This window comes from Butyrivibrio sp. AE3003 (genome assembly GCF_000686065.1).
GTDB lineage: Bacteria > Bacillota > Clostridia > Lachnospirales > Lachnospiraceae > Butyrivibrio > Butyrivibrio hungatei_A.
The window spans coordinates 461,374-576,716 of the sequence record NZ_JMLX01000001.1 but is presented as its reverse complement, the minus strand read 5'-3'; the positions used below and the strand labels follow the sequence as shown (position 1 = coordinate 576,716).

The following is a 115,343-nucleotide window of genomic DNA, read 5'->3' as shown; positions in this document are numbered from 1 at the left end:
AACGCAGAGCCCCCAATACGCACCACTTGGCGGATTTGGAAGCATTATCTGTATATCTTCCCAATAAGCATTTATCGCAAGATATACTATGTCATCACGGCCCTTCTTTTCATCAAAGCCGGCAAAACGCACGCATATAACCTTTGAGTCCTTTGTGATATTTCCGTTGTCCGGATTCTCTGTATGAACAGACACAAAGGGCAAGCCGCATTTAGCTCTCTCAAGGTCTTTTCGTATCGCCGCATGCTTTCTCCTAAACTGAACAATATTCCTGTAAAAAGAGAAAAAGGCTTTATTCTTTTCAAGAAGATTCCAGTTAAGCCATGATATTTCATTATCCTGACAATACGCATTGTTATTGCCAAACTGCGAATTGCCAAATTCATCTCCCGCATAGATCATGGGAGTTCCTCGGCTGCACATAAGAACAGTCACAGCATTTCGCATCATCCTGAATCGCAGGTCAAGAACGCCGGGATCATCGGTATCACCTTCATATCCGCAATTCCAGCTCCTGTTATCGTTTGCGCCGTCCGTATTGTTCCAGCCGTTATCTTCATTATGCTTGTTATTATATGCATAAAGATCGTAAAGTGTAAATCCGTCATGACAATTTATAAAGTTAACAGAGGACTCATATCCCATATACGATCCGCCATACAAATCCATGGAGCCTGTAATTCTCTTAACAGCCTCCGGAGCAGCCCAAATATCGCCTTTAAGATACGATCTTATGTCATCTCTGTACTTACCGTTCCACTCTGCCCAGCGCTTCCACGAAGGAAAACTACCTACCTGGTACATTCCGCCGGCATCCCACGCTTCGGCAATAAGCTTGACATTTCCCAAGATGGGATCGTAAGCAATTCTCTGAATAAGCGGCGGTCTCTCCATAGGTGCGCCGTCCTGATCTCGTCCAAGGATACTTGCAAGATCGAATCTGAAACCGTCAACTCTGTACTCTTCCACCCAATAGCGAAGGCACGAAACAATATACTCCTGAACCATAGGATGATTACAGTTCATAGTGTTGCCGCATCCGCTAAAATTATAATACTTTCCGTCAGGTGTAAGCAGATAATAAATATTATTGTCAAAGCCTTTAAACGAGATAAAAGGCCCGTATTCATTGCCCTCCGCCGTATGGTTAAATACAACATCAAGGATAACTTCTATATGCCTCTTCTTGAGCTCTTTTATCATATATTTAAGCTCAACACCTTCCTTGTTGTGCTCGGCTTCATGCGAATAACTCGTATTGGGAGCAAAAAAAAGCCGTGGTATTGTATCCCCAATAATCAAGAAGTATCCTTCCGTTTGCAACTCGCATATCACGAGTCTCATCAAACTCAAAAATAGGCATCAGTTCAACAGCCGTGATCCCAAGTGCTTCGAGATAATCCGCTTTCTCGGTAATTCCTTCAAATGTTCCTCTACACTTTACGCCTGATGATTCATCCATCGTAAAGCCTCTTACATGCATCTCGTAGATTATCGTGTCGCACATGGGAGTTCCAAGGCTCGACACATCATCCCACGCAAAATTCTGCCTTACCACTCTCGCCCTATATGTACCTGAAGTGAGGTTTTCGCCCCATATTCTCTGTCCGGATACCGCTTTTGCAAAAGGATCGAGCAATGTATTTTCCTTGTCAAAAAGAAGCCCTTTATCAGGATCCCAAGGCCCATCCACGCTATAACAATATTCAAGGTTCTCAATGTCCAGTCCAAAAACGATCATTGAATAAACCTTTCCTATCTTGTAGCTCTCAGGGAAAGGAATCGTCACAAAAGGCTCCTTATCATTTCTGTGATACAAAAGAAGCGCAATAGATGTCGCACCGTTGGAATAAATCGTAAAATTAATCCCACCGGGAAGCATAGTTGCCCCATACAAATCAGCAATGCCGGGCCTTATTTTATAGCCGTTAACCTCATCCAAAGGAATAAACTGACGTTCAATTTCGTTTTCCTTCAGTTCAACACCCTGCCTTTTTTCGGCATCTATTAACTTTCTGCTTTTTTTATGCCGTCTGTATTCACTCATGCATTAATTTTACCATAATATTCATTAAATAAGCGTTAAAAAGAGCTATCAAACGTAAATATTTACATCTGATAGCTCTAAAATTTTTAATAATTAAACAGGATATGCTCCGTTCTTTGTATCAGCGGCAGCAACATCAACCGATGTCTGCTGTGCCATACGATACTTGAAGAAGTCTGTAGCAACCTGAGGGAAGAGTGCGTATGAAAGAACGTCCTCATCCTGCTGCTTCCACTGCTTAACGTCCTCTTCGAACTTCTTAAGTCCGGGCTCAAGCTTATCTGCAGGTCTGCATGTGATAACTTCTCTGTCGCCGATGATCTTCTTCTGAACTTCGGGATTGAAAGGCTTGATTGTCTTTCCGTACTCACCAGCAAGAAGATCCTTTGTCTGGTCTGTAGCAACCTTGTATCTCTCGCCCATAAGAACGTTCATAACAGCCTGTGTTCCAACGATCTGTGAAGAAGGTGTAACAAGCGGAGGCTCACCGAAGTCCTTACGAACCTGAGGGATTTCCTCAAGCACTGTATCGTACTTGTCGCTTGCGTTCTGCTCTTTAAGCTGGCTAACCATGTTAGAAAGCATTCCGCCGGGAACCTGATACATAAGAGTCTTAATGTTAACACCAAGAACCTTTGCATCCATAAGGCCGCTTGCAAGGCACTCCTCTCTGTAAGGTCTGAAGTGATCTGCGATCTTAGCAAGAAGTTTCTGATCAAGACCTGTCTCGAAAGGCTGTCCCTTAAATGCTTCTACCATAACCTCAGTAGCAGGCTGTGATGTACCGAGTGCGAAAGGAGAAATTGCGCAGTCGATGATATCAACACCGGCCTCAGCTGCCTTCATGTATGTCATGCTGGCAACACCTGAAGTGTAGTGTGTATGAAGATCGATAGGAAGCTTTGTAGCACTCTTAAGAGCTTTAACAAGCTTCTCAGCCTCATAAGGAAGAAGAAGTCCTGCCATATCCTTGATACAGATTGAATCTGCACCCATAGACTCAATATCCTTAGCGATATTCATCCAGTACTCTTCTGTATATGCATCACCAAGTGTGTATGCAAGAGCGATCTGAGCATGTCCGCCCTCTTTCTTACATGCCTTAACCGAAGCCTCAAGGTTTCTAAGGTCGTTAAGACAGTCGAAAATTCTGATTATATCAATACCGTTTGCGATTGACTTCTGAACGAAGTAATCAACAACGTCATCCGGATAATGCTTGTATCCGAGAATGTTCTGTCCACGAAGGAGCATCTGAAGCTTTGTATTCTTAAAGCCTGCTCTTAACTTACGAAGTCTCTCCCAGGGATCTTCCTTAAGGAATCTCATGCAAGCATCGAATGTTGCACCACCCCAGCACTCTACTGCGTTATATCCAACCTGATCCATTGTATCAATGATAGGCAACATAACCTCTGTGGGCATTCTTGTTGCGATAAGTGACTGATGAGCATCACGCAGAACAGTCTCATTGATACGAATTGGTTTCTTTTCAATATCTGCCATATCTATTTTCACCCTTTCTGTGATTTATACTCCAAATACTGCCATGAATGTACCTGCAACTACCGCTGTACCGATAACACCGGCAACGTTAGGTCCCATTGCATGCATGAGCAGGAAGTTGGAAGGATCGTATTCTGCACCAACTTTCTGTGATACACGAGCTGCCATCGGAACGGCTGATACACCGGCTGATCCGATAAGCGGATTGATCTTGCCCTTCGTAATGAAGCACAACAGCTTACCAAGAAGGCAACCTGCCGCAGTTCCGATAGCGAATGCGCAAAGACCAAGAATAACGATCTTGATTGTTGTCATATTAAGGAAAGCCTCAGCACTTGTTGTTGCACCAACAGAAGTTCCGAGAAGGATAACTACAATGTACATAAGTGCATTTGAAGCTGTCTCCTGGAGCTGACGAACAACGCCTGACTCTCTGAATATATTTCCAAGCATCAACATTCCGATAAGAGGAGCTGTTGTGGGAAGAATCATACTAACAACTACTGTAACTACTACAGGGAAAAGAATCTTCTCAAGTTTAGTAACTTCTCTAAGCTGCTGCATCTTGATTGTTCTTTCCTTCTGAGTTGTAAGAAGTTTCATGATAGGCGGCTGGATCATGGGAACCAGTGACATATATGAATATGCCGCAACCGCAATAGGTCCTAAAATTGCTGTCTGATGAAGCTTAGAAGCCAAGAAAATTGAAGTAGGGCCGTCTGCTCCACCGATGATTGAAATAGCTGCTGCAGCCTGATCGTTGAAACCAAGTGCAATAGCAATAAAGTAAGCTGCAAAAATACCGAACTGTGCAGCTGCACCCATAAGGAAACTTATAGGGTTTGCAATAAGCGGTCCGAAATCCGTCATAGCACCTACACCCATGAAAATAAGAGAAGGAAGAATTGCCCACTCATCAAGGATGTAGAAGTAATGTAACAATCCACCTGCAGACTCGCCAACAGGCTCAGCCATAATAGCAGGATAGATATTTACAAGAAGCATACCAAACGAAATCGGAACCAAAAGTAATGGCTCAAATCCCTTGGCAATTGCAAGATACAGGAAAACCAATGCTACGACAACCATGACATAGTTGCCGACAGACATTGAAGTAAATGCAGTTTGATCCCAGAGATTAGATAATGTCTTAACTATGTAATCCATTTTTTATCCTCATTTCTGTATAAAATAATACTTTCTCTGATTCATCAATTAAGAGTTGCAAGAACTGTTCCTGCCTCTACAGAATCGCCTGCTGCAACATCAATACTTGCAACTGTTCCGTCTGAAGGAGCTACCATAGGGATCTCCATCTTCATAGACTCAAGAGTGATAACTGTATCGCCCTTCTTTACAGCCTGTCCAACGCTGGCATTGATCTTAAGGATCTTTCCGGCAGCACCTGCCTCAACCTTGATTGAACCAGCACCTGCGCTTGCCTTCTTAACAGGAGCTACAGGAGCCTTAGGTGCACTTGAAGCTACAGGAGCTACTCCGCTTCCTGCGCCTTCTTCTACTGTTACATCATATACGTTTCCGTTTACGGTTATTGTATAGTTTTTCATTGTTTCTCCTTTCATCCGACACAGATTCAAGTCTCCGTGTACCCGATGTCATTATTAGAATTTTTTCCAATTATTGTTTACTTTTCTGATCGATCTTACACGGAATCCATCTGTGCTTCCGCTTCCCTCGTACGCAGCGATCGCAGCGGCGATAACGGCAACGAGCTCTGAATCTCCTGAGAGATCTTCCTGCTCAGCAATCTGGCTTATTGTGTTATCCATTGCCTTTGCTGCAATATCTTTGTCGCTTACTTTTTTCTTCTTCTCTCCGAAAAGAACAGGGAAAAGACAGATGATAAGCGAGATGAGAATAAGGATGGCAAAAGCCATTCCCATGCCGAGAAGTGTATTAAGACCGGCATTCGTAAGTTTCTCTCCAAGTGTCTTGTTTACCGTAACACCTGCATCACGAATACTGAAATCATTGTTGATATAGAGCTGCAAAAGCGCGGAATGTTTTGTTCCCTGAATTGTAGCATCTACAACAAGAACATCATCATCGTTGATGTAGTATTTTACATCGGTAACTTTTATATCATCATTGAGAGTCTCAACACTGTTAAAACCAACTTCTTCAACTGCCTTGTACCAGCTTATATATCCTGACTTAATAGCATTAAAATCATCTTCATTGACTTCCTTGATGGTAAGGTTATTCTCATCAAATTTCATTGCCAAGCCAAGATACTGCTTCTCATCGAAGTTTTCGGGTGTGATATCGTTAAGATACCATCCCTCAAAAACTTTATCCTCGATATATGTTGCATACTGCTCCAATGAATCAGGTTTAAACAGTTCTTTTGGATATCTGTAACTGTCCAAGGAGCCTTCTGCAGCTTCACCGCAAGCACTGAGTCCAAAAAGGCAGCTGAGTATCACTCCCAAAACTAAAATTTTACGTTTCATTTTGAGCGCTCCCTTCATTATACTGTACCGTGCTTCTTTGCAGGACGTTCATCCCTCTTGGTGAAAAGCATCTCAAAAGCACCGATCACATACTTTCTTGTATCGGCAGCTTCGATGATCTCATCAACATATCCTCTCGCAGCAGCACTCTTAACATTGTTCTGAAGCTCTGCATAATCAGCTGCAGCCTTTGCAACAGTATCTGCATCTTTTCCATCACAAATAATCTTTGCAGCAAGTTTTGCATCCATTGATCCGATCTGTGCACCGGGCCAGCTGATAGTGATATCTGCTCCGATTGCCTTAGAATTCATGATCACATAAGCACTTCCGAATGCCTTGCCTGTAATAAGGTTAACCTTAGGTACTGTAGCATTTGCAAGTGCATAAACAAGCTTACCAGCAGCCTTTGCAACATGCTTCTCATCACACTTTGATGAACCGAATCCTGTTGCATTTGTGATTGTAAGAACAGGAAGATCAAAAGCATCGCAGAAGTTTACGAACTCTGCAGCCTTCTCGCATGCATGAGCTGTAAGCTTATCATCGAACTTCTCAGAAGCCTTTCCGTTCTCGTCATATATAGCTGTACGGTTTCCAACAAGTCCAACAGTTGCTCCGTTGAGTCTTATGAAACCGGTAACCATCTCTTTTGCATAGTCTCTCTTTGTCTCAAAGAAAAGACCGTTGTCAGCAATCTGACCTGCAATAACAGCGGGATCCTCGATAGCACCGTCAAGGTTCTCGCATGCTCTGTTGAGATCGTCAGAGCACTCCTTGTATGCATCTGCATCCTCGTTGTTTGAAGGAAGAAGAGATACAAGTTCTCTGATTTGTGCATAAACAGTAGCTTCATCGGCAACAACATCTACATTGCCAACCTCAGAACTCTGCCACTTTGCACTGGATGTATCACATTTCTCTTTATAGTTGCCCTCAAGAGCATTAGGTGAATTAACGAAAAGCTTAGCCTTCTCAGACTCCATGAATGTGAAGTCTGTGATTGAAGGGATAAGTGCAAGTCCACCGCCACATGATCCGAAGATCGCTGTAATCTGAGGAACAACGCCCGAAGCCTCCACCTGCTTAAGATAAATCTCTCCAAATGCGTTGAGCGCATCTGTTGCCTCCTGAAGACGAAGTCCTGCTGAATCGATAAGTCCGATTACAGGAGATCCTGTCTTGATAGCCAGATCGTACAGGCGAACGATCTTCTTAGCGTGCATCTCACCTATAGAACCGCCAAGTACTGATGCATCCTGACTATAAACATACACCAGATTACCGTCTATAACACCATAGCCGGTAACAACACCGTCTGAAGGTGTTTCTTCCTGTTTCAGATTGAAATCTGTGTTTCTGGCTGTCACAAGAGCACCAATTTCAACGAAACTGTTTTCGTCGAGCAAAGAGATAATTCTTTGACTCGCTTGTGAAGAACTACTCATTTTTCTTTAACCTCCGTAAATATATTTAAGTTATGTTAATCTTTTGGAAAAAGAACGCAACTTAAGTCAGAATATAGTATAGCAAAAAAGAAAGTCAAAAAAAAGGAAAAAAGCATTTTTTCTGCCTTTTTCCGAAAACATTATATTATAAAATCAAATATCCAGCTTGACATTAACTTCCTGCTCTGCCTCAGCTTTGAATTCTTCAACCTGAACAGCACCTACTGTAGGCAGCTCCTCAAGCGACTTTACGCCGAAACTTCTAAGGAATTCTTCCGTCGTTCCAAAGAGAAGCGGTCTTCCCGGAGCATCAAGTCTTCCGAGCTCCTGAATGAGCCCGAACTCAACAAGACGATTTACCGCGTGATCGCTGTTAACACCTCTTATCTTCTCCACTTCAAGCCTTGTTATGGGCTGTTTGTAAGCGACTATTGAAAGTGTCTCCATAAGAGAATCGGTAAGAACCGCCTTTCTCGGAGTCTTTGCTATTTTTACAAGGTACTCGTACATCTCTTTTTTGGTACAGAGCTGTACAGCATTCTCAAGTTCGATAATACCGATGCCGCTGTCTTCGTTTTCATATTTGGTCTTGAGATATTCTATGCTCTCTTTGACCTCTTTTGCACTCGCTTCCATAGCTTTCGCCAAAGCACTTATCTCAACGGAATCTCCCATTGTAAAAAGGATTGCTTCTATGATCGCTGCGCCTTCTTTACTTGTCATGGTATCAACTTGCCTTTCTTGATTTGATAATGATATCTCCGAACGTCTCGTCCTGCTCTATCTCAATTTCTCCAAGCTTCATCTCTTCAAGCATAACCAGAAATGTCACGATTATCTCTGTCTTGCTGTGTTGCTTTTCAAGAAGCTGCCTAAAGCTGAATCTGTCATGTTCCCGTATGTATGCCTTTATATAAAGAGTCTTGGCATCCATATCGACCTCTTCTTTTTCGATATTTCCGAATCTGCTTCTGATAGGATCGACCTTATCCTCCTGCCTCTTAAGAAGCTCTTGGAAGATTGAATTAAGTTTGGAAAGTGTCGCATCCCCTATAAGATCGGAAAAATCGATTGGAGCCTCATACTCGCTGACTTCCTTAGGTATATTCCTGCTTCTGAACCACTGCATGTCAGCTTCCTGCTGTCTGTCTTTGAGTTCGTCAGCCATAAACTTGTACATCTTGTATTCAAGAAGTTTCTCTACAAGTTCTGCTCTCGGATCCTCTTCCTCTCCGTCCTCATTGACTTCCTTGGGAAGAAGCATCTTACACTTGATATCTATGAGTGTCGCAGCCATTACAAGGAATTCGCTTGTAACTTCCATATCATCCCTCTGCATGGCATTTATATAATCCATGTACTGCTCGGTGATCGTAACGATCGGGATATCATAGATATCTATTTTGTTTTTGTCTATAAGGTGCATGAGAAGATCGAGAGGACCTTCAAAGACCTGCAGTTTTACCTCAAGTGACATTTATTTCGCCTCATGTATTTTAATAACATCCACCTCGCAGGGATTGAACATTCTGACCTGGATCGTATGTGTTCCAAGCCCCCTGCTGAGGACCAGATGTTTTTTATCAATCTCAAAATGTCCGCCGTCATATTTAGGAAAAAGAGCTATCGTAGGCGAGATAACACCTCCAAGGAGCGGCAGTCTGACTATACCTCCGTGAACATGTCCCGCCACCGTAAGATCGGCGCCCCATTTCGCATACTCTTCAAAATACTGGGGATTGTGTGCTATAAGAATCTGGAACTCTTTCTTTGAGCTGTCGCCCAAAGTTCTCTTTAAAAATCCGGGTTCCATTTTTCTTTTTAAGATCTTGCGATAATAGTTCATATTAAGGTCAAGACCCGTTATCCTGATGTTCCCGTCCGCAATTCCCACCGACTCATTCTCTAAAAAGGTTACTCCCGCCTTCTTAAGTCTGCTCTTATATCTGTCATAGAAATTACCGTAATCCGAGGTCCAAATCTTAAGCCTGTACTCATGATTGCCATTCGCATAATAAAACGGATACTTCTTTGCAAGGCTCTTTGCCAGTTCAAATCCCGGTTCATACTTTATCGGCTTTTTATCCTTGCGCGCGTTAAAAAGGTCTCCCGCACAGAGTATAATATCCGGCTTTACGGCATCAATCGCATCGACCAGCTTTTCATTATTTTTGCCAAACGAATATCCATGAAGATCGGAAATCAGAACAAAAGTGTGATCGCCCTTTATCTTATCCGACTCAAGGTCATAAGTCCGTACAACAAAATTATGCGTGTCATGATAAATTACAACAACGCACAATATTATAAACAAAATTATTGCTGCAGCACAATAAAAAAATGTCATATATAAATACTCTCAAATCCGTTTATTTCATTTCAAAAATCACCAAGAGATATTATAGCATAAAAAAATATCCGCGAGGTGCACATCCGAAGCATAAAAAAAATCCCTGGAAACTCCAAGGATTTTTTCACATTTAAATTTAGTTATATTTGCGCTTTCTTGCTGCTTCAGACTTCTTCTTGCGTCTAACGCTAGGCTTTTCGTAGTGTTCTCTCTTACGAATTTCCTGCTGGATTCCAGCCTTCGCACAACTTCTCTTAAAGCGACGCAATGCGCTATCCAAAGTCTCGTTTTCTTTTACTACTACAGTTGACATCTTCTACTCTTACCCTCCCTTCAGTCCCTTCAAGCACATGACTGATTGGGTTATTTATTATGTTTTAAGCCCATTAAAGCTCACATAACAAAAATATTATAGCACAAAATACTTTGTCGTCAAGCACTAATTCGTAAGTAACATATTTTTCTATCGTATTTTTTATTTGATTTTCTTTTGTCCCTCTTTGTAGGTATGAATAACAAACCGCTTCTTTCCTCCCGTAAAGCCGCTACAGGTTGAAAGCGTAAGGATTGACGGCCTTTTGTCAAAGGCTATTTCTTTTTCAATCCCCCATTGATCGTTTGAAAAGATATATTCCATAAAACGGTCGTATCCCTCGTCATCCGTAACTTCACTGTACGCTTCGCTCCCCGCAGTCGTTATCTCGTAGGCAAACGCTTCGTATCTGAATATCGTATCGCCCGTATAAATATACACATACGGATTATCTTTGAGAAGATTACTGTTTTCCGGAGAATAAACTTTCTTTAAACTTCCAAACATTGAACCGTCTTTCATGTTATGACCAAATATCATATCATGCAATCCGCAAAAGTTTTCGTCACTGAGGACATCCTCAAAAAGACTTCCGGCGTAGCTTTCCTTACCTTCAATAGTCTTATGCAGATACTCGTCTATCTCCTTTTCTTTTACGACAGGATAACTGATATCGAGGCACGGAATGTATATCCACGCTGTAATATCGGGATTCCTTTCCTTTAGTTTCTCAATATCAACCTCCATGTCGGGATAGCCGTCATCAGTTTTATCAGCCGTCTCCAAAAGAGCATATTCACTTCGTATGCTGTCATATTCATTTACTGCCAAAGTCAGTTCTTTTTTATCTTTTACAACATTAACCGCCTCAATGGCGATAACTGCCACGCACAAGATAATTGCAGCTATTCTGATCTTGTTCTTCATACTACGCCCTTTACGTTTTTAACCTGAATATCAATTTATTATAAGTTCGGGATTAGCTTTTATCAACTGTCGCAAAGTCGTAGACATTCACCTTTCACAGAAAAAGAGACTACAGTTGCCCGCAGCCCCTTCTTCCGGCAGTTCAAGTATTATTTGAAGTAGCTTATTGATTCTTCAAGATCCATAGCAAGGTTCTGGAGTCTCCTTGCAGATTCATCAATTATCGAGAATGTAGCGTTAAGTTCCTGCATGGATGCATTTGTCTGCTCCGAAGATGCGGCATTCTCCTCAGAAATAGCCGAAAGATCCTGTACGATCTCGACAAGAGCAATCTTGGCATCATTCAGGTTATCGATCATCTTGGAGATGTTCTGTGTATTATCCGTAACAACCGCAACATTCTGAGACATCTCAGTCATATCATTCTGAGTGGACGCAATGTTCTCACCCTGAAGCGCAATACTTGCATTTAAGGAATCCATAACTTTTACGGAAGCCTGCGCATCCTCAAGAAGCTTTTCAACTATTGCTTTGATCTCATCAGCACTGCTCTTTGACTCATCGGCAAGCTGTCTAATCTCATCGGCAACAACCGCAAATCCCTTACCTGCTTCTCCCGCTCTTGCAGCCTCGATTGAAGCATTAAGTGAAAGAAGGTTTGTCTGGGAAGCAATTTCATTGATCGCATCTGAGAATTTGGCAATTTCGTTTGCACTGCTGTTTGTAGCGGTAATCGTCGTACCTATCTCTGTAACAGCCTCGGCAACGGCTGAATTCTGGGTTACTATTTCAACAAGAGCATCTGTAGCCTTGTCACAGCTTTGTTTCATACGGCTCGCAGCTTCATCAAGTGTAGATATATTCTCAGAAATAAGATCTATATTTGTTCCGATGGAATCCGTACTTGCAGCGGCATTTTGAACGCTTTCGGCCTGTGATACCGCGCCCTTACTAACTTCACCTATAGCATCCGTAACCTGAGAAGATGCAGAGGTTGCCTGTGAAGCAGAATCAGCCAGTTCAAGTCCGGCTTTATTCAGATCTTTTGACATGCTCTTTGTCTTAGAAATAACTTCATCAAGCTTTCTGTTAAGGAGTGATGTACTCTCGGCAATCGCACCGATCTCATTCTTGTTACCGATTATCTTTTCATCAAATTCGCCGTTAAGAGTACCGTTTGCGACTTCATCTATGAATCTTGCGATATTCTGCATCTGTGAAGATATCCTGATTGCCATATATACTCCAAAAGCAGTAACTACCAGTATAACAAAGACCGTAGTAATTATCATAGAGGAAATAATTTTGCCGGTATGTGCCTTAACATCCGAGGTTTCTCGTCCTGAAAATGCCATCGCAGCAACGCTTCCGTCGGAATTAAAAAGTGGGCAATAATATCCGTAATAAGGCATTCCTTCAATCATAAGAGAACCCGACGAATAATCACCTTTTCCATTAATTACCGCCTGTATTACTGCATCCGAAGCTTTTGTACCGATAAGCCTTTCATTTGTTCCGCTTTTATAGATTGTTGTAAGAACACGTGTATCGCCAAAAAAGATGGTATAATCGATACCCGTCTCAGAATGGATTGTATCAAGGATTCCTCCGAGCTCACCCGAAATAGATTCACCGCCTTTAAGAAGATTGCCGTCTTCAGACAGGCTCCAGTCGCCGTTATCATTAAGAGCTTTGGCTTCATCTGCCAGATGCTCTGTTGTAGCCTTAAGCTCCTCCAGGATAAGGTTGTTATATACCTTCTTGATATTCGCAGATGCCATAATCGTAAGCAATACCGCAACGGCGATTATTGTTGACACGGCTATAATAATTACATTGACAAGAAGTTTTTGTTTGTGTTGAACCTTTCCAGTATCCATGCAGTCTCTCCTTTCATAGACAACCCGATCCGAAAATATAATACACAAATCTATCTTTTTTAAATTGCTCTAAAAAAACAAATAACTTAATTATTATCCTGCCATCACCATCAATTATAACATTCAAGAAATAATTTCAAACACAATTCCGTTAATTTTAATCCATTTTATGATTATTTAATAATTTATAAATATACAATAAAAAAAGACGCCGAACTTAATCGTCATCTTTTTCATCATCAAATTCAGGATCAGTACTCCTGTTATAGTATACATTTTTCTCATTCTGAAGAGCTATGGTTCCAAGAATCGAAATCGCTATCAAAAATACCGCAACCCCTCCAATGAATCCAGCGACGGAAGACAGAGCACCTTTGTCTCTATCACGTTCCATTCCTACAGTATCGGAATTACTCATCTGGGTATTAGCCGAACTGCTAATAGCGCTCGATGCGTAACCGCTATCCCCCGAATCATTAAAAAGAGTTCGATAAATTCCTTCTGAAAAAATTTCATCCTGTGCCAATGCCGTAATACTTAATCCCTCAAACGTCATGGAAATCACAACAAATACTGCTATAACCTTCAATCCAATCAGAGAAACGGCAAATCTGCACTTCTCTTCCCACTGCATATATATACTATCTCCTCTACTCATAACGTCCTGCAAATCCTTTAGTCAACCTATTTTTTTAGCCATAAATAACTAGTAATAAAAACGTCCCCCGTCTTTTAAAAAAATCAACTCATAAACTTTACATGACTTAATTTTTATATCACATTTTCTAAAGGATTGTCAATACCCGTAGAAGCTATAATATTGCTTGTTATCACTGTGTAAAGTCGTGTTTTTGGCTTAACTGCCGCATCTTAAACGTTTTCAGAAAATTACATATTCATTAATAGAAATAGAAGTATTTTTAACTTTTATTTAATTTTCTAAAAAAAATACGAGGTAACCTTCAGTTACCTCGTAAAAATATGTTTTAAATATTCACACTAAACAGTAACGATTAATTATTTTATCTGGCCACTTAAAATCTTTTCAGCTTCCTTTAATGCATCCGGAATTCCTACAGGATTCTTACCGCCGGCCTGAGCCATATTGGGACGTCCACCGCCGCCGCCACCTACGATAGGTGCAACAGCTTTAATAAGATTACCTGCATGAGCTCCCTTAGCCATTGCGTCATCGGTAGCCATTGCAACAAGATTTACCTTGCCGTCATTCTCAGACACAAGGAGAATCACACCTCCGCCAATCTTGGTCTTCATCTGATCGCCAAGGTCACGAAGCCCGTTCATATCAACGTTCTTCACTGATACTGCAAGGAAATTAACGCCATTAATCTGCTTAACTTTATCTGTTACATCTCCGAGAGCTGCCTGAGCTTCTTTGCTCTTCAATGATTCATTTTCACTTCTGAGAGCCTTAAGTTCATCCTGAAGCTTTTTAATATGTGCCGAAACACCCTCTGAATTCGTTTTAAGAAGTTTTGCAACTTCATTAAGGGTATTTTCTGTATTTATATAATATTCTCTTGCATTTGAACCTGTAAGAGCTTCTATACGTCTTACACCTGCAGCAACACCGCTCTCTGATACGATCTTGAAAAGGCCGATTTTTCCGGTATTTGATACATGAGTACCACCGCAAAGCTCAACAGAGAAATCGCCCATTTCAACGACACGAACGACATCACCGTACTTCTCTCCAAACAATGCCATAGCGCCTGTCTTCTTGGCATCTTCCATAGACATTTCCTTGGTTGATACAGGAAGTGCCTCTGCAATCTTGGCATTAACAAGATCTTCAACCTTCTTGATCTCTTCGGCAGTCATAGCCTGATGATGACTGAAGTCAAATCTTGTCTTGTCAGGATCCTGATATGAACCGGCCTGCTCAACATGGTCTCCCAAAACAACTCTGAGAGCTTTCTGAAGAAGGTGTGTTGCAGAATGGTTTCTGCAAGTCTTAGCTCTGTTCTCGGCATCTACCAAAAGAGTAACCTTATCACCCTTCTTGATGCTTCCGGATACAACCTTACCTACATGGGCAATTCTTCCGCCGGCAACATGAATAGTCTCGGTAACTTCAATCTTAGTGCCCTTAGAGCCCTCGATAACACCGATATCGCCAACCTGTCCACCCATTGTACCGTAGAAAGGAGTCTTATCTGTAATAACAGTTACGTTGGCACCTTCCTTCGCACTGTCAACAAGCTTTGTCTCATCGGCAATAGCAACAATCTTGCCCTTTGCCTCAATATCTGTATATCCAACAAATTCAGACTGTACAGATGCATCAAGCGCATCAAATACACCCTCGTTGGTTGAAAGGTTAGCTGAGAAATTCTGATTGTCTCTGGCTTTCTGCTTCTGCTCTTCCATTGCAGATGCAAATCCCTTCTCATCAACAAGGAGTCCCTCTTCTCCTGCAAGCTCTACAGTAAGCTCTACAGGGAATCCGTAAGTATCATAAAGGAAGAATGCATTTCTTCCGTCAATCTCTTTCTTGCCTTCGCTCTTAGTCTTCTCAAGAATCTTGTTAAACTCTTTAAGACCGTTCTCAAGAGTGCTCTCAAAACGAGCAATCTCTCTTGAAAGTTCAGTAAGAACGAACTCACGATTCTTTACAAGATTCGGATAACTCTCATTGTATACCTTGTCGATATAGATTGAAGCCATCTCGATGATCTTATCCTTACCGAGATTGAGTGCTCTTGCGTGTCTTACGGCACGACGAATAAGTCTTCTGAGAATATATCCCGCACCTGTATTTGAAGGAAGAAGCTTAGCTTCATCTCCGATAAGCATAACAGATGTACGAATGTGATCTGCGAGAATTCTCATAGACTTTGTAGTCTTCTCATCCGCATTATACTTAACACCCGCATTCTTCTCGATATAACTGATAACAGGTGTAAATACGTCAACCTGATATACATCCTTGGAACCGTTAAGGAATGCAAGGATTCTCTCAAGTCCCCAGCCAGTATCAACATTCTTCTGCTTAAGAGGTGTAAGCGATCCGTCCTTATGCTTCTCATACTGCATAAATACGTCGTTACCAAGCTCTGTATATTTACCGCAGTCGCATCCGGGGCCGCAATTCGGTCCGCAATCCGGCTTATCGGCAATATAGAACATCTCACTGTCGGGACCGCAAGGACCGTATTCAAGTCCCCACCAGTTGTCCTCAGCGGGAAGATAATAAATGTTTTCCTTCTTAAAACCTGAAGCTATACGATACTTAGCACCCTCTTCATCTCTGGGAGCATTCTCATCGCCCGCAAAAACTGTTGCGGCAAGGTGATCGGCATCAAAACCAAAGACCTCCGTAAGAAGCTCATAGCTCCACTTACAACGATCTTCTTTGAAGTAATCCCCGAGACTCCAGCTTCCCATCATCTCAAAGAAAGTAACGTGGCTCTTGTCACCTACAGAATCAATATCATTAGTTCTTACGCATCCCTGAACATTGCAAAGTCTTTTTCCAAGCGGATGCTTCTTACCGAGAAGGTAAGGCATAAGAGGCTGCATTCCGGCAACATTGAACATAACACCGGTAGAACCGTCGGATACAAGAGAAACCGCACCGACATCAACATGTCCTCTGTCTATATAAAACTGCTTCCATGTCTTGCGCAGCTCGTTAGCTGTAAATTGTCTCATCTAATCACTCCTTAAAATGTAAACTTGTCAGCAAAATAAGTCTCCAGCTCATCAATAGCAACACGTTCCTGCTCCATGCTGTCTCTGAATCTTACGGTAACCTTACCGTCTGTCTCAGAATCGAAGTCATATGTGATGCAGAAAGGAGTTCCGATCTCATCCTGTCTGCGATATCTCTTACCAATGTTTCCACGGTCGTCGAATTCGCAATTATATTTCTTTGAAAGCTGAGCATAGATCTTCTCAGCGCCTTCATTAAGTTTCTTTGAAAGAGGAAGCACACCGATCTTAACAGGTGCAAGAGCGGGATGGAAATGAAGAACTGTTCTTACATCACCTTCTCCGATCTCCTCTTCATCATATGCTCCGCAAAGCATAGCAAGGAACAATCTCTCAACACCAAGTGAAGGCTCGATAACGAAAGGAAGATACTTAATTCTCTTCTCATCATCAAAATATGTCATATCCTCACCGGATACAGTCTGATGCTGTGTAAGATCGTAGTCTGTTCTGTCTGCGATTCCCCAAAGCTCGCCCCATCCGAACGGGAAGAGGAACTCGATATCAGTTGTTGCCTTTGAATAGAATGAAAGCTCTTCAGGATCGTGATCCCTTACTCTCATCTCTTCTTCCTTCATGCCAAGGCTCTTAAGGAAATCAATACAGAACTGTTTCCAATATGCAAACCAGTCAAGGTCTGTATCAGGCTCACAGAAGAACTCCATCTCCATCTGTTCGAATTCTCTTACACGGAAAATGAAGTTACCGGGTGTGATCTCATTTCTGAATGACTTACCAACCTGGCAGATACCAAAAGGAATCTTCTTACGTGATGTTCTCTGAACATTTTTGAAGTTAACAAAAATACCCTGTGCAGTCTCCGGACGAAGGTATACCGTATTCTTGGCATCCTCTGTTACGCCCTGGAAAGTCTTGAACATAAGGTTAAACTGTCTGATATCTGTAAAATTATGCTTACCACAGGAAGGACAAGGAATATTGTTCTCTTCAATATAAGCCTTCATCTGCTCCTGTGACCAACCGTCAACGCTTGACTCAAGTGTAATGCCGTTCTCTGCAGCATAGTCTTCAATGATCTTATCTGCTCTGAAACGCTCATGACACTCCTTACAATCCATAAGAGGATCGGAGAAACTTCCAATGTGTCCTGAAGCAACCCATGTCTGGGGATTCATAAGAATGGCACAGTCAACGCCTACGTTGGTAGGGCTCTCTTGAACAAACTTCTGCCACCAAGCTTTCTTAATGTTGTTCTTAAGCTCAACACCTAAAATTCCGTAATCCCATGTGTTTGCAAGTCCGCCGTAAATCTCACTGCCCGGATGTACAAAGCCTCTTCCCTTTGCAAGAGCTATAATTTTTTCCATTGTCTTTGCACTATTTTCCATTGTCTGTCTCCATTCCTGCGAATATTTTTTTATTTTGAAAGAAGTATCTCTACGAGCTGTGTACTGCAACCCGACAGATCCGCTTCCTTTTTGCTGTTAAACCTTGCACCTACAGACATGTAATCAATCTTATAAGGCGCAATAAATGTAGTCTTGTCCTCTGTAATGATAACATGCTTATTCTTATATTTCTTTAAGATATCCTTGTCAGGTGCCTTTCTTTCACTGTCTACAAGCTTGTCTGTAAGCGTGTATCCTGCTTTCTCTGCTTCTTTAACGGTTCCGTAAAAAAGAACTTTACCATTAAACTTTTTATAATCGTCCGGGCTGTCATATGTCATAACAACCTTAATCTTTGATGTCTCTTCGTCTTTCTCAACTGATTCAACAGTAATTCTCTCACCAAGGCACTCTTCGTTATATGCTTCAACCCTTGCAGAATTACCAATATCAAACTCTTCCTGACTGTAATTCTCTCCGGCAAAATCATCATAGATTACACTTGTGATGTTCCCTTTGCTGTCAATCTTAATTGACGTAATGTCCTTTTTCTCTTCTCCGCATCCTGCGAGCACAACGAAAATAGTTGCAGTCATGAAAACAACGGCTATCTTCTTCATTTTATTAAGTCGAAATGTATTAACCTGCATAGTTGTGCTGATGCCCTCCTTTTCTATAAATTAAACTGTTTTTCTAGCAAACAAATGATATTATATCCAAATAGTATTTTTTTTTTCAATACTAACGCACATTATACAGACTCTCAAGCATTTCAAGGCTTTTGAGAGGTTTGTCAATAAACCTTTTCCTGTAATCTGCGGTAATCTCCTCAAGTTCCGAAAGCACTTCTTCAGAAACATCAAATGAGTACAGTTTCTTAAGCGGACTTGTCGCTATGTAATTAACCGTATACACTGTGGAGTCCAGAAATCTCCTGTCTGTAGGAATTCCGGGAAATTCTCCTTCTATGCAAAGAGCCTTTATTTCATAGATGCATCTGACAAGACTGTTCCTGATCTTTTCATTCAAAAGAGCTCTGAGTGAAATATACAAAAGATTCAAAAGTTCTTTATCCTCATTGTTTTCTCTTGTATAAAAAGAAGCTATCTCAAGAAAAAAGGTGCCATAGCAGGCACCTTCCAGATCTTGTCTAAAACCTTCAAAGTAATTTTCTATGTCCGCTTCGACGATCGTGTAAGAATTCCTTCCGGCAAACAGTTTAAACGTTCCGAAGCAAAAAGGCTCAACGCTTCCTGCCAGCTTACTTCCGGGCTTTCTTGCATTTCTGGCAAAAGCAGTTATCTTGCCTCTGTCAGCCGTAAACACAGTTGCCACCCAGTCATAATCTCCGACGGGAGAATGCTTTATGACCATGCCTTTTACATTTACCAATTCTTCCATATGACGGTTACCATTTTCTCAGTTAATGCCTTTGACATCATATCCAAAACTCTTAAGCTGAGTCTTGTCATCTCTCCAGTCTTTTCTGACTTTGACCCACAACTGAAGATTTACTTTGATCCCCACAAGTTCCTCAATATCTCTTCTGGCGGTCGATCCGATCTTCTTAAGCATCGCTCCGCCTTTTCCGATAACTATTCCCTTGTGTGAATCTCTCTCACAGATGATCGTAGCCTCAATATCCATGAGTTCTTTGTCTTCACGTTCCCTCATTCGCTCAACCGTAACGGCGATTCCGTGAGGTACCTCATCTTTCATAAGCCTGAGCGCCTTCTCTCTGATGATTTCAGCAACAATCTGTCTTTCAGGCTGATCCGTAAGAGTATCCTCATCGTAAAAAGGTGGTCCCACGGGAAGAAACTCTTTTATCGCATTCATAACCTCATCGACATTTATTCTGCGAAGTGCCGCGGTATGAACAATCTTGGCAAAATCCATCTGACTCTTATACGCGTCTTCAAATTTTGAAAGGCTGTCTTTTTCCACCGTATCGATCTTATTTATAACGAGTATGACCGGTTTCCTGCACTTCTTAAGTTCCTCGATAATGCCCTTCTCACCGGCACCGATAAAGGTACTCGGCTCAACAAGCCACAAGACCACATCAACTTCTTCAAGAGTGCTCTTTGCAACCTTTGTCATATATTCACCAAGTTTATTCTTGGTCTCATGAATACCCGGTGTATCCAGAAAGATCATCTGACACTGTTCATCCGTAAAAACAGTCATTATCTTGTTTCTGGTAGTCTGGGGCTTACATGAAGTTATTGCGATTTTCTGCCCGATCATCTGGTTCATGAGCGTCGATTTTCCGACATTCGGACGTCCGATAAGCGCTATGTACCCGGTTTTAAAATTATTCTCCATCATTACCTTCTGTTTTCTTCTCAGTAGTTACTACTGTTTTTACCTGCTTCTTTTCTCTGTATTTCTTGACACATATCCAGATCACAGCAACGAATATCGCAAGGAAAAGCAGCTGCGGAATGTGTATCACAAACCAGATAATGAATTCCTTTATGCCATGTCCCACAGATTTAAAGCTTTCAACGAATCCTTCGCCCATTCTTGCAAATGCACCTTTTTCTTCAACAGGCGTATACTTTGCAACTTCTTCAAGACTGAGATTCACCGTGCTGTAATCGACCTGATTGTCAAAGGTACGAAGCTGGGATTCCATGTTCTCAAGCTGATATCTTACCTGCGAAAGTCTGTCCTGAACAGCGATGATATCTTCCACCGACTGAGCGGATTCAAGTATCTTAAGTAGACTTTCTTCCTCGGTCAAAAGAGCTTTCTTCTTGCTCTCAAGATCGACGTACTGAAGTGTTACATCTTCAACGTTTGTCGACTTGCTTGTGATATTATACGCATCACCCAGACTGTCCACAAAACTTCCAAGCTTATCCGCGGGAACTCTTATAACAAAATTGGCGTTTCTTTTCGAATCATTGTAGTTCTTGTCGTATGAGCTTCCGTTGTAGATGTCACTTGACTCGATATATCCGCCAAGCTCACCCACTTTCGCTTCTACCGCCTTGAGCGCCTCGTCAAAATTATCAGTTTCGGCGCCGATATTCATCGTTGTGATAAGTTTCCTCGATGTATCGACCGCAGCCTCGGGATTTTCCTGCGCTGCTTCACCGCTTGCCTCCGCGCTTTCCTCTACTTCGAAAGGCGCCGCATCGGCATTTTCATCAACAGCTGCATCTTTTGTAAAAAACTCAGTACTGCCGGAAGCTTTTGGGCTTACCGGACCGGGCGCATGCAACTTTGATGAGCCCGATGAACTTTCCGAAGAACTTCCGCATCCCACAGATGTCAAAACCAATAAAGTCACACATGCGAAAATAACAAATACTTTCTTTCCAATAAATCTTTTTCTCATATTTTTACCCATGTGTGCATAAGCACAAAATCACTTATTTACAAGCTGCTCAATATTATCAAACAGATCCTTTTCCGAATCGATCTTATCCGAACTTCCTATTACGCATAGGCACTTATCTTCCATAAATGCATCAACATACTTGCTAAGTCCCCTTATCGTCTCCTTTGTCGTTCCAAGAAGCTCATCTCTGTTGCGCTGGATATTCTCCATCTTAGCATTGCAAAGATATGCTGAAAGTCCGTAAGTTCCCTTTGCTGCCGGAGTCTTAGGCGTATCGAGATCAGAAATGGCTCCGATAATGTATTTAAGGATAACCTTCTCATCCTCATCGAAGTTTTTCAGATATTCTGATGCCTTCTCAAAAACATCGATACTGTTCTTAAGATTCGGATCTCTGTATGTTACAAACGCAGAATCACCGTTCTTTGCATAGCTGCTCATACATCCGTACGCTCCGCCGATCACTCTTATATTCTTCCAAAGATAATCATATCCCATCATAACCTTGAGAACACGAAGTGCCCCGTTGTACTTAAGCCCCTTGGATGCAAAATTTCCGGCACGGCACACGTACTGAACCTGTCCGGCCGTCTTGAACGCCTCATTTCTTTTGCATGTCTCAATCTCGAACTTAACCTTTTCATAGTCATCTGTGAAAAGAGAATCGGCAAACAGCTTACTTTCTTCGGCAATTCCCGCATACTCTTTATCCGTGCAGGTTACGTCAACCAAAAGATTTTCTGCCCTGAATATAGCTTTGCAAAGCTCTTTAAGCTTATCGGATATCTCTTTTGCCCCTTCCGGAGTTTCAATCTCTGAAAGAAGTCCCTCAAGATGCCTTAAATATCCGATTCCGCCGGTCCTGTCAGAAACAGCCGCAGCAGGCGAAACATAAGACATAGCTCTTACAGCACTTGTCTGATGTCCGGCAGCTGCAAGATCCGACTGAAGTCTTGCGTACTGCTCGCCAAAAATCTCCTTAAGTCTCTTAACATCACCAAGCATAGTCTTAGTAAGAATCTCTTTTACAAGCTCAAATGCGTAATGCAGATTCTCATGTAAAACCTTTACGCTTATTTCAAGAGTTGTCTTAAATTCAGAAACGTCGTCCGCATCCGTATATGTGCTGATTGATCCTGTGATACCGCCCGTTTTGATATTGATCTCATTAAAAAGATCACCGTAACTGTAATTCTCGGTATCCATCATTCCAATTACTTTTTTAAGCACGGAAACATATGGAATAAGCTTCGCATCTAGATTTTTTAAGTCAAAAACAAAGGTCAGATAAACAATTCCGTTAGTAAAGATATTATGGAAAAGGATATCGACTCCGTTCTCTTCTTTTTTCTCATAAATAAATTTATCAGATTCTTTCTTAAGATCTTTAAGCTCAAGAACCGGTATCTTTTCAAGATCTTCGGGTGAGTCCGGAGCATCCTGATACTCCTTAAGATCTGCCGTATACTTCACGATCTCAGAGATCTCATCCTTTGAAAGAGAAGCCTTGTAATCGGCAAGTTTCTTTTTAAGCTCCTCATCCTTTTTATCCGTAAGCCCCGGAACGGGCTCAAGCATAAGAATAGTCCTGTGAGGATTATCCAAAAGATATTTCTCGATAAGTTCCTCGAAGTATCTTCCCTGAACTTCCTTCTTAAGCTCAGCAAATGTGGCATTTGCTTCAACATTTATCCAAGGTCTGTTGTCATCATAGAGCCAGCTGTCAAAAACCTGAAGTCCGTATAACAATCCCTTAGGATATCTTCCGAAATCAGCCTCTCTGTACTTGAACTCATCATAATTAAGTCCTGCCAAAAGAGCCTTCTTATCAATTCCGTTTGTCGCCTGCTCTTTAAGCACAGATCTGATAATCTCTACAAATTCGTCCTTCTGAGATGCATCGGCATTCTTTGCGATAATGGAAAAAACAGGCTGCTGTATTCCATTGTCGTATTCGCTGTAAACGTCCTGTCCGATTCCTTTTTCTATAAGAGCCTTCTTGATCGGAGCCCCGGGTGCGGAACAAAGCGCATAATCCAAAATATCAAAAGCAATATAAAGCTTTTTATCAAGAGTAGAGCCCACACTGCAATTGTATGAGAGATAAGTGTTCTTATCGATTTTCTCTTCGGAAAGGATCGAATAAGGCTTAACTATCTCCTTAGGCTCTTTAAACGCTTCCTGTCTTTCTATCTTAGAGTCAACATCAAGACTATCAAATCTTGAAAGATAATTCTTATCGATATAATCAAGTTTCTCCGCTACATCCATATTTCCGTACAGGTAAATATAGCTGTTTGAGGGATGATAATATTTTCTGTGAAAATCAAGATAATCTTCATAAGTAAGAGACGGGATGTCATCCGGGTCACCACCCGACTCCATTCCGTATGTAATGTCGGGATAAAGAGAATTCTGTATTTCTCTTGAAAGCACATCATCCGCAGATGAAAATGCTCCCTTCATCTCATTGTAAACGACTCCGTTTATTGTAAGCTCGGAGTCGTCATTTTCCATTTCATAATGCCAGCCTTCCTGGCTGAATATTTTATCTGTCTTGTAGATATTGGGATAAAAAACCGCATCCAGATATACATCCATCAGATTCTGGAAATCAGCATCATTGCAGCTTGCAACTGGATAAACGGTCTTATCCGGGAATGTCATTGCGTTTAAAAAAGTATTAAGTGACCCTTTGGCAAGTTCCAAAAACGGGTCTTTTATAGGGTATTTCTCAGATCCACAAAGCACCGTGTGCTCAATGATATGAGCAACACCGGTGGAGTCCTTGGGCGGAGTTCTAAAGCCTATGGCAAATACCTTATTCTCTTCATCATTTGAAAGAATGGCAACTCTCGCCCCGGTCTTCTTGTGTCTCATTAAATAACTATCTGAGTTAAGATCGTCAATATGTCTCTTTTCGACGATCTCATATGCGGATAAATTTTCTATGTTCATCAATCAGCCTTCCTTAAATGTCAAAATCGTCTCCGGAACTGAAGTCAAAGTCGAAATCAGTCTTTGAGCCGGCAGCACTTACTTTAACAGTCTCTTTATTATTTCTGTTTATCGAGATTGTGCCGTTATATTCAGGCATCTTCATTCTGGGCTCGGCACTTCTGCCATCGGAAGCATCTGCCTCAGTTTCTTTCGGAAGAACCATTCCCTCGGGAACAAAGCGGATATTCTTCTTTTCTTCGCGTGCGCGAATTCTCCTTATGCGCTCTTGCTCACGACGGGCTCTTGCTTCCTCTTCTTCCTGCTCCTGACGTTTTCTTTCCTCAGCAAAGAACTTTTCTTCCTCTTCGATGATCTTTCTTTCGCGTTCTTCCTGCTCACGACGTTCTCTCTCGAGTTCCTCTTCCTCACTGAGTTCTTCTTCACGTTCAGCCTGTTCGCGCTGCTGTCTCTCGCGTTCCTCACGTTCAGCCTGTTCGCGCTGCTGTCTTTCGCGTTCTTCACGCTCTGCCTGCTCGCGCTGCTGTCTCTCACGTTCTTCACGCTCTGCCTGCTCACGCTGCTGTCTTTCGCGCTCTTCACGCTCTGCCTGCTCGCGCTGCTGTCTCTCGCGTTCCTCACGCTCTGCCTGCTCGCGCTGCTGTCTCTCACGTTCTTCACGCTCTGCCTGCTCGCGCTGCTGTCTTTCGCGTTCTTCACGCTCTGCCTGCTCGCGCTGCTGTCTCTCGCGTTCTTCACGCTCTGCCTGCTCGCGCTGCTGTCTCTCGCGTTCTTCACGCTCTGCCTGTTCACGGCGCTGTCTCTCAAGCTCAAGTCGCTCGCGTTCTTCCTGCTCACGTGCAAGTCTTTCACGTTCCTCACGTTCTGCCTGCTCACGACGCATTCTTTCGCGTTCTTCACGTTCACGCATCATTCTTTCACGCTCTTCGCGTTCACGCATGATTCTCTCGTGTTCCTCGCGCTCTGCCTGTTCGCGAAGCTGTCTTTCACGTTCTTCACGAAGTGCCTGTTCACGCTGCTGTCTCTCACGTTCTGCCTGCTCGCGAAGTGCCTGCTCACGCTCTTCTTTCTCGATCAGCCTTGCGCGTTCTTCCTGTTCGCGAAGAATCTGAGCGCGCTGCAATCTGATACGATCCTGCTGTTCACGCTGAATTCTGGCAAGTTCTTCCTGCTCTTCTCTTGCACGCATTGCTCTTGCCTGTTCTTCAAGTTCACGCTGACGTATCTCTTGTTCCTGCTGTTCACGCGGTTTCTTTCTGCGCTCTTCTATTTCACGGAATTTATTTTCACGATCTTCAGGTACACTAAGCTCAACTTCAGGTTCCATGGTTGCTTCAAAAAGAAGTCGCTCGCGTTCTGCCTGCTCACGAAGCATTCTTGCACGCTGCAATCTGATACGTGCTTCCTGTTCACGCTGAACTCTTGCCTGTTCTTCCTGATTCTCCTGTTCACGCTGACGCCTTATGCTCTCTTCCTGCTCACGCATAACTCTCTCGAGAGCTTCCTGTTCACGTTGTAATCTTTCTCTTTCTTTTCGATCACGTAATATCTTTTCACGTGTTCCCTGTTCAAGTGCCAATCTTTCCTGTTCCTCCTGCGCTTCTTGCTCTCGCTGAATACGAGCAAGCGCTGCACGTTCGTGGAGCATTCTGGCTCTTGCCTCCTGCTCACGAAGGATCCTTTCACGTACTGCTTGTTCACGCGCAAGTCTTTCCTGTTCTTCGCGCTCTGCCTGTTCACGCTGAAGCTTTTCCTGCTCCATACGCTCTTCCTGCTCACGCTGCTGTCTTTCCTGTTCCTCGCGTTCTGCCTGCTCACGCTGTAATCTTTCCTGTTCTTCCCGTTCAGCCTGCTCGCGACGCTGTCTTTCGAGTTCTTCCTGCTCACGAAGAATTCTCTCACGTTCTTCTTCCTGCTCACGTCTGATTCTGTCTTGCTCTTCCTGTTCGCGGCGCTTTCTGACAAGTTCCTCCTGTTCACGGAGAATTCTTTCACGCTCTTCGCGCTCTTCCTGCTCACGCTGAAGTCTTTCCTGCTCTTCGCGCTCTTCCTGCTCACGCTGAAGTCTTTCCTGCTCTTCACGTTCTGCCTGTTCGCGCTCAAGTCTCTCCTGCTCTTCGCGTTCTGCCTGCTCGCGCTCGAGTCTTTCCTGCTCTTCGCGTTCTGCCTGCTCGCGCTCGAGTCTTTCCTGTTCTTCGCGTTCTGCCTGCTCACGCTCAAGTCTTTCCTGTTCCTCGCGTTCTGCCTGCTCGCGCTCGAGTCTTTCCTGCTCTTCGCGTTCTGCATCTTCACGCTCAGCCTGTTCAAGATCTTCCTGCTCGGGTTCTTCATCTTCGGCAGCATCCATGTCTCGTCTGAATTTACCCTGCTTTGCTCTCTCACGAAGGATCTTTGCACGTTCTTCTATGTCACGACGCTCCAATTCACGAGCTTCTTCTTCCTGTTCACGACGTTCTTTGTCATCTTCCTGCTCGAGAAGCTCCTTTGCGCGTTCTTCAACGGCTTCATTTTCAGCAAGTTCTCTTTCACGAACTTTTTCCACATCAATCTGCTGTGTGCGCTGATCGTCCTCGCGCTCTGCCTGCTCACGCTCTCTTTCGCGCTCTTCACGTTCTTCCTGTAAGCGCATTCCTCTTTCTCTGGCAAGCTGCTCACGGCGCTCACGACGTTCTCTTGCGCGTTCTTCTCTTTCACGGCGCTTTTTCTCACGAAGCTCTTTTTCATAAGCTCCGCCTCTGTCCATGATTTCTCCCTCGCCCATAAGTTCGCCGGTCATAAATCCTTCTCTTCGGTCGGTAGCACGACGATTGCGGGCAGCAAGAGAATTGTCACCATGATTTCCAAAGCCGCTCATCTCGGAAGCCTTCTTATATGCATAGTTGTTCTCGGGATTTGATTCTTCCTCTTCTTCCTCTTCCTCGATGATATCGGTCTCCTTTTTGGGACCCTGAGAAACAAGCATGGCTACACACGCAAGAATAAAGCCATAGTAAACGGTTACTACATACTGAGAGATCATCCTGGTCTCACCAAGACTTGGCTGCATCACAAAGAGAAAGATCATTCCAAAAAGCCATGGGATTATATTGTCTGCGTCTTTACTTCTTAAGTATCCGGCAAAAACAGCTGACATTATAACAACCGTGATCAGGTACGCAAGCTTATTTTCCGAATATATGAAGAAAGGTTTAATAGCTCCCACTTCATGGAAATAATATGACATCCATTTAGAAAATACAACACCTACATGTCCGATACCGGCTTCCTGTATCATCATGATAAGGAAGGTGAACAGCGTTCCGCCAAGTACGACCAGCAGACTCTTTCCGCCATTCGCAAGACTTCCTTCCGCCATGAACAATACCGAGATAAGTAACGGGAAGACCGCAACAAAAGTTCCGGCATCGACATAACCCATAAATCCAACCGTTACTCCCGCCAGGAAGAACAGTATCATAAACGCCGGTCCCTTACATTCCACGGTATATATCTGCTTCAGATAACGAATTACAACATAAATCTCGATACCGAACATAACATAAAAGATTCTGTCCGTGTTGAGCTCTTTATCTGCAAATGTCTTAAGAAATGCGGGCATAAAAGATACATAACCAATGTAAACAATAGATGCTATCGGCCCTAAAAGAAGTTTTACCGCAGAACCTGTGAACATTATGAAAACACACGCAAGAAACGCTTCATAAACATACACGGTCTCTGACATATTTCCGGTAAATATCATAAAGAATCCAAGAAGTTTGGAATAAGTAATGGACAAAAGATCCTGTTCGTACGAAACGCTGTCGGATCCAACTATCGCATTGTCAAGTAAAGACGTATTTCCCGTAAAGATCGGTTCACCCACCGCAATAGTCCTGTATCTGTAAACAAATGCAGCAATAATGAGGCAGACAACGGCAACTTTATAAAAAATCTCAAAACCTTTTTTGTGAGTATATCTGTACAATTTGACGCTGTCGAACACCTTACCGGCCAGTAACGCGACCGCATTAGTCCAGATAATTCCCAATGTGGAAAAGATTAATGTGAATCCAAGTCTGTTTGAGGCAGGAAAAAGCCCTAAAAAATAGCCTGAACAACCAACCATCACCGCATTAAAGAGTATGAATAAAAGCCATATGCACAATGTCGGTATTTTTCGTCTCAGTTTCATTCTTTAGGACTCCCCTCATTTTATTCCCATCATAATCTTTAATTATTCTTCAGGCTCTTCCCAGTTGTGATATACAGCCTGAACGTCGTCATCTTCATCAAGAAGATCGAGTATTCTCTGAAGATACTTAACAGTATCGGGGTCTGTAACAGATACATAATTTTGAGGAATCATTGTTACTTCCGCTGATGCTGTCTCGATGTTTTCTTTGCTGAGAGCTTCTACAACAGCCTGGAAATTCTCAGGAGTTGTAAGTATCTCATAGCTGTCTTCCTCTTCGTTGAAATCATCTGCTCCCGCATCAAGAACAAGCATCATGAGATCGTCTGAAGACATCTTGCATTCTTCCTTGTCGATAAGAATCTGTCCCTTATTATCGAACATATAAGATACACATCCGGGAGTGCCGACATTTCCGTTTCCCTTTGTAAATGCACTCTTTACGTTAGCTGCAGTTCTGTTCTGGTTGTCTGTGAGTGCCTCAACAATGATGGCTGTTCCGCCGGGGCCGTATCCTTCGTATGTGATGCTCTTGTAGTCAACTCCACCTTCTGCGCCGGAAGCTTTCTTGATACCTCTTTCGATAGTATCGTTAGGCATGTTGTTTGCTTTTGCCTTTGCAATGACCGTTGCAAGCTTGAAGTTGTTTGACGGATCCGGACCTCCCTCCTTAACGGCAACCGCTATTTCTCTACCGATAATAGTAAAAATTTTACCCTTTGCCGCATCATTCTTTTCTTTCTTGTGCTTGATGTTAGCAAATTTTGAATGTCCTGACATATAAAATTCCTTTCATTACTCATATATAAACTATTTTGCTAATTCCGAATCTTTCACGCTTTCTGCTTCCTCTTCTTTTGGAAGTTTCTTCATAAGTACGCTCTGTACCATATGATTTCCAACGGAAAGAATCGTGAAACTATAGCCATCCACTTCGACGCTGAATTCGTCGTCTTCCTCCGGTATTCTGTCGAGCTTTGATATCAGAAATCCGTTCAAAGTTTCAAACTCCGACTCACCGAAAGACATCTCAAATTTCTTTTCAAGTGCCTCAATAGGCGCTGTGCCCTCTACAATAAACTCATCCCTGTTCTTGGTCGGTTTTATGAAATTCTCATCTTCGTCATATTCATCCATGATATTTCCGACGATCTCTTCAAGAATGTCCTCCATGGAAACAAGTCCCGCAGTCTGACCATACTCATCGATGACCACAACCATCTGCGTTTTGGACGATTGCATATTATGGAAAAGAGAATCAATATTCCGGGTCTCCGGAACAAACTTGGGCTGGCGAAGAAGTCCTTTTATCTTCCTGATCGGAAGATCCTTTTCTTTTTCCTCGGACAACTTCTTCATTGCATCACGTATATGCATGATGCCGATTATATGATCGATATCGTCAAGGTAAACCGGGAATCTGGAATTGTTGGTATCCATCATGAATCCAACAGCTTCTTTAAGGGTCATATTTGCATCAATGGCAACCATGGCGTTCCTGTTGGTCATAATATCCTGAGCTTCTTTGTCGGAAAACTCAAAAATATTGGATATCATATCGGCCTCTGTTTCCTGAAGAACGCCCTGCTCCTGGCCTTCCGAAACCATCGAGATGATTCCTTCCGTGGTTACATCGGTGAGATTCTCATCTCCCCTTACACCAAAAAGATACAAGACCGTTCCGGAGATTGCTCTGATAACCACAACAAAAGGAGTCACCAGAAATCTCATAAACGCCACCGGATAATAGCATGCCACCGCCCATTTTTCGGGACATCTGACAGCAAGGCGCTCAGGTATCCTTACGCCAAAGCTCATTGTAAGAAGCAATATAACCGCACCGGTCAAACAATATGTAAAACGGGTCGCAATAAAGGATTCACTAAGATCCAAAACATATGCGATATACCGTCCGATATCTCTTGTAACAAATCCTCCGAGAACCATGTTCACTGCTGCCGCAAAAACATTCATGGCTCTTATATGTTTCTCGGGGCTCTTCATGATATTAAGAAGTCCCGAAGCAACTTTATCTTTGTTCTCACGACTTTTCTTTTCAACATCCTCTTCTTTGACGCGGGTTATCGCTGCATCAAATCCGAAAACGAAGATATCTGCTATAAGAACAGCCGCGAGTAAAAGAAAACTGGCAGAAGGCAAGCCTTCGTCCATAATCAGCCCTCCTGATACGCGATTGATTAAAATAAACCTAAAACCTCAAATTAAAATATACCACATTTTAGCATAATGTACTATATATAATTCCGACAATATTAGCTAAAATGCTTCTTTACCTTATCATACTGTACATTTATCTCCTGTAATGCTCCGTTATCGCCATCCATGTTGTCGGGATGGTAGAGTTTTACAAGACTTTTATACTTTCGCTCTGCGCTTTCCCTGCTCTTACAGCCGGCAAAGAAATCAAATGTCTGTGAACCCGCCGCAGCTACCTCAGGTTCTCTTTCATAGCCGTAAGATTCATCTTCCTCCTCTTCTTCATAGTATTCGTCTTCATAATAGTCTTCTTCATGGTACTCTTCTTCATAATACTCATTCCCCGAATAATCATCCGCATAATCTGCGTCGCCGTATGCATCACCATATGGCTCATCATAGCGCGAATCTTCGTATCCGGCGTCATCGTATCGCGAATCGTCATACCTCTCATCATATCCGCGGTCATAACGTACTCTCTCATCGTAATACTCATGTCTTCTTCGGCGGATTATGCAGTCATCGTCAGGATAGCGGTCGGCGCTGTCATCATAAAAAACTCCTGCCTTCCTGCTCTCTTCTGTTATTCGCATTTTCAGCGGCTTCGGCATTTCTTTCTTTTTTCCACTGCGCATACTCTCTGGTAAAATGTCTTTTACCCGCATCGGGAAACAATCTGTAATACCTGTTCTGCATCACGCTCATAAAGCCTTTTCCCAATACCGCAAATCCCACGTAGAAAGCCATGTCAGCCGCGACGGCAAAAAGCAGGATCTTTCCGTAAGAAAAAAGCACGGTTATCCCAAGAATAACGCCCACAACGGGAGCAAGCAGAACAAAGCTTAAAACAAGCAAAATGACAAACGAAAATGTTCCCTTATATTTGCCTATTTCACCCTTCCACCAGGTCACAAGTTCATTGTAAAAATATCCGACTTCAGAATTTCCGATCTTCAAAAAATCCTGTGCAGTCTGTTCAAGTCTCTCGTTTGATAAAGCATCCGTGGAAATCTTATCGGGGCCGGCACTCCCCGAAAGTAAAAGAAATGTATTAAGACAATATAATCCGCAGAACACAACAGCAGTCACAGGTAACACGCAATACAGGTATTTAAGTAAGCCAAAAAACAGCTTAAGAAACCATGTAAGCATGGATAAAAAAGCCTTAAGCGCGGTTATGGCAAGACCCAATATCGCATTGGCTGCTGTAGTCAGAATAGATATCATAAAATAAACTCCCTTGCAAAACTTCTATGAAAATTTTATACGAAATACGTACCCATGTCGAGTGTCCGCCTTTTTGATAAAGAAAAAAGAGAGCCGTAAAAAAGGCTCTCTAAACAAAAAATATTTTTTAATTCATGCTTAAATATATACTCTGGGAACTCTGTGGTTAATATCGCAGGTAAGTTCATAATTAAAGCGTCCGCTTAAGTTTCCAAGCATCTCAGCCGAGATCTCTTCACCGGAAACAGGATCTTTTCCGAGAAGAACAACTTCGTCTCCCTCTTTTGCATCAGGAATATCCGTTACATCGACCATAAACTGATCCATGCATACTCTTCCGAGAATATTTGCGCGATGCCCTTTTATAAGAACATAGCCCTTATTTGAAAGGCTTCTTGGATATCCGTCTCCGTATCCGACAGGTATTGTGGCAATACGCGTCGCGCTGTCGGTAACAAAGGTTCCGCCGTAGCTTACCGGCGTTCCCTCAGGAACATCCTTTATCATTACTATATGGCTTACAAGCTCCATAGCCGGCTTAAGATCAATAATATCCTTCGCAACTTCATCCGAAGGCCACATTCCGTAGATTGTAACGCCCGCTCTTACCATATCCATGGAAGATTCGGGAACCGCAATGATGCTTGCGGAATTTGCGCAGTGATGGATCGGTATCTTTTTACCTGCGGCAGCCTCTGCACTCTTTACAAACTCAGCAAAGATCTGTTCTCTTTCTTTTACATTGGAAAGATCCTTCTCATCGGCTCTCGCAAAATGGGTAAATATACCTTCAACCTCAATACCGCTTACTTCAAATGCTTTTTTGACAAACTCTTCTCCGCTCTTGTCATGACGGATTCCTATCCTTGACATTCCGGTATCAACAGCGATGTGTATCGGAGCAGGATGCTTAATCACGCCCGACTTCATAAGTCTTTCTGCGCAATCTCCCAGCTCTTTTAACATATCTTCCCTAAATACCGCGGGCCTTATTCCCAAAGAAAGCATTTTCTCATATGCATAAGGGAATGTGTAACCAAGCACCAGTATCGGCTTTTTGATTCCGTTCTCTCTGAGGTCAAACGCCTCCTCTGCCGTCGCAGTCGCATATCCCCAGATATAATCTTTATTTTCCAAAAAATTGGCAATTCTCAAAGCGCCGTGTCCGTACGCATCCGTCTTGATGACAGCCATGATCCTGACTCCGTCCGGGATATTGTTCTTCATCGCTTCAAGATTATATTCTATTGCACCAAGGTCTACTCTTGCGCAGACCCTTGAATTCTCATCATACATTTCCATTCCATCCGTTTTTCAATTCAAAATATTCTCAAGTTCATCCACTATGTCGGAAGCAACCATCGAAAGCTTTCCATGACGAGCAGCCGCCAGATCGCCCGCAGCCCCGTGCAGATACGCTCCTATGCAGGCGCATTCAAAAGAACTAAGTTCCGTTCCCACAAGAGCTCCAAGCACGCCCGAAAGCACATCTCCGCTTCCCGCGGTTGCCATGCCGTCATTTCCGCTTATATTAATATAAATCTTTTTTTCGTTACTGTCACTAACAACGCTTCGCGCATCCTTACAAATGACCGTACAATGAAGTTCTTTGGCAAGTTCTTTTGGATAAAAGAGAATATTCCTCTTACACTCCTTAATATCCCTTCCAAAAAGTCTTGCAAATTCAGCAAGATGAGGCGTAAGGATAAGCTTTTTGCCGTTTCTTCCAAAGTCACCCGCAAGACGCCTAAGTTCCTTATCGGCTGCAATAAGATTAAGTCCGTCCGCATCAACAACAAGGTTCTTGTCATATCTTGAAAGAACGATTTTAAGGATCTCAGCGCCCCTACCGGTCATCCCGATTCCCGGGCCCACAACCGCTGCCGTCGACCAGTTCATCGCATCTTCAAGCTTCTCCGAAACAGGTTCATAGTCCTCATATGTATCAATAAGGGCTTCCGGAATAACAGTCTTTATGACTTCCGCATTTTCAGAAGCCGTAAACACCTTTACCATCCCTGCTCCGGCCTTAAGGCACGCTCCCGCGCTAAGCGCACATGCTCCGCTTATTTCCTTCGAGCCGGCAATTATAAGGATTTTTCCGTTTGTTCCCTTATTTGAATACTTTTTTCTCTCGGGCAAAAGAGCTGTAACTTTCTCGTCATAAAAGAAATATTCCGGAGTGTTTCCGCAAAAGCTTTCTTTTGTAATTCCGGCATCGCAGACAACAAGCTTGCCAGTATATTCGCATCCGGGATACAGAATATGTCCCAGTTTTACGCAGTTAAACGTAACAGTTTCATCAGCTTTTACACAAAGAGAACAGATCCTTCCGTCATCAGCATTTATCCCCGAAGGAATGTCGACAGACACAACAAAAAGATCTTCTCTTCTGTCTTTTTTGCAATCATTGATATAGTCGATAGCCTCGGCATAACTTCCCGTAATATTTCTGGAAATCCCTATACCAAACAATGCATCTACTATAATATCCCATTCAGCAGGGCTTTTGTTGTCTCTTATATTGGAAAAAGTGTCAGCATTGATTCCGTAATTTGCCGCGATCTTAAGTTGCTTCAGGCACAGGTCGCTGCACTTAGTCATATCACCGACTACCACAAGCTTGACTCTTATGCCCCTTTGTTTTAAAAGCCTCGCGGTACAAATGCCGTCTCCGCCGTTATTTCCGACTCCGGCAAAAACAAGCGCTGTGTACTTTCTGTCTGCGTTTTTGGAAGAAATATGTTTTTCAATCTCATCAGCAACGCAAAGAGACGCTCTTTCCATCAAAATCTCAGTGCTCACTCCGAAGACCTCCGAAGTATTTCTGTCATATCTTTTCATCTCATCGCTTGTCACCGCATACTTCATAGCTTATCTCCCCTTTGAAAAAAGCTGCCATCAGGCAGCTTTTTAAATCAATTATGATGTGTAATCCTTGTCATTGCCTGCAAGAGGCCTGCGGATAGGATGTCTTCTGTCCGGATCGTATTTCATATCGAATATTTCAATAACTTCCGGCCCAAAGATCTGATGCATATAGGAATAAAGATTATAATTTTCCATCTCCGCCTGTTGCATGAGAACTATATTCTTCTTAAGTTGCACTCTGAAATCCGAAACCCATTTATCAAGTTCCGTGATGTACTCGGTATTATCATGAAGTCTCTCATAGCAAACCTTCATCGTTTCGATCATCAGCTCGTAATCGGCTTCATATATCTTTTTCGAAAGATCCCTGAGTTCATCATCGTAGGATTCGATTCTCTCGTTGCAGTCATTGATAAGTCTTGTTCTGTCTTCAATTTTTTTCTCGATAGCAGATGAATCACCCGCTTTATTGGCTTCGTCCCTAAGGGGCACAATCTCACCAAGAAGCTTTTTCTTAACCTTCTTAAGGTCCTTGGTCTCACTGCGCAACTTCCCGTCACGCTCGACAAGTGCATTCAATTCATCCGCAAGATTCGAGATCTCCGGTGTCATTTCCGTCTGCGTAAAAAGCTGGTGCCATTTGTTATCCAGCGTCAAAATGGGAATATTCTTTCCCTGTAACGCAGACATATAAGCTTCTTTGTCTTTTGCCATTAGTTTTTCTCACCTGAGTTAAACATTTTTTCCTGACCTGTTTATATTATACGATAATTTCATCAAACTGTCAGATAAATGTACATTTTCTACCACAATATAGTCAGGCACCTCGAGATCGACGTGTGCAAAGTTCCAGATGGCTTTAATTCCACACTTGCATAGTCTGTGAGCCATCGGAACTGCCTGATCCTTCGGAATGGTCAAAACAGCTATCTCTATTTTATTGTTTTTTACAAAATCTTCTACTTCATCGATCGGACGAACTTCCACATCTCTTATCTTTGATCCGAAAAGATCGGGGTTACAATCAAATGCTCCTTTGAAAACAAATCCTCTTCTTGTAAAATTCGTGTAACCCGCGATTGCCTTGCCGAGATGTCCGGCTCCGATAATAACAAGGCTGTGTTCCTTGTCTATTCCCAAAATCTTACTGATCTCGTCATAGAGATAACCTACGTTATAACCATATCCCTGCTGACCAAAACCACCAAAATTATTAAAATCCTGCCTTATCTGAGAAGCAGTGACTTTCATGATGTCGCTAAGCTCTTGAGAAGATATTCTCTCAACACCTTTCTCCTTGAGATCTCCCAAATATCTGAAATAACGCGGAAGTCTGGAAATGACCGCCTGAGAAATTTCCTTATCTGCCATATTCTGCTCCTTTATTATGTATTATTTTTAACTGAAATAATTCTTAGAATTCTCTTTTAAACAATAGTATAGATTGTTAAGGATTATACAAAATAATTATATCTGTGCGTTAAATCTATGTCAATCGGATAAAGCCACATATTCCGCAAAAACAGCTGATTTACCGCGCCATTTACTTTAATAGTGAAATCATATATTATTCAATACGAATTACATCTATTGATAATAAAGAAAGTTGAGGATAAATCATGTCATATAAAGATTATATGGTACGCGCAACCGCAGCAGATGCGCAGATAAGAGCTTTCGCTGCAACAACAAGAGATCTTGCCGAATACGGAAGAAAAGCACACAACCTCTCTCCCATTGCCGCAGCGGCACTCGGACGTCTTATGACAGGCACTGTAATGATGGGAACAATGATGGATAACGATCAGGACCTCATAACCGTAAAGATGGACGGTGACGGTCCTTTAAAAGGAGTTCTTGCAACAGCCGACAGGTTTGGTAATGTTAAGGGTTATGTTACAAATCCTTATGTTGTCATGGAACCAAATGCGGCCGGACATTTAAATGTAGGAGGCGGAATCGGCGAAGGTACTCTCACCGTTATCAGGGATATGGGGTTAAAAGAGCCCTATGTCGGCCAGGTTCCTCTGTATACCGGAGAAGTTGCCGAAGATCTCACATACTATTTTACCAAGTCTGAACAGACTCCTTCTTCAGTCGGACTCGGCGTTCTTGTTGAAAGAGAGAATCTTTCCGTTATCGCCGCAGGCGGATTTATCATCCAGCTTCTGCCCTTCGCTTCCGAAGAAGTAATATCAAAGCTCGAGGAAAATCTTACAAAATTCTCTTCGGTTACTGATATTCTCAAGGCCGGAAAGGCTCCCGAAGATTTACTTAACATAATTCTCGAAGGCTTCGATATAGAGATCACAGATAAAATTGATTTAAATTTTTTCTGCAATTGCGACAAAGACAGGGTTGAAAGAGCCCTTATGTTAATTGGCCGAAAAGAGCTTCAGGAGCTGATTGACGATGGAAAACCTATAGAATTATGTTGTCATTTTTGTAACAAAAAATATATCTTTAAAACGTCTGAACTCCTTGAAATTCAAAGAAATTTGAAATAACACCTTTTATAAAAACAGATTATGCGTTATACTATTGCTTAGATGTTAGTAACATTTTACTAACAAAGTTACAGGGGTTTTAACAAAGGAGGTAATAGTATGACAAGACACACTGTAAAAAAATCGCGTGCCATCAGGACCGTCATGTCCTTAACTCTGGCATCGACTATCTTTCTGACTTCCGGTATAGGTGCAGCCGTTGCACATGCCGGAGGAAAAGAAGGTGTACATATAAATAACACTTCTGGTGTAGCCAGTATCAATGATTTCAAAAAGCTTGTAGAAGAAGGAAAGGATATGTCCGATAAAACAGTTATCCTTTCAACCAATGATGCACAATGTAATTTCGATAAATATCCTTATGTTGCATCTCTTAAGAACTTTTTTGAAGATAGCTTGAAGTCTGATGTTGTTCTTATCGACACAGGTGATTTCTGTGAAGGTAAAGATATGGAAAAATTTTGGAGTGCCAACGGTGGTGCTCAGTGCATGAACACTTACGATAACGATTATGCCGCTTTCCTTGCAATGAATGAAGCCGGCTATGATTTTGCTAATTTCGGAAATTACGGATTCAACTACGGATCCGATATAAATACAAACAATTATTTTGATTCAGGTTGCAGCATTGTTAATTTCGACTGTGCCGACAAGGCAATGAATGCTGCTTGCAAAGGCAAAGGAAAGGATTTCTCACAGTCATCCGATTGCTTCTCAAGCATTATGAAGCAAAACAGCCTTTGTGACAACAGCTTCATGTATGACTGTGCTAATTCAGACATGAAGATCGGCTTCTTCGGATTGCCCGAATATGAAGCTTTAGGAAACTATGACTTATCCAAGAATTCTGAATGGTATACTTGCGCCGAACAACAGGCTCAGAGTCTTAAGGAAGATGGTGCCGACCTTGTTATCTGCATGTCCCAGCTTGGCTTGGGTGATGCTCTTAAGGGTGGCAGCGGAATCTTTAATCTGCTTGGCAATTTATTCGGCCTTGGCGGAAAGAGTGCCTCAAAGGGTGCATCCAAGGGCGGATCAGGCATGGATTTCATCGATCTTCTTCTCGACGGTTGCTCTCTCTTCGCTGAAGGCGAAAGCGCTCTGCCCCTTAAGTTAGCTGATATGCTTCTTCGTAATATCGGTGTAACAATTCTTGATAACAACAGCAAGTCTATCGAAGATAATTTCCTCTTCTCTCTCGATGACATCATCAAGAACCTTGGTGGTGATTCAAACATCTCCAAGTTCGTAAGTGATATGATCGGTGGATTTGGTTTCAACCTCTTCGGCGATGCTGATTGCGACTTCGATTGCGATTGGGATTGGGATTACAACAGCTGCACAGGAAAGACCAACGGCAAGTCAACACCTCAGCCCAAGCCTTCACCACAGCCTAAATGCGGTGACACACCTCAGCCTCAGCCCAAACCTTCACCACAGCCAAAGCCCACTCCACAACCTAAGGGTGGCACATCCACTCCAAAACCGGACGGAGCCGCTGCACCTAAGGGTGAAACAGTTCCCGCTAAACCGGACGGAGCTGCTGCACCTAAGGGTGAGACTGTTCCGGCTAAACCTGACGGAGCTGCCGCTCCTAAGGCTGAAACCGTTCCCGCTAAGCCCGACGGAGCACCTGCCCCTCAGTATCAGCAGAACAGCAAGTCATTATTTGACGAATTATTCCCTGAAGAAGAGGATGATGATTTCTTCTGGTTCTAATTTTCGAATAAAAAAGTTTTAATATATATCGAACCACTTCTTTGATCATATATCAGGGAAGTGGTTCTTTTATTAATATATTAAAATATGAGTTAAAAATTTAGGGGTTTAATTAATTTTCTTTTTACGTTATACTATTGATTAAGCATTGGGGCCCAATATGCTTACTACGCGACATAACAACGTTTTTAACATCACAGGAGGTAGTAGTATGAAAAGACACAATGTAAACAAAGCACCTGCCATTCGGGCTGTAATGTCTATGATAATGGCAACAGCAATCTTTCTTTCTTCAAATTTCGGTGCGTCTGTTGCACACGCCGAAACAAAAACCGTCTCATACGAACACAATGAGTCTGTTGACGGAAAAATATCTGATTTCAAAAAAATGGTAGCGGAAGGCAAAGACCTGTCCGACAAGCTGGTAATTATTTCCACAAACGATGTACACGGTGCTATACAGAAATATCCATATGTAGCATCACTAAAAAACTTTTTCAAAAATGAACTCAATGCTGATGTTCTCCTTGTCGACTCCGGAGATTTCAGCCAGGACAAAAATCCTGAACACAATAATGAGGACGCCGACAGTGCCAACTGCATGGAACCTTCAGAAGGTTTGGCCGGTGTTGAAGCCATGAACGCTGCCGGATATGATATCGCGACTTTAGGCAATCATGAATTTGAAAGTTTCGTTAAGCTTGATAAAAATCTATCGAAAGCAAAATTCAAAGTTATTTGTTCAAATCTAGTTACAAAAGATGCTCGTACAGAACTGGAAACCGCCGAAAAAAACAATAAAAATGACAACAATGCATTGATGAACGCATTTAACAGTCTTACCGAAAAAGATTATTTTTGCGCCCCAAGTTATACATATAATAGTTCCAAAACAGGCATAAAGGTTGGTTTCTTCGGCCTCCTTACAGGAGAAGCTAACATAAATAATATTTCAGCCAAAAAGTTAAAAGACTCGCTGGCATTATCTTGCGCAAAATATCAGATAAACTCTCTTGGAGATAATGGTGCGGATATCATCATCTGTCTTTCACACTTAGGCCTTGAAGATGACCGTGGTGACCACCAAAACAGAAGTATCGATATATACAACGCAGTGAAAAACGATCCCACATACAAGGCTAATTACCCTCTGGATCTGGTTCTTGACGGTCACTCTCACACTCTTATAAGCTCAGGCGGAAACGGTGAACCTATCATGTCAGGCAAATATATGCTTCAGTACACAGGCATCACTATCATCGGAAAAGACACAGACGGTAAAGCTAAAATTGAAAAATCTGTCCTTGTATCACTCGATGACATGAAAGAGAATCTCGGTCCCGATGAAGAAGCAAATGCAACCATTACAAATATTATAACTTCATATAACCCGAGCTTCTTTGGCGGCACACCCGAAAAAAACAAGCAAAGAAAAGAAATCCAATCGCTCACACTCAGACAGCAAAAGGAGGAAATCGGCATGAACATTATAAAAAACAAAGCAACTAAAGCCCTTCTGTCAGTTTCAATGGCCACTACCCTTTTCTTTACAGCAAATGTCAGTGGCTCAATTGCAAATGCCCAAGTTGGTGATATTAACTATCCCATTCCGACCCCAAACTTCAAAGAATACAGTCATTTTGATGAACTGGCAGCAAATAATAAGAATAAAAGTTCTTCCCTCAAAGGCAAGACAATAATCCTGACAACAAACGATGTACACGGTGCGATTGAAGGTTATCCATATCTTGCAGGTTTAAAGAAGACTTTAAAAGACAAGTATCAGGCTAATGTCCTTGTCATTGACGCAGGTGATTTTAGCAACGACAAAAAGAAACCAATTTATACAACCCCCGATAATTGTAATGCAATCGATCTGATGAACAAAGTAGGTTATGATGTTGCAACCCTTGGTAATCATGAATTTTATAAAGCGCAATACCTTAAAGGCAACATCGAAAGAGCAACATTTAAAGTGATAAATGCAAATGTCACGCAGGAAAACACTTTTGTTTTTATTAAAAACCACAAGATCACCTTAAACGAAGATGATCCCAAAAACAAAATAACAATAGGCTTTTTTGGAGTTGCTACCCCTGATGTAACTACTTTTGATCCCAAAGTCTCTGTTGCTGTCGGTGATAAACTGCTCAACATTTCCAGAAATCAGGTTGCAGAATTAAAAAATAGCGGATCTGATATTGTTATTTGCCTGGCTCATTTAGGTCTTGAAGATGCATTTGAAAAAGATCAATGCCGAAGTGTTGACGTTTATAACGCCTTGACCAAAGGAAACGCGGAACAAAATATAGCTCCGGTACCACTTGACCTTATTGTAGACGGTCACTCACACAGCACTATTACTCCTCCTCAAAAAGGTGAACCTGAAAGAGAAAAAATATTATCAACAGGTACCGAATTTGAAAATATTGGAGTTATAGTCATCGATAATAACGATAAAGCAATTGAAGAGACATTCCTTCTCAAAACAAAGAATTTACCAAAAAATCTTCGCGATTCAGACGTTCAGAAAGATGTAGACAAAATAATATCTCAAACCAAATAAAGTAATATATTTTTCCCACCGTATAAGTAAAAGCGCCACTTTTTTGAGTATCAATCAAAAAAGTGGCGCTTTATATTATTACAATTTCTCTTTACCTAACAATATCTCCGTAACATTCAGGCCTTCTGTCTCTGAAAAGTCCCCATGAAGATCTCATCTTTCTATTCTCTTCAAAGTTATATTCTGCATATATAATCTCTTCCTTATCTCTGCTTGCCTCTGAGATCACATCTCCAGTCTCATCGGTAAGGAAGCTGCTTCCGTAGAAGCACAGGCTTGAACTCTGATTGCCGTTTTCTTCGCATGGTGTAACTTCTTCCGTTCCTATCCTGTTTGCAGCAGCAACAGGAATAACATTTGCAGCGGAATGTCCCTGCATGGTTCTCATCCAGTGTCCCGAGCTGTCAACATCAAGTATAGGTTCAGATCCTATTGCTGTCGGATACAGGATAATATCGGCGCCGTTTATCGCAAGGCACCTTGCAGTCTCAGGAAACCACTGGTCCCAGCATATTCCGACACCGATATTTCCGACAGAAGTCTTAAACACCTTAAATCCGGTATTTCCGGGTGTAAAATAGAACTTCTCCTGATAGTAATGATCGTCGGGAATATGAGTTTTCCTGTAAATATCAACTATCTCACCGTCAGAATCTATCATAACAACAGAGTTATAGAATACATTCTCATCTTTTTCAAAAATACTTATTGGCATTACCACATTGTTCTTTTTACAGAAATCCTTGAAATAAACTACCGCAGGATTTGTAAGTGCAGGCTCTGCAAGCTCATAATAATCGTATCTTCTCTCCTGGCAAAAATACTTTCTTTCAAAAAGTTCAGAAAGAAGAATGAGCTTTGCACCGTTCTGTGCCGCTTCCAAAGCAAGTTTTCCCGCTTTTTCTATATTGCGCTTTACCTGCTCCTCATCGGATGCCGCGCTCTCTCCGCATGCAAACTGGATACATGCAACTTTGACAGTATCTGACATTTTAATGTCCTCCGTATTATAGACAAGTTTTTTATTTATTCCGGTATCTGCTGTGTTATGCAGTGAATATTTCCGCCGCCAAGCAGAATGTCTGTAGCAGGGATGCCTACAACTTCTCTGTCCGGATGAATCTCTTTTAATATATCAAGAGCTCTCTTATCGCTCTCCTTATTCGCTCCGCCAAACTGAGGAACAAGAAGTGCTCCGTTAATATAATAATAATTCACGTAACTTGCGGCAAGTCTCTCTCCTACGCTTCTTTCATCTTCGCCGTCCTCAAACACATAATTGGCGAGATTGTCTTCATTTATAAGAACGGGAACATCGGGAATCGGAAGCTTGCGAATCTTTATTTTCCTGCCCTTCGCATCTGTCTTACCCATAAGATAATCATATGATGCCTTCGAAAGCTCGTATTGAGGGTCATTCTTATTATCGGTCCACGCAAGAACAACTTCTCCGGGCTTTGTGAACGCGCACACATTATCTACATGCTCGTTCGTCTCATCATTGTAGATTCCTCTGGGAAGCCATAAAACTTTCTCAGCTCCGAGATATGTCTTTAGCTTTTCTTCTATCTGTTCTTTTGAAAGAGAAGGATTTCTTCCCTTGCTTAAAAGGCAGCTCTCAGTAACCATCAATGTTCCGTCGCCATCTGTATGAACAGAGCCTCCTTCAAGGATAAATGGCTCCGCATCGTAATATTCATATCCGCAAAAATCGCAGAATTTTTCGGGAACCGCATTATCCTTATCCCAGCTTGCATAAAGTCCGTCAAATTCGCCGCCCCATGCGTTAAAGCCAAAATTCACGCCTCTTTTCGATCCGTCTTTTCCCGAAACAAATATCGGCGCAACGTCTCTTGCCCACGAATCGTCGGTATCGATCTTTATAAGATTCATCGCATGATCAAGTCGTCCTCCGCAGTCTATGCAGATTTTTCTCGCTATCAGATCGGTGAACTCTTTTGCCTCCGCGTAATACAGAGGATTATTCGGAACAAGAAGATATAAGTCTTCTCTTTTTAATATCTCATAAAAGATCATTCCAAAAGAAGCAAGCGCTCCGCTTCTGTCTTTTCCCCAGCTTCCCGGTCTTGTGGGATATATCATTATTGTGCCTTCATGCCGGTCAAACTCCGCCTGCATACGAAAGCCGTCATTTATGGGCAATGCGCCCTTTCTCGTTATCTTCAACCTAACTCCTTACTCATAATCTTGATTTAAAATCGTCATATGAAAACTTCTTAAGTACTTCAACACTTCCGTCTTTATGCATAATATCGATATCGGGAAGCGGCATACCGTTAAATGTATTGTTCTTTACCATGCTGTAGATTGCCATGTCTTCAAAAGTGAGCCTGTCACCGATCTTAATTTCCCGGTCAAAGCTGTAATCGCCTATAACGTCACCCGCAAGGCATGTTCTCGATGACAATCTGTAGGTATACTCTTTTTCATCGCAAAGGCCCGAATCCTTAAGAGGCGGCCTGTAAGGCATTTCAAGCACATCGGGCATGTGACACGCAGCCGATGTATCAAGAATAAGAACAGGATAATCCTCCGTCTCAACAATATCCATCACCGTGGTAACAAGATATCCCGCATCAAGTGCTACCGCTTCACCCGGCTCAAGATATACATCAATATCATACTTCTCTTTAATATATCTGATAAGATTCTTAAGCCCCTCTCTGTCATAATCAGGCTTTGTAATATGATGTCCGCCGCCGAGGTTTATCCATTTTATCTGTGAAAAGAATTCTCCAAAGTCATTTTCAACTTCGTTAAAAGTCGCCTCAAGTGGCTCAAATCCCTGTTCACACAGAGTATGGAAATGAAGTCCCTCCACTCCTTTTGGAAGCGGATTGGGAAGATTTTCTCTCCTTATTCCAAGGCGCGATCCGGGTGCACAAGGATCGTATATCTCATGTCCTTCCTGCGTGCTAAATTCAGGATTGATCCTTAGTCCAACAGAAAGTTTTTTCTCTGAGACTGCTTTCTCCCATACGTTTCTGTGGTGTTCAAGCTGTGCTATAGAGTTAAAAACTATATGATCTGCAACTTCACACACAAGAGGAAATTCCTCATCCTTAAATGCCGGCTCAAATACGTGATTCTCGAGCTTTTTCTTTCCCTCAAAGGGCTTTATCATTTCTTCGTAAGCAAGCTTCGCCTCGTAAAGTCCCGAAGCCGTAGCTCCCTGAAGGTATTCTCCTATAAGAGGATACGTACTGTACGCAGAAAAAGCCTTCTGTGCAAGAAGAATCTTTGCCCCCGTGCCTTTGGCAATATCCGATAAAATTATCAGGTTATTCAAAAGTTTCTGCTCATCTATAACATAAGCAGGCGTTGTTATTTCGGTTATGTTCATTAAAACTCTCCTAAATCCTATTTACTGCTCAATTTCCTACAACAAAAAACAAACAAAGCTCCACTTCTAAAATAAAAAGTGAAGCTTTGTCTATATTATAATCGCTTAAAACAATCTCAATCAACCAAAATCGGATTCTCGTCAACCACCCAAGGAAGTCCGTATTCATTAAGCATCTCCATATATGGATCGGGATCGAACTCATCTGTTGTATATACGCCCGGCTTTTTCCACTGACCGTTTACAACAAGGGCTGTTCCGATCATTGCAGGCACACCTGTTGTGTAGCTGATAGCCTGGCTTCCGAGTTCTTTGTAGCACTCCTGATGATCGCATACATTGTAGATATATACAGTCTTTTCTTTTCCATCTTTGATTCCGCGGAAAATACATCCGATATTTGTCTTTCCTACAGTTCTGGGACCAAGGCTTGCGGGATCCGGAAGAAGTGCCTTAAGGAACTGGATAGGCACAATATCTCTTCCCTCAAACTTGATAGGAGTCGTTGAAAGCATTCCGACATCTTCAAGGCAACGCATATGGTCAAGATAACTCTGTCCAAATGTCATAAAGAAGCGGATTCTCTTAACTTCAGGGAAGTTCTTTCCGAGAGCTTCGATCTCTTCATGGTGAAGAAGATACATATCTTTCTGTCCAACTTCAGGGAACTCATATACTCTCTTGATCTCCATAGGCTTTGTCTCAACCCAGTGGCCATCCTCCCAGTAGCTTCCGTTTGCGCTTACTTCACGGAGATTGATCTCAGGATTAAAGTTTGTTGCAAAAGCATAACCATGGTCTCCGCCGTTGCAATCAAGGATATCGATATAATGAATCTCGTCAAAATAATGCTTTTTTGCATATGCGGTAAATACGCTTGTTACGCCGGGATCAAATCCTGTTCCGAGAAGGCCTGTTATTCCTGCCTCCTTGAACTTATCCATATATGCCCACTGCCAGCTGTAATCAAAGTATGCTGTAAATCCCTTCTCCTTGCAGCGCTTCTCATAAATCTCACGCCACTTCGGATCGTCTGTATCTTCAGGCTCATAGTTTGCTGTATCGATATAGTCAACCTTGCACTCAAGGCATGCGTCCATGATCACAAGATCCTGATAAGGAAGAGCAACGTTAAGAACAGCGTCAGGCTGATACTCCTTAATAAGTGCGATAAGCTCGTTTACATCATCTGCATTTACAGACTTTGTAGTAATCTTGACACTGCTACCGCTCTTTTCTATCTTTTCCTTTAATGCATCGCACTTTGATACTGTGCGGCTTGCAATACAAAGCTCGGTAAATGTCTTGCTGTTCTGACAGCATTTCTGTATCGCAACCTGTGCGACACCACCGCAACCTATAACAAGTAATCTGCTCATCTTGACATATCCTCCTCTTCCTGAAGCAAATCTTCTACGTATTTAGGAAGCATGAACGCTCCTTTATGCAAATGAGTGGTGTAATACCACGTCTTTATTCCTCTTTCATCCCATCTGTCGGGATTAAAATCCTTGAGCGGATGGTACTTCTTGCTGGCGAAGCCAAAAAGCCAGTATCCGGCGGGACATGTGGGAATATGCGCCTGATAAACCCTGTTTACCGGGAACACTCTGTACGCCTTCCTGTGCATTGCCCTGCAACTCTCTTCGTCCTCATCATAGAACGGGCTTCCATGCTGATATACCATTATTCCATCGTCATGAAGCGCTTTATAGCAGCTTCCGTAGAACTCTTTGGTAAAAAGACCCGCTTCATGTCCCAAAGGTTCTGTCGCGTCATTTATTATAAGATCGTACATATCATCACATTTGCGGAGGTACTTAAGACCGTCCTGATAATAGATATGTACTCTGTCATCCTCAAGACCTACCGCATTGTCGGGGAAATACTGCTTGCAGACATCCACAAACATATTGTCCGGCTCAACTACGTCGATTACCTTGATCTCCTCATAATGAGTAAGCTCTCTGGCAACACCGCCGTCACCGCCACCGAGAACGAGAACTCTCTGAACCTTGGGATGAACGGCCATAGGAACATGTACGATCATCTCATCATAAGTAAACTCGTCCTTCTCGGAAAAGATAATATTACCGTCCGAAGTAAGGAACTTACCAAACTCAGGCGAATCAAAAACATCTATTCTCTGAAATTCGCTGCTGCCGGAAAAAAGCTGCTTGCTGATCCTGATACTGATCTTAACATTTCCGGTATGCATATCACTGAACCAATAATCCATCTCTGCCATTATCGATCTCCTATTTATTTTAATACAAAAAGCTCCGAAATATCTTCGCTCTCAGGTCCCTGCATCGCACATCCCTTCTCCATAGCCGTCTTAATATACGAAAGGATATCCCCTGTTATTACTTCGCCCGGAGAAAGAATCGGTATTCCCGGAGGATAACACATTACAGATTCGGCACTTATCCTTCCTACACACTCTTCGATAGGAAGCTGCTCTTTTTCCGCATAAAAAGCTTCCTGAGGCGTAGCCTTGACGATAGGTGTAACATACTCTGCCGAGAAAAAGCTCTGCTCAGGCTTAGAATAAAGTCTTCTGATATCCGCAAGCGCTCCCGCAAGTCTCTCTATATCCTGAAGTCTGTCTCCTATAGAAATATATGCCATGACATTCGACAAGTCTCCAAACTCCATCTGAATGTCATATTCATCTCTGAGAAGATCGTATACCTCTATTCCCGTAAGACCGATGCTTCTCGTATTTACAACAAGCTTGGTCTCATCAAAGTCAAAGATACTTCCTCCGTTTATAAGCTCATTGCCATAAGCGTAATATCCGCCTATATCATTTATCTCTTCTCTGGCGTACTGCGCCATCTTAGTTACTTTTTCAAAACTGTCATGTCCGTTGAGAGCAAGATTTCTTCTGGAAATATCAAGACTTCCCAAAAGAAGATAACTTGCACTTGTAGTCTGGGTCAGATTTACAATACGGCTGATATAGCCGATATTCGCATCCGATCCGCAAAGAAGAATCGAACTCTGCGTAAGACTTCCACCGGACTTATGCATACTGATAGCTGCCATATCCGCACCGGCAGCCATAGCATTTAAAGGAAGCCCGGGTCCAAAATACAAATGAGTTCCATGTGCCTCATCAACCAGAGCTTTCATTCCGTTTTCATGTGCAAGATCGACAATTGCTTTAAGATCTGAACAAATTCCGTAATACGAAGGATTGTTTATCAGAATAGCCTTGGCATCGGGATTTTCCTTCACTGCCTTCTTTACATCTGCAATCTCCATACCAAGCGGAATTCCAAGCTTGGTATCAACCTTCGGATCAATATATACAGGTACAGCCCCACATAAGATAAGTGCATTTATCGCACTCTTATGCACATTTCTGGGCATGATGATCTTTTCACCTTTTTTTACATGAGAAAGAACCATCGCCTGAACAGCACTCGTCGTGCCATTTACCATCATAAATGCATGCGCGGCGCCAAATGCATCCGCCATAAGCTCCTCAGCTTCCTTGATAACAGAAACCGGATGACAGAGATTATCCAGAGGTTTCATGGAATTAACATCTATCCCAACACATCTGTCACCCAAAAAACGTACCAGTTCAGAGTTCCCTCGTCCCCTCTTATGCCCAGGTACATCAAAAGGTACAACCCTTTGCTTGCGAAATTTTTCAAGAGCGTCATAAACTGGCGCTTTCTTTTGTCTACTAAGGTCCAACTGCCGTTCCTCCTACCATCGAGAAATGGTGTTGCACAAGTTCTCTATCAAAAAAGAGCGGTGCGTACAGTGTAAAGCGTACGCACTACTCCCCAATCAATTCTAATTGTGCAGCAAAATTATGATACTATATATCTTCCCATTATGAAAGTAAAATTTCGCAGGAAATAAAGTATTTAAGCTACTATTCTATTATTCTGTATATCTGTGTCAAAATGCAAAATTAAATGTGTAATTGAGCCCCGCATTGTAAATCTTATCATTGCTCTGTGTAATCTCTAATGTCGCATCTTTCCAGCCGTTCAGCTTAATGATTCCTTTAATATTGTTTCTGTTTCCGGTAAACTCAAGCTCTCCGTTACCTTTATCTTTAAAGGTTCCTTCCAAAAGAGCCATCTGATGAATTGAAATTACAGCCTCATTAGTGTTATCAGCACCTTTTCGTGTTATAAGTATACTGCTGAGAGTATCTGAATCCTGAGTATCGACAAATATTCCGTATGCCGATCTGTCAGGGAATTTAAACTTCTCTTCTCTTGACTGGGCAATTTCATATGCAAGAGCCACGCATCTGTTATGAGTGGTATCCTCCATGAATTTGCTTGCAAGTTTAGGATCTACGGCTTCGCCATTTTTGCTGTCGCCGATACTTTTCTTCATTACATCTTCTTTAACTGCATTCCAGTTTTTCTGGTCTTCAAGAAGTTTTTCTCTCTTAGCGACATCCGATATGCCGGCAACTCTTGTACAAAGTGTATTTAACTCGCAATCCCATACAGTACGAACAAGTCCTGCAGCAACATCCTTCTCTTCTTCTGTAACAGCCATTGAAGAAAATTCTGAGTACTTTTTAGCGATCTTCTCTACTCTGTCAATCTCATTCTGCATTGATGTCGCATCAGCTATAGCATCCTTAATCTCTTCTTTGATTTCAAATGAGTGATCCTTGAAAAAATCAAACTTTGATGGATCTTCTGAATCCGCACTTCCTGCAATCTGTATTGCATTCGCATTTACATTTGCAGTGACCATTTTAACATTGGCCGGGTCAACCCCAACTACGGTATCTGCTGCGGCGCATCCCCATACGGCAACTGATAGCGTTGAGATCAGTAACATTGAATTAATTGACATTTTCATACTTGGCTAATTCCTCCGCTTAACGTAAAACATAATATTAAGTGTCATCATTTGCTGCTTAGTATCGCACACAATCTGATACATGAGTCATATTATAGCATATAATGCGACCTAAATTGTGAAGATTGTGAAAAGTCGTTTAATCAATAATAAACTTACTCATTACCGAATAATTAACTAAAAAACACTACATCCAGCAAGGATTTTATGATTAATTTAGTCTAAAGTCAAGAGAAAAAATAAACCATTTCAATCCCCGTGGTGTAGCGCTTCACAAGTTTTTCTTATTTAAGAAAAATGTCTTATTCTAAGTTCAATTCCGGTTTTTTCAGATAATTCCTTACATTTCTCGATATCCTGTTCAGGAAGGACATCAACAATCGACCATTTGACATCTTTTATCTGTTCTTTGCATTTCACTGCAAAATCAACCATCTTATCAAAACCGTTTTCATATTTGGGTCTCGACACTTCCTGATACTTTGCCGCATCAGGTGCATTAAGGCTGACAGAAACGCTGTCGATCACCTTTGAAAGCTCAGGTACAATATTTCTGCCGTTTTCCTCATTGCCAAGCCCATTGGTATTAAGACGTGTCTTTAATCCGAATTCTTTTTTCACAAGCCCTGCCGCCTCAATAAGCGTATCCAGTGCACAGGTTGGTTCGCCGTATCCGCAGAACACAAGCTCATCATATCCGGAAAAATCATAATTACGTATCGCATCTAATACTTCTTCTTTGGTTGGATTTTTCTCATGCCATAGATTATCGGCACTTCCAAGTCCATTCTTTAGTGATCTGATGCAAAAAGTGCAACTGCAATTACATTTATTGGTAATATTCGCATAAACCGAGTTTTTGTATGTATATAAGATATCTGCCATTTCCCTGCTCCTTATGATGTAAATTTTAATATATTTCTCTTTATTCCCGCGCTCTGGAACGCTGCCGCTCCTATGTAGAAAAAGATCGCGCTTCCGCCGGACTGTACAAGGCTGCCCGACAAAGCAGACAATAGTGCAACTTCGCTTCCAAACAGAATCTTTTCCGCAATATAATATCCGGTCGCCGAGATAAAGAATGAAATTATTGGAGCTATAATATTTCTTTTCGTAAGAAGCGCATCGCTTTTACTTGTAAAAGGTAATACGATAAGCATCTTTATTATCACCGTGGCAACAGCCCACATAGGTGCTGTCAAAAGATCGGCGATTCCTCCCCCGAGTGCACCTACAATCATTGCATATGGCGCAGGCAAAAGTACCGCAGAAAGATATATGACCGAATCACCAAAGTGCACATATCCTCCGTTCACACCAACAGGTATATGAAAAATATATGCCGTAAATATGACGGTTAACGCAGTCATTGCTCCGGCGAGAGTCATAAGTCGTATTTTTGTATTTGCATTTTTCTCTGTCATGGAAACATCCCTCCCATATCAAATATTTATATGAAACTTTACAGCAAATCTGATTATATAGAAATAGTCAGATTATGTTTTTTTGATATGACCAGATGCTATTTGACAATTTAATCCCAATTTGATCAACTTGCCATTCGAGACTCGTCATAACAATCGACAATCTCTTTTTTATCGGCTTTTACCGCAGCAATCGCCGCAACCACAGCAAATGCTGCCATAATTATTGAAAATGTCCACGCATATTTAAGTCCGCAATTATCAAACAGATATCCGCTATAATACTTAACAATACCGGTTATAAACGCTGAAACAAAGTCTGTAATACCATACAATCTTCCTCTCAGATCGGCAGATACTTTTCCTGCCAGATACGCGCCTACAGCCGTGGCCGTCAGGATTTCTCCCAATGTAAAGAGAATTATTGATATATAATATCCCCCGATCAGACCAAATGACAGAAGGAACGAAGCAAAGCTGAGCACCTGAAATACTGTTCCTATCATATATTTTTTTTGCAAGAGATACTTTTTCCAGCAGCATGGTCATGAATGGAGTAAAAAGAACTACTATTATGCAGTTCAAACTTGCAACCGAACCATATATCGCCGCACCGGTTTCCGGATAAGCTTTGGAAATATCAAGTGGCATTAGATATCCAAACTGAGAATATGCCCCTTCTTGAAAACACATGGCTATAATAAAGAAAATAAGCGCAGTGCTGCTTTTAATGGCACTCCATATAGTCTCATTGCCCGCTTTCTTTACCATAGCGTTCGATTTGGCTTCTCTGCCGGCAAAACCTTTATCTTTCACAAAAAGCCCAATCAAAACGGTAGAAATTGATATTGCAAGTCCATTTATGATAAAGCACAATTGCAAATGGTTGTTAAACAAAAATCCTGCGATAGTCGGTGCAAGTATCAGTCCGATATTTTTTCCGAGGTACAGCAGCGAAAAGGCTTTTTCTCTTTTATCCTTGGGTGTTATATCAGCAACAAGCGCACTATAAGCAGGATGCTCAAGTGTCTGGAAAAAGGATCCCGCCATTATTACACATATCGCAAAGAGGGAAAGCGGTAAAAAACCACTTGTGATATAAAGGATAATAGATATAATATCGCAAAATATTATTAGTTTTTTCTTGTTAAATTTGTCTGCAAGATGTCCGCCCCATATATTTGCCGGAAGAAAGAACAATCCGCTGATTATTGAAAACATCGCAGTATCAGTGGCATTCATTCCAAGCTTCTTATTTAGGATCATAGTAAGAATCGGCCAGATCATCGCGCCAAGATTCGTTGCTATCCTTCCTATAAACAAAATGTAATTTTCTCTTTTAAGTCCCTTGTATTGTGTAAATAATCCCATGATGTCAATCCTTCCTCGAAGCAACTCTACGTATTAAGTCAAGAAGATAGCATTTTTACAATAAACAGTCAAGTTCCTGTCAAACTAAAAAGAGACCCCGACAATGTTCGCCAAGGTCTCTGATAATATCATGTGTGATTTCTTGATTTCTTATACAAGTGTACTGCCTTTATGTCTCTTAATCTCAAACTGACCGCCTGATGTGATTGTTTCTTCTACATATGCGGTAAGGATATCTCCGTAGCCACGCTGATCTTCCTTGCTAAATCCGGGTTCAAGTGATTGGAATTCCCCATCAGCATAGGTGATCGCCAGCGCATTGTTCTCACTTGTCTTAAGAATAAAGATAGTCTCTGCACCGTTTTTAACGGCAGTATATTCATAGCCGTTGCTTTCAAGGAAGCTCTCAATCTGGTTTGCATCTCCCGATACGGCATCTGCCATAGTCATATCAGAAGCAGAAGTTGCTGCTTCCTCTACAACTGCCTCTGTAAGAGCATCCACCTCCGCATTCAAAACTTCGTCCAAATTATTCATCTCGTCAGCTGACATGTCTCCTCCAATATCTTCAGTAATAGTTTGATCACTCTCCGGCTCCTTCATTGCGTCCATAAGAGCATCCATTTCAGCGGGATCGGGCAAACCACTCTCGACATTCGCCGCCTCTTTGGCAACAACTTCTCCAAGAAACGCATCTTCAGCAACAGGTGCTTCAGGTATAGCTTCTTCTATATCAGGAATTTCCTGAGTTTCTAATTTATCTTCTATAACAGGCTCATCCAAGATTACCTCCGAAAACTCAGGCATAGGTTCCGTTGCTTCCGTAATAGGAATCTCAGCCGACATATTCTCTGTAATCTCAGTTATGGGTGCCTCTGTAATACCGGTATCTGCAGTCTCGGTAATCGGCACTTCTGCAGCGTTATCAACTTCAGGTATCTCTGCCGCCAAAGCCTCTAAATTATCCATAATCGCCGCCTCTTCCTCTGAAAGGTTCACCTCTTCAGACTCTGCGTTACCGGAAGCATCTGCCTGCGCCATCGAAGCAAGCATCGCATCAACATCAGTTGCTGTCTCGGCTTCCGCCATTGCAGCAAGCATTGCATCGACATCAACAGCCGGTTCTGCTTCCTTAACCTCATCTACAGCTTCATCTGTAACTTCCTCAGCAGTTTCCTCTGTATCCAACAACTCTTCTATCGGTTCAATATCAATAGATTCTCCTTCTCCCAACGTCTCAACAGGTTTTTCCTCCGCCTGCACATCTGCAGCAATACCCTCGAGTGCCTCAGCAATCGCTGCATCAGTATCAAGAATATCCTGAGAACCGGGCGCAGCATCCGCTATCGCATTAAGTACATCAATTGGAGCATCATCAATTGCAGCGGCATTCCCCACATCCGTTGCAGTTCCCACATCTTCGCGCAAAAATCCTGCCGATGACTCTTCTGCCTTCATGGCAGCCAAGAGATCGTCAATATTTGCATTAGACAAATCCTGTTCGCTCAGAATATCCTGAGTGTCCATACCTTCCATATACTGTCTCCTTTCAAAGCTATCCTCTTATACAGATATTTCTTGCTGTCATTTAATAACAGCATATCATTCTTTCGGTATGTTTTTATTATCTTATAGTTTAACTATAATTAACAGTAAATTTTTTATAAATTCAGAATATTCCTTTTTTTAAACAAGATTTCATCTATTTTCTCGTAAATATTGTATACTCATTCTCTTTGATTATTTCCACTCTCCGGTATGTAAATCAATAAAATCTTCCAACCTAATATCCGCTACAAAATTGCCTCCATACTTCCCTGCATATGTTTGTGAATCATATTTAAAAGAAATATTATAGTAATTTCCATCAGATGTCTTGCGAACCAAATTATTATTCATCAAAAAATATATTAGTTTTTTATGCGCATCTTTATTGTCGCCATTTATATAAAAACAGCAAACACCATTATCTGAGTTTGCATGTTTAGCTTCTAAACACGCCCCCTCTTTTATTGCTTTTTTACATATATCCTTTGCAATTTCTATATCATTATAAAAATACATCCATTTTCCACAAACATCATCATTAAGTTTGTCGCTATCATCACTAAAGTAATATGTCCAAGCTATATTTCTATATACCGCAATTCCTTCATCTGCAAAGAAAGATGCATTCTCATGTTTTTTATCACATTTGGCAAAATCAGTTTCTATAGCTATGTCCGCTCCACCATATATAATGAATTTTCTTAAAAGCTTATCAACAGAAATTTTCACCTTCGGAATTGTATATTTTACTCCCTGCAATCCTTCTATATAAGCGCTAATTCTCTCAAAATAATCTTTAGCACGCGCAACATCCACTGTTGCCTTAAGTGCATCAAATCTTCCAAATTCGTTTATATTTTTCTCGTTCAGATTAAGTGCAAGCATATCTCTTAACATCTGTTCATCAACGCCTATAGCAGCTGTAACCCTATGAACCCGATCATTTTGAGCCGTTTCCATATATTCATTGATATAATCGCGAAGTGTAGCCCCTTCTCGTATCTCCACATCTCCGGCCTCAATATCATGCAAAAGAATATTCGCAAATTTTTGTTCTTCAACAGTAAGAGATGCAAATGTTCTGTGCAGCTCTTTCTTAGCTGCTTCTCTTGCATTATCATCTCCAATATCAAGCATCTTTTTGTACTTTTCAAATTTGGAGTTCATATAATCAACATCAATTTTTGATGTATCAATCGTGGTGAGATATCCCTTAAGTTCATATGGCGAATCGTCACCTTTCTTACCACCGCCCCCATTAAACAACTCTTTATATCTAAGCAAAAGAATCAAATAAATAGTCTCATCAAGCAACAGTGTCACACTCTTACTTTCTTCTTCATCATTGTCGAATACATATGTAAGCTTATCCCAAACAAATCCTTGAACTTTTGCCGCCTCCAAATATTCATTAAAGGAAAGAAATAATTTAGCAAACTGCTTCTTATCGCCAATTTCGTGAGGAAGTTTTTCAAAATTTTCTATTCCTGCCATCTCAAAAAGGTTCTTAATCTGAACGAAAAGTGCGTTCATATTTTCAATGTTTTTATCTAGTTTAATTGCAAACATTCCCAGCGGTTTGTCTCCGGAATACAATTTAACCGCAGCATCTATATTTCGTTCCATAGTAAATGGTGCCCTATAATACTTAATTGTTCCAAAAGGCTTATCCGCACCAAATAACCTATTCGTTCTTGAAAAAGCCTGAATAACACTCTCATACTTAAGCACCTTGTCAAGATATAACGCATTTATCCATTTAGAGTCATATCCCGTAAGCATCTGATCAACTACAATCAAAATATCAATCTGCTTTTCCGGTGTATACTCAATTCTCTCATATGCTTTCTTATGCGCCAGTCTGTTTTGTATATCCTTCTTCATCTTTGCCCAGCTACGCATTGTAAACGACTGATCATATTGCTTATTGTAATCTTCAATTATCTTTACCAAAGCATCTTCTTTGACAGCCATATTTTTATCTTCATTATCTATATTCGGATCAAAAAGAGCTGTAATCTTAATATTTGGATCAGCAGCTTTTATCCTATCATAATATTGACATGCTTCAAGTATCGTTGAGGTCGCAAAAATAGCATGAAATTTTCCGGCATGACTAATAGTAATCCAATTTTCAAGAATATCTTCAACAACCTTTTCTTGATGTTCGTTCGTCCTATATTGCCCATTTTCCAACAGATAATCTTCTATTCCACTAACATAGCTACCGTCATTTTTATGGTATCCTGCCATCGGAACATCTTGCATATATTTATAGAAAATCTTACTTTTCTTCGGATCACCGATTGCATCAGCCACTGTTTTTGCTTTTGCCTTTTCAAGTGCCACAGCCTCACGTTCATCTTTTTCCTTAAAGGTAATAACCTTTGTAGGATCAAACCCCAAAACATTTTTATCTCTTATACCATCAGCAATGCTATATCTATGAAGTTCATTTCCAAATACATCTGCAGTTGTGTTTCCTTTTTTCTCGTTTTCCATTTGAATCGGAGTACCACTAAAACCAAAAAACAAAGCATTAGTAAAAGTACGCTTCACAGTTTGCATCATTTCACCAAAAGATGATCTATGACATTCATCTACGATAAATACAATTCGCTTATTGATAATCCTTTGAAGATCCTCAGCTTTAAGTTTCATCTCAGTATCATTTTTTATATTACTCATCTTCTGAATTGAAGTTACTATCAATGTATTATGCGAATCATCACTCTTCAGTTTTGAAATAAGAACTTCCGTATCTTCTGTTTCCTGTATATATTCATTTTCTTCAGCAAAAGCCTTATAATCATCCGCACTCTGCGTTCCCAATTCTATCCTGTCTATAAGAAATACAACTTTATCCGCATCGTTTGAATTCGCAATTAGTTGTGCAGCTTTAAAAGACGTAAGTGTTTTTCCACTTCCGGTTGTATGCCATATATATCCGCCTAATTGGTCATTCTCTCCCCACCTGCCACGGTGTTTAGCCACTTTATCCGATATTCTGTTTACTGCCCAATACTGATACGATCTCAGAACTTTTAATACACCCTCCATATCATCTGCAACCGTATAAAACCCAATCATTTGATGAGCTAACGGAATAGATAAAATTCTTGACGCGATATCTTTCCAATTATTTATAGGCTCATTGTTAAAATCTGCCCAGTGGAAATAAAAGTCCGGATTAAAGCTCCCCTCCGGTCCCGGATTAGCGTAATATTGAGTTTCTTCGGGATTCATAGCTACAAAAATTTGAATCAAAGAAAACAATCCCGTAAATACGCCTTCATAAGCATATTTCTCAATCTGTCCCTCTGCGTTAGATATTGGAACGCCGCTTTTCTTTAATTCAACATGAATTAGCGGCATGCCATTTATTAGAAGTTGAAAGTCGCCTCTCCTATCCGGAAAAATTTCACGTCTAGCTTTAAATTTAGGCTGACGCGCTATCTGATACCGGCTTTGTCCTGCGGCAATTTCCTTTCTGTCGTATATCTTAAGTGATACTTCTTTCCCAAAATGCATCTTATCATCCGGGTTATCTCTAGTTATGGCTACAGTTCTTCCATTGATAAAACCATTTAATCTATGCGGTGTCCTTAAAAATCTTATCTGATCCAGGATCTGCTGCATCTCCCCATCAGTAAGAGGATAATCATTTAGTTTATCTATCGATCTATTGTTTTCAAAAAGAATATCCGCCCAGTTGCGTACCAATTCTTCTTCATTTTTATATTCAAGAACTTGTTTTTCCCAACCATATGTAGTAGTTAGCAAATTAATTAACGCATCTTCAAAATCTTTTTCATCATTAAAAGACATAAGCCCCCCTCAATACAAAAAGTTTTTTATTATACGAATTTAAATCTTATTTCTAACCATCATAAGCGTATATCCAAGTAAATTCTGCCCTTTCCATTCGCTTACATCCATGCGTTTAGGGTCTGACATAGATAATCCAATTCCCCATATTTTGTCTTTAACAGCACATTCTGCAAGAATTGCTTCACCTGTTCCTTTTAACACACTTTTCATCTCTTCATTTTGAGAAAACTTTGCCAAAAGCCCATCATATACTACTATTTGCCTGACTCCATTCCATACATTATCGTTGTAATCTTTTACTTGTCTTCCAAGTATTTTAATCTTTGACACATCATCAGTTTTCAATATCTTAGTAGCAATTTCTTCATCACAAAAACATAATGCCTTTCGATGCATCATATACTGCTCCATAGACGAATATTCGGCACCTAAACAAGTAAATTTCGATAGATACCAGTTGCTCAATACACCATATTCTTCATCAGGGTTGTGAAAACAAATTATCTTCATTTAGAACCACCCACTTTTTTTACAGCAAGATCAAGCTCAAGATCATGTAAACCATAGTAAGCCTTAATCAAAAAATCTATGGGAACTTTATCTATAACTTCTACGCTTGAAATATTGTAATACCATTGATAATATGCATAGAATTCGCCAATCCAATCAGGAATAAAACCTTCCATTGATTCTCCGGGTTTCAATTCATATCCTTCTGTATCTACGAAATAATTCCAAAGTGTTTTGGCATCCATAGTATTAACATAAGCTTTTGCCTCATCAATACACTTTCTTGTCTTACTACGCATATAAGCCTTAATGAAGTCTATTGTATCTTTATCACGATATGTAAAAGCAACATAATCAAATAATTTTCCCTGATTCTCTACAACATCATCCAAATATTCCTCTGCATATGCCTGCATTATTATTCCCTCTCAAAACAACGTGCTAAATACTTTAGTAACTTTATTTGCTTCAGAGTCTACCAACTCACGCATACTCCTTCTAGCTCTAACATCTCTCTCGTTGTATTTTACATTAAACTCATTATAGTCAACTATACTTAATTCATCTTGAATTTCCTTTAAGCGAGAATATGCCTTTTCTGTTTTTATGCAATACTGTATTCCCAATTCACCAAGAGAAAGTAATTCTTCCAAAATATCAATATCTATATTATCTCTGACAAATTCCTTTGCAATGTAGAAATATGATGCATTTGCACGCCAGCCTTTTATCACATCATACTCTGATGTTTCAACGCCATATTTCTCAATGAATTTCGCGGCAAGAACACGATATCTCTTTGAATCAGCTGCGTCTCTGTGCTTCATCAGTTCAGCAAGCCATGAAAGAACATTCAGTTGTTGAAAATCGAGAATTTTTAAATCTTCTGTATCCAGTTCAAACTTATGAACCCATCCATTGCAATCATCAGGTCGACAAACAGCCCATTCCTTAGCTAAATCATAATTTTCCGTAAGATAAAAGCCACGGCCATAATCATGCTTGTCATCACCTTGTCCATAAGTAGGCGTAACAATTTTATTGTATGTCCCATGATACAAAATCAATTTTTCCATTTATTTTTTCCTTCTATACAAACATTTTTTCCAACATCGATTTCTTAATAATAATAAGTTTTTCTAACTTACGCTGATTAAGGGTGATAAGGTTGTCGATACCTTCTAAATATCGTCCAATTTTCTCCTGTTCTGCCTTTTCTGGCAATACAACAGGAAAGTCTACAAGTATGTTTTGATTAAGATGTTTTATGGTTCCGCCTGTAGCCTTTTGACCAACATAATCCATTAAGAAAGGAGCTTTTAAATATTGGAATAAATATTTTCCGTCAACAGAATTTTTATCTCTTATCTCAACATTAAACACCCCAGCATTAAGTGTTGCAGGTAGCTTTAATCCTTGAACATAAGCGACTTTTCCTAATGTTCCGTCTTTTGTTATAAGAATACTTCCATTACTTATTTGTATATGAGGATCCTGGTCATATCTTTCCTTTTCGACATAATGACAAGTAGCGTAGTTTATTTTTCCATCATCAAAATCTGTTCCGGTGATAAGCATATAATTTCCCTGATCTAAGAACTCCGATGTACGAAGATTTTGCCATCCAATTCTTGCGTGCATTGTTGCTATCTCAGATAACTTACGCTGTTCCCAATCGTCAGTAAATCCAGAAAATCTAATCTCAGGCGTTTTTTCTCCTTTTTGAGGAAACATTTTTTCTAGCATGGATTTTTTTATATTTATTAGTTTGTCACACTTACGCTGATGAAGGGTGATAAGGTTATCGATGTTCGAAAATGTATCTGATATTTTCTCTTGCTCTTTCAAATTTTTTGGTAATCTGATTTCAACTGATGCCAGCGATTTTTGACTCACTCCCTTAGCGGTTCCGCCACTGGAAAGAGCTGTCAAATCTGCGAATACAGTAGGCGTTCTCAGAACGGTTGCAAGAAAATTTTCTGTTATAAGATTATCTTTAACATCAAAAGCTATGGTTCTCTGACTAAGAATATATCGCTGATTATCAGGCACTTGCGCAACATTTCCCATAGGCGCCTCTGTAGTAAAAAGAACCTGTCCTTTATGAAGTTCATTCCCGGTCATCCATTTATCATACAGTTCCTGGTTCCCATAATGAACATCCTGATTGAAGTCAATATATCCATCTTTTACATTAAGAGCAGATAATGCTAAATAGCCTTCTTCACTCCAATCCATTCCTAACTTTTTAGGTGTTCTTCCTCTGAAATCAGTTATTTTTTGGATGCAGTCAAGCAACTTACGCTGTTCCCAATCGTCATTTAACCCCAAAAATCTAATTTGTGGCTGTCTATTTATCATTTTCATTATCCTCTAATAACTTTTTTAATTCAAAAACACCTTGCATATCATAGCTGTTGCCAGTAAGCTCTCCTAACATTTTTCCAAGATCAACAGAAATATTTTTTATTTCTTTATCAACATCCTCATATGTAGTTTCATATTTTTCTGCAATAGTTTCTAAGTTTAACACCAAATCTTTTATTATCTGAACCGGAATATCTGCAATCCCTTCTGCAATCGGCTCAATCCACTTTTTCTCAAATAAAAGCGTAGCTTCCTCATCTGATAAATTTTCAATTTTATTCTTTGTAGCAATTTCTAACTCCACTTCTTTTTCCTTAATATCCTTTTTTAGCTTCTTCTCTTCCTTATTCAGTGAATCTACCTTCTTAAGGACATCCAAAGTTTCATCTTCCACATCATTATTTTTTATTGCTCTAGCTACCTCTTTAAAATCAAAAGCCGTGTTATCATCATTAATAAAATCACCGGCTTTATCCTCCTCAGATAATTGATCTAAAAGCTCTTCATATCCCGAAGATATTTCTGATATCCTGTTATACAGCTTACTGAGTTCCTTCTTTTCTCCCACTAAAAAAGTATTCTGAACAAGTTCAAATGGGAATATATGTCCAATATACCCCTCTTGGACTTCAACTTCTTTACCTTTTTTCTTTTTTATTACCATATTGGGATCAACTTTACGAATGGCTTCATGCCCTTCAGTCTGTATTATCTCGAGATCGATGGAAATTAGTTGCCACATATCATCTACAATCTGATAAGCAATATATGGATCACCAAGTTTCAAACATACAAATCTCTTAAAGATTTCTGTTGCAATGACATCTTCCTCTGCTGCAATATTTAGGTCGTCCTGTCTATCAATAAGTTCTTTTTTTAAATATATATTAAGATCAGCAAAAGCATTCTCATATGCAGAAATAAAATCTTTTACATCCACATGCTCATTTATAATGTGCTTAATATTCTTATCTGCAAATGTAAGATACTGCTCCAAAGGATCAATAAATAAAGCATTTCTAAGATTAGGAAATGCCTTCCAATAATCCTTTAGATCATCCACCTCAGCTCTGGGGATTCCCCCAAACATAGAAGCATATATATCCCAACTTTCTGCTTTTTCGGAAGAGTCAACATAGCGAGGGATATTAAGATTGTATTCATTTTTTCTTATCAGCTCTCTTGATACAACTTTAGAGAATCCTGCTATATCTTTTCTCTCAATTACTGTATCTACAATCTTCTTTATATCACAAGCTCTAAGTTTATTATTCTTTCCAACCTTTTCAAACCCTTTAGAAGCATCAATAAACAATATATCAGTATTGTCCCTTTTTTGTTTCAATACCATTATTATCGTTGGAATACCTGTTCCAAAAAAAAATATTTGCCGGAAGCCCAATAATAGTATCAATTTTATTATTTTCTATAAGATTTTTTCTTATACTTCCTTCTTCATTCCCACGAAATAATACACCATGTGGAAGTACAATCGCCATAATACCATCAGGCTTAATATGATACAGATCATGTAGAAGAAACGCATAATCCGCCTTTCCTTTTGGTGCAAGACCATATCCGTTATATCTGGGATCAGAATCTTTTTCAGCCGGATCCCATTTCTGAGAATATGGAGGATTGGAAACAACCGCATCTACATAAAGTGGTTTGTATGTTCCGATGCGATCACCCTCTTCAAAATATGGCCAATCTTCTTCTAACGTATCTCCATTTCTGGTGAAAATATTACTTGGAAGAATTCCTCTCATTACAAGATTCATTCTTGTAAGATTATATGTATTTTGTTTAAGCTCTTGAGCATAATACTTAATCCTATCACTATTTCCAAGATTCTTTTCTATACTCTTACCGATATTGATAAGCAAACTTCCGGACCCGGAAGTCGGATCAAATATCTCTATTTCATTCCTATCTTTCAAATGATTTGCAACAATTTCACTCATAAGTACAGAAACTTCATGTGGCGTGTAAAACTCTCCCGCTTTTTTTCCTGCATTTGCCGCAAAATTCGAAATAAGATACTCATAGATAAAACCAAGAACATCATAATCTTGTTTTCCATCCATAGGAATATCCGCAATAAGTCTAAGCAGCTCTCCAATTGCTTTTGTTTGATTTGCCGCCGTATCGCCCAACTTAGACAATCCAACTCTTAATGTCTCAAAAATATTATCAAAAACCTTTTTCTGTAATGGATTAATGCATCTATCAAATGCTGACAATGCATCTCTAACATCTGCCACATCAAAATCATTACGTTTATCAATCCATGTAGAGAAAAGATTTTGATATGAGATAAAGTATCCAATATTATTCTGGACATCCTCCATTATTTCAGTATCATCCTCAGTTACGGTATTCATATCCTCTTTGGTATATCCCAGTTCAATCAAATACTTCTCTTCTTTATCCGAAAGAAACTTATAAAAAATAAAGCCTAAAATATAATCCTTATATTCATTGGCTTCAATCTTAGAACGCATCTCATTTGCAGATTCCCATATTTTTGCAGCAAGTTGTTGCTTATTCATAAATAAAAACTCCCTCTATTTCTTCAAAGTATCTTTTTATTCAAAATGATTTATTTTATTATATTTCTTTAATGAATACTTAAGTAGATTATAAAACTTTGTATCTAATACACACTGTTCCATAAATGCATTTTCGGATCTCACCTGTCGTTTTATAACCACCGGTCTACTATTATAATATGCATCAACAAATGCGAAATATCTTCCTACCGGTTCATAAATTGGATTATTGCCATTATCTATAAATTTTCTAATAAACCCTAATTCATCAGCACTTAACCTATCCATATAATCCCAAAGCCTTTGGACTGCTTCATTCATTTGTTTCTCGTTATAAGTTTTGTCTTCAATGTAATCTTTAACCCTATATATTATCTTTTTAGCCATAAACTGAATCAGTGTAATAAATAAAAAAATAATTCCTACTCAAACAAGAATAAAAATATTTTTCCCCAATTTGACAATCAACCAATACGATTCTGGAGTGAATGCATAAGTAAGTGCACCTGCAACTAAAGCAAATACTGTTGGAATCAGTCGTTTTTCCAATAAAACTTTTATCATTTCAGAAAAAATGTTGCACTACCCTTCCCCCTGCTTTTATTATCATTAACTATAATTGAATCAATGCTAAATCTATACGCCTTTAATTATATCACAGCAATATTCCCCAAAGTGTGTAAATATGCATTCTCAATATGCATAGTTTTTCAAAACAATACAATTTTCAAAATCCACTATAGCCTTAAAATACCAATTATCGCTGTTCGTCAGATAGATTGGTTATATCATAACCATATTTACTATCTCTTTGGACGTTATTGCGGCTTCGATCCCCGACTTTCCCAAAGACGAGATTCAAAAAATCTTTGATAGCATCACAAAAAATAATAATTAAAGTAAACTGTAAACAAAACGGAGACAGCTCATATGAGTTATCTCCGTTTGTTGATAGAGCGGCTCTATCATCTATATATCATGCCCCACTTTGTGCTCGTTCCCTTCATCCCATTCATCGTAGATATCAATTGCAGGATTCATTTTAAGTTCTTTGTAGAAATCGCTGTTATAGAATCTTTCTATCGCGTCAACATCACGCTCAGGCCCGTTCTTTACCGTTGTATATATACTTAGATTAACTCGGTCAAAATACTTCAGTCCTATCTCAATATCTTTTTTGAGCTGTTCGATAGTCTGACCTTCCATCCCGAACATAATATTGATCCATTGAAAATGCTGTGCTATCTGCTCAGGTGTAACGCCCGGAAGTCCTTTATGCAGAATATCTTCTCTGATATGCTCATCGAAGGTTTCAACGCCGCAGCGAAAAACCGTATTAATACCATACTGCTTAAAAAACTCGGTGAAAAAGCGATTTGCATCTCTATAAATATAATGTCCTTCAAGGATAACTGTCTTAATTCCCTTATCCCTGCAAGTTTCCCTGATGTAGTTGATCGTAGTAAACGGAAGCTCGGTATATGACGCCGAACAGGTAACTTCAAGAACCGATGCCCCCACTTCCGCTCCTTTTACCTGAGCGAGTACTTTTTTATTTACCGAATCACATGCAAGGACTGACGAGGATTTATCATCCTGATAATCGCAAAAAGTACATTTTCCCCAAGAACAGCCAAGAGATACCAATAATACATTTTCTCTTTTCATAGAGCTCGTGTTTTCATCTACAAGCTGATAGCGTACAAGATCGTAGATCATGCAACTGCCTCCTGCTCGTCATCATCTTTTTCCAAAAGAATTCCACTTTTGCGGTTAAGATATCCCGCTAGGTACAAAAACGGTGTATCGCAGGCCGCGATAAGCATCTCTATAACAGATCCCGCAAGAGCAACTTCGAGACAATATAAAAGCGGAAATGTTCCGATAAATGCAAGTATTGAAAATCCGAAGTTCTCAGCGCAGTTGCAAAGGATGGTAGAGATGTTATTTCTGAACCACATATATTTTCCACCTGTCTTCTGCTTAATCTTCTGATAAAGAATAACGTCCACCCAGTTTGATAACACAAACATTACTCCGGACGCTGTCGTAATTCTCACAGACATAGCAAAAATGCTTTTCATGGCACCATCTACCGTATCATATGAATTCGGAACAAAAAGCTGTGTGAATATTGCAAAGATAATATAGGCAATGAGCGCTGCCGCCGCGATCTTCACAGCATTCTTGCTTGCTTTGTCACTGTACTTCTCATTGAGAATATCTGTCGTAAGGTATGTCGAAGCAAACATGACATTTCCAAGAGCCGTTGAGATACCGCCGATATCAACCTGCTTGGAAACCTGAATATTTGCAAAAAACAACTGCAAGTGCCATCCATGTATAGAGCCCCCACTTTCCAAAAAGCTTGTCCATTACAAGGACTCCCGAAAAACATACGATAAGTTCCAATATGCCCAGTAATAAATTCATTTTCTATGACCTTTCTTTAATAATAAAAGTTTGTATCAAATAATTGCGCAGGGAAAATCAGAAACAAAAACAGAAAAAGCTCTGCGAATGTACGCAGAGCTATCAGAATGCATGATAATACATGTTATTTCCAATCAGCCCTGGTTTTGTTTAACGACAGGATGGTGCAAACGAACTGTCGGGTCATTACTGATATGACCTTGGGTATAGTACTACGAGTTTTGGGCGGTGTCAAGACGTGTTTTATTTCGTATATTATTTTTCTTAATGATAATCATTGACACTATTTCTAAAACATGGTATAAGTGTACTAGGAGTGTTAATACACTATTACTAAACAATAACCCCCCTTTAACATATTTATTCAATCTATTACAGCAAAAGAAAGTATAAAGATATGAACAGACACATGGCAGCACAACCGGCACAATTCATGCCGAACAATCGCATAATAAATTTTAACGAAAGTAAAAATATAAGGCAACGGAACCAAACAAAAAAAACTGCTCCAAAAAGGAAAAACAAACTCAAAAAAAATGTAATTTTTCTTTTTATAGAATTAATCATACTGATATCACTCGGAGCACAGGCATTCCTGATTTTATCCAAAAAAAGTAACGTTGAGATTGCTGCAGAGACAAAAATTCCATCTTGGATAGATGTTCAACTTATAGATCAAGGCAACCCATCAAGAAGTGGTGTGATTCTTGAAGGTATAAATGACATTGTAATCCATTATGTCGGTAACCCAAGGACTACCGCACAGCAAAACAGAGATTTCTACAACCAGCAGGATTCAGATGTATGCTCACATTTTGTTGTAGGAATGGATGGCGAGATAATAATGTGCGTTCCTCTCACTGAAAAGTCCGCTTCAAGTAATGACAGAAACAAAGACACCATTTCTATTGAGGTATGCCACCCGGATGTCACAGGCGAATTTACAGATGAGTCTTACCAGTCTCTGATAAAGCTCGTAAACTGGCTCAGAGCAACATTTAATCTCAGTACGGACCATGTTATAAGGCATTACGAAGTTACCGGAAAAGAGTGTCCGATGTATTATGTAAAAAATCCGGAAAAGTGGGATCAGTTTAAGGCAGATCTAAAGGCTGCCGAAGAGGGAAAAGAAGTTACAAGTACATATCCCAAGCATGCATCTGAAGACGACATAAATTATGGTCTGGATGATAGTGATGATACTGAAGATGATACTGAAGATTATTCTGCGGAGAATAGTGAGGATGTAGATTATAGTGAATCTAATGATTATTATGCAGATAATGCGGAATATATAGAGTATTCGTATGAGACACCGGTTGAGGAGTATGAAGAGATTTATTATTAAAAGAGAGTGAGTTGGGGAATTGCGAGCGGTTATGCGATGATGGCATAGTGCGAGCGCCCATACAAGAAAAAAGCACCACATCGTACATTGCTTATAAATAATCAGTACGATGTGGTGTTTTTCTCTTGTCGTCCGTTGTCGCAAAGCTCTGCCAAGCGCATAATCAATCACGCTCCTTCGGAGCTTTTCAAAATAAAAAAGAGAACTGCCCTTTCAAGCAAGCTTGAGGGCAGTTCTCTTTTTTATTTTGACCACTACGTGGCGATTGATTATGTGCTTGGCGAGTTTTGCTCGTTATCGCTTACATCATCCCCATACCGGGGCCCCCAGCGGGCATTGCGGGAGCGGGTTCTTTGATTGTTGCTACGGCTGCTTCTGTTGTAAGGAAGCTTGATGCAACGGATGTAGCGTTCTGGATAGCGCTTCTTGTAACCTTGGCAGGATCGATGATTCCGTCCTTAACCATGTCTACGTACTCTTCTGAGTATGCATTGAAGCCTACGCCGACTTTGCTCTCTTTAACCTTGTTAACTATAACAGATCCGTCAAGACCTGCGTTGTTAGCGATGTGGAAAAGAGGAGCCTCAAGTGCCTTAAGAACTACATTTGCACCTGTCTTCTCATCTCCCTCAAGGCTTGCAGCAAGTTTCTCAACTTCCTTAGATGCATGGATATAAGCTGATCCACCACCGAAGATGATACCTTCTTCTACTGCCGCTCTTGTAGCATTGAGAGCATCTTCCATTCTGTACTTAGCTTCTTTCATTTCAGTCTCAGTTGCAGCACCTACTCTGATAACGGCTACGCCGCCTGCAAGCTTAGCAAGTCTCTCCTGAAGTTTCTCTTTATCGAAATCAGATGTTGTATCTTCAATCTGCTTCTTGATCTGAGCAACTCTTGCTGCGATCTCATCTTTCTCTCCAAGACCGTCAACGATTGTTGTCTTCTCTTTTTCTACCTTGATGCTCTTAGCTCTTCCGAGGTCATCAAGTGTTGTATCCTTAAGCTCAAGGCCAAGGTCTGAAGAAATAACCTTACCACCTGTAAGGATTGCGATATCCTCAAGCATAGCTTTTCTTCTGTCACCGTATCCGGGAGCCTTAACCGCTACTACATTGAATGTTCCGCGAAGCTTGTTAACGATAAGTGTTGTAAGAGCCTCACCGTCTACATCCTCGGCAATGATAAGGAGCTTAGATCCTGTCTTAACGATCTGCTCAAGAAGAGGGAGGATATCCTGAATGTTTGAAATCTTCTTATCTGTGATAAGAACATAAGGATCTTCAAGATTTGCTTCCATCTTGTCCATATCTGTAGCCATGTAAGCTGAGATATATCCTCTGTCAAACTGCATTCCTTCTACAAGGTCAAGCTCAGTCTGCATTGTCTTTGACTCTTCGATTGTGATAACGCCGTCGTTTGAAACCTTCTCCATAGCGTCAGCGATCATCTGTCCTACTTCATCATCTCCAGATGAAACAGCGGCAACTCTCATGATCTGATCCTTGCCCTTAACCTTTGTAGCCATCTTTCCGATTGCTTCTACAGCGCACTCTGTAGCCTTCTTCATACCCTTTCTGAGTACGATGGGGTTAGCACCTGCAGCAAGATTCTTAACACCTTCATTGATCATTGCCTGTGCAAGAACTGTAGCTGTTGTTGTTCCGTCACCTGCTACATCGTTTGTCTTTGTAGCAACTTCTTTTACAAGCTGAGCGCCCATGTTCTCATAAGCATCTTCAAGCTCGATCTCTTTTGCAATTGTAACACCGTCGTTTGTGATTGTAGGTGCACCGTATGATTTATCAAGAACTACGTTTCTACCCTTAGGTCCGATTGTAACTCTGACTGTATCTGCAAGCTTATTAACGCCTTCCACCATAGCTGTGCGGGCGTCTGCGCCGTACTTAATTGTCTTTGCCATTTATTTATCCTCCGAATGTGTTTGATTATTTAATGATAGCAAGTATATCGTTCTGCTTAACAATAATATATGTTACATCATCAAGCTTTACTTCTGTTCCGGCATATTTTGAATAGATAACATTGTCACCCTTCTTAACCTGCATAGTAACTTCTTTACCGTCAACTACTCCACCGGGTCCGACAGCGATAACTTCTGCCTGCTGAGGCTTCTCCTTCTCTGCTCCGGGAAGTACGATTCCTGATTTTGTTGTCTCTTCTGCTTCAAGCTGCTTTAATACAACTCTGTCTGCAAGTGGTTGTAATTTCATTACAAATGCCTCCTTTATATGATGGTTTGAATAATCTTTTTAATTGTTAGCACTCTTTTAAGTTGAGTGCTAACCTCTAAGAACATATATTAGTGACTTCGCTTTATATGTGCAAACGCGAATATAATACCATATTTATTATATTCGCGTTTTTTCTTTCATATTCTCTTTTTTTCTCTCTTTTGCATCATATACTTTTTTATGGCTTAAAATACGTAATCGCAACAATCTTATCATCCACTGCAAACGTGATTCCGCAGTCCTTGAAATCATAATTCATGATATGGCTTCCCTCATCAGCTTCACTTGAAGGCTCTCCGTAAGCGGCTCTTAATTCTTCTTCCGTACTTCCGACGGAAATGCCTTTGGAAGTCTTTAAGTTCTCATCATGAACCGTAAGCTGTGCAGGCTTTTTAACCCCATCGACCTCTTCAGTGAAAAGAATCATTCTATCGGTATCAATATAATAGATATTTCCGGAATTATCGCCCGTCTGATTATCTTCCGTACTGATAACGCTCAGTATCGTTTCAATATCATCATTTATTGAAGCAACTTTTCCGTTGTATTCAAAAGAACCGGCAGGAAGCTCAGGTTCCTCGGAAGTTGCTTCCGTAGCCGATTCTTCTCCCGAAGCTCCATCGGATGATTCTTCCGAGCTGCTTTCACTAAATAACCCTTCTATGTCAATGTCCTTTTCATCATTGATAAAAGACTCAACAAATTCACCTATATCGGATACTTCCTCTATATCCGGTAATCCCTCGATTTCGGGCAGTCCCTCTATTTCAGGTAGCTCATCACATCCGGAAAGTGCGAACATCAGCACTGTTGCCATTAAACATGTCAAAATTCTTTTTTTCATACAACCAACTCCCTTTCAAAAACCCCAACTAACAAAAAAGACCGCACAAACAGCAGATCAACCCGCTATTTTGCAGTCAAACCATCTCTTTATATAAATATAAAAGATTTACGACTTTGCGCCCATACATTGCTATATGTTTGCCCTGTTTTATATATGTTAATTTTAACATAACTGTAAAATATTATCAATCTCAGCCACTCCATGTCAGGCATTCTCCTTTATTTGCAAATATTCCAGCCTTATAATCCACTTTTATGGCACAAACTCTTGCATCATTCGAAAAAATTATTTATAATCATTTTATTAACATATATTTTACAAAAATGTAGAGAAACTTCGTCTCTAAGATTGGAAAATGCTATGGAAACTAAAATAATATTCATCAATGATGAACTTACATCGCATAAAAAAGAACTTGAGAGCTGCAGAAAAGAGATCAACGAACTCCTGACAAAGTTCGAAAAAATGGAGCTTGATCCCGCCAACAAAAGCTACGTACGCATGATGGCAGCCAAGATCAACATAACAATGCACGATATTGATTCAAATATCCGAAAGATATCTTTTGCATATAATATCGCGGAGCAGTATGCCGAGAGGCTCATCAACTATTCATATATGAAAAACACGCTTCTTACGAATGATACCGAAGATGAAAGTCCGGATACAAAGCATTCCCAAAATTGAATGTCAAAACATCAAAAAAGCTCATAATAATACCTCCTGCCAACTTCTAATGACAGGAGGTTTTATATACCTAAAATATTTACATAAGTTTCTTTCGTCCGAGCATTTTTCTGATCATGCCCTTGGACATCTCAAAGCCAAGCGATCCCGAATTAACAACAATCATATCTTCAGGCGCGCCCATAAGATCCGATGCTTTCCAGATCCAGCCGCCCCACTCTTCCTGGGAATAAACCTTATTAAATTCATCCCAGTCGGTAAATACCGGAGTTGCGTTAGTTTCATTCTTTCCGCTTCCTTTGGAAAGGCAGGGAATGGAAATCTTTGTCCCCTTTTTCACCGAACCCTTTGCATCAATTCTTTTGGCAATCTGGTCCATCCCTTTGACAGGCACCAGAAACGAAGCACTTCGAAATGTTTTGACTATATCTTCTTCAAGCTTCTTAAGCATTTCTTTTTTCCCGTCATAATCGGCACTGTAAAGGCGCTCTTCCTGGAACTTTGCCACCGAGCGGAAAAAATCCGGATTCATCACGGGACGGTTTATTGCAGGCGTCTTGCTAAAATCCGGCGCCGGGATTATTTCTTCGCTCTTAATAGATATCGCAGAATATGCTAGGATATCTACCTGAAAAACCGCTACTCCGCGCATATAAGCCGAGATACCAAAGAATCTGAACAGATCGCTGTGAGGTATTTCAGTTACTTCAAATGTTGTTCTGAACTGTTTCATAAAGTAACCGACACATTCATCGGCATACTCTCTTTCCGTAAAAACCCAGACCCTGTTTCCGTCATCGATAAACGGCGAATGAGTTATCCTGTCTGTAACCGTCCAAAGACATTCCGCTGACTTAAGCCTTTCTATTATGATCTTCTTAAGTACGTCTATTGCCTTAACAAATCTGACTGCGTGCGCATCCTTCTTCTTTAAGGTATCCTTGCTTATACCTACAAATAATCCCTTTTCGACTGCATAACACGCATTTGAATGAATCGTAATAATATCCTGGATCGGGAGCTTTTTAATCTCCTTCATGGTTTCTGTTTCATCCGGACTTATCCTTGGCACATACCTGTCACTTATGGCATGTGCATGCTGTGTTCTCTCTTCTCTTGTCATTAATAAAAAAATATCCCTTTTGTCTTTTGCTGTTTCTTCTGCTACGTTATTAGGAAATTAATTATATAAACTTCCTATTAACATCTTACCATGTGCGCCCTCTTATAGCAATAATTAGCCCTCTTAAAACCTGCCATAATTATTTCATACTCTTTTAATAATAAATAAATTGCATCCACAGCACTTATATTACATAATACTGTTAAGAAAATGTCGCTTTCAAAACATGGATGTTTTGAGTTTACAGATGTATCGCATGTACAAGGAGGGCAATGTTATGAGCACAAATATATTTAACAGTCTATCGGGCTCATACAATTACATGTCCGATATGAGCAATCTTATTTCGGATTATTCAAGCATAAAAAACGGCTCTTACAGGTCGCTTATGAAATCATATGTGAAAAAAGTCGGCAATCAGGCAGCACTTGATGCATATCGCGAAACAGGAAGCACTGCAAACGTTTCTGTTTCAGATCCCGACAAGGCTACAGATTCAAAGAAAGTAACTTCTACATCAAATACCAAAGACACAAGCAAAGTTACTGCAGACAAATACGAGAAATTCAAATCAAACTGGCTTGATAACCAGCTTAAACAATATGAAAAAGACGGCAGTAAAACTACTGCCGCCGACACATCTGTATCAATTGATACAACAACTTAATTTGTTTTATGCGGAATCTCTTTTCCCGCAAGATCGATATAGTTCTCTTTAAGAGCTATAGCCCAGTACTTTTCCGGAATATCCGGCCATTTAACTGCTCCGCGCTCCTGCTCGCACAATCGCATGGCGCGGAGCATAACTGTTTCAGTAAGATCTACTCCCGTCCTTATCGTGTGCATCGCAAGTGCGGCCCAGGCAGGTGCAATATTGCAAAGGCCCGACTCCTTAAATTCCTTTAAAATTTCTTTCCTGTTATATTCAAGCTGAATAAGCTCTTCTTCCCATGTCTTCCCGTTTCCGTGAAGAATGCAGAACTGCGTCTTTCCTCCATGGAACCACGGAATACCTATAGATCCGGGTCCTACCGTTTTTTTTCCCTCTGTAAACATATGCATCCTGAATATGCACATGCCCGTGAAGAAGGAGCGACGTGTTCATATGCGCAAGTATCCTCTTCGTATTTCTCTTTTCTCTGATAAGCACCTCACTGGTATTCTCGGGCGAACCATGACAATACTGAAATTTCGGCATTCCCGGCATCTCATATATTCCCTGATTCTGAAGCGAAGCAAAAAAATCAAAATCTTTCTCCGTAAGATTATTATAAGTATAAAGAAGACTTCCGCTCGAAGATCCGGCTTTCCAGCCTTCTCCGCCTCTTTTCTTGTAGTTAAGAAGGTACTCTTCTCTGTTTCCGCGGATTATGCAGGTATTAAAGTACTGCTTGAGAACATAAATAAGTTCCATTGTCTTCTGAGGATACGGGCAATCCGACACATAATCCCCCAAGAGTATGAAATTCGTTATTCCTCTCTCCATCGTATAATCAATGCAAGCCTGCAACGCAGAATGATTGCCGTGTATATCGGCAAATACCGCAATATCCATCATATAAGACTAAAACTCCGTTCATCAAACTGTCTTGTAAAGAGATCGTAATAATACCCCTTCAGCGCCATCAATTCCTTGTGTTTTCCTCTTTCAGTAATCTTACCGTCTCTTACTACCAATATTATATCAGCATCTACGATAGTTGACAGCCTATGTGCTATAACAAAAGAGGTTCTGCCCTTGGTAACAGTGACTATAGCGTCCTGTATAGCCCTCTCCGTAACAGTATCTATCGAAGACGTTGCCTCATCCAATATAAGTATCTTGGGATCTGCAAGTATAGCCCTCGCAAAAGAAAGCAGCTGCTTCTCTCCCGTTGACAACATGCCTCCGTCCTCGCCGACGTCACTGTCAAGGCCCTTCTCCATCTTTTTGATTATATCCTCGGCAGATACAAGCCTTAACGCCTCCATAATCTCTTCATCCGTCGCATCTGCCTTACCATACCTGAGATTGTCTCTGACAGAACCCGAAAACAGATGCGGAGTCTGAAGCACATATCCCAGATTACTGTGAAGCCACAGAAGCGACCTCTCCGCAGCGTCACGTCCGTCAATAAGAATCTGACCTTTGGTGGGTTTAAAAAAATCTGCAGACAAGATTGACAAGCGTAGACTTACCCGCACCTGTCTCGCCGACTATCGCCACATTTGTTCCCTTCGGCACCTTTAGATTAAAATTCTCAAGAACATATTCATCTCCGTCAGGATATCTGAAAGACACATCCTTAAACTCAATATCTCCTACCAGAGGTTCCCAGTTTTCTTTCTTGGGATTAAAAGTATCACCGTACTTCTCTATTACTTCTTTCGAATCGGAAACATCGGATTCCGTCTCCAAGAGTTTAAAAAGTCTCTCCACATTTACCTGTACCGCGATCATCTCAGATATTGTGACAATGACATTCTGCACAGGCTCAAGAAGACCAAGTGCATATGAGATAAACACAGTCAGCGTTCCGATCTGCATAAATCCTTCGGTTGACAGTTTTCCACCCTTCCAGAGAATAAGCGCAAGCGAAAGTGTGGAAAGCATCGTTATAAGTGATGAAAAAAGAGCCGAATAATGCGTGGAATGAACCGATTCCCTTCTCATTTTCTCGGTATCTTTTTCAAAATCGTCTGTAATCTTACCTTCAACGACAAGTGACTTTATCGCCTTCGCACCTGTGATCCCCTCGTTGAAATTACCGGTTATGGTCGAATTTATCTCCCTGATCTTTCTGTTAAGAACAAGAAGTCTCTTCTGGAAATAAATTGCAATCACCGCAGCGATCGGCACCATTACGAGCACATAAGCCGCAAGCCTTGGATTTAATATGGTCATCATCACAAAAACCCACAGGATATAAGAGCCGTTCCAGATGACATCCATCATCCTCCATGCCACCATAACGCCTATTTTACCCGTATCACTCATAACACGCGCATGTATATATCCGACATTATTTCTGTTAAAGTAGTCAAACGACAGCTCCTGGAGATGGTTAAAAGAGGCATTTCTAAGGTCCCTGTCCATACACATCTCCACCTGTCCGCACAGTGCGCAGGTAACGAAATTATCGACAACCTGAACGATCAGCACGACCACATAGAGAATTATGAAAGCGGGAAGTCCCTTCAAAGTGTTTTTTACCACAAAATTATCCAGCGCATATCTGTTAAATATCGGATATACTGAGTCAAAAAGCGAACTTATCACACCCAAAAAGATCATGAGCAAAATCTTTTTGAGATAAGGCTTAATGTACGGATATAGTTTTGGTATGCCAAAAAATGGCAGCTTTACGTTTTTTTTCTTCGTTCATATTCCCTGCGTCTGTATTTCGTAGATTTTTTTGTACATTCCATCCTGCCTGATAAGGCTGTCATGATCTCCCATCTGAACAAGATTGCCTTTATCAAGCACGATTATCTTATCGGCGTGCATAAGTGTTGTTATTCTGTGAGAAATGATTATAACCGTGGAATCCCCTGAGTTTTCGGACAGCGCTTTTCTTATCTTGATGTCAGTCTCCGTATCAACCGCTGACAGCGAATCGTCAAACACCATGATCGGAGGCTTTGACAGAAGCATCTGTGCTATCGCCGTTCTCTGTTTCTGGCCACCGGAAAGGGTGACGCCACGCTCTCCCACATAGGTGTCATATCCCTTGTTAAAAGAAAGAATCGTATCATCAAGCGCCGCTATCCTAGCAGCTTCCCTTATCTCCTTCATATCCGGATCCTTCTTGGTTATTCCAATGTTTTCTGAAAGAGTTCCGGAGAAAAGAAAAGGTTCCTGAAGCACAAGTCCTATGTTCTTCCTTAAATACTTCGCTTTGATATCGGCTATATTCATATCTCCTATATAAATACTTCCGTTTTCTTCAGGCAGCTTGTAAAGCCTGTCCAAAAGATACATAAGAGTTGATTTTCCCGAGCCGGTTCCGCCCAGAATTCCGACTGTTGTTCCTGCCTTTATTGTAAAACTCACGTTATTTACAACTTCATCCGAACCGTTCTCATATCTGTATGAAACATTCTCGAATCTGATATCTCCGCGCATATCGGGCTCAGTCGCATTTTCGCTGTCTTTCTCAGCTTCAGAGTTTATGATGTAACCGATACGGTCTATGGCAACTCTCGCCTTACTCATCTCGGAAATTATCCTTCCCAGAGCCCTTACGGGCCAGGTAAGCATCGCATTATAAGCGACAAAAGCAATATATTCGCCGACAGTAATATAGCTTCTTACGCAGAATACTGCGCCGAAAATCGTGATCATCATGACCTGAAGTCCGGAAATAAGGTCATTTGAAGCCCAGAATGCCGCCAAAATATTTATAAGCTTTATCCAGAGATTGGTGTAATCATGATTTCTTTTTTCAAAGCGGTCTCTTTCGTACTTCTCTCTCCCAAAAGCCCTTACGACTCTGACACCCGTAAGATTCTCCTGTGCGGTAGCCGAAAGCCTTCCCTCTTCGGCGTCAGCCTTCTCGAAACCTGCTCTTATTTTGTTGTGAAAATAGCATGAATACAAAACTATGACAGGAATAAACGTCGCAGAAATAAGTGTCATGGTCTTATTTATGCCTAGCATGAAATAAACCGCGACCACTATCCTGATTATTATCCTTACCAGAGAATGAAGCTGCTCCGAAATAAACATCTTTACCGTGTCCACATCAGAAGTGCAGCGCTGAATGATATCACCTGTGTGATTCTCGCTGTGCCATGAAAAAGGCAGCTCCATAATATGTTCAAAAAGCTTGTCTCTCATTCTGCGAACGAATTTCTCCGCAGCGTAGGAGTTTATGAGTTTCATCAGATACCTGAAGATTGCTGCGGCAACCGCTATAGCTGCAACCACAGCCGCGACATATATAAGATGTTCACGCAGAAACTCTCTTCCTCCGACCTTTTCGACCAGTGTTTCCATTAATAACGGAACACTGCCCTTTTCCAAGGCAGTGTCCGCAATACAATAATCAACAGTATATTGAATTATCTTAGGGCCCAAAAAGTCCAAAACAGTCACAATGACTGAAAAGAATATACTTACAAAATATAGAAACAAGCATCCCTCAAGAAAATAAAAAATAATCATATTATCCTTTTACAATTTCTTTTAATGATCCCGCAAGTCCGGCTACACTCTGAATACTTGAAGGAACGATTATCTTAGTTGCCTGTCCGTCAGCAGCCTTCTCAAATGCCTCAAGGCTCTTAAGTGTAAGAACAGACTCATCTGCTCCGGCTTCCTTGAGCATCTTGATACCCTCTGCATTAGCCTGCTGGATATTCTTGATAGCCTCAGCCTGACCTTCAGCCTCACGGATTCTCTTTTCTCTCTCAGCTTCAGCTCTGAGGATTGTAGCCTGCTTATCAGCTTCGGCCTGAAGAATCTTACTCTGCTTCTCACCTTCTGCAACAGTGATCTGTGACTGCTTCTCACCTTCTGCAAAAAGAATCTTCTCTCTCTTTTCACGCTCAGCCTTCATCTGCTTCTCCATTGCGTCACGGATCTGCTCGGGAGGATTGATATTCTTAAGCTCAACTCTTGTGATCTTGATTCCCCAAGGATCTGTTGCGATATCAAGCGCATCCTGCATCTGTGCGTTGATCTGGTCTCTTGATGTAAGTGTCTCATCAAGTGTAAGTGAACCGATAACGTTACGAAGTGTTGTTGCAGTAAGGTTCTCGATAGCTCCGATAGGATTTCTTACACCGTATGCAAAAGCCATAGGGTCTGAAATTCTGAAGAATACGATTGAATCAATCTGCATTGTTACGTTATCCTGAGTGATAACGGGCTGAGGCGGGAAATCACAATACTGTTCCTTTAAGTCAACCTGTCTTGCCACTCTGTCTATAAACGGAACCTTAATGTGAAGACCTACATCCCAAGTCTCCTTGTAAGCTCCGAGTCTCTCAACTATGAATGAATGTGCCTGAGGCACGATCCTGATATTTGCCGCAAGCAAAATTATCACAAGAACGATTACAATAGATACCACTGCCATAATTATGTCCTCTCCTTATTTTTTAATCAGTTACTTTTTTTACCATCAGCTTATTTCCGACGATCTTCTCAACGACAACTTCCTCTCCTTCGGAAATAACAGTGTCGTCATCAACCGACCTTGCAAGCCATATTGAGCCCTCAAGCTCAACCTTACCGCTCTCATTCATATTATCGATCCTGGTCTTTACGATCAGTTTCTTTCCGATAACCGAATCAATATTGGTCTTGGTCAGCTTGTTATTAAAATGCTTGGTTGCAAGAGGTCTTACCGCCGCAATGCATATGACTGAAACAAGCACAAAAACAGCAATCTGAACCGGAATACCTGCCCCCACGAGCGCAAGTATCATCGCTACAAAACTGCCTGCCGCGAACCAAATTGTCACAAGTCCTACGGTTGCAAGTTCAATTAATGCAAAAACAACAGTGATTATCAGCCAATAACCGGCCGGTGTAGAAATAAAATCCATAGATGCCCCCTTCCTCCCTAGTATTACTCGTATTATACAGTTTTTTAGGCAAAAAAGCTATTTATATATTAACCATTATATGTCTTAATTGGTTTATTGATTTTTTATCGCTATATCATTTGATTATTATTTAAATCGCGGTTATCATATATAGAGAGGAAAGGACATTTGCATATGAATCGTGATCTTTATTCCAAGCTTAAAGTGGCAGTAAATTCTATACCTCTTTCTGCAACCGTTTTATCGATAAAAAGAGACGAACACGGTAACTGTGCCGAATTGCGCTATTTTGTCATAAATGATTCATTCACTGATGACTGTCTTGCTATTTTTTTTCAGGACGAAGTATCCAACAACAAAGATCTTGATGAAAAGAAAAAAGAAGTCGAATCCAAGGTAGAAGGCGCTCTTTACACAATAAACGTGCAAAAAGAACCCAAATTCGAGGATGCCTGCTATAAATCTGCCTGGAAAAAAGAACCTCTCCATACTTATGTAGATACAACCAAAATGTACGGCTACTGGACCGAAGACTTCTTCCTCCCTGTCGCTGTAAGCGATGACGAAAAAGATCCGGATGTTGCTTATTGCCTTTTTATATACACCCTCAACAAAGAGATGGATGTAAATAAGTTTTCCGCAGTATCTCCCGATATTGCTTCTTTTATCATTAAAGCCTGTCTCGAGCTCCAAAGTGAAAATGATTTCTATTCCAGTATGCAGCTTGTTACGGATTACATCAGAGAGTATACAGGTGCCTATGGTGCGAGCGTAATGTCATACCAGAGTGACCTTAAAAAATACGAAGTTATCAGCGGCTCCACGATGGATAATGTAAGTATAAAAGAAATCTTCTCTCATATTCCTTTCTCTACGGTTGCCAGCTGGGAAATGCTGCTTAAGCACACAAATGCGATAATCATAAAAAACGAAGACGATCTAAACTACTATGAGACACAAGCACCTGCGTGGGTAAAAACACTAAGGGCCAGTAATGTGTTCAATCTTTGTCTCGTACCTTTTTTGCGCCAAAACTCCATTATTGGTTATTTGTATATTTCTAACTTTGATGCCCGTATAATGACAAAAGCCAAAGAAATGCTCGAGCTCTTATCATTCTTTTTATCAGCCGAGGTTGCAAACCATCTGTTCCTTGAAAGACTCGAATACCTTAGCAATATAGATATTCTTACGGGTGTAAAGAACAGAAACTGCATGAATGCCGATGTTGAAGAATTTTCGATCAAATTCAAATTTAATCCAATGCCGTTCTCTGTTGCTTTTTGCGATATCAACGGTCTTAAGATAGTAAACGACAATCAGGGACACGATGCCGGTGATAAGCTTATTGCCGCCGCAGCCGATATCCTTAAGGACATCTTTAAAGATGATAATATCTACAGGGCAGGTGGCGACGAGTTTTCTATTATCTCTACGCACAGTACCGAGCGCGAATTTGAGGAAAAGATAAAGAAACTACGCGAGCTCACCAGCGATCCCAACAAACTGTGCTTTGCAGTAGGATACTATCACGATGGCGGTTCAGGCCCTTTAGAGCTTGCAATGAGATACGCAGACGAGCGAATGTATCAGGACAAAAACGAATTCTATAAAAGACATCCCGACATGAGACGCTGAACATTTTGATACGCATTTGATAAATCCCTCCTAAAAGCCCGATATATATGCAATTCCTTAATTTTTTATTTATTATTTTTCACACTTTATTGTTTGATTATTCATCGTTTTAAGGATAATATATATAAGGAATATTGATTTAATCTGCACTTCCTTATAAGCTCCGCAGGGACGCGGCAGAAAGCATTTTGGAGGTATACAATGTCACTCGACACATTATTTGATCATTTTGAAGAAAAAGAATTACCGGCCGATATCTCGGCATTCATAATAAAGACTTGTCTTCACATGCGCAAAGGCGAAGATTTTCGCTCAAGCATGAATAACGTTGCAAAAGATCTCAGAGAATTCACCAATTCCTATGCTTCATGCATCATGACTATTTCAAGAGACCTTTACAGATTTGACGTTATTGGCGAAAGTGTGAGAAACAATGAGATTGTCCTTCAGAATGTTTTTGACAAAATTCCCTATGAAATAGTTGAATCCTGGGAAGAAATGATCCTGGAAAACGATTCTATCATAATAAAAAACAGCGACGACATGGAATATTATGCAAAGCGCTCTCCGAAATGGGTAGAAACCCTTAAAGAAAACGGAGTTGAATCGCTATGCCTTGTTCCTTTCATTCATCAGAATACAATAATCGGCTATATGTATCTCACAAACTTTGATACATCGATCATCGACACTATAAAAGAGGCTATAACTCTTATGTCTATATTTGTTTCATCAGAAGCAGCCCACCATCTCCTTATAGAAAGATTAAGAAGCCTTAGCCTTATTGATTCAAGAACAGGCGTATATAACAGAACAGCCATGAATAATATGGTCGATGAGCTGTCAGCACAGTTAAAGCTTGCTCCTGCTCCGTTCAGCGTTGCATTCTGCTATCTCAACACACTTAAGACCGTCAATGAGAAAAAGGGTCATGATGTAGGAAATGCTCTTCTTAAAGAGGCCGGAAAAGTTCTAAAAGAGGTATTCCAGAACGATTATATCTACCGCTCATCAGGTGACGAGTTTGCGATCATATCAACAACCTGTACCGAAGATGAATTTGAGGAAAAAATTGAGAACTTAAAAGATCTTGCAAGCGATCCCGAGTGGCTCTATTTCACAGTCGGATACTACACAGACAACACAGACGGCGCTTTGCACAGTGCTATGAAATACGCAAACAAGTACGAACAGGAATTCAACGAAGAATTCTATTATAACTATCCCGATATGATCAAATAATCATTATAAAAATCACGCCTGCAAAATCAACGTTTTGCAGGCGTTTCTTATTTTGTAAAAACTACTCTCCAACGATCAGTTTTCAGCGATCATCTTAGAGTCTTTTCTGTCTTCTTTAATAAATTCATATACCGCTCTTGCTTCAAAATACACCAAAGCTCCGATAAACACTCCTATTGTATTAAGCAGCACATCGTCGATATCGGTGCGTCTTTGATATAAAGGCAGCTGGGATATCTCAATAAAAAGCGTACAACATAATCCAATCAAAGTAACTTTTATTATATTATTTAGATTCTTAAAGCAGAAAGGCAACACAATCCCCACAGGTACAAACATCGCAATATTTCCCAATATGTTTATCTTATAACCTGCATATTTCTGCTCCAGAAAAAGAAACATCTTGAAATTGCATTTAAACGGATATGCCTTATGAATGTCAAAAATAACAGGAGTTATATGACCGTTTTCAAGCTGAAACGGAAAATATACATATCTTGCAATAACAACGATACAGGCATATACAGTCAAAAGTTTCAATTCATTTTTTATATTAACACTTTTATTAACTCTGGCACATATTAATCTTGCAACGATCCAGCATATAGTAATAAAAGCAAACATCCCCATGTAAGTAATCTGAATCATATAAAACTTTCCTTTCAAGCCATTAAAAGAGCCTATGACATGCGAAAATAATAACACTGAAGCGCCGCAAAGTCAAAAAAAGACTGGGTTTCGCAAAGAAAAAGTCGGTTCTGTGTGAAACAGAACCGACCTTGTTATCAACTATATCGGAATCTTAAAATTTACCCGCTTTAGCAGCCTCTTCGATAGAAACGGCTGTAGAAACAGTCATACCAACCATCGGGTTGTTACCTGCGCCGATAAGACCCATCATCTCAACGTGAGCGGGAACTGATGAAGATCCTGCGAACTGAGCGTCTGAGTGCATACGTCCCATAGTATCTGTCATACCATAAGAAGCAGGGCCTGCTGCCATGTTATCAGGGTGAAGTGTACGTCCTGTACCGCCGCCTGAAGCAACTGAGAAGTACTTCTTACCGGCCTCTGTACGCTCCTTCTTGTATGTTCCTGCAACAGGGTGCTGGAATCTTGTAGGATTTGTTGAGTTACCTGTGATAGATACGTCAACGTTCTCCTTCCACATGATAGCAACACCTTCCTGTACGTCGTTAGCGCCGTAGCAGTTAACCTTTGCACGAGGTGAATTTGCATCCTTAGAATAGCACTTTCTGAATACTTCCTTTACCTCGCCTGTGTAGTAATCGTACTGAGTCTCAACATATGTGAAACCGTTGATACGAGAAATGATCTGAGCTGCGTCTTTTCCAAGACCGTTAAGAATAACTCTGAGAGGTTTCTGACGAACCTTGTTAGCCTTCTCAGCGATACCGATAGCACCCTCAGCAGCAGCGAATGACTCGTGGCCTGCAAGGAATGCGAAGCACTCTGTATCCTCTTCAAGAAGCATCTTTCCAAGGTTACCGTGTCCAAGACCTACCTTACGGCGGTCAGCAACTGATCCGGGAATACAGAAAGCCTGAAGACCGATACCGATTGCAGCAGCAGCCTCAGAAGCCTTGCGGCATCCCTTCTTGATTGCGATAGCGGCACCTACTGTGTAAGCCCACTTAGCGTTTTCAAAGCAGATAGGCTGAATGCCCTCGATAAGGTTGTAAACATCGATGCCTGCAGCCATTGTAATATCTTTACACTCTTCTATTGAAGAAATCCCATACTCCTTAAGGCAAGCCAGGATCTGGGGCTCTCTTCTTTCATATGATTCAAATAAAGCCATTTTAAATTCCTCCTTACCTTAATTACTCTTTTCTGGGATCAATGAATCTGGCAGCATCAGCAACACGTCCGTACTGACCCTTAGCCTTCTCCATTGCTGTGTTAGCGTCATCACCGGCTTTGATGAAGTCCATCATCTTGCCGAAGTTAACATACTTGTATCCGATAATCTCGTCGTTCTCATCAAGAGCAACCTCTGTGATGTAACCATCAGTAAGCTCAAGATAACGAGGTCCTTTGTCAAGTGTTCCGTAAGTTGTACCAACCATTGAACGTGTACCCTTACCAAGATCCTCAAGACCTGCACCGATCTGAAGTCCGTCCTCTGAGAATGCAGACTGAGTTCTTCCGTATACGATCTGAAGGAAGAGCTCTCTCATAGCAGTATTGATAGCATCACAAACAAGGTCTGTGTTAAGAGCTTCGAGAACTGTAAGTCCGGGAAGAATCTCAGATGCCATAGCTGCTGAATGTGTCATTCCTGAGCATCCGATTGTCTCTACGAGTGCCTCCTGAATGATACCTTCCTTAACGTTAAGTGAAAGCTTGCAGCAACCCTGCTGAGGTGCACACCAACCAATACCGTGTGTATAGCCGGAAATGTCCTTAATCTCTTTGGACTGAACCCACTTAGCCTCTTCAGGAATAGGCGCAGCACCATGATGTACCCCTTGTGTTACGGGACACATATTCTTTACCTCTGTTGAGTAAATCATGTGAAAATCTCCTTTCATATTGTAAAGTAATGAACCATTACTTACTAACTACCTGTAATTTAGACTGACCATTAAAAATGTGCTTGCCGGGCACGGCCAGAGACGGCGAACAACAATCCGCCAAAACTTATTTTGGCATAAATTCATGTATATTTCAATGCCAATGTTATATTTTTAACGGAATATTTATTCTTCAATCTTCTTAACGATATGATCCTTATCTTTAAAGATATGATGCGCAGGAATGCATCCCCTTACCGATGAAAGCGGATAAACATTACACCATCTGCCGATAACCGTTCCCGGATTAAGAACGGAATTACATCCGACTTCAACATTATCCCCAAGCATTGCTCCCATCTTCTTAAGGCCTGTCTCGACCTTATCGTCCGCACCGTTCTTTACAACGATGAGCTTTTTGTCGCTCTTTACGTTTGATGTGATCGAACCTGCTCCCATGTGAGACTTAAAGCCAAGAATAGAATCTCCGACATAGTTGTAATGAGGAACCTGAACTTTGTTAAAGAGAATAACGTTTTTAAGCTCGGTAGAATTTCCTACAACCGCACCTTTTCCGACAATTGCGCTTCCTCTTATGAATGCACACTGTCTTACTTCCGCATCCTCATCGATGATGCAGGGTCCGCCGATATAAGCAGAATCAAACACCTTTGCACTCTTTGCGACCCATACATTCTCGCCGCGCTTCTCAAACTTATCTGCGGGAAGCTTATTTCCAAGCTCTATGATATAGTCCTTGATCCCTGCAAGAAGTTCCCACGGATACTCCTTAGTCTTCATATAATCTGCCGCAATTGTCTCATTAAGATCATACATATTAGAAATCTTAAATTCTTCCATTTTACGCCTCCGTTACCATGTTTTTTATATAATTATTCATTACGGGCTGATGCTTCGTTTGAGCCTTCTACCGTAGTTTCTTTTGCTGTAGCCTCTTTTGCCGCCTTCTTTTTAGTAGTCTTCTTGGCTGAACTTTTCTTTGTCTCAGCCTTTTTATAATTGGTCGAAACATAGTCAAACCTTGAAAGTAGCAACCTTCTGTAATCATTTTGCTTTACAAGATTCGTCCTCTTGCTGACAAAATCATCAAGCTTATCCATATATTCTTTTTCGGAAATACTGCCTTCCGCAACGCCGGTAAGTCCCTTCTCCCAGCTTGCGGTAAGCGCGGGATTGAGCATCGGCTTCATGGAACATGCAACCGTCTCGTATATCATCTCTCCGAGCTGCGTCGGTGTTATTATCTGTGTCTTCTTATTAAGATTAAGATACTTTATATTGACAAGCTTTGTAAGAATACCTGCTCTCGTAGCACTCGTTCCGATTCCCGAACCCTTTATCTGTGCTCTGAGCTCCTCATCCTCGATAAACTGTCCCGCATTCTCCATCGTAAGGATCATCGTACCCGAGTTATATCTCTTGGGCGGAGTCGTCTCACCCTCTTTAAGCTCAAAAGATTCAGCGCTTAAAACATCGTTCTTCTTAAGCTTTTGAAGATGTTCAAAGAGTTCCTCATCGGTTACTGTCTCATCCTCACCTTCATTTTCTTTGTCATCATCCGCTTTTTTATTCTTATCTTTATCCTTGAAAAAAGAATAATCCATCACGTGAAGATAACCCTTTTGCGTAAGGATCTTGAAGTTTGCAAAAAAATGTTCTCTTTTGCCCTCTTCTTCCTTATTGTCCATCGCAAGTTCAAGCGCAACCTTCTGATAATTCGCAGGCGGATAAAAGACAGCCAAGAACCTCCTTACTATTATCTCATAAACCTTGGCTGATGTAGGACTCAGCCCCTGAAGCGCCGAAAGTCCCTGTCCCGTAGGAATAATCGCATAGTGGTCGGTGATTGCCTTGTCGTTTACATACCTTGTCTTCTCAATACCTTTATACGCCTCATGCTGCAATATCGACTTTGCAAATATCGCACACGGAGCATATGCAGAAAGCCCGTTGATATTCTTATCGATCACCTTTGCGATAGCCGATGACATAACTCTGGCATCCGTTCTCGGATAAGTCGTAAGCTTCTTCTCGTAAAGCTCCTGTGCAACCGCAAGCGTTTCATCCGGACTTATCTTAAAGAATCGCGAGCAATCATTCTGAAGCTCCGCAAGATTATACAAAAGAGGCGGATTCTTGGCTTCTTTTTTCTTCTCACATTTAAGTACGGACGCACTGACGGGAGTCTCTCCAAGCGATGCGATCAGCTTATTCGCACCTTCTTCGGTCTTAAAGCCTTTCTCACTGTACAGGTCAAAAGAGCCGTTATACTTGGAGTCATCAGTTACTCTCCACTCCGCATCGCATTTTTTACCCGCAATATCAACCTTTGAAATAACGCGGTAAAAAGGAGTCTTAACGAATTCTCTTATCTCCCTCTCCCTTTCGACGACAATGCCCAAAACACAGGTCATTACACGTCCCACGGATACTACGCACTTATCTATATTGAGATAATTCTTGATAGAATACGCATATTTCAAGGTAAGGGCTCTCGAGAAATTGATACCCATAAGATAATCCTCTTTTGCCCTAAGAAACGCGGATGCTCCGAGATTATCGTACTCGCTGTCATCCTTCGCTTCCCTGATTCCGCGCATGATCTCGTCTTCCGTCTGGGAATCGATCCATACTCTCTTTCGCTTCTTATCTTTTACATTTGCCTGCATATCAACAAGACGATATATATATTCACCCTCTCGTCCCGAGTCGGTACAGATATATATCGTGTCTACATCTTCTCTGTTCAGCAGTTCTTTTACAATCTTGAATTGTTTTGAGACATTTCCGATAACCTCATATTTAAAAGTTTCCGGAATAAATGGAAGTGTGTCCAAAGACCACCTTTTGTATTTTTCGTCATAGACCTCAGGATAGCTCATGGTTACCAAGTGTCCGACACACCATGTAACAATGGCGGTATCTGACTCAAGATAACCATCTCTCCTGGTAAAATTTATTTTCATCGCCGAGGCAAAAGCCTGGGCAACACTCGGTTTTTCCGCTATATAAACCTGTTTAGCCATTCGTAAGTTCGTCTATCCCAATCAACCGTATCTTACTATCGGGCTTCATGGCCGCATCCTGCAACCACGCATCGAATCCCACAGTTGAAAAGAGATAGTAATAATCTCCCTCAAGTCTTGCTTTTTTTGCGCAGGACTCTATGCCTAATAGGTCATCATGTGTAGCCTGTCTCTGCCAACAGCACATTCCGATTGCCGTATCTCCCACATCGCTCTGGACGATAATATCGAGGTTTCCCTCTTTACCAAGCCATTCTCCTTCGTCTTCGATCTCAAAAGGAAAAAGACCTCTCTCCTCACAGTGCAAGATATACTCGCGGCAAACGGACTTAAAATGTTCCGTAGCATAATTTTGAATTCCTGCAGATATAAATATATCATAAAATCTTTCGGCAGGCATCCGTATAAGATTACTTTCATTCGGGAAGATAAACCTGAAGTAAAAATCTATGAGAGGATCGGCTATCTTGTACACTCCCTTTACAACATTTTCCCTTCCTACATTTCCGAATGAATATGCCTTATAAGCAAAATCATGATTTATCAAAGTCTTGAGGTAAACAGAAATCTTTGCTCTTGAGAACCCGGTCTCATGATAAATATCATTGAGCTTATTGATACCGCGTGCCATCACGGAAAGAATCGTGTGATAGACCGCAGTTTCCCTGAGGTTCTCTGACGTAAGCCTTATTGCTTCGCTGCGGAGAAAAGAATCCTTGTTCAAAATATTCTTACAAACATTCTCTTTAAATGAAAGTGTATCGTCAAAATATCTCCAAAGTCCCGTCTGTCCGCCAAGTACCGAATAAGTCAGCACAGCATCCTTATAAGACATATTGGGATAAAAAGACCTGAGTGCAGAAAACGGAAGCGGCTTGATTTTCCTAAATCCTGCGATATTTGCCGCAAGATTACCAAGACTTGCCACCATACTGTTCTCAACCCAGTTGACATCGTAACTCACAAGAAGAACAAGAACCTGCTTGAATTTGCCGTTCTTTTCAAGATAACCGGTCAGCTGATCCATGAACGCCGCGTCTGTCTTTAATATGTTCTCAAAATTTCTGATCACAAAAACAACAGGAGCTCTTCCCACGGAATCCGCACAGGCACTAAACAGATCGTAATAACTTTCTATTTTTCCCGCAGATATTCCATCATTTTTTAATTCCTCGGTCCACAGTCTGAGCTGTTCTCCGGACGACGCAGAGCGCGCCGAATAGAAAAAGCTCTTCCTGTTTTCCATGAATTTCAAAAGGAAGGAGTCCTGTTCAATATTCCTGTGTCCGTAGACAACAAGAATATTGGACAAACCACTCTCATAGTATCTGTTTAAAAAATTTAAATCATCCTGCCTCTGTTCTTCCATAACCTATCACTTTTTGTTAATATATCCACTTGCCTTCAAGAGTTCTGCACACTCAACCGCTCCGCCTGCAGCGCCGCGAAGTGTATTGTGTGAAAGACCTACAAACTTCCAATCATAAACAGAATCCTCACGGATACGTCCGATGCTTACACCCATGCCGTTCTCATAGTTAACGTCAAGTGTGATCTGAGGTCTGTTATCTTCCTGCATATACTGAATAAACTGCTTGGGAGCGCTGGGAAGATTAAGCTGCTGAGGAAGTCCTGAGAATTTCTCAAGCTTCTCGATAAGCTGTTCCTTTGTAGGATTCTTCTTGAACTTAACAAAAGCAGCTGCTGTATGTCCGTAAAGTACAGGAATTCTGATGCACTGGCATGTGATCTTAACATCATCGGCAGGAACAATAACACCGTTCTCAACCTTACCCCAGATTCTGAGGGGCTCTTTCTCTGACTTTTCTTCCTCACCTGAGATGAAAGGAATAACATTTCCAACCATCTCCGGCCACTCATCAAAGTTCTTTCCTGCTCCTGAAATAGCCTGGTATGTTGTAGCAACTACCTCATAAGGCTCGAACTCCTTCCAAGCTGTAAGAGCGGGTGTGTAGCTCTGGATTGAGCAGTTGGGCTTAACTGCGATGAATCCCTTTGTTGTTCCGAGTCTCTTTTTCTGGAATTCGATAACATCCATATGCTCAGGGTTGATCTCAGGGATGATCATAGGAACATCGGGAGTCCATCTGTGTGCGCTGTTGTTAGAAACTACAGGAGTCTCTGTCTTAGCATACTCTTCCTCGATAGCCTTGATCTCGTCCTTTGACATGTTTACTGCTGAAAGAACAAAGTCAACGTCCTCTGAAACGCCCTTTACATCAGTAACGTCCTTGATAACGATATTCTTGACAGAATCAGGAATAGGTCCGTCCATCTTCCATCTGTTTCCTACAGCCTCTTCGTATGTCTGTCCTGCACTTCTGGGGCTTGCAGCAATTGTTGTGACCTCAAACCAGGGATGATCCTTGATAATATCAATAAATCTCTGTCCTACCATTCCTGTTCCGCCAAGTACTGCAACCTTCAATTTCTCGCTCATAATGTCCTCCTAAGATTCTCCTAAAATATATTAAAGCTTAAATTCTTTTAAAAAAGCTTCATTAACATCAATTACTTTTTTCATTACAACAGGGCTCGGTGCTCCGACCGTAAGCCTCTTGTTTACACAAGTTTCAAGACTGATCGCATCATAGATGTCCTCGTCAAAAAGCTCCGAAAAGCTCTTAAGTTCATCTATCTTAAGATCGTCTATCGCACACTTCTTGTCTATACAATAAAGAACAAGTCTTCCGATAACGGAATGTGCATCTCTGAAAGGCATACCCTTAACAACAAGGTAATCTGCCGCATCAGTGGCATTTGTAAAGCCCATCATCGCACTCTTTTCCATGTTCTCTTTGTTGAACTTAAGCGTCCTTAACATATCGGTAAAAAGAGTCAGGCAATTGGAAACCGTATCGATGGCATCAAACGCAGCCTCTTTGTCCTCCTGCATATCCTTGTTGTATGCAAGCGGAATTCCCTTCATTGTTGTAAGAAGCGACGTAAGGTCTCCGTAAACTCTTCCGGTCTTACCTCTTACAAGCTCCGCGATATCAGGGTTTTTCTTCTGCGGCATGATGCTGCTTCCTGTAGAATATGCATCATCAATGTCCACAAATCTGTATTCATTTGAGTTCCAGATGATGATCTCTTCGCTAAATCTCGAAAGATGCATCATTACAGTTGAAAGAGCTGCAAGGAACTCAATAAGATAATCTCTGTCCGATACGGAATCCATGCTGTTTAATGTAGGTCCGTAGAAATCAAGGAGCTGCGCCGTATAATCTCTGTCAAGCGGATATGTCGTTCCCGCAAGCGCTCCGGCTCCGAGCGGACAATAGTTCATCCTCTCTCTTATATCCTTCATCCTGAGAAGGTCTCTTTTAAACATTTCAAAATATGCACCTACATGGTGTGCAAGTGTAACGGGTTGTGCTTTCTGAAGATGCGTAAACCCCGGCATATAAGTCTCGGTGTTCGCTTTCATAATATCAAGAAGCGTAACGAGCATATTGTTCAAAAGATCTGCCATGTGCTCAACTTCGCCTCTCGCATAAAGTCTCATATCAAGAGCGACCTGATCGTTTCTGCTTCGTCCCGTGTGGACCTTTTTTCCTGCGTCTCCGACCCTGTCTATAAGATTAGCCTCGAGGAAACTGTGAATATCCTCATATTTGCCGGTAATTTCAAGTTTCCCGGACTTAACGTCCTCTAATATAGAATCAAGTCCCTCAGTTATGAGCTTCTTCTCTTCTTCTGAAATGATGTTTTGCTTGGCAAGCATAGTTGCATGTGCCTTGCTGCCTCTTACATCCTGTTCCAAAAATCTCTTGTCAAAACTGATGGATGCATTAAAATTCCAAGCCAGTTCATTGATACTGCCGGTGAATCTGCCTCCCCAAAGCTGTGCCATATTTATTTATCCTTCCCACTTTTTCATAGTAAAGTACAAAAAATTATAATCACAACTTAACATAAGAGACTTTCAAAAACAATGTATAATATTGCTCAAATCTTAATTGGTTTAAGTTGTTTTATTGTATAAAAAAACAAATGTCCGCAATACGCGGACATTTTACAGTCATATAAGCCAATATTGTACGCAGGATCTATGAAATAAATATCACTTCAATCTTTCTGAATGTAAGCCAGTTTATCAAAAGACCGGCCGCAACGAACGCCATAATTCCTGCCCAAACCTGCAACCGGTCGGATCCGGTTGATAATAATACGCCAAAAAAGCCATTTCCCATATAATGTGCAACCGAATCAGATAATACAACCCTTGCCGTGAGCACAAATGCGGCAATAATCGTAACGTAATACGACCAAAATGCCAACATTCCAAACCGTATTACGCTGTTTCCGGCCAGTCCCTCAAGCCACATAGCAAATCCAAAAAGAATTATCACAAGCTTAAAACACGGATAAAATCCGTCTTTTAAACAAAAAACGACCGGAAAGATAATAATAACAAGTTCCAGAAAATCCCACACCCTGCTCCAGATAAAAAGCTTATATCTGGTAATACCAAAGCTCAATCCTCTCGGAACTTCTGTTGCCGACATACACCATTTTACGCACATGCAGACAGCCACAATTGAAGCCGTCAAAAATCCCCATTGCAGATAAAAAAACTCCTCATCTCTCAGTAATCTCGCAGCAAAGATAACCAGCAATATTCCGAATGTTACCATCACAATATTCAATAATATATTAGTTTTTTTTTAGGCATATAACTGTCTTGAAATCTCTAAGCATATTCCCCCCTGTCACGTAACAACCGAACTGTACTTATTTGCCCTATATATCAGCACTTCCATGCCGGCAAATATCAGCAGTGCTCCAAGCGCATATATAACCACGTTATTCTCAAATGCATAAGCTGAAAAACCGACGTCTATAATCACAAAAGAATACCTGATAAGTACATAAAGAAGCATATAAACTATTGCAACAACAGCCGCAACGGCATTATTGTATTTATCAACCTTATATCCGAAAAAGTATCCCGACGCTCCCGCCGCAAGCGACATTGCAATTACAAAAAGCACATGCTTAATGCGTCCTTGCTCCCACACCGGCAAAGCAAGCAATAAATATACCAATGCATTACACAATGCGTACGTGCCCTGTTTTATCAGATTGCCAATGAAAATATCTTTTCTTCTTGCACCCATAGACAATACGATACCATCGTTCAATGTAGCTGCATATAATGAAAACATAAAAGCAGCATACGGCATGATAAATTCAAAAAATTCAAGAAGCATTAAAAACAGTCTCCTGCTCCAGTCATCTCCTTCTCCCAGTAGCGTAACAGTCCACATTACTGCTACCGCGAGTACCCCGAGTGACATATAAGAAAATAGTTTTATTCCCTGCCTAAAATAGTATTTTGCAGTTCTTTTAAAAAGATTACTCATACATTAAGCCCCCTTTTCCGCGCTCATACACATAGCATAGAAAAGATTTTGAAGTGAAACGGGCTCTATATGAACCTCTTCCCCAAAGTCAATACCGGGCTCTTCTGCCAGCAATATAGCTACCTTGAACCCTCCAATTGTCTCAGTGTTATATACTTTGTATCCGCTTACCGCCTTATCAACCGCCTCCGCAGATCCGCTCACGCGATATGCTCTCGCAAGAAGATCCTCTGTATTTTCCTCAAATTTGATTTCTCCGCCATCAATAATGATAACTCTCTCAAATAACGAAGCCGCCTCCTCAATGATATGAGTGCTTATTATAAAGGTCCTTCCCGTATTTGCGTATTCATCAATGACAAGATTATAGAACTGCTCTCTTGCCACAATATCAAGTCCCGCAACAGGCTCATCAAGGATTGTTATCTCCGCTTTACTTGCAAGTGCCACAATTATCGTAACTACCGACAGCATTCCCTTTGACAGCCCTCTTATCCTTTTGCCCGGATCGATCTTAAAGAGTTTTATAAGTTCCTTTGCATATTCTTCATCCCAGTTCGCATAAAAAGCCTTTGCGGTAGCAATATAATCTTTTACCTTAAGATTATTCGTTCCAAGCATTGTAACCTGCGAAATCTCTCTGGAATAACAAATTCGTGACAATGCCTTCTCATTCTCCCATACAGCTTCTCCGTCCAAAGTTACAGTGCCTTCCGTAGCCGGATTCTGCGCAGTCAGTATGGATAAAAGAGTAGTTTTTCCCGCGCCGTTTCGACCAATAAGGCCATAGATCTTACCTGTTTCCAAATTGATATCAATATTTTTCAAAACGGTTTCTTTTCCGTATTTTTTTACTATATTCTTACCCGCTAAAACTCCCATTACCGTCTCCTTATTTATCAGGTTCCATTACTTCCGTCTATCATCTTCTTGAGCTCTTCCTTGTCTATTCCGATAAGCTTCGCTTCATTTATTATCTTTTTTACAAAGGTTTCGTAGAAGTTATTTCTTCTCTCTTCCATTATCATGTCTTTGGCACCGGTCTGAACAAACATACCGATTCCTCTCTTCTTATAAAGAACCTTCTTATCTACCAGAATATTGATTCCCTTCGCCGCGGTTGCCGGATTGATTTTATAAAACTTGGACAACTCTGTTGTACTCGGAACCTGTTCTTCCTCGCCTAATATTCCACGCAATATTTCATCCTCTACCATCTCGCTTATCTGCAAGTAGATTGATTTCTCTTCGCCCAGATTATCCAGCACGCAGTCCACTCTCCTTTCAGGTTGTATAGTTGATTACTTATGTAAGTGACCTTATCACAAAAGAAAAGATATATCAAGTGACATATCTTTTCCCTCTATCTGCATTATTTGCCAAAAATGAACGACCTGAAGTCGAAATAACTTCCCGGCAAAAAGATAAACGACACATCCCATTTTCCGGTTCTTTTTCCTATAGAAAAAGTTTTTGTCATATAATCGGGACTCTTTGGAAACTCAAGTATTTCCCGCTCTTCATTTCCGCTCTCTTCATCATAGAAACGAAGATGTATTGTATTGGCACCCTTTATGGCTCTTCCGGTTATATCAATGCAGGTTGCTCCTTCGTCTCCGAAATCAAGAACGCCAAATCCCACGGTGACATTGTTTCCGATGCCCTGAACAATATCATTTAACCTAAGGAAGCTGTCGCCATAGATTGAATCTGCATCCGGTGCGATTATTTCCGTATAAGTCCTAAGCTCTTTTTCGGTGCCGTCTGCGACAAAATCTCCGATTCCTTCAGCCGTAAAATCAAGCTCCGAGACTACTTTCGCCGAATCAGCGCCGTTGTAAGCTTCGCACCTCAGTTTAAAACAGCCGTCCGAAACTGCCGTGATTTCTGCTCTATTGCCTTCCACGCTTACTGTTGCAAGCTTTGTTTCTTTTCCTTTTCTGTTGAGCACCCTGAATTTAAGATCCTGCGCAGATGCACTTGCAGGGAAGATCTTAGCCGTAACAACAGTTGTCTTCACATCAGGACTTAATTTCTGTCCCCTTTCGGAAAAGAGCTTGATAGCCCTGATATCTGTCTTTTGCGAAAGCTCTGCATCAACCTTAACAGGCGCGCCTTCCTTGTCTGCCTTTACAATCGCAAGAAGTTTTCCGCCAAAAAGTCTTCCGGTATCGGATTGGTATCTGTCATAATCGGTACTGTCACCGTTATCAAGCCCAATCAGCTTTCCGCCCTTTACAGAAACATGCACATAATTATTTGCATTTTCTACAGGATTGCCGTCAGCGTCAAAAGCACTTATCTCCGCAAAAACAAGATCGCCGAATGTATTCTCCGCATCTGCCTTTATTTTGAGCGAAGAAACATCTCCGAAGGATTTCCTTTCATCCCTTGCGATTATGTTGCCCACCTCATCATATGCCACTGCTTCAAGCGTTCCCATTTCATATATCACACTGTAATCAGCCATGATATGATTTCCGCTTCCGGGTTTATTGCTAAGTTCCTGTGCGCCAAGGCTCTTTCCGTTTAAAAACAGCTCCACCTTGCAGCAATTGCTCGCCACCCTGACATCAATGCGCTGACCTTCGTTAAAATCCCAGTACGGAAATACATGTACAAAAGGATTCTTATCACAGCTCACCCACGCCGATTTCCATACATAATAAGCATCCTTGTTAAATCCCGCAGTATCAACAAGTCCAAAGTATGAATTCTTGGTCTGATAAGGCGTAGGCTCGCCGATATAGTCATAACCCGTCCAGACAAACTGACCAAGTGAGTACTTTATATCCCTGTCATTGCAGATTGCATACTCAAAGCTCTCAGCCCCCCAGCCGGTCGTACTGTTTCCAAGAGACGAGCACTGAAGATCCGTATCCATCAATATCTTTTCACCAAGCGGGAAATGATATACGTTTCTGCTCTGAACCAGAGAACAAGTCTCACTTCCGTATATTATCCAGTCGGGATGCTTCTCGTGATGTTTCTCATACAGTCTCTCTGCATAGTTATAGCCTACAACTTCCAGCTCATCTGCACATTTCTGGGCGTTTTCCCACGGCATATAATTAGAACCCGATGTAACAAGGGCATTCTTTAAAGGATCAAATTTTCTGACGAGCCCTCTGAGCTCTTTTGTTATCTCCATACCGCGCTCTGACGCATGAGTGTCATATATTTCATTTCCGATACTCCACATGAGAACACTCACATGGTTTCTGTCGCGCTTTACCCAGCTCTCCGCATCTTTCTCATGCCACTCTTCCCAGAACTGTGCATAGTCGTACTCGGTCTTTGCTTTCTCCCACATATCAAATGCTTCCGAAATGACAAAAAAGCCCATCTCGTCCGCAAGATCAAGAAGTTCCGGAGCATATACATTGTGCGTAAGCCTGATCGCATTTACACCAAGTTCCTTAAATTGGCATAGTCGTCTTCTCATCGCATTTTTATTAAAAGCAACTCCGAGAGCGCCCAGATCGTGGTGTATGCAAACACCCTGAAGCTTGGTATGCTCTCTGTTTACAAAAAAGCCTTCCGAGGGATCTAACTTAAGATCCTTAAAACCGATATTGATCTCTTTTTCCTGAATAAGCATTCCGTCTACCGATAAAGCCACCTCGAGCTTATAAAGATTAGGATTCTCCGGACTCCATAATTTAGGATTATTTATGGTAAAAGAGGTCTCTTTAACACCGACCAAACTTCTCTGTTCATCCGGTGCATCCGATTTATTTTCAGCATCCGCTTTTTTAGATTCGGTCAGTGAAACTTCTTTATCTTGACCATCTCTAAGTTTGCAAGAGATTTCCGCTCTTTCAGTATCTTCCCCAATAATCTCAGTCTGTATCGTGAACTTGAAAGCATCTCCCGCTCTCTCAGAATGGACATAAACACCGTTCTCGGGTATATATGTGTCATTAAGCTCATCTATCCATATATTTCTGTAAATACCGGCGCCAGAGTACCATCTGGAGCTTGGATACCTGCATCTAACACCTACATATATATCATTCTCGCCTTTTTTCACATAATCGGAGACATCAAGCACAAACTGCGTATATCCATTCTTCCACTCTCCGGCTTCCTGTCCGTTTATGTACACGATGCTGTCCATGTAGATGCCGTCAAAAATAAGAAATATCTTTTTATCCGGCTCCGCAACTTCAAACTTGTTGCAGTACCATCCGGTGTTGGTGCTGTACAGATTATGAGGATCCTCAATCATCCAGTCATGCGGAATCAAGACATCCGAAAACTTCTCCGCACTCTTTACTGCAGTCTCATATCCGGTGCCATATTCAGACTTCCAAAACTTCCAGCCATCGTTAAAGAGTCTCTTCATACACTTGTCTCCTTTTATCCAAAAAACGTAATTCGTCGATCATTTAATCATACACTAAGTATAACTTTTTTTCGACCTTAATTGTGCTGACACGCTATGGATGCGACTCTTTATTCTCTCAGATATATCCCATCCCGGATTTTATGACGTTTGTCTTCTCTTCTCCGATAAGTCTTTCAAGCAGCTCAAAAGCAACCTGCGGAGCAGTCTGCGGGCAGTACGATGTTATGATATTGTCGTCGATCACGACAGGTTCATTTATCACATTTACATCGAATCCTGCAAGTTCCTTCTGCCTGTAAGCATCGCACAGATGATATGTTGTGCCTTTTCTTCCTGCAAGCGCGCCACTCCTTCCTATAGGAAGCGCACCTACGCAAACGCTCGCGATGGTTTTCTTGCTATCATTGAACTTACGGATAAGTTCAAGAAATCTCTCATCATAAGCTTCTTCAAAAAAACCGTAATTATGATCCCCGCCCGGAATTGCGAGCGCATCATAATCACTTACATCAATCTCGTTTATCAGCTTATCAACTTTTATCTGCGTTCCCCAGAATGCGCTTGAAACCTCACGTTCAAATCCGCATGTTTCAAGCTCAACATCATATCCATACTCGCTCTTTGCCCAGCCTGCCACATCGTAAAACGGTGCGAACTCAAGCATTTCAAAGCCCTTACAACAAAACAGTAATATTTTCATCTTTCGCTCCTGTCAATCTGTAACTTGTTCCAGCTTGAAAACTACAGGCCTTGTACCGTCTGTGCAGCATAAAACCTTTGTTTTGGGATTCTTATACCAATCGCTGATTATATTATTTCCACTCATCAAAGCACATAACGAAGAATAAATATCAAGCCATGCAACAGGGCAAAAACCTTCCGGCATTACAGCTCCGCCTTCATAATAAAACTCATTTCCAACTTCAAGCACAGGACATGCGCCTGCTTCTTTTCCATCTACTAAATACTCTTCGGCAAGATCCCCGTAAAACTCTTTCCTGATCACAGTAATTTTTACTCTCAAACCTAAAAAATTTCTCCTCCGTTACCACATATACCTGAAAACTTTCTCTCTCGTTACCACATCCAGAATATTGTTCCTTCAGACTTGGTTAAGCCAAGTTTTTTCTGAAGTTCAAGTGATGCTGTGTTGCCAACGACAACTTGTCCGAAAGGAATATACCCCTTTTCGAGAGTTCTTCGTATCATCTCTATCTCAAGAACTGTGCCGTACCCCTTTCTTCTGTGTTCCTGTAACACCTGTAAGAGTCCAACACTACCTTCCATGTGCTCTCCTATAAATCCGACAGGACTACTGTTCTCATACCCCATAACGATATTACCACGCTCAATAAGCTCTTTCAGCTCTTCTTCACTCACAAGGCCATACTCTCTTGAAATAAGAGGAAAATCTTCCATTGTTGCCGTTTTGTATTCGAGCACATCATCCGCTTTAGGTGGCTCTTTCGATAAGTATGCCAACTGATAGCATTCCATAACATTTTCATAGGCAAATTTCTCAGCAACCATATGGCCAAGTTCCGCGTTGGATATCATTATAAGCGGCTTCGCTTCTCCGTTATTCCGCTCTAAGATTTCAATCCCTTTTGCGACATCATCACAAGCCAACATCAATGCCTTGCTCATAGTATCCTTAAGCAATATCGCATCATCTGCCCTTTCGATTATCTGTGCCGTCCCGCGCTTGATCACGCGGTCTATATTCAAATTTTCAATTGTAGTTAAATCCACACGTCAATCCCCTTTTACTTTACTCGTATAATTTCAATTCTTTTATAGCACTCAAAAAAGCCTCTTCATCCTATCTAGAATCACTTTAGCAATCACACTTCTGCTTCATGAGCATTAATCCATTTTTTCATCTCTGCTTCAAACTCGTAATCACTTCTATTTTCTACAGCCTTTATTATGCTTGGTGTAATCATATCATCCTGTATTTCTTTGATAACATGCCAGTTCTCTTTAATTGCTTTTATAATAAACTCATCACTGACTATTTCAGCAGGTACTTTCTTAAAATAACTTCGATTTTTACTTATAGCTGCCAAGTATACTTCTTCATTAAGATAACTTTCTGGAACTTCTTTTAAATTTTTTAATGACAATCGAACAGTATTTGCATAATACCTACTTGTTCTATATTCTTCAGGAACTATCTCTGGCTCATACAATCCCATTTTTTCATATACTTCCTGTGTTATTTGCGACTTATCCAGATACTTAAAACAATCAGGTAGCGTTTCGTTTATAACAAAAGTTCCGATGTATTCTTTAGGAATTGATAAAAAGAGTAAGCCTTTTCGGATATAGCACAAAATAGTTTCCCAATAGTCCTCAGAACATATTATGGTCTTCCAGTTCTCTCTCGGAATCAAGTTCAGATAATCAAGAACTACCTCATCCGAGTAATCACTCCATTTTTTCCATGAATCACAAGGCGTATTTAATATCGCAGACTCAAAAAGATCAATCCTTATGCCTGCCATGCATACTTCAGGGGTTCTAAATTTTTCCGGTACGATGCTTAATAATTTCGAATTTCCCGCAACTGCCCACAGGCATGTTCCAAGATCAGTATTGCCATCTCTATATGCAACATCATCATTTAATTGATTAATAGCCTCTTCCATACGCGAAGCATATTTCTTCTCACCCAAACATGCATTTACATCAAGTTTCTTCGGGAAAACAGTTCTTTTAATCTTTTTTACCTGCTCTATGCTTTTATACTCTATAAAAGACTCATTCCAATCTCTAAGAACATTGTTGGTAAATAGTCGTTCAATATTCTTTATTTTTCTTGAAAGTCCATATAAGCTATATTCTGACGTATCAACGGAATTTATTTCTTTATCTTCAGATATTCCATTGTAAATAGCTAAAGGCTTAAGACATTCCTCTTTTTCTTGTTTATAAGTGCTTAAAGCCTTCTTATTTTCAGTAGTAGAAAGATATCCTTCAAACGAGTCATATTCTTTAACCATTCCAAAATAAGGTGAATAATAAATTGTAATTGTTCCATCAGGATTTAGCATGATATGATTATAAAAATCTAAATCGATTATCGCTCCATGTATTGTTCCATCTAATCCCAAACGTTTTACAGCCGCGGATATCTTCTCTTCCGCAGCTCTATAAGGCAGTAACGATAACATATACCTATAGACAACAACCGTAAAATTCTGATAAAAATACTGTATATCTGAACAATGGCTAATTTTTTTGCATTTCGAACCATAGCATATATATGCACCATTATTTTCATCCATAATAAAAAAACCATAAAACCCGCTCTTCTTTATCATATAGAACTTTGCCTGGTTCTTCTTGAGCTGTTTTTTTTATTAAAGATACACTGTCTGATCCTTCTCCACAATACTGTAAGAATAAAATATACCTATCTGGAGTAATCTCATATGCTCCATCTCCATATTGAATAAACGGATTGGCAACAGTGCCGTTAAGAACTTTCTTTAATACAATTTTTGCCTTTTCTTTATATCCAACTTGGTTATTTGCATACAAATGGTATCCATCTTTAACATAAAGCTCATTTCTATGATTGTGCCCATTAAAATACAGGCAATTTTTTTCATACTTTTCTTATAATCCGGCATCCAACAATGTAACGGATAATGCGTTAGAACTATGATAGGCGCCCCAGCCGTAATAGGATTATTCAATGCCCTTTCATATACTGATAAAAAAATCTCTGACTGGTGTATTTCCTCTTTTCTAGATAACGAACGAGGTCCAATTATATGCTCGCAATTATAGTATTCTTCATACTTTGCAAAGCCGGTCCCTCCAACCAACATAATATTATCCTTTCGCAAATCTCCAAGTTTCACGACTTTATATTCGTTTGTTAATAGCGTGATACCTATAGATTCAAACATTCTTCTATACGCCAAATCAGCCTCATCTATCATATCAAATTCTGAATACTCGTGATTTCCCATAACTGCGAATATGGGAACATGACTATTCTTATTAAGCTTCTTGCATGAATCAACAAACAATGTATAAAAACGAGTAGATAAATCAAGCGTATTTGCGATATCTCCACCAAATACAACCAAATAATCACCTTTATTATTTTTAATTCTATTTTTTAAATCCGAAGGCATAATCGAACTTACTATATCTTGTAGTGATGATAACCTATCATCATCTTTCAAATGCCATTCTAAATGAATATCTGTTATATAATAAATCGCGCATAATCCAACTAACTGTGCTTTTGAAAAAAGCCTCTTCGTGAACATACTTATTTAGTTCCGCAGGTAAATTCTTTTCAACCTTTATCAAATCAGTAGAATAACTCTGTGATATCTCAACTTCCTTGACATAACTATCCTCATTGTCCCGTAACTCTGCAAACAAGCCATAATAATAAGTACTTATAGTCTTGGCTTTATCCTCTTTCTCTTCTGAATATGGCCATACACATTTATTATTTCCGTAAATATCAAAATGCTCCGCTAACTCTTTTACTCTATCTGTATTTTCTCCCTCAGCGTTCTCATATGATACCGCTGTATCAAAGGAATAACCAATATATTTTTCAGCAACGCTTTTAAAAGTAGCATCATTTATAGCAGATACATCTAATACCTTTTCTTCCTGATCATACAAAGAATAAATTCCAAGACGTTCTGGCTCAAAATCATTATCATGTTTGCAGATAATATACATAACGATAAGCGACATAACAAACTCATCATCAAGATTATAGGGACCTGTATTTCCCTCAAAAAGCCATAACGTATCATTGATCAAATAAAATTCATAAACAAAAGATACATCATAATACTTACTTTTATAATCATCACTTTCCGAGATTATTCTATTCCATCCTGCTTTGCTAACATATCTATTCGATGGAATTTCCCCATACTTGTTTTGAAAAGCGTCCAATCCGCTTATAACATATTTTGCAAATTTCTTTTGAACGATATCACAATCATTAAAACGAAAAGCATTCTCTTTACGATAATCACAATAGATATCTTTCAATAACGCGGATGTTATTTCTTCATTCTTTATAAAATCCCTTCCTTTTTGCACCAAGCATAACTTACTAACAAGTTTTCGAGCTCTTTGCCGATTATACTTATTTTCACTTTTCTCATTAACAACATCCCAAATAGTTAGCATAGTAAAAAGCCTCCTACTATATGACATATCACTTGATTCCAAAAAAGAGCCCTTGCACAAAAGCTCCTAATATCATTAAATTACCTTATTCCATTGTTTTTCAAATTAGATGTATGTGACTCAATTATGTTAAAAATGTATCTTGCAACATGCTTTAGTTAATATGGCAACAAACACGAAAAGAATCTGGCTTTTCTTCATATTCTGTATCACCACTTCATAGAAAGAACACTAATATTCGCTATTATTTTATCATAATATCATTCTTATTTTACTTAATCATATGCATTCTACGCCAACGCATGGTCATTAGCATCATCATCCAGAATTTGCTGTATGCAAGTGGCATCATGCTGCTATATAGGAAGTTCATTTTAGTATTATCGTTCTGCTACTTCTTGTAAAATAAACTACCTCTTTCATTAGCTGTTGAATAGTGGCAGACTCTATCATTGTTGTTCTGCCACTATTCAACAGCTCCAAATCTTTGTTCCGCCCGAATTCTTATAGAAAACAGAAAAAGTGACTAAATCGTTTCAAAGTTCTTCATTTAGTCACTCTTCACACAAAAAATTCCTGAATAAAGCAGAAAAAAGTGACTAAATTGCTCCAAAGTTCTTCATTTAGTCACTCTTCACACAAAAGATCTTAAAAATAGAGCTAAAAAAGTGACTAAATCAGCATCTTCTGCTGTTTTTAGTCACTTTTCTCTCCGTAAATATATCTCTTAAATACCCTTTATCAAATACCGTCTCTACAATCGAGAAATGTTCTCTACTTAAATACCTTCTATAATTCAGAAGCGGCATTCTCTGCTTAAACACATTCTCTTTAACGTCTTCATCTTGCCGCTGCCTTAAGCGCCGCCACAACTTCAGCCTCCGTAGAAAGCGCAAGCACTTCCTTAGCCAAAGCATCCGCATCGGCCTTTGACCACTTCGAGATGATGCTGCGCGCGGTCAGTACAAGTACTGAGTTCACGCTGTACTCATCGAGCCCGAAGGAGATAAGGAGCGGTATCATCAGCGGATCTGCTGCCGCCTCGCCGCACATTCCGACAGGAATTCCCGCAGCCCTTCCCGCTTCGATTATATTCTTGACCGAACGCAGCACAGCCGGCTGGAATGCGGAATAAAGATATGCAACCTTTGCATTTCCGCGGTCGACACTCATCGTATACTGCGTAAGGTCGTTTGTTCCTATTGAAAAGAAATCCGCTTCTTTTGCGAGCATATCGGCTATGAGCGAAGCTGCCGCCGTCTCGACCATGCATCCGACTTCTATCTTCTCATCAAAAGCAATATTCTCAGAAGAAAGCTCTTTCTTGCACTCTTCAACAAGCGCCTTCACTGCACGGATCTCATCGACACAGGTAACAAGCGGAACCATGATCTTTGCCTTACCAAATGCACTTGCGCGAAGGATTCCGCGAAGCTGCGTCTTATAAATTTCCGGATTTGCAAGACAATAGCGCACCGCCCTGTATCCAAGGAAAGGATTGTCCTCTTTCTCAAGTCCCAGATACGGAATCTCTTTATCTCCACCTATATCAAGAGTACGGATGATAACCGTCTTACCGTTCATGATCTCAATCGCTTCTTTGTATGCTTCAAACTGTTCATCCTCGGAAGGAAGATGAGACTTGTCCATGAACAAAAATTCCGAGCGGAAAAGACCTATACCTTCCCCGTCGCATTCTATAGCCTTCTTTGCATCCTTAGGCGTACCTATATTGCAGAAAAGCTCTACCTTCATGCCGTCAGCCGTAAGAGTTTCTTTCCCCCTGAAACTCTCAAGTTCAGCCTGCGCGCGTATAAATTCTTCCCTCTTGATAACATATTTTGAAACTATCTCCCCGTCGGGATTAATATATACAACGCCTTCTGTGCCATCGACGACGGCGGTATCTTTATCTTTTACCTGTTCCGTTATACCGGGAACCGAAAGAACGGCAGGAATCTCAAGCGCCCTTGCAAGAATAGCGGAGTGCGAAGTCTTTCCGCCAACTTCCGTGATAATGCCTACAACATTCTCTTTAACTATCTGTGAAGTCATTGAAGGAGTAAGGTCATGAGCAACAAGCACAGTACCCTGCGGCACTTTGCTTATATCAACATCTTCTATTCCAAGAAGTTCTTTCAAAAGACCTGTTTTCACATCGGAAATATCAGATGCACGCTGGCGCATCATATCATCTTCCATTTTGGAAAACATACCTATGAACATATCGCACACAGCAGTGACTGCTGCCTCGGCGCACTGTCCCGCATCGATCATCTTGTTCATCTCACCCGACATAGCGGGATCGGCGATCATTGCTATATGACCTTCCATAATCTCAGCTTCTTTGGCCCCGATAGTTTTCCTTATATTATCGGCCATAGCGGATGTTTTAACTTTTAAAGCCTCCACAGCCGCTCCAAGTCTGTTTTTTTTCTGCTTCTGTATCTTCAATATGTTTAGCTTCAAATGACAGATCATAATCTGTTATAAGACAGATACTGCCAATGCCTATTCCTCTTGATGCTTCTATGCCTTTATACATAGATAATGACCTCCCGTAAAAGATTTCCTTTGCTTCAATCTCCGAGACCGCTCTCAATAAGCTCAACCGCTTTTGCAAGTGCTTCCTCTTCATCAGGACCGTCGCAGGTAACCTCAACTTCGGCGCCACACTTGATGCATGCCGCCATAAGCATCATGACGCTCTTCCCGTCATACTTTGAACCGTTAACGCAAAGATTTACTTCTGATGAGAAATGCATCATAGCCTGACTGAAAACTGTCGCAGGACGCATATGCATTCCCTGTTCATTTACGATCTTTACTGTTTTTGAAACCATTACACTTTTTCTCCTTTTTGTATGAATTATGATGCAGGTGCCAAAAAATATTTTCCAACACCTACATCATATGATTTTTTATTCTTCAACTGTCTTTTTCAATACACCAAGCATAAGGCAGCTTACAACCGCACCTGCTGCAAGTGCAACAAGATAAAGTGCCCAGTTTCCTACTACAGGGAATACAAAGATTCCGCCGTGAGGTGCCATAAGTGTGCACTTAAATGCCATTGAAAGAGCTCCGGCAACACCCGATCCAACCATAAGTGAAGGAATTACACGGATAGGATCTGCTGCCGCATAAGGAATAGCACCCTCTGTGATGAAACAGAATCCCATGATAAAGTTTACGGGACCTGCTTTTCTCTCTGCTACTGTAAACTTCTTAGGGAAGATAAGTGTAGCAAGAGCGATCGCGATAGGAGGAACCATACCGCCTACCATAACTGCTGCCATGATCATCCATCCTGTCTCATTCTGCTGTGCAAGAGCTGCCGTACCAAATACATATGCCGCCTTGTTGAGAGGGCCTCCCATATCTGTTGCCATCATAGCTCCAAGAAGAATGCCAAGTGCGATGATTGAACCGCTGCTCATTCCTGTAAGTACGCCTGAAATCCAGTTATTAAGCGCACCGACTATAGGATTGATAGCGCACATAACAAGACCGATCATCGTAATACCCGCAAGAGGATATATAAGAACAGGCTTTATTCCCTCAAGAGACTGCGGAAGCTTGTTACATATCTTTTCAAGCCAGAGAACCAGATAACCCGATACAAAACCTGCAACAAGTGCTCCAAGGAATGCAGAAGGGATATCTCCACCGGGATTTGCGAATGTTGCGCCCGTTGATGCAAGGTAGCCACCTACAAAACCAACGGCAAGGCCCGGTCTGTCCGCAATTGACATAGCGATAAATCCCGCAAGTATCGGAAGCATGAATCCGAATGCTGCTCCGCCGATATTCTTAAACCATGCGGCTATAGGTGTGTTTGTACCAAAGTTACTGGGATCGATTGAATAATCATCAAGCAAAAATGCGATAGCTATAAGAATACCGCCACCTATAACGAACGGAAGCATATGTGATACGCCGTTCATTAGATGCTTGTAAAGCTTACGGCCAAGCGACTCATTTGCTGCGTCTTCTTTTCTTGTAACTGCTCCCGTGTGATGATATACGGAAGCGCTGTCAACTTTCTCAAACAGCTTTTCGGGTTCGTGGATGGCTTCCTTCGTTGATGCCATAACTACCTTCTTACCGTCAAACTGTCCCATATCTATATTTTTGTCACATGCAACGATTACCGCATCTGCCTCAGCGATCTCTTTTGCTGTAAGAGGATCTTTTGCTCCGCCCGATCCGTCTTTTTCAACTCTGAAAGTAATTCCGAGCTCTTTTGCTTTAAGCTCAAGTGCCTCAGCAGCCATAAATGTATGTGCAATACCTGTAGGACAAGCTGTAACCGCTACGATCTTCTTCCCTGCTTTAGAAGGTGCTTCAGACTTAACCGCTCCATTCTCAGCATCTTTTTCTGTTTCCTTGGAATCAATAAGTTTAAGGAACTCGTCAACCGATTTGGCATCCACAAGTTTCTTGCAGAACTCTGTGTCCATAAGCATTCCCATAAGCTTTGCAAGTACCTCGAGATGTGTATCTGCGCCATTTTCAGGTGCAGCGATCATGAACAAAAGATTGCTCGGCTTACCGTCGAGTGCTTTGTAATCCACGCCCTTGGGACATGTGATTGCAACAAGTCCTGCCTTATTTACAGATGCAGATTTGCCGTGCGGAACCGCGATTCCGTTTCCGATTGCCGTTGAGCCCTTAGACTCACGTTCAAGGATAGCTTTCTTAAATCCTGCTACATCCTTAAGATTTCCGACTGACTCATGAAGTGCGATAAGTTGGTCTATTGCCTCATTCTGATCAGACAATTTAACCTGAAGCTTGATCCCCCTGGGATCGATAAACTCTGTAATTCTCATAATACCCTCCTAAAACAACAAATTACATGTTTAAAGTTCCTTAAAAACCTTCTCTATATCTGCAGCTGTTGCAAGGCCATCCGAAAATGCCGTTGCAGAACCTGCAGCCGTTCCCATTTTTAGTGCAGTCTCGTAGTCTTTTGTTTTTAAGTACCCTGCCACAAAACCTGCTACCATAGAATCTCCCGCACCGACTGAATTTCTGACTGTTCCTTTCGGAACTCCGATGCGATATTTCAAGCCGTTTTCGTCAACCAGCATCGCTCCGTCTCCCGCCATAGAGATAAGAACATTTCTTGCTCCCATCTTCTGAAGACTGACCGCGCCTTCATATATCTCATCATCCGTTTCAAGTGTCTTTCCTATGATCTCGCCAAGTTCAAAATTGTTTGGCTTAATAAGGAACGGATGATACTTAAGAACATTTGTGAGCAGATCCTTCGTCGCATCAACAACAAACTCTATTCCTTTTCCGTCGAGCATAGAAAGAATCCTTTCATATACATCATCAGGAAGCGAGCTTGGAATAGATCCCGCCAGGATAAGAAGATCGCCTTCTTTCAAGTGCGAGAGCTTGTCAAAAAGCTCTTTTTGCGACTCTTCATCAATCTTCGGTCCCTGAGCGTTTATCTCTGTTTCAGCTACTGCCTTAATCTTGACATTGACACGGGAGATTCCTTCCTTAAGTTCGATAAAATCAGTATCAATGCCTGCTGCCTTAACGCCTTCATCGATGGCGCGTCCTATGAAGCCTGCCACAAATCCTAAAGCCGTACTCTTAAATCCAAGTTCCGACAATACCATGGATACATTTATGCCCTTCCCGCCATAGTAGTACTCTTCACTTGTTGAACGATTCGTCATGCCGGGAAGCAATTCCTTGTCCATTCTTACTACATAATCAAGCGCCGGGTTAAAAGTAACCGTATAAATCATCAATAATCCTCCATCTTTACTTGCAACACCTATGGTATAAGTACCTCTGTATGATTCACATACTCTTTTGCCGTAAGTCTGTCTGTAATAATGCTGCATTCTTTTATGTCCGCAAAAGTCACGGAGTTGACCTTGTTGAACTTGGTATGATCTGCAAGTACATACGACCTGTATGCATGCTTAATCGCTGCCGTCTTGATCATCGCCTCGTCAACATCCGGTGTTGTGAAACCTGCGTGAACTGAAATTCCGTTTGTACCCATAAAAGCCTTCGTAAAATGATATTTGCGAATAAACTCCACACAATCGGTTCCGACTGCCGCTTCCGTTGAAGCCTTGAGCCTTCCGCCGATCATCGTGGTCTCAAATCCCTTGTCCATAAGACGCTTTGCATGAACAACACCGTTTGTGATGTACTTCGCATTGTGATTGGTCAGATAATCGATCATCGCAAGAGTTGTCGTGCCCGCGTCAATATAAACAAAATCATCATCCTCAATGAGATCGGCAGCAAACTTACTTATGCTGTCTTTTTCCTCTACATTCTTCCGGGCTTTCATCTTAACCGCGTCTTCCTTGGTATCTACATCCCTCGAAGACAATGCGGTCGCACCTCCAAACACCTTGATCAGTTTACGTGAGCGATCAAGTGCGCTTATATCACGGCGTATGGTTGCTGCAGATGTATCCAAAAGCTCGATCAGTTCATTGACGGAAACTGCCTTCTTTTCATTTACAATCTCAACAATACGTGCTCTTCTCTCTTCAGTCAGCATTCAAAATCTCCTTGAGCAAAAATGTTAATTTGTGATTTCTTGATTAAAATATAGCACTCAAAAAATCAATTTGCAATCATATCCAATCATAAATAATCACAAATAATCATTTTCGTTCAAACTATACATTTTTGTACTTGCCTTTTTGTTAATTTTTGATTGAGTATTTTTCACTCATATTTTTTTGCGCATAAAATAAAGCACTCAAAAAGAGCAGTCATTCCGGAAACCACCGAAACAACTGCCCTTTTTATGCCATTTTTTATTTAACTACCAACTTTATTCTTCAGCATTGGCTGCCGCAACCTTATCGGCTCTTGCCTCAACCTCTTTTGCCTGAACATCCGAAGGAGCCTGCTCATATCTGTTAAACGAATACTCGTACTCTCCGCTTCCGCCCGTCATTGAACGAAGCTGTGTGCAATATCCGTAGAGTTCCATCTGTGGAACCTCGGCCTCGATAACCTGTTTACCGGTAAGCGAAGGATTCATTCCGAGCACTCTTCCTCTTCTCTTGTTAAGATCTCCCATTACGTCACCCGTGTAGTTCTCGGGAACAGTAACTTTAAGAGATACTATGGGTTCAAGAAGAACAGGTGTCGCATCCATGAAGCCTTTTTTGAAGGCATTGGAAGCTGCTACCTTAAACGCCATCTCGGACGAATCAACAGGGTGATACGATCCGTCATATAGAGTTGCCTTAACACCGACAACGGGATATGCGGCAAGAGGTCCTCTCTGAACCGACTCCGCAATTCCTTTTTCAACAGCGGGGAAGAAGTTCTTAGGAACAGCTCCGCCGACAACTTCCTGATCGAATGTATAAGGAACCGTCGGATCTCCCAAAGGAGCAAAGCGCATCTTAACATGTCCGTACTGTCCGTGTCCGCCGGTCTGCTTCTTATATTTATATTCCACATCGGAATTCTTTCTTATCGTCTCTCTAAATGCAACCTTGGGTTTGGTGAGGTCTATTGCAACCTTATATACATCCTTTAACTTATTCTGGATAACCTCAAGGTGCATATCGCCCATTCCATAAAGAAGCGTCTGACGATTCTCTGCGTCATTGACAACCTTGACGGTCTGATCTTCCGCAGCAATCTTGGCAAGAGACTGTGCGATCTTATCAATATCGCTCTTATTCTGGGCATGATATCTCATAACCGTGTACGGCTGTGAAATATCCATCTTTGCATACTGTATGGGTGTTCCCTTGGTAGAAAGAGTATCTCCCGTCGCAACATCGATCTTCTGAAGTGCGCCAAGGTCACCCGCATGAAGCTCCGATACTTCTGTTGTCTTATTTCCCTGAAGCACATAGAGCTTACCTATCTTAAGTTCCATATCCTTATCCGCAACGAACATCACATCGTCGGGTTTAAGAACGCCCGATCTTACCTTTATAAGTGAGTACTTACCTATGAAAGGATCGATCATTGTCTTAAATACAAAAGCTGTCTTTGGCTTGGAGAAGTCAAAGTCCGCTTCAAAAATCTCATTTGTATTGGTGTTGATACCTGCCATCTTGCGGTTCTCAGGGCTTGGCATGTACTTAACGATATCGTCAAGAAGTGTGTAGATACCCTGGCAGAGCGTACTTGAACCCATCTCGATGGGAACAATACTTCCGTCGCACACATTAGTCCTTACCGCTGCTCTTATCTCAGACTCAGAGAAAGTTTCACCGTTAAAGTATCTTTCCATAAATTCTTCCGAAGTCTCAGCTACGGTCTCAATTAGAGTATCTCTGCATATCTTAAGGTTCTGCTGATTGTAATCGGGAACTTCGCACTCAACAACTTCTTTTCCCGACCACTTGAAACCTTTCTCCTGAATAACATTAACGTATCCTACGAACTTCTCGTTCTCACGGATAGGCAGGTTAAAAGGAGCCATCTTCTTGCCGTACTTATCGGTCATATCCTGCACAACCTGTCTGTAGGAAACATCATCTATATCCATATCGGAAACAAATACCATGCGAGGAATCTTGTACTTTTCGCAAAGTTCCCATGCTTTTTCTGTTCCGACTTCGATTCCGGCTTTTCCCGAAACGACGATAATTGCAGCATCCGCTACACTGATTGCTTCCTCAACCTCCCCGACAAAATCAAAAAATCCGGGAGTATCCAAAAGGTTGATCTTGTGTCCGTCCCACTCGAGAGGAATTGCCGATGTGCTTATAGAAATATGCCTCTTCTGCTCCTCCTTATCAAAATCACTCAGAGTATTTCCATCCTCCACAGTCCCCATCCTTGATGTAATACCGGCAAGATAAGCCATTGCTTCAGCTAAGGTTGTCTTTCCGGCTCCACCATGTCCGAGCAGTACCACGTTACGAATCTTATCAGTTGTGTAAACGTTCATATCTTATCCTCCAGTCGCTCAAATTTGGGTATTATGTACGAGATATGATACAGATCCCCAAAGACTTATAAGAATATTTTACTAAAAACATGTACCCAAAACAAGTATTCTAAGCGATTATGCACAAAAGTTGCTTCATGTTTTTCAATCTCTTATAGTAAGCCTTCATAATTGATTTTCGCACATTAAAGTGTTATAGTTTTTTTCACAAGAATACATGATTTTAGGGGGTTCTACCTTTTATGAACAATATGACCTATGGTTTTATAGGCCTCGGGCTTATCGGCGGATCGATTGCCAGGGCGATAAAGGAAAATGAGCCGTCTTCAAAGATAATCGCATACACTCCGCACAGAGAAACCGTGGACACCGCTCATGCCGAAGGGATAATCGACGCTCCCCTTTATGAGATCGGCGCAGAATTCAGCGATTGCGATTATATCTTTTTGTGCGCTCCCGTTGAGTGCAACAATGATAACATCCAAAAGCTCCTTCCTTTTTTGAATAAGAAGACAACACTTACCGATATCGGAAGTGTCAAGAACGGAATACATGAGAAGATAAAAGAGCTCGGGCTCGAGGATCAGTTTATCGGCGGCCACCCAATGGCAGGTACCGAGAGGATCGGATTTAACAACTCGAAATCTTCTCTTTTGCAAAACGCTTATTACATTCTGACCAAGACAAGCGTCACTAATGAAGACAGGATAAAAAGATATTATGACCTCGTTAAGATGATCGGCGCGATCCCGCTTGTTGTGGAATACAAACAGCACGACTACATCACGGCTGCGATAAGCCACGTTCCGCATGTGATCTCCGCTTCGCTCGTCAACCTTGTAAAAGACAACGATTCGGAAGATGAGCTTATGAAGACAATCGCCGCAGGCGGATTTAAGGACATAACCAGAATATCTTCATCTTCTCCCGTTATGTGGCAGCAAATCTGCACTACAAACGCAGCGAATATCTCGGATCTTTTATCCAAATACATCGATTCTCTGTACGATATCAAACTTGCGATCGATGAAAAAGACAGCGAGAAACTCTTCGAATTCTTCTCAAAAGCAAGAGAATACAGAGAGTCATTTATAACAACATCAAGCGGGCCTATCCAGAAGGTTTACGCGATCAAAGTCGAGATTGACGATCATCCGGGCAGACTTGCCAAGGTTGCGACTCTTCTATCCGACAATGAGATAAACATCAAAAACATCGGTATCGTGCACAACAGGGAATACGAGCGCGGTACACTCAGAATCGAGCTCCACGATCAGGACGGCCTTGATAAAGCAGGCAAAGTTCTTGAAAAAAACGGTTATAACATCTATCTGTAAAAAACAAGGAGAGAGAGACTTACATGACTACATTAGAAAAAGCCAGAGGTCCATTAAGAGGGGAAGTTACCGTACCGGGTGACAAATCAATATCTCACAGAAGCATTATGTTCGGCGCTCTCGCTGAGGGCGACACAACAATCACGGGATTTCTTGAAAGCGCAGACTGTCTTTCAACCATCGATTGCTTCAGAAAGCTCGGAATATCGATTGACCGCGAAGAGGACGAATACAGAAACGCCAAGAAGATCACCGTTCACGGAAAAGGCCTGCACGGTCTCACCGCTCCCATCGAGACTCTTTATACGGGAAACAGCGGAACAACAACCCGCCTTATGTCAGGCATCCTTGCGGCACAGCCTTTCGATACATCTATCACGGGCGATTCTTCAATTGAGCAGCGCCCGATGAAAAGAGTTATCGATCCGCTCACGCTCATGGGTGCATCCATATCATCAGCCCGTGGAAACGGCTGCGCTCCGCTTAATATCGAAGGCGGAAAAGAGCTTAAGGGCATCGATTACACAAGTCCTGTTGCTTCAGCACAGGTAAAATCAGCGATTATCCTTGCAGGACTTTACGCAGAAGGTGACACGATCGTTCGCGAGCCCGCTCTTTCACGAAATCACACAGAGATAATGCTCTCCGCTTTCGGTGCGGACATCCACAACGAAGTTACGGATCTTGGAACGGCATCTGCCATTCTTCATCCCGGACGCCCGCTTAAAGGAATCGACATCAATGTTCCGGGCGATATTTCATCTGCCGCATACTTTATCGCAGCGGCGCTCGTAGTACCCGGTTCAGAACTTCTTATCAAGAACGTCGGTGTCAACAAGACCCGCGCAGGTATAATAAATGTTTTGAAAAAAATGGGAGCAGACATCACTCTCCTTAACGAAGATAATTCTCAGGAATCAAGAGCCGACATCCTTGTAAGATACAGTAAGCTCTGCGGAAACGAAAGCGGCAAGTTCATTATCGGCGGAAAAGACATTCCGACTATGATCGACGAACTTCCCGTAGTTGCAGTTCTTGCAGCAACAGCAGATTGTGAGACTGTTATCCGCGACGCTGCGGAGCTCAAGGTAAAAGAATCAAATCGTATCACTACAGTTGTCGAAAACCTCACGGCAATGGGTTGTGATGCCGAAGCAACAGACGACGGAATGATCATTCGCGGTGGCAAGCCTCTCTTTGGAGCAAACATCAATTGTCACGCCGATCACCGCCTTGCAATGAGCTTTGCGATCGCATCGCTCGTCGCCGAAGGCCCTACGGTCATCCAGGATTCCGAGTGCGTATCAATTTCATACCCGACCTTCTTTGAAGACCTGAAGGCACTGACAAGATAAAAAAGAGTCGCTTGCTTCCTATGATATAAAAATAAGGCTACCACACCTGCTTAGTATGGTAGCCTTTTATAATATCTAAATTACTCGTTTCCGAAAAGATCTCGTGTATATACCTTATCAACTACATCCTGAAGATCGGGTGTAATTCTGTTTGCGATAATGAAGTCGCACTCTCTCTTGAACTCGTCGAGGTCGCGAACAACCCTTGAGTTAAAGAAGCTGTCTTCTTTGAGGGCGGGTTCGTAAACCACGCACTCGATGCCGCGCGATTTGATTCTCTTCATGATGCCCTGAATCGCAGACTGTCTGAAGTTATCGGAACCTGCTTTCATTGTAAGTCTGTAGACGCCGACCTTCTTGGGGTGAAGTGCCCATACTCTGTCTGCGATGAAATCTTTTCTCGTTCTGTTCGCATCAACGATCGCAGTGATGAGGTTATTCGGAACATCCTCATAGTTTGCGAGAAGCTGCTTGGTATCCTTTGGAAGGCAATATCCGCCGTATCCAAAAGAAGGATTGTTGTAGAAATCTCCGATTCTCGGATCGAGGCAGACACCGTCGATTATGTTTCTGGTGTTAAGTCCCCTGACCTCAGCATATGTATCAAGCTCGTTAAAGAATGAAACTCTGAGTGCAAGATATGTATTGGCAAAAAGCTTAACAGACTCTGCCTCTGTCGTATTCATAAGAAGCGCCGGAATGTCTTTTTTCAAAGCTCCCTGAACAAGAAGGCTCTTAAACATTTCTGCCCTCTCCTCAGCTTCCTCTGAATCGGTATCATAACCCACAATAATTCTTGAAGGATAAAGATTATCGTAAAGCGCACGTCCCTCTCTCAGGAACTCGGGTGAAAAGAGAATATGATCCGTTTCATACTCTTCCATCACCGACTCGGTATAACCAACCGGAATCGTTGATTTGATAACAATAAACGCATCCGGATTTTCTCTTCTCACCTTATCAATAACGCTCTTAACAGAAGACGTATCGAAATAATTGAGCTTCTCATCGTAGTTTGTCGGAGTTGAAACAACAACAAACTCTGCATCCCTAACGGCCTGCGCAAGGTCGCAAGTTGCTGTAAGTCTCAAGTTTCCTTTCTTAAGATACTCTTCTATCTCCTTATCAACTATCGGTGAGATTCCCGAATTTATCATCTTAACTTTCTCAGGAACAATATCAACCGCAATAACATCATTGTACTGCGCCAGAAGAACCGACATCGCAAGTCCCACATATCCTGTTCCAACAACAGCTATCTTCATTCTATTTACCTCTGAATTCTCAGTATTTTTCTAAAGTCTTTTAAAGTCAAAACACTCCTGAACCATTTTAATAAAAAAAAGGCAGGTAAAGCAAATTGTACGCGACATTGCAGATGCTGTTTCAGAATTTGAATGTCTCCTTAGGGCCAAGGTAAGACGGTGAAGGTTCCTCTCCTGCTTTATGTATCACCAATTTCTGAATAACGAAGTTTGGATCTACCGCATAAACATTGATATCATTGACACCGGCTTTAAGCTTCAGATCTGCTTCGACAACTCGCTTGTTTTCTGTAACAACCAAAGACCAATACGGATTTCCGTCGCCGACAGCAAAATCAGGCTCGATCATATTTATTTTATTTACATCTCCGTCATTCACGCCGATTCCGAAGTATATCACATTATCCCTTGAGTAAGG

99 protein-coding genes, 2 pseudogenes and 1 riboswitch (2 of these 102 only partly in view) are annotated in these 115,343 nt (G+C 41.1%); of the genes and pseudogenes, 10 read left to right on the top strand and 91 right to left on the bottom strand.

Annotated elements, in window-relative coordinates; all coding sequences use genetic code 11:
* From CD00_RS16990 to CD00_RS0102630, 29 genes and pseudogenes are all read right to left on the bottom strand, one after another.
* Window positions 1-2,047: pseudogene (locus CD00_RS16990) on the bottom strand (glycogen debranching protein) (it extends 135 nt beyond the left edge of the window).
* Between the two features lie 93 nt (window positions 2,048-2,140).
* On the bottom strand, window positions 2,141-3,553 hold the full coding sequence (locus tag CD00_RS0102765; RefSeq protein ID WP_026514277.1) for an oxaloacetate decarboxylase subunit alpha: 1,413 nt from the start codon (window positions 3,551-3,553) through the stop codon (window positions 2,141-2,143).
* A 24-nt stretch (window positions 3,554-3,577) separates the two neighbouring features.
* Window positions 3,578-4,720 carry a sodium ion-translocating decarboxylase subunit beta gene (locus CD00_RS0102760; protein WP_026654518.1) on the bottom strand — a complete coding sequence of 381 codons (1,143 nt, stop codon included), beginning with the start codon at window positions 4,718-4,720 and terminating at the stop codon, window positions 3,578-3,580.
* A gap of 44 nt (window positions 4,721-4,764) precedes the next feature.
* Window positions 4,765-5,121 carry a biotin/lipoyl-containing protein gene (locus CD00_RS0102755; RefSeq protein ID WP_026654517.1) on the bottom strand — a complete coding sequence of 119 codons (357 nt, stop codon included), beginning with the start codon at window positions 5,119-5,121 and terminating at the stop codon, window positions 4,765-4,767.
* A gap of 54 nt (window positions 5,122-5,175) precedes the next feature.
* A complete protein-coding gene (locus CD00_RS19040) occupies window positions 5,176-6,027 on the bottom strand; it encodes an OadG family transporter subunit (RefSeq protein WP_185750379.1) in 852 nt (283 codons plus the stop codon).
* Window positions 6,028-6,044: 17 nt separating this feature from the next.
* On the bottom strand, window positions 6,045-7,475 hold the full coding sequence (locus tag CD00_RS0102745; RefSeq protein WP_026654516.1) for an acyl-CoA carboxylase subunit beta: 1,431 nt from the start codon (window positions 7,473-7,475) through the stop codon (window positions 6,045-6,047).
* A gap of 153 nt (window positions 7,476-7,628) precedes the next feature.
* Entirely contained in the window at window positions 7,629-8,198 is a 570-nt protein-coding gene (gene scpB, locus CD00_RS0102740) for an SMC-Scp complex subunit ScpB (protein WP_026654514.1), read from the bottom strand.
* A gap of 4 nt (window positions 8,199-8,202) precedes the next feature.
* Window positions 8,203-8,952, bottom strand: coding sequence for a segregation and condensation protein A (locus CD00_RS0102735; protein ID WP_026654512.1), 750 nt, complete (start codon window positions 8,950-8,952; stop codon window positions 8,203-8,205).
* On the bottom strand, window positions 8,953-9,822 hold the full coding sequence (locus CD00_RS0102730; RefSeq protein WP_034461934.1) for a metallophosphoesterase: 870 nt from the start codon (window positions 9,820-9,822) through the stop codon (window positions 8,953-8,955). It abuts the gene before it with no gap.
* Between the two features lie 139 nt (window positions 9,823-9,961).
* Window positions 9,962-10,138, bottom strand: coding sequence for a 30S ribosomal protein S21 (rpsU, locus tag CD00_RS0102725; protein WP_013280615.1), 177 nt, complete (start codon window positions 10,136-10,138; stop codon window positions 9,962-9,964).
* Window positions 10,139-10,300: 162 nt separating this feature from the next.
* Window positions 10,301-11,065 carry a class B sortase gene (locus tag CD00_RS16980; protein ID WP_051594061.1) on the bottom strand — a complete coding sequence of 255 codons (765 nt, stop codon included), beginning with the start codon at window positions 11,063-11,065 and terminating at the stop codon, window positions 10,301-10,303.
* Between the two features lie 149 nt (window positions 11,066-11,214).
* Window positions 11,215-12,945 carry a methyl-accepting chemotaxis protein gene (locus CD00_RS0102715; RefSeq protein WP_026654510.1) on the bottom strand — a complete coding sequence of 577 codons (1,731 nt, stop codon included), beginning with the start codon at window positions 12,943-12,945 and terminating at the stop codon, window positions 11,215-11,217.
* A 217-nt stretch (window positions 12,946-13,162) separates the two neighbouring features.
* Window positions 13,163-13,603: a hypothetical protein gene (locus CD00_RS0102710; protein WP_155841187.1), complete on the bottom strand. Its 441-nt coding sequence runs from the start codon at window positions 13,601-13,603 to the stop codon at window positions 13,163-13,165.
* 359 nt (window positions 13,604-13,962) lie between these two features.
* Complete coding sequence (alaS, locus tag CD00_RS0102705) at window positions 13,963-16,620, bottom strand: alanine--tRNA ligase (protein WP_026654506.1); 2,658 nt, start codon at window positions 16,618-16,620, stop codon at window positions 13,963-13,965.
* A gap of 11 nt (window positions 16,621-16,631) precedes the next feature.
* Window positions 16,632-18,029, bottom strand: coding sequence for a glycine--tRNA ligase (locus CD00_RS0102700; protein WP_026654504.1), 1,398 nt, complete (start codon window positions 18,027-18,029; stop codon window positions 16,632-16,634).
* A gap of 29 nt (window positions 18,030-18,058) precedes the next feature.
* Window positions 18,059-18,649 (bottom strand): hypothetical protein, encoded by a 591-nt coding sequence (locus CD00_RS0102695; RefSeq protein WP_207640439.1) that lies wholly within the window; start codon window positions 18,647-18,649, stop codon window positions 18,059-18,061.
* Between the two features lie 121 nt (window positions 18,650-18,770).
* Complete coding sequence (gene recO, locus CD00_RS0102690; protein WP_026654500.1) at window positions 18,771-19,430, bottom strand: DNA repair protein RecO; 660 nt, start codon at window positions 19,428-19,430, stop codon at window positions 18,771-18,773.
* Between the two features lie 18 nt (window positions 19,431-19,448).
* Entirely contained in the window at window positions 19,449-20,357 is a 909-nt protein-coding gene (gene era, locus CD00_RS0102685) for a GTPase Era (RefSeq protein ID WP_026654499.1), read from the bottom strand.
* Window positions 20,347-21,378, bottom strand: a complete 1,032-nt coding sequence (locus tag CD00_RS16975) for a DUF4349 domain-containing protein (protein WP_051199187.1) — start codon at window positions 21,376-21,378, stop codon at window positions 20,347-20,349. The genes era and CD00_RS16975 overlap by 11 nt, the downstream gene beginning before the upstream one ends.
* 30 nt (window positions 21,379-21,408) lie before the next feature.
* On the bottom strand, window positions 21,409-24,339 hold the full coding sequence (locus CD00_RS0102675) for an insulinase family protein (protein ID WP_026654497.1): 2,931 nt from the start codon (window positions 24,337-24,339) through the stop codon (window positions 21,409-21,411).
* A 13-nt stretch (window positions 24,340-24,352) separates the two neighbouring features.
* A complete protein-coding gene (locus CD00_RS19035) occupies window positions 24,353-28,513 on the bottom strand; it encodes a hypothetical protein (protein ID WP_026654495.1) in 4,161 nt (1,386 codons plus the stop codon).
* Between the two features lie 42 nt (window positions 28,514-28,555).
* Complete coding sequence (locus CD00_RS0102665; protein ID WP_026654494.1) at window positions 28,556-29,293, bottom strand: YebC/PmpR family DNA-binding transcriptional regulator; 738 nt, start codon at window positions 29,291-29,293, stop codon at window positions 28,556-28,558.
* Window positions 29,294-29,323: 30 nt separating this feature from the next.
* Window positions 29,324-30,685, bottom strand: coding sequence for a hemolysin family protein (locus tag CD00_RS0102660; protein WP_026654493.1), 1,362 nt, complete (start codon window positions 30,683-30,685; stop codon window positions 29,324-29,326).
* Between the two features lie 101 nt (window positions 30,686-30,786).
* A complete protein-coding gene (locus tag CD00_RS0102655; protein WP_026654492.1) occupies window positions 30,787-31,323 on the bottom strand; it encodes a hypothetical protein in 537 nt (178 codons plus the stop codon).
* Window positions 31,280-31,957, bottom strand: a complete 678-nt coding sequence (locus CD00_RS0102650) for a hypothetical protein (RefSeq protein ID WP_026654491.1) — start codon at window positions 31,955-31,957, stop codon at window positions 31,280-31,282. Before CD00_RS0102650 ends, CD00_RS0102655 begins: the two co-directional genes overlap by 44 nt.
* Before the next feature lie 138 nt (window positions 31,958-32,095).
* A complete protein-coding gene (gene alr, locus CD00_RS0102645; RefSeq protein ID WP_081811818.1) occupies window positions 32,096-33,253 on the bottom strand; it encodes an alanine racemase in 1,158 nt (385 codons plus the stop codon).
* Between the two features lie 18 nt (window positions 33,254-33,271).
* On the bottom strand, window positions 33,272-34,828 hold the full coding sequence (locus CD00_RS0102640) for an NAD(P)H-hydrate dehydratase (protein ID WP_026654488.1): 1,557 nt from the start codon (window positions 34,826-34,828) through the stop codon (window positions 33,272-33,274).
* A gap of 51 nt (window positions 34,829-34,879) precedes the next feature.
* Window positions 34,880-35,542: a hypothetical protein gene (locus CD00_RS0102635; RefSeq protein WP_026654487.1), complete on the bottom strand. Its 663-nt coding sequence runs from the start codon at window positions 35,540-35,542 to the stop codon at window positions 34,880-34,882.
* An 18-nt stretch (window positions 35,543-35,560) separates the two neighbouring features.
* On the bottom strand, window positions 35,561-36,199 hold the full coding sequence (locus tag CD00_RS0102630; RefSeq protein ID WP_026654486.1) for a redox-sensing transcriptional repressor Rex: 639 nt from the start codon (window positions 36,197-36,199) through the stop codon (window positions 35,561-35,563).
* Window positions 36,200-36,447: 248 nt separating this feature from the next.
* Between CD00_RS0102630 and hslO the strand changes: the two genes are divergently transcribed.
* The 3 genes from hslO (at window position 36,448) to CD00_RS0102615 (ending at window position 41,620) form a co-directional block, all read left to right on the top strand.
* Window positions 36,448-37,335, top strand: a complete 888-nt coding sequence (gene hslO / locus CD00_RS0102625) for an Hsp33 family molecular chaperone HslO (protein ID WP_026654485.1) — start codon at window positions 36,448-36,450, stop codon at window positions 37,333-37,335.
* 99 nt (window positions 37,336-37,434) lie between these two features.
* Complete coding sequence (locus CD00_RS0102620) at window positions 37,435-39,054, top strand: hypothetical protein (protein ID WP_026654484.1); 1,620 nt, start codon at window positions 37,435-37,437, stop codon at window positions 39,052-39,054.
* 211 nt (window positions 39,055-39,265) lie between these two features.
* A complete protein-coding gene (locus CD00_RS0102615) occupies window positions 39,266-41,620 on the top strand; it encodes a metallophosphoesterase (protein ID WP_026654483.1) in 2,355 nt (784 codons plus the stop codon).
* Between the two features lie 91 nt (window positions 41,621-41,711).
* Here the strand turns inward: CD00_RS0102615 and CD00_RS0102610 are convergent, their stop codons facing one another.
* The 23 genes from CD00_RS0102610 to CD00_RS20060 all read right to left on the bottom strand — a co-directional run bounded on the left by CD00_RS0102610 (window position 41,712) and on the right by CD00_RS20060 (window position 65,871).
* Window positions 41,712-42,611, bottom strand: a complete 900-nt coding sequence (locus tag CD00_RS0102610; protein ID WP_026654482.1) for a nitrilase-related carbon-nitrogen hydrolase — start codon at window positions 42,609-42,611, stop codon at window positions 41,712-41,714.
* A 35-nt stretch (window positions 42,612-42,646) separates the two neighbouring features.
* On the bottom strand, window positions 42,647-43,807 hold the full coding sequence (gene aguA / locus CD00_RS0102605; protein ID WP_034461933.1) for an agmatine deiminase: 1,161 nt from the start codon (window positions 43,805-43,807) through the stop codon (window positions 42,647-42,649).
* 13 nt (window positions 43,808-43,820) lie between these two features.
* The gene (gene nspC / locus CD00_RS0102600) at window positions 43,821-44,984 is read right to left on the bottom strand and encodes a carboxynorspermidine decarboxylase (RefSeq protein ID WP_026654479.1); all 1,164 of its coding nucleotides are present in this window, start codon (window positions 44,982-44,984) and stop codon (window positions 43,821-43,823) included.
* A 116-nt stretch (window positions 44,985-45,100) separates the two neighbouring features.
* On the bottom strand, window positions 45,101-46,363 hold the full coding sequence (locus tag CD00_RS0102590) for a saccharopine dehydrogenase family protein (RefSeq protein WP_026654478.1): 1,263 nt from the start codon (window positions 46,361-46,363) through the stop codon (window positions 45,101-45,103).
* Window positions 46,360-47,223: a polyamine aminopropyltransferase gene (gene speE, locus CD00_RS0102585; RefSeq protein ID WP_026654477.1), complete on the bottom strand. Its 864-nt coding sequence runs from the start codon at window positions 47,221-47,223 to the stop codon at window positions 46,360-46,362. Before speE ends, CD00_RS0102590 begins: the two co-directional genes overlap by 4 nt.
* A gap of 23 nt (window positions 47,224-47,246) precedes the next feature.
* Window positions 47,247-48,695 (bottom strand): aminotransferase class I/II-fold pyridoxal phosphate-dependent enzyme, encoded by a 1,449-nt coding sequence (locus tag CD00_RS0102580; protein WP_026654476.1) that lies wholly within the window; start codon window positions 48,693-48,695, stop codon window positions 47,247-47,249.
* Window positions 48,696-48,905: 210 nt separating this feature from the next.
* Complete coding sequence (locus CD00_RS0102575; protein ID WP_026654475.1) at window positions 48,906-49,835, bottom strand: hypothetical protein; 930 nt, start codon at window positions 49,833-49,835, stop codon at window positions 48,906-48,908.
* 288 nt (window positions 49,836-50,123) lie between these two features.
* On the bottom strand, window positions 50,124-50,720 hold the full coding sequence (locus CD00_RS0102570) for a TIGR04100 family radical SAM protein (RefSeq protein ID WP_026654474.1): 597 nt from the start codon (window positions 50,718-50,720) through the stop codon (window positions 50,124-50,126).
* Window positions 50,721-50,731: 11 nt separating this feature from the next.
* Window positions 50,732-51,259, bottom strand: coding sequence for a TIGR04002 family protein (locus CD00_RS0102565; protein WP_026654473.1), 528 nt, complete (start codon window positions 51,257-51,259; stop codon window positions 50,732-50,734).
* Between the two features lie 125 nt (window positions 51,260-51,384).
* Window positions 51,385-51,594 carry a hypothetical protein gene (locus CD00_RS0102560; protein ID WP_026654472.1) on the bottom strand — a complete coding sequence of 70 codons (210 nt, stop codon included), beginning with the start codon at window positions 51,592-51,594 and terminating at the stop codon, window positions 51,385-51,387.
* Entirely contained in the window at window positions 51,545-52,630 is a 1,086-nt protein-coding gene (locus CD00_RS0102555; RefSeq protein WP_026654470.1) for an MFS transporter, read from the bottom strand. Before CD00_RS0102555 ends, CD00_RS0102560 begins: the two co-directional genes overlap by 50 nt.
* A gap of 150 nt (window positions 52,631-52,780) precedes the next feature.
* On the bottom strand, window positions 52,781-54,166 hold the full coding sequence (locus CD00_RS0102550; RefSeq protein ID WP_026654469.1) for a hypothetical protein: 1,386 nt from the start codon (window positions 54,164-54,166) through the stop codon (window positions 52,781-52,783).
* 204 nt (window positions 54,167-54,370) lie between these two features.
* Window positions 54,371-58,006: a type I restriction endonuclease subunit R gene (locus tag CD00_RS16955; protein ID WP_081811816.1), complete on the bottom strand. Its 3,636-nt coding sequence runs from the start codon at window positions 58,004-58,006 to the stop codon at window positions 54,371-54,373.
* Window positions 58,007-58,045: 39 nt separating this feature from the next.
* Window positions 58,046-58,519, bottom strand: a complete 474-nt coding sequence (locus CD00_RS0102540) for an NADAR family protein (protein ID WP_026654468.1) — start codon at window positions 58,517-58,519, stop codon at window positions 58,046-58,048.
* Complete coding sequence (locus CD00_RS0102535; RefSeq protein ID WP_026654467.1) at window positions 58,516-58,935, bottom strand: hypothetical protein; 420 nt, start codon at window positions 58,933-58,935, stop codon at window positions 58,516-58,518. The genes CD00_RS0102540 and CD00_RS0102535 overlap by 4 nt, the downstream gene beginning before the upstream one ends.
* 12 nt (window positions 58,936-58,947) lie before the next feature.
* Window positions 58,948-59,595, bottom strand: coding sequence for a DUF3990 domain-containing protein (locus tag CD00_RS0102530; protein ID WP_026654466.1), 648 nt, complete (start codon window positions 59,593-59,595; stop codon window positions 58,948-58,950).
* A gap of 13 nt (window positions 59,596-59,608) precedes the next feature.
* Window positions 59,609-60,880 carry a restriction endonuclease subunit S gene (locus CD00_RS0102525; protein ID WP_026654465.1) on the bottom strand — a complete coding sequence of 424 codons (1,272 nt, stop codon included), beginning with the start codon at window positions 60,878-60,880 and terminating at the stop codon, window positions 59,609-59,611.
* The gene (locus tag CD00_RS21015; protein ID WP_330370284.1) at window positions 60,870-62,237 is read right to left on the bottom strand and encodes an N-6 DNA methylase; all 1,368 of its coding nucleotides are present in this window, start codon (window positions 62,235-62,237) and stop codon (window positions 60,870-60,872) included. Before CD00_RS21015 ends, CD00_RS0102525 begins: the two co-directional genes overlap by 11 nt.
* Window positions 62,206-63,438: a type I restriction-modification system subunit M gene (locus CD00_RS21010; protein ID WP_330370282.1), complete on the bottom strand. Its 1,233-nt coding sequence runs from the start codon at window positions 63,436-63,438 to the stop codon at window positions 62,206-62,208. Before CD00_RS21010 ends, CD00_RS21015 begins: the two co-directional genes overlap by 32 nt.
* 36 nt (window positions 63,439-63,474) lie before the next feature.
* Window positions 63,475-63,825, bottom strand: a complete 351-nt coding sequence (locus CD00_RS0102515; RefSeq protein ID WP_026654463.1) for a hypothetical protein — start codon at window positions 63,823-63,825, stop codon at window positions 63,475-63,477.
* A gap of 582 nt (window positions 63,826-64,407) precedes the next feature.
* Entirely contained in the window at window positions 64,408-65,157 is a 750-nt protein-coding gene (locus CD00_RS16945) for a hypothetical protein (protein WP_051594059.1), read from the bottom strand.
* Window positions 65,154-65,762, bottom strand: coding sequence for a queuosine precursor transporter (locus CD00_RS0102500; protein WP_026654462.1), 609 nt, complete (start codon window positions 65,760-65,762; stop codon window positions 65,154-65,156). The genes CD00_RS16945 and CD00_RS0102500 overlap by 4 nt, the downstream gene beginning before the upstream one ends.
* Window positions 65,725-65,871 carry a hypothetical protein gene (locus CD00_RS20060; RefSeq protein ID WP_185750378.1) on the bottom strand — a complete coding sequence of 49 codons (147 nt, stop codon included), beginning with the start codon at window positions 65,869-65,871 and terminating at the stop codon, window positions 65,725-65,727. The genes CD00_RS0102500 and CD00_RS20060 overlap by 38 nt, the downstream gene beginning before the upstream one ends.
* Before the next feature lie 700 nt (window positions 65,872-66,571).
* Here CD00_RS20060 and CD00_RS16940 point away from each other — a divergent pair.
* Window positions 66,572-67,219: a peptidoglycan recognition protein family protein gene (locus tag CD00_RS16940; protein ID WP_242827228.1), complete on the top strand. Its 648-nt coding sequence runs from the start codon at window positions 66,572-66,574 to the stop codon at window positions 67,217-67,219.
* 301 nt (window positions 67,220-67,520) lie between these two features.
* On the opposite strand, the gene groL is transcribed toward CD00_RS16940, so the two are convergent.
* From groL to CD00_RS0102480, 3 genes are all read right to left on the bottom strand, one after another.
* A complete protein-coding gene (gene groL / locus CD00_RS0102490) occupies window positions 67,521-69,143 on the bottom strand; it encodes a chaperonin GroEL (protein WP_026654461.1) in 1,623 nt (540 codons plus the stop codon).
* A 25-nt stretch (window positions 69,144-69,168) separates the two neighbouring features.
* Window positions 69,169-69,453, bottom strand: coding sequence for a co-chaperone GroES (locus tag CD00_RS0102485; RefSeq protein WP_026654460.1), 285 nt, complete (start codon window positions 69,451-69,453; stop codon window positions 69,169-69,171).
* Between the two features lie 199 nt (window positions 69,454-69,652).
* Entirely contained in the window at window positions 69,653-70,318 is a 666-nt protein-coding gene (locus CD00_RS0102480) for a hypothetical protein (RefSeq protein ID WP_026654459.1), read from the bottom strand.
* A 68-nt stretch (window positions 70,319-70,386) separates the two neighbouring features.
* Window positions 70,387-70,473, bottom strand: a riboswitch (cyclic di-GMP riboswitch).
* A 208-nt stretch (window positions 70,474-70,681) separates the two neighbouring features.
* On the opposite strand from CD00_RS0102480, the gene CD00_RS0102475 reads away from it, so the two are divergent.
* Complete coding sequence (locus CD00_RS0102475; RefSeq protein WP_026654458.1) at window positions 70,682-71,008, top strand: hypothetical protein; 327 nt, start codon at window positions 70,682-70,684, stop codon at window positions 71,006-71,008.
* A 79-nt stretch (window positions 71,009-71,087) separates the two neighbouring features.
* Here CD00_RS0102475 and CD00_RS0102470 read toward each other — a convergent pair whose 3' ends face one another.
* Window positions 71,088-72,131 (bottom strand): SseB family protein, encoded by a 1,044-nt coding sequence (locus CD00_RS0102470; RefSeq protein ID WP_026654457.1) that lies wholly within the window; start codon window positions 72,129-72,131, stop codon window positions 71,088-71,090.
* Between the two features lie 277 nt (window positions 72,132-72,408).
* Between CD00_RS0102470 and CD00_RS0102465 the strand changes: the two genes are divergently transcribed.
* A complete protein-coding gene (locus CD00_RS0102465) occupies window positions 72,409-72,798 on the top strand; it encodes a hypothetical protein (protein ID WP_026654456.1) in 390 nt (129 codons plus the stop codon).
* Here the strand turns inward: CD00_RS0102465 and CD00_RS19030 are convergent.
* From CD00_RS19030 to CD00_RS0102440, 7 genes are all read right to left on the bottom strand, one after another.
* Window positions 72,795-72,977, bottom strand: a complete 183-nt coding sequence (locus tag CD00_RS19030; RefSeq protein WP_051594058.1) for a hypothetical protein — start codon at window positions 72,975-72,977, stop codon at window positions 72,795-72,797. The two genes, CD00_RS0102465 and CD00_RS19030, sit on opposite strands and share 4 nt — an antisense overlap.
* Window positions 72,978-73,056: 79 nt before the next feature.
* On the bottom strand, window positions 73,057-73,689 hold the full coding sequence (locus tag CD00_RS16935; RefSeq protein ID WP_051594057.1) for a metallophosphoesterase family protein: 633 nt from the start codon (window positions 73,687-73,689) through the stop codon (window positions 73,057-73,059).
* The gene (locus CD00_RS20855) at window positions 73,686-74,288 is read right to left on the bottom strand and encodes an ABC transporter ATP-binding protein (RefSeq protein WP_255346791.1); all 603 of its coding nucleotides are present in this window, start codon (window positions 74,286-74,288) and stop codon (window positions 73,686-73,688) included. Before CD00_RS20855 ends, CD00_RS16935 begins: the two co-directional genes overlap by 4 nt.
* Complete coding sequence (locus CD00_RS16930; protein WP_255346790.1) at window positions 74,269-75,405, bottom strand: ABC transporter transmembrane domain-containing protein; 1,137 nt, start codon at window positions 75,403-75,405, stop codon at window positions 74,269-74,271. Before CD00_RS16930 ends, CD00_RS20855 begins: the two co-directional genes overlap by 20 nt.
* Window positions 75,406-75,492: 87 nt before the next feature.
* On the bottom strand, window positions 75,493-77,277 hold the full coding sequence (locus CD00_RS16925) for an ABC transporter ATP-binding protein (RefSeq protein WP_034461931.1): 1,785 nt from the start codon (window positions 77,275-77,277) through the stop codon (window positions 75,493-75,495).
* Window position 77,278: 1 nt separating this feature from the next.
* Window positions 77,279-78,193, bottom strand: a complete 915-nt coding sequence (locus CD00_RS0102445) for an SPFH domain-containing protein (RefSeq protein WP_026654454.1) — start codon at window positions 78,191-78,193, stop codon at window positions 77,279-77,281.
* A gap of 22 nt (window positions 78,194-78,215) precedes the next feature.
* On the bottom strand, window positions 78,216-78,665 hold the full coding sequence (locus CD00_RS0102440) for an NfeD family protein (protein WP_026654453.1): 450 nt from the start codon (window positions 78,663-78,665) through the stop codon (window positions 78,216-78,218).
* Between the two features lie 174 nt (window positions 78,666-78,839).
* On the opposite strand from CD00_RS0102440, the gene CD00_RS0102435 reads away from it, so the two are divergent.
* Both CD00_RS0102435 and CD00_RS0102430 read left to right on the top strand, forming a co-directional pair.
* On the top strand, window positions 78,840-80,303 hold the full coding sequence (locus tag CD00_RS0102435) for a sensor domain-containing diguanylate cyclase (protein ID WP_026654452.1): 1,464 nt from the start codon (window positions 78,840-78,842) through the stop codon (window positions 80,301-80,303).
* Between the two features lie 201 nt (window positions 80,304-80,504).
* On the top strand, window positions 80,505-81,545 hold the full coding sequence (locus CD00_RS0102430; RefSeq protein ID WP_026654451.1) for a GGDEF domain-containing protein: 1,041 nt from the start codon (window positions 80,505-80,507) through the stop codon (window positions 81,543-81,545).
* 75 nt (window positions 81,546-81,620) lie between these two features.
* Here the strand turns inward: CD00_RS0102430 and CD00_RS16920 are convergent, their stop codons facing one another.
* From CD00_RS16920 to fusA, 26 genes and pseudogenes are all read right to left on the bottom strand, one after another.
* A complete protein-coding gene (locus CD00_RS16920) occupies window positions 81,621-82,193 on the bottom strand; it encodes a VanZ family protein (protein WP_051199193.1) in 573 nt (190 codons plus the stop codon).
* Window positions 82,194-82,347: 154 nt separating this feature from the next.
* Entirely contained in the window at window positions 82,348-83,367 is a 1,020-nt protein-coding gene (locus CD00_RS0102420) for a GGGtGRT protein (protein ID WP_026654450.1), read from the bottom strand.
* Between the two features lie 22 nt (window positions 83,368-83,389).
* The gene (locus CD00_RS0102415) at window positions 83,390-84,082 is read right to left on the bottom strand and encodes an iron-sulfur cluster assembly scaffold protein (RefSeq protein ID WP_026513780.1); all 693 of its coding nucleotides are present in this window, start codon (window positions 84,080-84,082) and stop codon (window positions 83,390-83,392) included.
* A gap of 186 nt (window positions 84,083-84,268) precedes the next feature.
* Window positions 84,269-84,943, bottom strand: a complete 675-nt coding sequence (locus CD00_RS0102410) for a UDP-N-acetylglucosamine pyrophosphorylase (protein ID WP_026654449.1) — start codon at window positions 84,941-84,943, stop codon at window positions 84,269-84,271.
* A 32-nt stretch (window positions 84,944-84,975) separates the two neighbouring features.
* Window positions 84,976-87,129 (bottom strand): DNA topoisomerase, encoded by a 2,154-nt coding sequence (locus tag CD00_RS16915; protein ID WP_051594056.1) that lies wholly within the window; start codon window positions 87,127-87,129, stop codon window positions 84,976-84,978.
* Complete coding sequence (locus CD00_RS19025; RefSeq protein ID WP_051594055.1) at window positions 87,122-88,498, bottom strand: ATP-binding protein; 1,377 nt, start codon at window positions 88,496-88,498, stop codon at window positions 87,122-87,124. Before CD00_RS19025 ends, CD00_RS16915 begins: the two co-directional genes overlap by 8 nt.
* 6 nt (window positions 88,499-88,504) lie before the next feature.
* Window positions 88,505-89,590, bottom strand: a complete 1,086-nt coding sequence (gene asd / locus CD00_RS0102395) for an aspartate-semialdehyde dehydrogenase (protein ID WP_026654448.1) — start codon at window positions 89,588-89,590, stop codon at window positions 88,505-88,507.
* A 30-nt stretch (window positions 89,591-89,620) separates the two neighbouring features.
* The gene (gene argH / locus CD00_RS0102390) at window positions 89,621-91,006 is read right to left on the bottom strand and encodes an argininosuccinate lyase (protein WP_026654446.1); all 1,386 of its coding nucleotides are present in this window, start codon (window positions 91,004-91,006) and stop codon (window positions 89,621-89,623) included.
* Between the two features lie 196 nt (window positions 91,007-91,202).
* Window positions 91,203-91,793 carry a hypothetical protein gene (locus CD00_RS0102385; RefSeq protein ID WP_207640437.1) on the bottom strand — a complete coding sequence of 197 codons (591 nt, stop codon included), beginning with the start codon at window positions 91,791-91,793 and terminating at the stop codon, window positions 91,203-91,205.
* Between the two features lie 72 nt (window positions 91,794-91,865).
* Window positions 91,866-92,519: a hypothetical protein gene (locus CD00_RS0102380; RefSeq protein ID WP_026654444.1), complete on the bottom strand. Its 654-nt coding sequence runs from the start codon at window positions 92,517-92,519 to the stop codon at window positions 91,866-91,868.
* A gap of 3 nt (window positions 92,520-92,522) precedes the next feature.
* A complete protein-coding gene (locus CD00_RS0102375; protein ID WP_026654443.1) occupies window positions 92,523-93,401 on the bottom strand; it encodes an ABC transporter ATP-binding protein in 879 nt (292 codons plus the stop codon).
* Between the two features lie 17 nt (window positions 93,402-93,418).
* Entirely contained in the window at window positions 93,419-93,787 is a 369-nt protein-coding gene (locus tag CD00_RS0102370; RefSeq protein ID WP_026654442.1) for a GntR family transcriptional regulator, read from the bottom strand.
* Between the two features lie 104 nt (window positions 93,788-93,891).
* Window positions 93,892-96,867: a glycoside hydrolase family 2 TIM barrel-domain containing protein gene (locus CD00_RS0102365; protein WP_034461926.1), complete on the bottom strand. Its 2,976-nt coding sequence runs from the start codon at window positions 96,865-96,867 to the stop codon at window positions 93,892-93,894.
* A 118-nt stretch (window positions 96,868-96,985) separates the two neighbouring features.
* Window positions 96,986-97,570, bottom strand: a complete 585-nt coding sequence (locus CD00_RS0102360) for a DJ-1/PfpI family protein (protein WP_026654440.1) — start codon at window positions 97,568-97,570, stop codon at window positions 96,986-96,988.
* A 12-nt stretch (window positions 97,571-97,582) separates the two neighbouring features.
* Window positions 97,583-97,894 carry a TIGR04076 family protein gene (locus CD00_RS0102355; RefSeq protein ID WP_026654438.1) on the bottom strand — a complete coding sequence of 104 codons (312 nt, stop codon included), beginning with the start codon at window positions 97,892-97,894 and terminating at the stop codon, window positions 97,583-97,585.
* 53 nt (window positions 97,895-97,947) lie between these two features.
* Complete coding sequence (locus CD00_RS19020) at window positions 97,948-98,622, bottom strand: GNAT family N-acetyltransferase (RefSeq protein ID WP_051594054.1); 675 nt, start codon at window positions 98,620-98,622, stop codon at window positions 97,948-97,950.
* 92 nt (window positions 98,623-98,714) lie between these two features.
* Window positions 98,715-100,160, bottom strand: a complete 1,446-nt coding sequence (locus tag CD00_RS0102345; RefSeq protein WP_034461924.1) for a DUF4116 domain-containing protein — start codon at window positions 100,158-100,160, stop codon at window positions 98,715-98,717.
* Window positions 100,153-100,416: a hypothetical protein gene (locus tag CD00_RS20340; RefSeq protein WP_034461922.1), complete on the bottom strand. Its 264-nt coding sequence runs from the start codon at window positions 100,414-100,416 to the stop codon at window positions 100,153-100,155. Before CD00_RS20340 ends, CD00_RS0102345 begins: the two co-directional genes overlap by 8 nt.
* A complete protein-coding gene (locus CD00_RS0102340) occupies window positions 100,365-101,072 on the bottom strand; it encodes a metallophosphoesterase (protein WP_026654436.1) in 708 nt (235 codons plus the stop codon). Before CD00_RS0102340 ends, CD00_RS20340 begins: the two co-directional genes overlap by 52 nt.
* On the bottom strand, window positions 101,062-102,051 hold the full coding sequence (locus CD00_RS0102335) for a hypothetical protein (RefSeq protein ID WP_026654435.1): 990 nt from the start codon (window positions 102,049-102,051) through the stop codon (window positions 101,062-101,064). Before CD00_RS0102335 ends, CD00_RS0102340 begins: the two co-directional genes overlap by 11 nt.
* Before the next feature lie 840 nt (window positions 102,052-102,891).
* Window positions 102,892-104,596 (bottom strand): annotated as a pseudogene (ptsP, locus tag CD00_RS16895) (phosphoenolpyruvate--protein phosphotransferase).
* A 34-nt stretch (window positions 104,597-104,630) separates the two neighbouring features.
* On the bottom strand, window positions 104,631-104,894 hold the full coding sequence (locus tag CD00_RS0102325; RefSeq protein ID WP_026513795.1) for an HPr family phosphocarrier protein: 264 nt from the start codon (window positions 104,892-104,894) through the stop codon (window positions 104,631-104,633).
* A gap of 78 nt (window positions 104,895-104,972) precedes the next feature.
* Complete coding sequence (locus tag CD00_RS0102320; protein ID WP_026654434.1) at window positions 104,973-106,886, bottom strand: PTS fructose transporter subunit IIABC; 1,914 nt, start codon at window positions 106,884-106,886, stop codon at window positions 104,973-104,975.
* 30 nt (window positions 106,887-106,916) lie between these two features.
* Entirely contained in the window at window positions 106,917-107,822 is a 906-nt protein-coding gene (pfkB, locus tag CD00_RS0102315; protein ID WP_026654433.1) for a 1-phosphofructokinase, read from the bottom strand.
* Between the two features lie 29 nt (window positions 107,823-107,851).
* Window positions 107,852-108,598 carry a DeoR/GlpR family DNA-binding transcription regulator gene (locus tag CD00_RS0102310; protein WP_026654432.1) on the bottom strand — a complete coding sequence of 249 codons (747 nt, stop codon included), beginning with the start codon at window positions 108,596-108,598 and terminating at the stop codon, window positions 107,852-107,854.
* Between the two features lie 279 nt (window positions 108,599-108,877).
* Window positions 108,878-110,968 (bottom strand): elongation factor G, encoded by a 2,091-nt coding sequence (gene fusA / locus CD00_RS0102305; protein WP_026654430.1) that lies wholly within the window; start codon window positions 110,966-110,968, stop codon window positions 108,878-108,880.
* Window positions 110,969-111,210: 242 nt separating this feature from the next.
* Here fusA and CD00_RS0102300 point away from each other — a divergent pair, with 242 nt between their 5' ends.
* Together CD00_RS0102300 and aroA are read left to right on the top strand one after the other, a co-directional pair.
* The gene (locus CD00_RS0102300) at window positions 111,211-112,305 is read left to right on the top strand and encodes a prephenate dehydrogenase/arogenate dehydrogenase family protein (RefSeq protein ID WP_026654429.1); all 1,095 of its coding nucleotides are present in this window, start codon (window positions 111,211-111,213) and stop codon (window positions 112,303-112,305) included.
* A gap of 23 nt (window positions 112,306-112,328) precedes the next feature.
* Window positions 112,329-113,660: a 3-phosphoshikimate 1-carboxyvinyltransferase gene (gene aroA, locus CD00_RS0102295; RefSeq protein WP_026654428.1), complete on the top strand. Its 1,332-nt coding sequence runs from the start codon at window positions 112,329-112,331 to the stop codon at window positions 113,658-113,660.
* A gap of 80 nt (window positions 113,661-113,740) precedes the next feature.
* Here aroA and CD00_RS0102290 read toward each other — a convergent pair whose 3' ends face one another.
* The gene (locus tag CD00_RS0102290; protein ID WP_026654427.1) at window positions 113,741-114,925 is read right to left on the bottom strand and encodes a nucleotide sugar dehydrogenase; all 1,185 of its coding nucleotides are present in this window, start codon (window positions 114,923-114,925) and stop codon (window positions 113,741-113,743) included.
* A 121-nt stretch (window positions 114,926-115,046) separates the two neighbouring features.
* On the bottom strand, window positions 115,047-115,343 hold the final stretch of the coding sequence (locus CD00_RS16890) for a glycosyl hydrolase 115 family protein (protein WP_081811813.1). Its footprint extends 2,160 nt past the window's final position; only the last 297 of its 2,457 coding nucleotides appear in the window; the start codon falls outside the window, past its right edge — the gene reads right to left on this strand; it ends in the stop codon at window positions 115,047-115,049.

Excerpts from the sequence above, each read along its gene's own strand:
- CD00_RS0102650 (WP_026654491.1), bottom strand. The coding sequence starts at position 31,957 with ATGATATCTATTCTGACTACAGCAGCCAATGCGATATTGGGTCTTGCC.
- CD00_RS0102535 (WP_026654467.1), bottom strand. The coding sequence starts at position 58,935 with ATGCAGGCATATGCAGAGGAATATTTGGATGATGTTGTAGAGAATCAG.
- CD00_RS0102310 (WP_026654432.1), bottom strand. The coding sequence starts at position 108,598 with ATGCTGACTGAAGAGAGAAGAGCACGTATTGTTGAGATTGTAAATGAA.
- CD00_RS0102420 (WP_026654450.1), bottom strand. The coding sequence starts at position 83,367 with ATGGCTTTATTTGAATCATATGAAAGAAGAGAGCCCCAGATCCTGGCT.
- CD00_RS0102565 (WP_026654473.1), bottom strand. The coding sequence starts at position 51,259 with ATGACAGAGAAAAATGCAAATACAAAAATACGACTTATGACTCTCGCC.
- CD00_RS0102515 (WP_026654463.1), bottom strand. The coding sequence starts at position 63,825 with ATGGCTAAAAAGATAATATATAGGGTTAAAGATTACATTGAAGACAAA.
- CD00_RS16980 (WP_051594061.1), bottom strand. The coding sequence starts at position 11,065 with ATGAAGAACAAGATCAGAATAGCTGCAATTATCTTGTGCGTGGCAGTT.
- CD00_RS16955 (WP_081811816.1), bottom strand. The coding sequence starts at position 58,006 with ATGTCTTTTAATGATGAAAAAGATTTTGAAGATGCGTTAATTAATTTG.
- CD00_RS0102710 (WP_155841187.1), bottom strand. The coding sequence starts at position 13,603 with ATGAGTAGAGGAGATAGTATATATATGCAGTGGGAAGAGAAGTGCAGA.
- CD00_RS0102675 (WP_026654497.1), bottom strand. The coding sequence starts at position 24,339 with ATGAACATAGAAAATTTATCCGCATATGAGATCGTCGAAAAGAGACAT.
- CD00_RS16935 (WP_051594057.1), bottom strand. The coding sequence starts at position 73,689 with ATGATGGATATTGCGGTATTTGCCGATATACACGGCAATCATTCTGCG.
- CD00_RS0102555 (WP_026654470.1), bottom strand. The coding sequence starts at position 52,630 with ATGGGATTATTTACACAATACAAGGGACTTAAAAGAGAAAATTACATT.
- alr (WP_081811818.1), bottom strand. The coding sequence starts at position 33,253 with ATGTATGATGAGAATTCAAGGGTCTGCGCAAGAGTAGACCTTGGTGCA.
- CD00_RS0102630 (WP_026654486.1), bottom strand. The coding sequence starts at position 36,199 with ATGGCAGATAAGGAAATTTCTCAGGCGGTCATTTCCAGACTTCCGCGT.
- CD00_RS0102570 (WP_026654474.1), bottom strand. The coding sequence starts at position 50,720 with ATGGCAGATATCTTATATACATACAAAAACTCGGTTTATGCGAATATT.
- CD00_RS0102755 (WP_026654517.1), bottom strand. The coding sequence starts at position 5,121 with ATGAAAAACTATACAATAACCGTAAACGGAAACGTATATGATGTAACA.
- CD00_RS19040 (WP_185750379.1), bottom strand. The coding sequence starts at position 6,027 with ATGAAACGTAAAATTTTAGTTTTGGGAGTGATACTCAGCTGCCTTTTT.
- CD00_RS0102415 (WP_026513780.1), bottom strand. The coding sequence starts at position 84,082 with ATGATTTACTCAACAGAGGTAAAGAATATGTGTCCCGTAACACAAGGG.
- CD00_RS0102435 (WP_026654452.1), top strand. The coding sequence starts at position 78,840 with ATGAATCGTGATCTTTATTCCAAGCTTAAAGTGGCAGTAAATTCTATA.
- CD00_RS16920 (WP_051199193.1), bottom strand. The coding sequence starts at position 82,193 with ATGATTCAGATTACTTACATGGGGATGTTTGCTTTTATTACTATATGC.
- speE (WP_026654477.1), bottom strand. The coding sequence starts at position 47,223 with ATGGATTATTGGTTCAGTGATATGCATACCGGAAATGTTAAGATCAGT.
- CD00_RS0102320 (WP_026654434.1), bottom strand. The coding sequence starts at position 106,886 with ATGAGAATTACAGAGTTTATCGATCCCAGGGGGATCAAGCTTCAGGTT.
- aroA (WP_026654428.1), top strand. The coding sequence starts at position 112,329 with ATGACTACATTAGAAAAAGCCAGAGGTCCATTAAGAGGGGAAGTTACC.
- CD00_RS16915 (WP_051594056.1), bottom strand. The coding sequence starts at position 87,129 with ATGGCTAAACAGGTTTATATAGCGGAAAAACCGAGTGTTGCCCAGGCT.
- CD00_RS0102375 (WP_026654443.1), bottom strand. The coding sequence starts at position 93,401 with ATGGGAGTTTTAGCGGGTAAGAATATAGTAAAAAAATACGGAAAAGAA.
- CD00_RS0102365 (WP_034461926.1), bottom strand. The coding sequence starts at position 96,867 with ATGAAGAGACTCTTTAACGATGGCTGGAAGTTTTGGAAGTCTGAATAT.
- CD00_RS0102480 (WP_026654459.1), bottom strand. The coding sequence starts at position 70,318 with ATGAAAAAAAGAATTTTGACATGTTTAATGGCAACAGTGCTGATGTTC.
- nspC (WP_026654479.1), bottom strand. The coding sequence starts at position 44,984 with ATGAACATAACCGAAATAACAACGCCTGCTTATGTTATAGATGAGCAG.
- CD00_RS16925 (WP_034461931.1), bottom strand. The coding sequence starts at position 77,277 with ATGATTATTTTTTATTTTCTTGAGGGATGCTTGTTTCTATATTTTGTA.
- CD00_RS0102360 (WP_026654440.1), bottom strand. The coding sequence starts at position 97,570 with ATGAAAATATTACTGTTTTGTTGTAAGGGCTTTGAAATGCTTGAGTTC.
- CD00_RS0102530 (WP_026654466.1), bottom strand. The coding sequence starts at position 59,595 with ATGGAAAAATTGATTTTGTATCATGGGACATACAATAAAATTGTTACG.
- CD00_RS0102760 (WP_026654518.1), bottom strand. The coding sequence starts at position 4,720 with ATGGATTACATAGTTAAGACATTATCTAATCTCTGGGATCAAACTGCA.
- CD00_RS0102640 (WP_026654488.1), bottom strand. The coding sequence starts at position 34,828 with ATGAAGTATGCGGTGACAAGCGATGAGATGAAAAGATATGACAGAAAT.
- CD00_RS19030 (WP_051594058.1), bottom strand. The coding sequence starts at position 72,977 with ATGCACACGATAAGGACGGGAGTAGATCTTACTGAAACAGTTATGCTC.
- era (WP_026654499.1), bottom strand. The coding sequence starts at position 20,357 with ATGGAGAATAATTTTAAAACCGGGTACATAGCGCTTATCGGACGTCCG.
- CD00_RS0102765 (WP_026514277.1), bottom strand. The coding sequence starts at position 3,553 with ATGGCAGATATTGAAAAGAAACCAATTCGTATCAATGAGACTGTTCTG.
- CD00_RS0102550 (WP_026654469.1), bottom strand. The coding sequence starts at position 54,166 with ATGGAAGGTATGGACACTCAGGATATTCTGAGCGAACAGGATTTGTCT.
- CD00_RS0102575 (WP_026654475.1), bottom strand. The coding sequence starts at position 49,835 with ATGAAAATGTCAATTAATTCAATGTTACTGATCTCAACGCTATCAGTT.
- CD00_RS0102335 (WP_026654435.1), bottom strand. The coding sequence starts at position 102,051 with ATGCTAACTATTTGGGATGTTGTTAATGAGAAAAGTGAAAATAAGTAT.
- CD00_RS0102620 (WP_026654484.1), top strand. The coding sequence starts at position 37,435 with ATGACAAGACACACTGTAAAAAAATCGCGTGCCATCAGGACCGTCATG.
- CD00_RS0102325 (WP_026513795.1), bottom strand. The coding sequence starts at position 104,894 with ATGGTTTCAAAAACAGTAAAGATCGTAAATGAACAGGGAATGCATATG.
- CD00_RS0102525 (WP_026654465.1), bottom strand. The coding sequence starts at position 60,880 with ATGATAAATAGACAGCCACAAATTAGATTTTTGGGGTTAAATGACGAT.
- CD00_RS21015 (WP_330370284.1), bottom strand. The coding sequence starts at position 62,237 with ATGGTATTGAAACAAAAAAGGGACAATACTGATATATTGTTTATTGAT.
- CD00_RS0102735 (WP_026654512.1), bottom strand. The coding sequence starts at position 8,952 with ATGTCACTTGAGGTAAAACTGCAGGTCTTTGAAGGTCCTCTCGATCTT.
- CD00_RS0102345 (WP_034461924.1), bottom strand. The coding sequence starts at position 100,160 with ATGGATGAAAATAATGGTGCATATATATGCTATGGTTCGAAATGCAAA.
- CD00_RS0102465 (WP_026654456.1), top strand. The coding sequence starts at position 72,409 with ATGAGCACAAATATATTTAACAGTCTATCGGGCTCATACAATTACATG.
- CD00_RS0102700 (WP_026654504.1), bottom strand. The coding sequence starts at position 18,029 with ATGGAAAATAGTGCAAAGACAATGGAAAAAATTATAGCTCTTGCAAAG.
- recO (WP_026654500.1), bottom strand. The coding sequence starts at position 19,430 with ATGGAAGAATTGGTAAATGTAAAAGGCATGGTCATAAAGCATTCTCCC.
- hslO (WP_026654485.1), top strand. The coding sequence starts at position 36,448 with ATGTCATATAAAGATTATATGGTACGCGCAACCGCAGCAGATGCGCAG.
- scpB (WP_026654514.1), bottom strand. The coding sequence starts at position 8,198 with ATGACAAGTAAAGAAGGCGCAGCGATCATAGAAGCAATCCTTTTTACA.
- asd (WP_026654448.1), bottom strand. The coding sequence starts at position 89,590 with ATGAGCGAGAAATTGAAGGTTGCAGTACTTGGCGGAACAGGAATGGTA.
- CD00_RS0102540 (WP_026654468.1), bottom strand. The coding sequence starts at position 58,519 with ATGAAGATAATTTGTTTTCACAACCCTGATGAAGAATATGGTGTATTG.
- CD00_RS16930 (WP_255346790.1), bottom strand. The coding sequence starts at position 75,405 with ATGATCTTTTTGGGTGTGATAAGTTCGCTTTTTGACTCAGTATATCCG.
- CD00_RS0102610 (WP_026654482.1), bottom strand. The coding sequence starts at position 42,611 with ATGTCAGATACTGTCAAAGTTGCATGTATCCAGTTTGCATGCGGAGAG.
- CD00_RS0102470 (WP_026654457.1), bottom strand. The coding sequence starts at position 72,131 with ATGACAAGAGAAGAGAGAACACAGCATGCACATGCCATAAGTGACAGG.
- CD00_RS16945 (WP_051594059.1), bottom strand. The coding sequence starts at position 65,157 with ATGATCTACGATCTTGTACGCTATCAGCTTGTAGATGAAAACACGAGC.
- CD00_RS19025 (WP_051594055.1), bottom strand. The coding sequence starts at position 88,498 with ATGGAAGAACAGAGGCAGGATGATTTAAATTTTTTAAACAGATACTAT.
- CD00_RS0102615 (WP_026654483.1), top strand. The coding sequence starts at position 39,266 with ATGAAAAGACACAATGTAAACAAAGCACCTGCCATTCGGGCTGTAATG.
- CD00_RS0102730 (WP_034461934.1), bottom strand. The coding sequence starts at position 9,822 with ATGACATTTTTTTATTGTGCTGCAGCAATAATTTTGTTTATAATATTG.
- CD00_RS0102590 (WP_026654478.1), bottom strand. The coding sequence starts at position 46,363 with ATGAGCAGATTACTTGTTATAGGTTGCGGTGGTGTCGCACAGGTTGCG.
- groL (WP_026654461.1), bottom strand. The coding sequence starts at position 69,143 with ATGGCAAAGACAATTAAGTACGGCGCAGACGCCCGCACAGCTATGGTG.
- CD00_RS0102475 (WP_026654458.1), top strand. The coding sequence starts at position 70,682 with ATGGAAACTAAAATAATATTCATCAATGATGAACTTACATCGCATAAA.
- CD00_RS0102380 (WP_026654444.1), bottom strand. The coding sequence starts at position 92,519 with ATGAGTAATCTTTTTAAAAGAACTGCAAAATACTATTTTAGGCAGGGA.
- CD00_RS0102430 (WP_026654451.1), top strand. The coding sequence starts at position 80,505 with ATGTCACTCGACACATTATTTGATCATTTTGAAGAAAAAGAATTACCG.
- CD00_RS0102410 (WP_026654449.1), bottom strand. The coding sequence starts at position 84,943 with ATGGAAGAATTTAAGATTTCTAATATGTATGATCTTAATGAGACAATT.
- CD00_RS0102290 (WP_026654427.1), bottom strand. The coding sequence starts at position 114,925 with ATGAAGATAGCTGTTGTTGGAACAGGATATGTGGGACTTGCGATGTCG.
- CD00_RS0102655 (WP_026654492.1), bottom strand. The coding sequence starts at position 31,323 with ATGCGAATAACAGAAGAGAGCAGGAAGGCAGGAGTTTTTTATGATGAC.
- argH (WP_026654446.1), bottom strand. The coding sequence starts at position 91,006 with ATGGCACAGCTTTGGGGAGGCAGATTCACCGGCAGTATCAATGAACTG.
- CD00_RS0102440 (WP_026654453.1), bottom strand. The coding sequence starts at position 78,665 with ATGGATTTTATTTCTACACCGGCCGGTTATTGGCTGATAATCACTGTT.
- CD00_RS0102665 (WP_026654494.1), bottom strand. The coding sequence starts at position 29,293 with ATGTCAGGACATTCAAAATTTGCTAACATCAAGCACAAGAAAGAAAAG.
- pfkB (WP_026654433.1), bottom strand. The coding sequence starts at position 107,822 with ATGATTTATACGGTTACTTTTAACCCGGCGCTTGATTATGTAGTAAGA.
- CD00_RS0102660 (WP_026654493.1), bottom strand. The coding sequence starts at position 30,685 with ATGGACGAAGGCTTGCCTTCTGCCAGTTTTCTTTTACTCGCGGCTGTT.
- CD00_RS19035 (WP_026654495.1), bottom strand. The coding sequence starts at position 28,513 with ATGAAACTGAGACGAAAAATACCGACATTGTGCATATGGCTTTTATTC.
- fusA (WP_026654430.1), bottom strand. The coding sequence starts at position 110,968 with ATGAACGTTTACACAACTGATAAGATTCGTAACGTGGTACTGCTCGGA.
- CD00_RS0102635 (WP_026654487.1), bottom strand. The coding sequence starts at position 35,542 with ATGGCAAAAGACAAAGAAGCTTATATGTCTGCGTTACAGGGAAAGAAT.
- CD00_RS20060 (WP_185750378.1), bottom strand. The coding sequence starts at position 65,871 with ATGAATTTATTACTGGGCATATTGGAACTTATCGTATGTTTTTCGGGA.
- CD00_RS0102445 (WP_026654454.1), bottom strand. The coding sequence starts at position 78,193 with ATGGCAGTGGTATCTATTGTAATCGTTCTTGTGATAATTTTGCTTGCG.
- rpsU (WP_013280615.1), bottom strand. The coding sequence starts at position 10,138 with ATGTCAACTGTAGTAGTAAAAGAAAACGAGACTTTGGATAGCGCATTG.
- CD00_RS16975 (WP_051199187.1), bottom strand. The coding sequence starts at position 21,378 with ATGAGAAAAAGATTTATTGGAAAGAAAGTATTTGTTATTTTCGCATGT.
- alaS (WP_026654506.1), bottom strand. The coding sequence starts at position 16,620 with ATGAGACAATTTACAGCTAACGAGCTGCGCAAGACATGGAAGCAGTTT.
- CD00_RS0102745 (WP_026654516.1), bottom strand. The coding sequence starts at position 7,475 with ATGAGTAGTTCTTCACAAGCGAGTCAAAGAATTATCTCTTTGCTCGAC.
- CD00_RS0102300 (WP_026654429.1), top strand. The coding sequence starts at position 111,211 with ATGAACAATATGACCTATGGTTTTATAGGCCTCGGGCTTATCGGCGGA.
- CD00_RS0102695 (WP_207640439.1), bottom strand. The coding sequence starts at position 18,649 with ATGAAGAAGATAGCCGTTGTTTTCATGACTGCAACTATTTTCGTTGTG.
- CD00_RS21010 (WP_330370282.1), bottom strand. The coding sequence starts at position 63,438 with ATGAATAAGCAACAACTTGCTGCAAAAATATGGGAATCTGCAAATGAG.
- CD00_RS0102485 (WP_026654460.1), bottom strand. The coding sequence starts at position 69,453 with ATGAAATTACAACCACTTGCAGACAGAGTTGTATTAAAGCAGCTTGAA.
- CD00_RS0102715 (WP_026654510.1), bottom strand. The coding sequence starts at position 12,945 with ATGGATACTGGAAAGGTTCAACACAAACAAAAACTTCTTGTCAATGTA.